This window comes from Corynebacterium marquesiae (genome assembly GCF_030229635.1).
GTDB classification, from domain to species: domain Bacteria; phylum Actinomycetota; class Actinomycetes; order Mycobacteriales; family Mycobacteriaceae; genus Corynebacterium; species Corynebacterium marquesiae.
On the sequence record NZ_JASPII010000004.1, the window covers coordinates 1 to 113,670 of the forward strand.

At 60.3% G+C, this 113,670-nt stretch carries 106 protein-coding genes and 3 tRNA genes (1 of these 109 only partly in view); 68 read left to right on the forward strand and 41 right to left on the reverse strand.

Annotated elements, in window-relative coordinates; all coding sequences use genetic code 11:
* Positions 1-594 (forward strand): integrase core domain-containing protein (locus QP971_RS03495; RefSeq protein WP_284821743.1); only part of this gene is annotated, 594 nt, incomplete at its 5' end.
* Between the two features lie 97 nt (positions 595-691).
* Here the strand turns inward: QP971_RS03495 and QP971_RS03500 are convergent.
* A tRNA-Arg gene (locus QP971_RS03500) sits at positions 692-765 on the reverse strand.
* A gap of 39 nt (positions 766-804) precedes the next feature.
* Positions 805-1,722, reverse strand: a complete 918-nt coding sequence (locus QP971_RS03505) for a LysR family transcriptional regulator (RefSeq protein ID WP_284788840.1) — start codon at positions 1,720-1,722, stop codon at positions 805-807.
* A gap of 75 nt (positions 1,723-1,797) precedes the next feature.
* On the opposite strand from QP971_RS03505, the gene QP971_RS03510 reads away from it, so the two are divergent.
* The 6 genes from QP971_RS03510 to ald all read left to right on the forward strand — a co-directional run bounded on the left by QP971_RS03510 (position 1,798) and on the right by ald (position 8,945).
* Positions 1,798-3,840, forward strand: a complete 2,043-nt coding sequence (locus QP971_RS03510; protein WP_284810881.1) for a bifunctional copper resistance protein CopD/cytochrome c oxidase assembly protein — start codon at positions 1,798-1,800, stop codon at positions 3,838-3,840.
* Between the two features lie 182 nt (positions 3,841-4,022).
* Positions 4,023-4,664 (forward strand): single-stranded DNA-binding protein, encoded by a 642-nt coding sequence (locus tag QP971_RS03515; RefSeq protein ID WP_284810882.1) that lies wholly within the window; start codon positions 4,023-4,025, stop codon positions 4,662-4,664.
* Positions 4,665-4,783: 119 nt separating this feature from the next.
* Complete coding sequence (gene ettA / locus QP971_RS03520; protein ID WP_049377249.1) at positions 4,784-6,454, forward strand: energy-dependent translational throttle protein EttA; 1,671 nt, start codon at positions 4,784-4,786, stop codon at positions 6,452-6,454.
* A gap of 25 nt (positions 6,455-6,479) precedes the next feature.
* On the forward strand, positions 6,480-6,896 hold the full coding sequence (locus tag QP971_RS03525) for an acyl-CoA thioesterase (protein ID WP_034660154.1): 417 nt from the start codon (positions 6,480-6,482) through the stop codon (positions 6,894-6,896).
* A 42-nt stretch (positions 6,897-6,938) separates the two neighbouring features.
* Positions 6,939-7,577, forward strand: coding sequence for a DUF8185 domain-containing protein (locus tag QP971_RS03530; protein ID WP_284810883.1), 639 nt, complete (start codon positions 6,939-6,941; stop codon positions 7,575-7,577).
* Between the two features lie 276 nt (positions 7,578-7,853).
* A complete protein-coding gene (ald, locus tag QP971_RS03535) occupies positions 7,854-8,945 on the forward strand; it encodes an alanine dehydrogenase (protein ID WP_284791462.1) in 1,092 nt (363 codons plus the stop codon).
* Positions 8,946-9,045: 100 nt separating this feature from the next.
* Here the strand turns inward: ald and QP971_RS03540 are convergent, their stop codons facing one another.
* Both QP971_RS03540 and QP971_RS03545 read right to left on the reverse strand, forming a co-directional pair.
* The gene (locus QP971_RS03540) at positions 9,046-9,429 is read right to left on the reverse strand and encodes a globin (protein ID WP_284788842.1); all 384 of its coding nucleotides are present in this window, start codon (positions 9,427-9,429) and stop codon (positions 9,046-9,048) included.
* Positions 9,430-10,440: a mechanosensitive ion channel family protein gene (locus tag QP971_RS03545; RefSeq protein ID WP_049377244.1), complete on the reverse strand. Its 1,011-nt coding sequence runs from the start codon at positions 10,438-10,440 to the stop codon at positions 9,430-9,432. It lies immediately after the preceding gene.
* Positions 10,441-10,582: 142 nt separating this feature from the next.
* Here QP971_RS03545 and QP971_RS03550 point away from each other — a divergent pair, with 142 nt between their 5' ends.
* Positions 10,583-11,740, forward strand: a complete 1,158-nt coding sequence (locus tag QP971_RS03550; protein ID WP_049377243.1) for a cystathionine gamma-synthase — start codon at positions 10,583-10,585, stop codon at positions 11,738-11,740.
* 35 nt (positions 11,741-11,775) lie between these two features.
* On the opposite strand, the gene QP971_RS03555 is transcribed toward QP971_RS03550, so the two are convergent.
* The gene (locus QP971_RS03555) at positions 11,776-13,644 is read right to left on the reverse strand and encodes an FAD/NAD(P)-binding protein (RefSeq protein WP_284810884.1); all 1,869 of its coding nucleotides are present in this window, start codon (positions 13,642-13,644) and stop codon (positions 11,776-11,778) included.
* Positions 13,645-13,846: 202 nt separating this feature from the next.
* Between QP971_RS03555 and QP971_RS03560 the strand changes: the two genes are divergently transcribed.
* From QP971_RS03560 to QP971_RS03590, 7 genes are all read left to right on the forward strand, one after another.
* Positions 13,847-15,502 (forward strand): TIGR04028 family ABC transporter substrate-binding protein, encoded by a 1,656-nt coding sequence (locus QP971_RS03560; protein WP_284810885.1) that lies wholly within the window; start codon positions 13,847-13,849, stop codon positions 15,500-15,502.
* A 3-nt stretch (positions 15,503-15,505) separates the two neighbouring features.
* Positions 15,506-16,516, forward strand: a complete 1,011-nt coding sequence (locus QP971_RS03565; protein WP_284810886.1) for an ABC transporter permease — start codon at positions 15,506-15,508, stop codon at positions 16,514-16,516.
* Positions 16,513-17,325, forward strand: coding sequence for an ABC transporter permease (locus QP971_RS03570; RefSeq protein ID WP_284810887.1), 813 nt, complete (start codon positions 16,513-16,515; stop codon positions 17,323-17,325). The genes QP971_RS03565 and QP971_RS03570 overlap by 4 nt, the downstream gene beginning before the upstream one ends.
* On the forward strand, positions 17,325-18,947 hold the full coding sequence (locus QP971_RS03575; protein ID WP_284810888.1) for a dipeptide ABC transporter ATP-binding protein: 1,623 nt from the start codon (positions 17,325-17,327) through the stop codon (positions 18,945-18,947). The genes QP971_RS03570 and QP971_RS03575 overlap by 1 nt, the downstream gene beginning before the upstream one ends.
* 29 nt (positions 18,948-18,976) lie before the next feature.
* Positions 18,977-20,191, forward strand: coding sequence for an alkylhydroperoxidase domain protein (locus QP971_RS03580; protein WP_239273980.1), 1,215 nt, complete (start codon positions 18,977-18,979; stop codon positions 20,189-20,191).
* A gap of 65 nt (positions 20,192-20,256) precedes the next feature.
* Positions 20,257-20,973 carry an SDR family oxidoreductase gene (locus QP971_RS03585; protein ID WP_284810889.1) on the forward strand — a complete coding sequence of 239 codons (717 nt, stop codon included), beginning with the start codon at positions 20,257-20,259 and terminating at the stop codon, positions 20,971-20,973.
* A gap of 75 nt (positions 20,974-21,048) precedes the next feature.
* Positions 21,049-21,828: a GntR family transcriptional regulator gene (locus tag QP971_RS03590; RefSeq protein WP_284810890.1), complete on the forward strand. Its 780-nt coding sequence runs from the start codon at positions 21,049-21,051 to the stop codon at positions 21,826-21,828.
* Here the strand turns inward: QP971_RS03590 and pepN are convergent.
* On the reverse strand, positions 21,825-24,341 hold the full coding sequence (pepN, locus tag QP971_RS03595; RefSeq protein ID WP_284810891.1) for an aminopeptidase N: 2,517 nt from the start codon (positions 24,339-24,341) through the stop codon (positions 21,825-21,827). The two genes, QP971_RS03590 and pepN, sit on opposite strands and share 4 nt — an antisense overlap.
* Before the next feature lie 97 nt (positions 24,342-24,438).
* Here pepN and QP971_RS03600 point away from each other — a divergent pair, with 97 nt between their 5' ends.
* On the forward strand, positions 24,439-25,062 hold the full coding sequence (locus tag QP971_RS03600) for a mycothiol-dependent nitroreductase Rv2466c family protein (protein ID WP_284810892.1): 624 nt from the start codon (positions 24,439-24,441) through the stop codon (positions 25,060-25,062).
* On the opposite strand, the gene QP971_RS03605 is transcribed toward QP971_RS03600, so the two are convergent.
* On the reverse strand, positions 25,059-25,463 hold the full coding sequence (locus tag QP971_RS03605) for an MFS transporter (RefSeq protein ID WP_239273974.1): 405 nt from the start codon (positions 25,461-25,463) through the stop codon (positions 25,059-25,061). The genes QP971_RS03600 and QP971_RS03605 overlap by 4 nt on opposite strands.
* A gap of 116 nt (positions 25,464-25,579) precedes the next feature.
* On the opposite strand from QP971_RS03605, the gene QP971_RS03610 reads away from it, so the two are divergent.
* On the forward strand, positions 25,580-26,053 hold the full coding sequence (locus tag QP971_RS03610) for a ribose-5-phosphate isomerase (protein ID WP_284788850.1): 474 nt from the start codon (positions 25,580-25,582) through the stop codon (positions 26,051-26,053).
* Positions 26,054-26,139: 86 nt separating this feature from the next.
* Here the strand turns inward: QP971_RS03610 and QP971_RS03615 are convergent, their stop codons facing one another.
* The 4 genes from QP971_RS03615 to QP971_RS03630 all read right to left on the reverse strand — a co-directional run bounded on the left by QP971_RS03615 (position 26,140) and on the right by QP971_RS03630 (position 28,689).
* The gene (locus QP971_RS03615; RefSeq protein WP_284788851.1) at positions 26,140-26,973 is read right to left on the reverse strand and encodes an aldo/keto reductase; all 834 of its coding nucleotides are present in this window, start codon (positions 26,971-26,973) and stop codon (positions 26,140-26,142) included.
* 18 nt (positions 26,974-26,991) lie between these two features.
* Complete coding sequence (locus QP971_RS03620) at positions 26,992-27,624, reverse strand: hypothetical protein (RefSeq protein ID WP_284788852.1); 633 nt, start codon at positions 27,622-27,624, stop codon at positions 26,992-26,994.
* A 180-nt stretch (positions 27,625-27,804) separates the two neighbouring features.
* Positions 27,805-28,497, reverse strand: coding sequence for a nitroreductase (locus tag QP971_RS03625; protein ID WP_284810893.1), 693 nt, complete (start codon positions 28,495-28,497; stop codon positions 27,805-27,807).
* Positions 28,498-28,614: 117 nt separating this feature from the next.
* Positions 28,615-28,689: transfer RNA gene (locus QP971_RS03630), tRNA-Gly, on the reverse strand.
* Between the two features lie 122 nt (positions 28,690-28,811).
* Here QP971_RS03630 and QP971_RS03635 point away from each other — a divergent pair.
* The 3 genes from QP971_RS03635 (at position 28,812) to tig (ending at position 31,299) form a co-directional block, all read left to right on the forward strand.
* Complete coding sequence (locus tag QP971_RS03635) at positions 28,812-29,642, forward strand: DUF1542 domain-containing protein (RefSeq protein WP_269953613.1); 831 nt, start codon at positions 28,812-28,814, stop codon at positions 29,640-29,642.
* 134 nt (positions 29,643-29,776) lie between these two features.
* Positions 29,777-29,850: transfer RNA gene (locus QP971_RS03640), tRNA-Pro, on the forward strand.
* Positions 29,851-29,940: 90 nt separating this feature from the next.
* Positions 29,941-31,299, forward strand: coding sequence for a trigger factor (tig, locus tag QP971_RS03645; RefSeq protein ID WP_005324044.1), 1,359 nt, complete (start codon positions 29,941-29,943; stop codon positions 31,297-31,299).
* 178 nt (positions 31,300-31,477) lie between these two features.
* Here the strand turns inward: tig and QP971_RS03650 are convergent, their stop codons facing one another.
* The 6 genes from QP971_RS03650 to QP971_RS03675 form a co-directional block, all read right to left on the reverse strand.
* Positions 31,478-32,059 (reverse strand): NADPH-dependent FMN reductase, encoded by a 582-nt coding sequence (locus QP971_RS03650; RefSeq protein WP_005324045.1) that lies wholly within the window; start codon positions 32,057-32,059, stop codon positions 31,478-31,480.
* A 39-nt stretch (positions 32,060-32,098) separates the two neighbouring features.
* Positions 32,099-32,374 (reverse strand): hypothetical protein, encoded by a 276-nt coding sequence (locus tag QP971_RS03655; protein WP_152691224.1) that lies wholly within the window; start codon positions 32,372-32,374, stop codon positions 32,099-32,101.
* Positions 32,355-33,380, reverse strand: coding sequence for a class 1b ribonucleoside-diphosphate reductase subunit beta (gene nrdF, locus QP971_RS03660; RefSeq protein WP_023020918.1), 1,026 nt, complete (start codon positions 33,378-33,380; stop codon positions 32,355-32,357). Before nrdF ends, QP971_RS03655 begins: the two co-directional genes overlap by 20 nt.
* A 52-nt stretch (positions 33,381-33,432) precedes the next feature.
* Positions 33,433-35,628 carry a class 1b ribonucleoside-diphosphate reductase subunit alpha gene (gene nrdE / locus QP971_RS03665; RefSeq protein WP_005324048.1) on the reverse strand — a complete coding sequence of 732 codons (2,196 nt, stop codon included), beginning with the start codon at positions 35,626-35,628 and terminating at the stop codon, positions 33,433-33,435.
* 50 nt (positions 35,629-35,678) lie between these two features.
* Positions 35,679-36,146, reverse strand: coding sequence for a class Ib ribonucleoside-diphosphate reductase assembly flavoprotein NrdI (gene nrdI, locus QP971_RS03670; RefSeq protein WP_005324049.1), 468 nt, complete (start codon positions 36,144-36,146; stop codon positions 35,679-35,681).
* Positions 36,147-36,261: 115 nt separating this feature from the next.
* Positions 36,262-36,942 carry a metal-dependent transcriptional regulator gene (locus tag QP971_RS03675; protein WP_005324050.1) on the reverse strand — a complete coding sequence of 227 codons (681 nt, stop codon included), beginning with the start codon at positions 36,940-36,942 and terminating at the stop codon, positions 36,262-36,264.
* 138 nt (positions 36,943-37,080) lie between these two features.
* Between QP971_RS03675 and QP971_RS03680 the strand changes: the two genes are divergently transcribed.
* The 6 genes from QP971_RS03680 (at position 37,081) to QP971_RS03705 (ending at position 42,393) form a co-directional block, all read left to right on the forward strand.
* The gene (locus QP971_RS03680) at positions 37,081-37,680 is read left to right on the forward strand and encodes an ATP-dependent Clp protease proteolytic subunit (protein WP_049377226.1); all 600 of its coding nucleotides are present in this window, start codon (positions 37,081-37,083) and stop codon (positions 37,678-37,680) included.
* 20 nt (positions 37,681-37,700) lie between these two features.
* Positions 37,701-38,324 carry an ATP-dependent Clp protease proteolytic subunit gene (locus tag QP971_RS03685; RefSeq protein ID WP_005324052.1) on the forward strand — a complete coding sequence of 208 codons (624 nt, stop codon included), beginning with the start codon at positions 37,701-37,703 and terminating at the stop codon, positions 38,322-38,324.
* Between the two features lie 236 nt (positions 38,325-38,560).
* Positions 38,561-40,063: a peptide MFS transporter gene (locus tag QP971_RS03690; protein WP_049377225.1), complete on the forward strand. Its 1,503-nt coding sequence runs from the start codon at positions 38,561-38,563 to the stop codon at positions 40,061-40,063.
* A gap of 318 nt (positions 40,064-40,381) precedes the next feature.
* The gene (locus tag QP971_RS03695) at positions 40,382-41,680 is read left to right on the forward strand and encodes an inorganic phosphate transporter (protein WP_049377284.1); all 1,299 of its coding nucleotides are present in this window, start codon (positions 40,382-40,384) and stop codon (positions 41,678-41,680) included.
* A 3-nt stretch (positions 41,681-41,683) separates the two neighbouring features.
* Complete coding sequence (locus QP971_RS03700) at positions 41,684-41,974, forward strand: hypothetical protein (protein ID WP_049377224.1); 291 nt, start codon at positions 41,684-41,686, stop codon at positions 41,972-41,974.
* Positions 41,975-42,144: 170 nt separating this feature from the next.
* Entirely contained in the window at positions 42,145-42,393 is a 249-nt protein-coding gene (locus tag QP971_RS03705; RefSeq protein WP_239661049.1) for a hypothetical protein, read from the forward strand.
* 96 nt (positions 42,394-42,489) lie between these two features.
* Here the strand turns inward: QP971_RS03705 and fabG are convergent, their stop codons facing one another.
* Positions 42,490-43,257 (reverse strand): 3-oxoacyl-ACP reductase FabG, encoded by a 768-nt coding sequence (gene fabG / locus QP971_RS03710; protein ID WP_284810894.1) that lies wholly within the window; start codon positions 43,255-43,257, stop codon positions 42,490-42,492.
* Between the two features lie 227 nt (positions 43,258-43,484).
* On the opposite strand from fabG, the gene clpX reads away from it, so the two are divergent.
* Positions 43,485-44,780: an ATP-dependent Clp protease ATP-binding subunit ClpX gene (gene clpX / locus QP971_RS03715; protein ID WP_049377221.1), complete on the forward strand. Its 1,296-nt coding sequence runs from the start codon at positions 43,485-43,487 to the stop codon at positions 44,778-44,780.
* A gap of 69 nt (positions 44,781-44,849) precedes the next feature.
* On the opposite strand, the gene QP971_RS03720 is transcribed toward clpX, so the two are convergent.
* Entirely contained in the window at positions 44,850-45,614 is a 765-nt protein-coding gene (locus QP971_RS03720; RefSeq protein WP_049377220.1) for a TetR/AcrR family transcriptional regulator, read from the reverse strand.
* A gap of 374 nt (positions 45,615-45,988) precedes the next feature.
* Between QP971_RS03720 and QP971_RS03725 the strand changes: the two genes are divergently transcribed.
* The 6 genes from QP971_RS03725 to ndk all read left to right on the forward strand — a co-directional run bounded on the left by QP971_RS03725 (position 45,989) and on the right by ndk (position 52,639).
* A complete protein-coding gene (locus QP971_RS03725; RefSeq protein WP_049377219.1) occupies positions 45,989-46,939 on the forward strand; it encodes a malate dehydrogenase in 951 nt (316 codons plus the stop codon).
* Positions 46,940-47,019: 80 nt separating this feature from the next.
* Positions 47,020-49,740 carry a valine--tRNA ligase gene (locus QP971_RS03730; RefSeq protein WP_284810895.1) on the forward strand — a complete coding sequence of 907 codons (2,721 nt, stop codon included), beginning with the start codon at positions 47,020-47,022 and terminating at the stop codon, positions 49,738-49,740.
* Positions 49,740-51,275 carry a bifunctional tetrahydrofolate synthase/dihydrofolate synthase gene (gene folC / locus QP971_RS03735; protein ID WP_239273964.1) on the forward strand — a complete coding sequence of 512 codons (1,536 nt, stop codon included), beginning with the start codon at positions 49,740-49,742 and terminating at the stop codon, positions 51,273-51,275. The genes QP971_RS03730 and folC overlap by 1 nt, the downstream gene beginning before the upstream one ends.
* Entirely contained in the window at positions 51,272-51,784 is a 513-nt protein-coding gene (locus QP971_RS03740) for a DUF4233 domain-containing protein (protein WP_049377216.1), read from the forward strand. The genes folC and QP971_RS03740 overlap by 4 nt, the downstream gene beginning before the upstream one ends.
* A gap of 54 nt (positions 51,785-51,838) precedes the next feature.
* The gene (locus tag QP971_RS03745) at positions 51,839-52,150 is read left to right on the forward strand and encodes a hypothetical protein (RefSeq protein WP_225746550.1); all 312 of its coding nucleotides are present in this window, start codon (positions 51,839-51,841) and stop codon (positions 52,148-52,150) included.
* Between the two features lie 78 nt (positions 52,151-52,228).
* Positions 52,229-52,639, forward strand: a complete 411-nt coding sequence (ndk, locus tag QP971_RS03750; RefSeq protein ID WP_005324068.1) for a nucleoside-diphosphate kinase — start codon at positions 52,229-52,231, stop codon at positions 52,637-52,639.
* Between the two features lie 269 nt (positions 52,640-52,908).
* On the opposite strand, the gene QP971_RS03755 is transcribed toward ndk, so the two are convergent.
* Positions 52,909-53,259: an ArsR/SmtB family transcription factor gene (locus QP971_RS03755; RefSeq protein ID WP_284810896.1), complete on the reverse strand. Its 351-nt coding sequence runs from the start codon at positions 53,257-53,259 to the stop codon at positions 52,909-52,911.
* A 108-nt stretch (positions 53,260-53,367) separates the two neighbouring features.
* On the opposite strand from QP971_RS03755, the gene arsB reads away from it, so the two are divergent.
* Positions 53,368-54,432 carry an ACR3 family arsenite efflux transporter gene (gene arsB, locus QP971_RS03760; protein WP_284810897.1) on the forward strand — a complete coding sequence of 355 codons (1,065 nt, stop codon included), beginning with the start codon at positions 53,368-53,370 and terminating at the stop codon, positions 54,430-54,432.
* On the opposite strand, the gene QP971_RS03765 is transcribed toward arsB, so the two are convergent.
* Positions 54,429-55,196: a hypothetical protein gene (locus QP971_RS03765; RefSeq protein ID WP_239273962.1), complete on the reverse strand. Its 768-nt coding sequence runs from the start codon at positions 55,194-55,196 to the stop codon at positions 54,429-54,431. The genes arsB and QP971_RS03765 overlap by 4 nt on opposite strands.
* A 203-nt stretch (positions 55,197-55,399) precedes the next feature.
* Here QP971_RS03765 and QP971_RS03770 point away from each other — a divergent pair, with 203 nt between their 5' ends.
* The 18 genes from QP971_RS03770 (at position 55,400) to QP971_RS03855 (ending at position 73,779) form a co-directional block, all read left to right on the forward strand.
* Entirely contained in the window at positions 55,400-59,266 is a 3,867-nt protein-coding gene (locus QP971_RS03770) for a translation initiation factor IF-2 N-terminal domain-containing protein (protein ID WP_284810898.1), read from the forward strand.
* A 226-nt stretch (positions 59,267-59,492) separates the two neighbouring features.
* Positions 59,493-59,798: a 50S ribosomal protein L21 gene (rplU, locus tag QP971_RS03775; RefSeq protein ID WP_049377209.1), complete on the forward strand. Its 306-nt coding sequence runs from the start codon at positions 59,493-59,495 to the stop codon at positions 59,796-59,798.
* 42 nt (positions 59,799-59,840) lie between these two features.
* On the forward strand, positions 59,841-60,119 hold the full coding sequence (rpmA, locus tag QP971_RS03780) for a 50S ribosomal protein L27 (protein WP_005324079.1): 279 nt from the start codon (positions 59,841-59,843) through the stop codon (positions 60,117-60,119).
* 237 nt (positions 60,120-60,356) lie between these two features.
* Entirely contained in the window at positions 60,357-61,889 is a 1,533-nt protein-coding gene (gene obgE / locus QP971_RS03785) for a GTPase ObgE (protein ID WP_284810899.1), read from the forward strand.
* A gap of 59 nt (positions 61,890-61,948) precedes the next feature.
* Positions 61,949-63,181, forward strand: coding sequence for a glutamate 5-kinase (proB, locus tag QP971_RS03790; RefSeq protein WP_284810900.1), 1,233 nt, complete (start codon positions 61,949-61,951; stop codon positions 63,179-63,181).
* A gap of 33 nt (positions 63,182-63,214) precedes the next feature.
* Positions 63,215-64,144: a D-isomer specific 2-hydroxyacid dehydrogenase family protein gene (locus QP971_RS03795; RefSeq protein WP_284787444.1), complete on the forward strand. Its 930-nt coding sequence runs from the start codon at positions 63,215-63,217 to the stop codon at positions 64,142-64,144.
* A complete protein-coding gene (locus QP971_RS03800) occupies positions 64,144-65,049 on the forward strand; it encodes a D-isomer specific 2-hydroxyacid dehydrogenase family protein (RefSeq protein WP_284810901.1) in 906 nt (301 codons plus the stop codon). The genes QP971_RS03795 and QP971_RS03800 overlap by 1 nt, the downstream gene beginning before the upstream one ends.
* A complete protein-coding gene (locus QP971_RS03805) occupies positions 65,049-65,351 on the forward strand; it encodes a hypothetical protein (RefSeq protein ID WP_269953601.1) in 303 nt (100 codons plus the stop codon). Before QP971_RS03800 ends, QP971_RS03805 begins: the two co-directional genes overlap by 1 nt.
* 96 nt (positions 65,352-65,447) lie before the next feature.
* Positions 65,448-66,716, forward strand: coding sequence for a glutamate-5-semialdehyde dehydrogenase (locus tag QP971_RS03810; RefSeq protein ID WP_284787448.1), 1,269 nt, complete (start codon positions 65,448-65,450; stop codon positions 66,714-66,716).
* A 23-nt stretch (positions 66,717-66,739) separates the two neighbouring features.
* Complete coding sequence (gene nadD, locus QP971_RS03815; RefSeq protein WP_284787450.1) at positions 66,740-67,357, forward strand: nicotinate-nucleotide adenylyltransferase; 618 nt, start codon at positions 66,740-66,742, stop codon at positions 67,355-67,357.
* A gap of 146 nt (positions 67,358-67,503) precedes the next feature.
* The gene (gene rsfS, locus QP971_RS03820) at positions 67,504-67,947 is read left to right on the forward strand and encodes a ribosome silencing factor (RefSeq protein ID WP_179387589.1); all 444 of its coding nucleotides are present in this window, start codon (positions 67,504-67,506) and stop codon (positions 67,945-67,947) included.
* Between the two features lie 6 nt (positions 67,948-67,953).
* Positions 67,954-68,652: a histidine phosphatase family protein gene (locus tag QP971_RS03825; RefSeq protein ID WP_284787452.1), complete on the forward strand. Its 699-nt coding sequence runs from the start codon at positions 67,954-67,956 to the stop codon at positions 68,650-68,652.
* Positions 68,652-69,527: a DegV family protein gene (locus tag QP971_RS03830; protein ID WP_284810902.1), complete on the forward strand. Its 876-nt coding sequence runs from the start codon at positions 68,652-68,654 to the stop codon at positions 69,525-69,527. Before QP971_RS03825 ends, QP971_RS03830 begins: the two co-directional genes overlap by 1 nt.
* 99 nt (positions 69,528-69,626) lie before the next feature.
* Positions 69,627-70,325 carry a ComEA family DNA-binding protein gene (locus tag QP971_RS03835; RefSeq protein WP_284787456.1) on the forward strand — a complete coding sequence of 233 codons (699 nt, stop codon included), beginning with the start codon at positions 69,627-69,629 and terminating at the stop codon, positions 70,323-70,325.
* Positions 70,326-70,343: 18 nt separating this feature from the next.
* The gene (locus QP971_RS03840) at positions 70,344-71,756 is read left to right on the forward strand and encodes a ComEC/Rec2 family competence protein (protein ID WP_284810903.1); all 1,413 of its coding nucleotides are present in this window, start codon (positions 70,344-70,346) and stop codon (positions 71,754-71,756) included.
* A 1-nt stretch (position 71,757) separates the two neighbouring features.
* Positions 71,758-72,735: a DNA polymerase III subunit delta gene (holA, locus tag QP971_RS03845; protein ID WP_284810904.1), complete on the forward strand. Its 978-nt coding sequence runs from the start codon at positions 71,758-71,760 to the stop codon at positions 72,733-72,735.
* Between the two features lie 10 nt (positions 72,736-72,745).
* A complete protein-coding gene (locus QP971_RS03850) occupies positions 72,746-73,135 on the forward strand; it encodes an ankyrin repeat domain-containing protein (RefSeq protein ID WP_284787465.1) in 390 nt (129 codons plus the stop codon).
* Positions 73,132-73,779 carry a LysE family translocator gene (locus QP971_RS03855; RefSeq protein ID WP_049377196.1) on the forward strand — a complete coding sequence of 216 codons (648 nt, stop codon included), beginning with the start codon at positions 73,132-73,134 and terminating at the stop codon, positions 73,777-73,779. Before QP971_RS03850 ends, QP971_RS03855 begins: the two co-directional genes overlap by 4 nt.
* Here the strand turns inward: QP971_RS03855 and QP971_RS03860 are convergent.
* The gene (locus QP971_RS03860) at positions 73,776-75,122 is read right to left on the reverse strand and encodes a type II restriction enzyme (protein ID WP_284810905.1); all 1,347 of its coding nucleotides are present in this window, start codon (positions 75,120-75,122) and stop codon (positions 73,776-73,778) included. The genes QP971_RS03855 and QP971_RS03860 overlap by 4 nt on opposite strands.
* The gene (locus QP971_RS03865; protein WP_284810906.1) at positions 75,115-75,957 is read right to left on the reverse strand and encodes a DNA adenine methylase; all 843 of its coding nucleotides are present in this window, start codon (positions 75,955-75,957) and stop codon (positions 75,115-75,117) included. Before QP971_RS03865 ends, QP971_RS03860 begins: the two co-directional genes overlap by 8 nt.
* A gap of 334 nt (positions 75,958-76,291) precedes the next feature.
* Here QP971_RS03865 and QP971_RS03870 point away from each other — a divergent pair, with 334 nt between their 5' ends.
* Complete coding sequence (locus QP971_RS03870; RefSeq protein ID WP_284791421.1) at positions 76,292-76,870, forward strand: TetR/AcrR family transcriptional regulator; 579 nt, start codon at positions 76,292-76,294, stop codon at positions 76,868-76,870.
* Between the two features lie 118 nt (positions 76,871-76,988).
* Here the strand turns inward: QP971_RS03870 and rpsT are convergent, their stop codons facing one another.
* Positions 76,989-77,252, reverse strand: a complete 264-nt coding sequence (rpsT, locus tag QP971_RS03875) for a 30S ribosomal protein S20 (RefSeq protein ID WP_049378501.1) — start codon at positions 77,250-77,252, stop codon at positions 76,989-76,991.
* Between the two features lie 269 nt (positions 77,253-77,521).
* A complete protein-coding gene (locus tag QP971_RS03880; protein ID WP_049378502.1) occupies positions 77,522-78,058 on the reverse strand; it encodes a type II toxin-antitoxin system PemK/MazF family toxin in 537 nt (178 codons plus the stop codon).
* Positions 78,059-78,076: 18 nt separating this feature from the next.
* Here QP971_RS03880 and lepA point away from each other — a divergent pair, with 18 nt between their 5' ends.
* On the forward strand, positions 78,077-79,927 hold the full coding sequence (gene lepA, locus QP971_RS03885; RefSeq protein WP_284810907.1) for a translation elongation factor 4: 1,851 nt from the start codon (positions 78,077-78,079) through the stop codon (positions 79,925-79,927).
* Positions 79,928-80,123: 196 nt separating this feature from the next.
* Here lepA and QP971_RS03890 read toward each other — a convergent pair whose 3' ends face one another.
* Complete coding sequence (locus tag QP971_RS03890; RefSeq protein ID WP_284810908.1) at positions 80,124-81,113, reverse strand: HNH endonuclease signature motif containing protein; 990 nt, start codon at positions 81,111-81,113, stop codon at positions 80,124-80,126.
* 156 nt (positions 81,114-81,269) lie between these two features.
* Here QP971_RS03890 and QP971_RS03895 point away from each other — a divergent pair, with 156 nt between their 5' ends.
* From QP971_RS03895 to QP971_RS03905, 3 genes are all read left to right on the forward strand, one after another.
* On the forward strand, positions 81,270-82,646 hold the full coding sequence (locus tag QP971_RS03895) for a M20 metallopeptidase family protein (RefSeq protein WP_269953588.1): 1,377 nt from the start codon (positions 81,270-81,272) through the stop codon (positions 82,644-82,646).
* 166 nt (positions 82,647-82,812) lie between these two features.
* Positions 82,813-84,024 carry a sensor histidine kinase gene (locus QP971_RS03900; protein WP_284810909.1) on the forward strand — a complete coding sequence of 404 codons (1,212 nt, stop codon included), beginning with the start codon at positions 82,813-82,815 and terminating at the stop codon, positions 84,022-84,024.
* Positions 84,021-84,674 (forward strand): response regulator, encoded by a 654-nt coding sequence (locus QP971_RS03905; RefSeq protein ID WP_284810910.1) that lies wholly within the window; start codon positions 84,021-84,023, stop codon positions 84,672-84,674. The genes QP971_RS03900 and QP971_RS03905 overlap by 4 nt, the downstream gene beginning before the upstream one ends.
* A gap of 6 nt (positions 84,675-84,680) precedes the next feature.
* Here QP971_RS03905 and QP971_RS03910 read toward each other — a convergent pair whose 3' ends face one another.
* Together QP971_RS03910 and QP971_RS03915 are read right to left on the reverse strand one after the other, a co-directional pair.
* The gene (locus tag QP971_RS03910) at positions 84,681-85,061 is read right to left on the reverse strand and encodes a hypothetical protein (RefSeq protein ID WP_284810911.1); all 381 of its coding nucleotides are present in this window, start codon (positions 85,059-85,061) and stop codon (positions 84,681-84,683) included.
* The gene (locus QP971_RS03915; RefSeq protein WP_284810956.1) at positions 85,061-86,893 is read right to left on the reverse strand and encodes a BCCT family transporter; all 1,833 of its coding nucleotides are present in this window, start codon (positions 86,891-86,893) and stop codon (positions 85,061-85,063) included. The genes QP971_RS03910 and QP971_RS03915 overlap by 1 nt, the downstream gene beginning before the upstream one ends.
* Positions 86,894-87,168: 275 nt before the next feature.
* Here QP971_RS03915 and QP971_RS03920 point away from each other — a divergent pair, with 275 nt between their 5' ends.
* From QP971_RS03920 to thpR, 3 genes are all read left to right on the forward strand, one after another.
* Positions 87,169-88,551: a YeeE/YedE thiosulfate transporter family protein gene (locus tag QP971_RS03920; protein ID WP_284787494.1), complete on the forward strand. Its 1,383-nt coding sequence runs from the start codon at positions 87,169-87,171 to the stop codon at positions 88,549-88,551.
* Between the two features lie 85 nt (positions 88,552-88,636).
* Entirely contained in the window at positions 88,637-88,759 is a 123-nt protein-coding gene (locus QP971_RS03925; protein ID WP_255342548.1) for a hypothetical protein, read from the forward strand.
* A 3-nt stretch (positions 88,760-88,762) separates the two neighbouring features.
* Entirely contained in the window at positions 88,763-89,305 is a 543-nt protein-coding gene (gene thpR / locus QP971_RS03930) for an RNA 2',3'-cyclic phosphodiesterase (protein ID WP_284810912.1), read from the forward strand.
* Here thpR and QP971_RS03935 read toward each other — a convergent pair.
* The 6 genes from QP971_RS03935 to QP971_RS03960 form a co-directional block, all read right to left on the reverse strand.
* Positions 89,302-90,993, reverse strand: coding sequence for an FUSC family protein (locus QP971_RS03935; RefSeq protein WP_284810913.1), 1,692 nt, complete (start codon positions 90,991-90,993; stop codon positions 89,302-89,304). The two genes, thpR and QP971_RS03935, sit on opposite strands and share 4 nt — an antisense overlap.
* 67 nt (positions 90,994-91,060) lie before the next feature.
* On the reverse strand, positions 91,061-92,515 hold the full coding sequence (locus QP971_RS03940) for an ATP-binding cassette domain-containing protein (RefSeq protein WP_284810914.1): 1,455 nt from the start codon (positions 92,513-92,515) through the stop codon (positions 91,061-91,063).
* Complete coding sequence (locus tag QP971_RS03945; RefSeq protein ID WP_284787502.1) at positions 92,512-93,333, reverse strand: ABC transporter permease; 822 nt, start codon at positions 93,331-93,333, stop codon at positions 92,512-92,514. The genes QP971_RS03940 and QP971_RS03945 overlap by 4 nt, the downstream gene beginning before the upstream one ends.
* Positions 93,333-94,301 carry an ABC transporter permease gene (locus QP971_RS03950; RefSeq protein ID WP_284810915.1) on the reverse strand — a complete coding sequence of 323 codons (969 nt, stop codon included), beginning with the start codon at positions 94,299-94,301 and terminating at the stop codon, positions 93,333-93,335. Before QP971_RS03950 ends, QP971_RS03945 begins: the two co-directional genes overlap by 1 nt.
* Positions 94,298-95,878, reverse strand: coding sequence for an ABC transporter substrate-binding protein (locus tag QP971_RS03955; protein WP_284810916.1), 1,581 nt, complete (start codon positions 95,876-95,878; stop codon positions 94,298-94,300). Before QP971_RS03955 ends, QP971_RS03950 begins: the two co-directional genes overlap by 4 nt.
* 39 nt (positions 95,879-95,917) lie before the next feature.
* Entirely contained in the window at positions 95,918-96,682 is a 765-nt protein-coding gene (locus tag QP971_RS03960) for a GntR family transcriptional regulator (RefSeq protein WP_284810917.1), read from the reverse strand.
* 196 nt (positions 96,683-96,878) lie between these two features.
* On the opposite strand from QP971_RS03960, the gene QP971_RS03965 reads away from it, so the two are divergent.
* Entirely contained in the window at positions 96,879-97,421 is a 543-nt protein-coding gene (locus QP971_RS03965; RefSeq protein WP_284810918.1) for a hypothetical protein, read from the forward strand.
* Here QP971_RS03965 and QP971_RS03970 read toward each other — a convergent pair.
* The 4 genes from QP971_RS03970 to QP971_RS03985 all read right to left on the reverse strand — a co-directional run bounded on the left by QP971_RS03970 (position 97,418) and on the right by QP971_RS03985 (position 103,319).
* On the reverse strand, positions 97,418-98,437 hold the full coding sequence (locus QP971_RS03970) for an LLM class flavin-dependent oxidoreductase (RefSeq protein ID WP_284810919.1): 1,020 nt from the start codon (positions 98,435-98,437) through the stop codon (positions 97,418-97,420). The two genes, QP971_RS03965 and QP971_RS03970, sit on opposite strands and share 4 nt — an antisense overlap.
* 185 nt (positions 98,438-98,622) lie before the next feature.
* Complete coding sequence (brnQ, locus tag QP971_RS03975) at positions 98,623-100,023, reverse strand: branched-chain amino acid transport system II carrier protein (RefSeq protein WP_284810920.1); 1,401 nt, start codon at positions 100,021-100,023, stop codon at positions 98,623-98,625.
* Between the two features lie 202 nt (positions 100,024-100,225).
* A complete protein-coding gene (locus QP971_RS03980; protein ID WP_284787518.1) occupies positions 100,226-101,356 on the reverse strand; it encodes a MalY/PatB family protein in 1,131 nt (376 codons plus the stop codon).
* A 52-nt stretch (positions 101,357-101,408) separates the two neighbouring features.
* Positions 101,409-103,319, reverse strand: coding sequence for an ABC transporter ATP-binding protein (locus QP971_RS03985; protein ID WP_284810921.1), 1,911 nt, complete (start codon positions 103,317-103,319; stop codon positions 101,409-101,411).
* A gap of 190 nt (positions 103,320-103,509) precedes the next feature.
* Here QP971_RS03985 and QP971_RS03990 point away from each other — a divergent pair, with 190 nt between their 5' ends.
* Both QP971_RS03990 and idi read left to right on the forward strand, forming a co-directional pair.
* Positions 103,510-104,058, forward strand: coding sequence for a hypothetical protein (locus tag QP971_RS03990; protein ID WP_269953570.1), 549 nt, complete (start codon positions 103,510-103,512; stop codon positions 104,056-104,058).
* Positions 104,055-104,591, forward strand: a complete 537-nt coding sequence (idi, locus tag QP971_RS03995; protein ID WP_284810922.1) for an isopentenyl-diphosphate Delta-isomerase — start codon at positions 104,055-104,057, stop codon at positions 104,589-104,591. Before QP971_RS03990 ends, idi begins: the two co-directional genes overlap by 4 nt.
* On the opposite strand, the gene QP971_RS04000 is transcribed toward idi, so the two are convergent.
* On the reverse strand, positions 104,592-105,890 hold the full coding sequence (locus QP971_RS04000) for a carboxylesterase family protein (RefSeq protein ID WP_284810923.1): 1,299 nt from the start codon (positions 105,888-105,890) through the stop codon (positions 104,592-104,594).
* Positions 105,891-105,928: 38 nt separating this feature from the next.
* On the opposite strand from QP971_RS04000, the gene QP971_RS04005 reads away from it, so the two are divergent.
* Complete coding sequence (locus QP971_RS04005) at positions 105,929-106,144, forward strand: hypothetical protein (protein ID WP_049378525.1); 216 nt, start codon at positions 105,929-105,931, stop codon at positions 106,142-106,144.
* Positions 106,137-106,376 carry a hypothetical protein gene (locus QP971_RS04010; RefSeq protein ID WP_284787530.1) on the forward strand — a complete coding sequence of 80 codons (240 nt, stop codon included), beginning with the start codon at positions 106,137-106,139 and terminating at the stop codon, positions 106,374-106,376. Before QP971_RS04005 ends, QP971_RS04010 begins: the two co-directional genes overlap by 8 nt.
* A 37-nt stretch (positions 106,377-106,413) precedes the next feature.
* On the opposite strand, the gene malQ is transcribed toward QP971_RS04010, so the two are convergent.
* On the reverse strand, positions 106,414-108,537 hold the full coding sequence (gene malQ / locus QP971_RS04015; RefSeq protein WP_284810924.1) for a 4-alpha-glucanotransferase: 2,124 nt from the start codon (positions 108,535-108,537) through the stop codon (positions 106,414-106,416).
* 94 nt (positions 108,538-108,631) lie between these two features.
* Here malQ and QP971_RS04020 point away from each other — a divergent pair, with 94 nt between their 5' ends.
* The 3 genes from QP971_RS04020 to QP971_RS04030 all read left to right on the forward strand — a co-directional run bounded on the left by QP971_RS04020 (position 108,632) and on the right by QP971_RS04030 (position 113,346).
* The gene (locus tag QP971_RS04020) at positions 108,632-110,464 is read left to right on the forward strand and encodes an AMP-dependent synthetase/ligase (protein WP_284791398.1); all 1,833 of its coding nucleotides are present in this window, start codon (positions 108,632-108,634) and stop codon (positions 110,462-110,464) included.
* 252 nt (positions 110,465-110,716) lie between these two features.
* A complete protein-coding gene (locus tag QP971_RS04025) occupies positions 110,717-111,397 on the forward strand; it encodes a hypothetical protein (RefSeq protein ID WP_284810925.1) in 681 nt (226 codons plus the stop codon).
* Positions 111,398-111,741: 344 nt separating this feature from the next.
* A complete protein-coding gene (locus tag QP971_RS04030) occupies positions 111,742-113,346 on the forward strand; it encodes a hypothetical protein (RefSeq protein ID WP_284810926.1) in 1,605 nt (534 codons plus the stop codon).
* 222 nt (positions 113,347-113,568) lie between these two features.
* Here the strand turns inward: QP971_RS04030 and QP971_RS04035 are convergent, their stop codons facing one another.
* On the reverse strand, positions 113,569-113,670 hold the 3' portion of the coding sequence (locus tag QP971_RS04035) for a hypothetical protein (RefSeq protein ID WP_284810927.1). Its footprint extends 771 nt past the window's final position; the window shows 102 of its 873 coding nt (coding positions 772-873); its start codon lies off the right edge, out of view — the gene reads right to left on this strand; it ends in the stop codon at positions 113,569-113,571.

Genomic DNA, 113,670 nt, shown 5'->3' on the forward strand with positions numbered 1-113,670 from the left:
ACGCTTACGGATAATGGGCTAGTGTTTACCGCCCGCTTAGCCGGGCGTAAAGGTGGGCGAAACGCTTTTGAAAAAGTCCTCTACACCTACAAAATCCAGCAGAAAAACGGCCGCCCAGGCCATCCGCAAACGCAAGGAAAAATTGAGAGATTCCACCAAACACTCAAAAAATGGATCACTGCCAGACCACCCGCGAAAACTATAGGTGAACTGCAAGAACAACTAGATGAATTTCGCGACTACTACAACATTCACCGACCCCACCGAGCACTTGGCAGACGTAGCCCACACCACAGCTACACGACAGGGCCCAAAGCCAGCCCAAGTGACAATCCAAAGCAAGAATGGCGCACCAGAAACGACATTGTCTGGGACAACGGCAAAGTCACCGTGCGCTACGCTGGCAAGCTTTTCCACCTAGGCATCGGCAGAGCCTTTAAACGACAAAAAGTCCTCATGGTCATCGCCGACAATCACGTCATCACGTCACTCGCCGAAACCGGCGAAGTAGTCACCGAGCACTACATCGACACAGCCCGTGACTATCAAAGGCCCTACTGGAAACAAGGAGACCCACCCCAAGGCACAAAATAAAAGAAACCGGCACCCCAGAACAAAAAGCAACTGAGATGCCGGTTTGTCAACGATGCCGCGACTCATCTGTCAAACATGTCGCGACTCATGACAACGGTGCCCCCAGCAGGATTCGAACCCGCGACACATGGGGTAGAAACCCACTGCTCTAATCCACTGAGCTATGGGGGCTTACAACGCACTCATAGTAGCCCACGAGGGCGGGGAAACCTAAGCCAGGGTGTGCTGCGGCGTGCGCAGGATGTCCACCAAGTCTTGGGCAGCTGCGGTCAGCTCGCGATCCGTGCGGTAGGCCACGATAGCGTAGTAGCGCGGCAGATCATCAGCAATGGGGCGGGTGATAATGCCGTGTGGCTGCACAGTAGGTGCGCAATTGGGCACGATGCTGACGCCGAGGCCACTGGAGACCATGGGAATCGCGCTATTGAGGCTGGCGACCTCCTGGGTCTGTTCCGGCTTGAGACCCGGGCGGCTATTCCATAGGTCGTGATAGAACTCGGCCAGTTCAGGAACTTCGCGGCTGCGCGGTGGGACAAGCCAAGTTTCCTTTTTCAGCTCGGCGAGGGAGACGGGGGATTCCAACTCGGCGAGGCGCTGGGGAAGGGCGACGGAGTAGTCGAACGTGGCCACTTGGTGGACGGTGAGTTCGGGGGAGTAGCGGCGAATGAAGGCCTTCGGATCGGACGTCGGCAAGAGTGCTAGGTCCACCTGGCCATCCAGTAGGTGTTTGATAGCGGTGGCTGGCTCGGCGTCATCCAGCGAGACATTGGCGGTGGGGTAAATCCGCTTGAGCTCAGCGAGGGCGGCAGGGGTAAATTCCCAGTTCAAAATAGCGCCGGAGGCTAGCGACACGGTGCTGGCTTTATCGCCGGTGATTTCGCTGATATGGCGCTGGGTTTCGCTCAGTAGTGCATCAACCTTAACGGCCGTTTCGTAGACATAATCGCCAGCCTCAGTGGTGGAGACGCCAGAGCGCCCGCGCGAGAGCAGCTGCGCGTTCAGTTCCTTTTCTAGCTTCCGGATGGAAAGGCTCAGGGATGGCTGGGTCATATCGAGGGATTCAGCAGCGTGCGTGAATGAGCCATTGTCTACAACGGCGCGGAAATAAAGAAGTTGACGGGTGTCCATAAGCTCCATGATGACACATGTAAAGACAAAACGTGTGTTATGTGCGAAACTAGGTCGCGCTATACAATACGCACTATGGCAAATGAGCAGGTTAACAGCGTGAACGCGGCGGGTAGGAAGCCCCGCCCTTCCTGGGGAATTTATATCGCAGCGATGCTTATTGCCGGCCTAGTTGCCGGTTTTATTTCCCTGTTCCTTTTAGCCGATTCCCTAGCTGCCTTGGGCATTCCGGATCCCGGCCGCATAACCACCTTTGGCCTGCCACTTTTTCGTGGCATGGCGTGGGTTCTCATGGCTTTATCCGTGGGCTCTTTCTTGGCCTCGTCCTTCCTCATCGCTCCGCGTGGAAACAACGCTGCGCTTATCGATGCCCCCTTGTCCGTCGACGGCCACATAGCCGCGCGCACCGGTACGTGGGCTTCCTTTGGTATGGCGGCCGTGGGGCTCGTGGAAATTCCGCTCATTATGTCCGACCTCACCGGCGCGCCCTTTTCCCAGGTATTCGAGCCTTCCATCATGAAAATGGCGCTGACGGAAATTTCCACCACCATTGTGTGGGCAATCTCCGTGGTCATCGCCCTAGTAGTGGGCATTCTCGGTCTCGTGGGCCGCGGCTGGTCCATGCAGCCAGTCCTGCTTTTCTTGTCCATAATGCAGGTCGTACCAATTGGCATGGAAGGCCACTCCGCGGCGGGCGGCGACCATGATTACGGCACCAATTCGCTGCTGTGGCACTTGGTCTTTGTCATGCTCTGGGTAGGCGGGCTTATGGCGCTTATCGCCCACGGTCGGCGTCTCGGCCCCAATCTCGCCTTTGCAGTGAAGCGCTACTCCGGTATCGCCTTTATGGCTATTGTGGTGCTCGCTGTTTCGGGCTTGATTAACACGCTTATCCGCATGAATATCTCCGATCTGGTGGATTCCGCGTACGGAATCATTCTGATTACCAAGTTCGTGCTGACGATTTTGCTGGGCATTTTCGGCCTCGCACACCGTGAACTCACCATCCCGCAGCTGGGCAAGAATCCGCGCCTTTTCCTTCGCATTGCCATCGTGGAAGTAGCGGTCATGGCCGCCACCATTGGCGTGGCCATTACGCTGGGCCGCACTGTGCCGCCGGCGCCGCGCGATCCTAACCTCAACTCGATGCAGATTTTGATGGGCTATGAGCTGTTTGAAAAGCCTACGGTGCTCAACGTGTGGACCATGTTCCGCTTTGACATCATGTTCGGCACCATTGGCCTGCTCTTGGCCGCGGCCTATGGCTACTGCGTCTACCGCGTGCATAAGCGTGGCCTGACCTGGAGCAAGGGGCGCACCGCATGGTTTATGTGCGGTGCGCTTGGCCTGACTCTTGTAATGTCTACCGGCCTAGGTCTTTACATGCCCGCGATGTATTCCATGCACATGTTGGTGCACATGATTTTGTCCATGGCGGTACCGCTCCTGCTCGTCCTGGGAGCGCCGCTGACCTTACTTATGGAGGCTTTTGAAGCGGGGCCGGAGGGACAGCCTAGCCTGCACGACTATGCGCTGGCGGCCACCCAGTCCAAGATCGTCGGGTTTATCACTAATCCATTTGTCAACCTCGTGCAGTACCTATTTTTCCTCTACGTGCTGTATTTGTTCCCGGGCCTATATCAATTCGCTATCTCCGAGCACGCCGGCCACCTCATTATGAACTTTATGTTCATCATCTCCGGCTGCTTCTATTTCTGGGAAATCATCGGGCCGGATCCGCTGCCCAAGCGCCACTCCACTCCGTTCCGATTGGCCGTGTTGTTCCTTTCCATGCCATTCCACCTCTTTGCCGGTGTGTATCTCATGCAGCTGCAAAGCGTGTTGGGGGCAGACTTCTACCAGTATTTGGATCTGCCCTGGGATCAGGATCTGCTCCAAGACCAACGCGTGGGCGGCGGCATCGCGTGGGGCTTTGGTCAGTTCCCGCTGGTTATCGTCTTTGGCAAGCTCTTCCTGGACTGGCTCAGTGATGATCGCGCTACGGCTCGCCGCCACGATATGCAGGCGGATGCGGACGATGATGCCGAACTGGAACGCTATAACGCGATGCTGCAGGATATGGGCCACGGTGATGAATCGAGCTTCCGCGGGCGCTAGCCTGTGGATAACCTGTTTAAAATCACCCCAAATCCCTAGTTCTGTTGACGGGTACAACAAGTTATTCACAGGCTAAAGGTGGTCGGCATGGTGCGGCTTGCGCGCTGGTATCAGGATGTGGAAGCGAGCGAGGAAAACCGAACTCGCCTATCCAACTATCCAGCAAAGGATTTTCTAGCACCATGTCCCAATACCCAATTACCTTGACCGGTCGCCTTACTCGCGATCCCATCCTGACCAAGACGTCAACTGGGGCCTATAAGGCCAAACTGCGCGTTGCCTCCTCGCGCCGAATTCCGGACCGTCAGGTCGATGCCGGCGCCAATGATCCGGAAGGACACAACTCCAAAGCCCCGCAGTGGCGCGACGTAGACCACCTCTACATCGACGTCGAAATGTGGAATCAATTCGCCATCAACGTGCGCAAATCCCTGGCTAAAGGCATGCCGCTGGTCATCGTGGGCTCCTTAGTGACAGAACAATGGCGCGATGACCAGGGCACCGATCACTTCCGCACTTTCATTAAGGCGCAGTATGTGGGCCTGGATCTAAACCGCCACGTTATCGGTACGAAGCGGCTTGCTCCGCAGTACAACCAGGAAAATATTGCGGTCCCAGAACTAGGGGACAACGCCATCGAACCGGACGTGGACCACAGCCTGCCGTCGCAGCAGGCGGGGCAGGGAGATACCGCTGCCGATACCGCAGCGGACCGCTTCCTAGCCGAACGAGCCGCAGCTGCACGCGGTGGGAAAGAAGATACCTTCGACGCCGAAGTGGAAGAGGAAGCTGCCGAGGCAGAATCCGCCCCGGTGAACGCTTAAGCGTTTTCTCCCCGGCTTGATCGCCTCGGGTATACCTGACCCGAGGCACTTGGGCGGTGGTTCTGATGTAGTGTTTGTGTAGATAAATACGTCTCCCAAATTTTTGCAAAGGGGTAAAAGTGGGCGAATTCATCTACACGATGAAAAACGTGCGCAAGGCAATTGGCGATAAGGTCATCCTTGACGATGTAACAATGGCGTTCTACCCAGGTGCCAAGATTGGTGTGGTCGGCCCTAACGGTGCCGGTAAGTCCTCCATTCTGAAGATTATGGCCGGCCTGGACCAGCCTTCCAACGGCGAGGCTTTCCTGGATCCGGGTGCCACCGTGGGCATCCTACAGCAGGAGCCGCCACTCAATGACGAGAAGACCGTGCGCGGCAACGTCGAAGAGGGCTTGGGCGATATCTTTGAAAAGAAGCAGCGCTTCGAGCAGATCGCCGAGGAAATGGCCACCAACTACAGCGATGAGCTCATGGAAGAGATGGGCAAGCTGCAAGAAGAGTTGGACGCCGCCGATGCTTGGGAGGTTGATTCCAAGATCGAGCAGGCCATGGAAGCTTTGCGCTGCCCGCCTTCCGACGCCCCAGTGACCAACCTTTCTGGTGGCGAGCGCCGTCGTGTAGCGCTAGCTAAGCTCCTGCTCACCGAGCCGGACCTGCTGCTGCTCGACGAGCCTACGAACCACCTAGACGCCGAGTCCGTGCAGTGGCTGGAGAAGCACTTGGCCGATTACCCGGGTGCTGTCTTGGCCGTGACCCACGACCGCTACTTCCTCGACCATGTCGCGGGCTGGATTTGTGAGGTTGACCGCGGCAAGCTCTACCCGTATGAGGGTAACTACTCCACCTACCTGGATAAGAAGCAGGAGCGCCTGGAGGTCGCCGGCAAGAAGGATGCGAAGCTGCGCAAGCGCTTGAAGGACGAGCTGGAGTGGGTACGCTCCGGTGCGAAGGCTCGCCAAGCCAAGAATAAGGCTCGTCTGGAGCGTTACGAAGAGATGGCTGCTGAGGCCGAGAAGTACAAGAAGCTCGACTTCGAAGAGATCCAGATTCCTACCCCGCCGCGCCTGGGCAATAAGGTCGTGGAGGTCAAGGACTTGCAGAAGGGCTTTGATGGTCGCACCTTGATTAAGGACCTCTCCTTCACCCTGCCGCGCAACGGCATCGTGGGCGTTATCGGCCCGAATGGCGTGGGTAAGACCACCCTGTTTAAGACCATCGTTGGCCTGGAGCAGCCGGATGCCGGTTCTGTCGAGGTGGGAGATACCGTCAAGCTGTCCTACGTGGACCAGAACCGTGAAAATATTGATCCTGAGGCAACCGTGTGGGAGGTCGTCTCCGGCGGCCTAGATTACATTCACGTGGGCCAGAACGAGATGCCTTCGCGTGCTTACCTGTCCGCTTTCGGCTTCAAGGGCCCGGATCAGCAGAAGCCATCCAAGGTGCTTTCCGGTGGTGAGCGCAACCGTCTGAACTTGGCACTGACCTTGAAAGAGGGCGGCAACCTGATCCTCCTTGACGAGCCGACCAACGACTTGGACGTGGAAACCCTCGGCTCGCTGGAAAACGCGCTGGAGAAGTTCCCGGGCTGTGCCGTGGTCATTTCCCACGACCGCTGGTTCTTGGATCGCACCTGTACCCACATCTTGGCCTGGGAGGGCAATGTGGAAGAAGGCCAGTGGTTCTGGTTTGAGGGTAACTTCGGTGACTATGAGAAGAATAAGGTCGATCGCCTCGGTGAAGAGGCAGCTCGTCCTTCTCGCGTGACCCACCGCAAGCTGACCCGCTAAGTAGCTGAAGCCTTTATTGAGGAGAATGATGGCAACCCCAAGTGTGCACACGTATCGTATTCAAACCCGCTGGTCGGACTTTGATATGTACGGCCACATGATGAACGCAAACTACATCGAGCTCGCCCAAGAGGCGCGCTTGGCCTTTGCGAAGGAGCATATCTATTCCAAGGGCCTTGACTTCATCGCGTTCGTGCGCCACCTCGATGTGGACTTCCTTCGCCCGATGGAGTTTAAGGACACCACTACGGTGGAGGTAGAAACTACCATTTCGCAGATTGGCACCACCTCGTTTACCACTACCCAGCAGGTCAAGGATGACCAAGGGGAAGTCGCGGCAACTGTGGAGTGCGTGCAGGTAGTCATCGATCGTCAGCAGCAGACTCCTCGTCCGCTGACGGAACAGGAAAAGGATATTCTGCAAAATACCGCGGCTAATTAACCGCGGCGCAGAGCGAAGATGAGAAAGGCAGGGCCCGAAGGCATGGTCACCGAAACTCTAGAAATTGGAAGCGGTGGACCTGGCCTTCGGGCCCTTGTCACGCGCGCAGTCGGCTTGGACGCGGGTGCCTCGGTACGGCTGCGCCAGCTGACTGACGACGTCGTTGATGTCTTTGTCACCACCCCCTTCGAGGTGGTTGCCTCCCGCCGTGTGCAGGGTGTCGTTTCCCGCGATGGAGCAGTGGTTTCTGCTGCCACGCTCGCCGAGCAGCTCAAAGAGCGTGAATCTAGCGGCACGTTAGATTTGGGTCCAGCCCGCGATCCATCCTGGCCGGGAGCCTTGCCGCCGGCGACTGGCTACAGTGTGGTCGATACCTTGCCGGTCACCGTTGTTCGTGAACTTTCCGATAAAGGTCAGCAATTGACCCGGCAATTTTCCGGCCCCATGGGCCCGCCGTCCAGCTTGTTGAATCAGACCGTTGTCACAGTGGAAGGCGATGGCGCCACGGTCGAAATTCCCATGCGCATGATCTTTGCCTGCACCAACCTGGGCCTTATTCCTGGATTTTCCGCCCCGATGGATGTGCCGCGCCACCTGCGGGTAGCTCAGTTGGGCCGGTGGGTGCGACTCGATGCCCCCTTTGGCAGTATTTACCGCTCCACCCGCTTGTCCTTGTTCTAGCTTTCGCCACCAGGGCGGACACCCCTGGTGTTCAACAATGTCGGCGTACCAGCGCCCCATAATGGGCGACGTTGCCCGAAAAGTAGTCTGTCTTAGGGGTAGGGGGATCCTGGGGCCGTACCGCTAGAAACCTTGTGAACAGCGTGTTTAACCGGGACGTTGGCGTAATGTTACCCCCGCAGTGTGAATTCACCGGCAGAGCGCCGCGCGCAAAAGTGTCCTGCGTTACGCTTACATGGTCGATGTAATTTCCTGCACCCACAAGGAGAACATGTAATGCGTATTGCTGTGCCTAAAGAAATCATGAATAACGAGAACCGCGTGGCTCTTACCCCGAGCGGCGCGCAGACCCTTGTTCACGACGGCCACGAGGTCCTCATCGAGACCGGTGCTGGTGAGGGCGCATCCTTCCCGGATTCTGAGTACGAGGCCGCCGGTGCCAGCATCGTTGCTACCGCGGAGGATACTTGGGCGCAGGCGGAACTGCTGCTGAAGGTCAAGGAGCCGCTCGAGTCTGAGTACCAGTACCTGCGTCCGGACCTTACCGTCTTTACCTACCTGCACCTTGCCGCGGATCGTCCCTTGACTGAGGCGCTTGTTGAGGCCAATGCCACTGCCATCGCCTATGAGACGGTTACTGACCGCCACGGTACGTTGCCACTTCTTACTCCGATGTCCCAAGTGGCAGGTCGCCTCGCTGCAATCGAGGGCACCCACCACCTGCTCTCCACGCAGGGTGGCCGCGGCCTGTTGGTTTCTGGAGTTCCGGGTACCCAGCCAGCACGCGTCGTCGTGATCGGCGGCGGCCAGGTTGGCGCGTCCGCCGTTGCCATGGCCCATGGTCTGCGTGCCGAGGTCACCGTGCTCGACCTTGATCCGCACGTTTTGCAGCGCTTCGATGATCAGTACGCCGGCGGCGTGCGCACCTTGATTTCGGATCCGGCCACCATCGATAAGGAACTGCAAGAAGCCGACCTTGTCATTGGCGCCGTGCTTATTCCAGGCGCTGCCGCACCGAAGCTGGTGCGTGAGGAGACCGTAAAGAAAATGAAGAAGGGTGCCGTCCTCGTGGACGTCGCCATCGACCAGGGTGGTTGCTTCGAAAACTCCAAGAAGACCTCTCACGATGAACCAACCTTCAAGGTGCATGACACTCTGTTCTACTGCGTGGCGAATATGCCGGGTGCGGTGGCCAATACCTCCACCCGTGCCCTGTCTTCCGCAACTCTGCCCTACATTCGCGCGGTGGCCAATGACAACCTGGATGCCGCCATCAAGCGCTTCCCGGGCCTAGAAGGTGGCGTAATGACTCGTGGTGGCCGTCTGGTCTCCGAGCCTGTGCGTAAGGCCTTTGACTGGGAAGACTAAGCATCGAGTCCCCATAGTGTGGGCTAGATAAACCACAAGCCCGGCTCCTCGCTAAATAGCGGGGCCGGGCTTGTCTCGTGCGCGGGGGAAGACGGTGCGGTTATGGTGCCTTGTTGATCATCATGGCGGCCACGCGCTGCATATGATCCCAGATCATCTCGCGGTAGGCCGGCGGGATGGTTTCCTCGTCGATCTTGGCGAGGGAGTTACCCATAAGCTCTAACCACCGGTCATGCGCGGTTATATCGATGGGGTAAGGGGTGTGGCGCATGCGCAGGCGCGGGTGGCCGCGGTTTTCAGAGAAGAGCTGCGGGCCACCCCAATACTGTGCCAAAAACCAGGTAAGGCGCTGCTCGGCGCCTTCCCAGTCATTATCGGGGTACATTGGGCCGATGACATCGTCCTCTTTGACTTGGGAATAAAAGCCGTGGACGAGGCGCTCAAAGGTTTCCATGCCGCCAATGGCCTCATAAACAGAATCCATTTACTCTTCTTCTTCCTTGCGGGGATCGGAAATGCCGATGCCGTGAGGGTAGGGGGTAGTAATACCTTTAGTGTGCATGACATTGAGCACGCGGGACTGCAGGAAACGCTGAACGTCCCACTGCTTGCCTGGCAAGGTCTTGGTCGAGACGCGGAAGGATACATAATCCGGCTCAAAGCCAGACATGCCGTCCACGCGTGGCGTGCTGAGGATGAGCTTGCGCACCTTATCGTCCTGTGCGGCTTCTTTCACTGCGTCCTCAATGACTACGCCAGCAACCTCTGGGTCATTAGAAAGACCTACCGGAATCTGGATGCGGGCAACGGAGTACTCATCAGAGTGGTTGGCCACCTGGAGAATTTCACCATTGCGCACGTACCACAGGGCGCCATCGATATCGCGGACCGTGGTGATGCGCAGGGAGATGGACTCGACGTCGCCAAAGACGCCATTGCCCAAATCAACCACGTCACCAATGCCGTACTGGTCCTCAATGAGCATGAAGATGCCGGAAAGGAAGTCCTTCACCAGCGCCTGTGCGCCAAAGCCGAGGGCAACGCCAATGACACCGGCGGAGGCGATAAGCGGTGCTACGTTGACCTCTAACTCATCCAGGATGGCGATAATCGCCCACACCCAGACGAAGATGGCGGCGGCAGAACGGGCTACGCCGGCAAGTGTCTTGATGCGAGAGGCCCGCCGGGTCTCGCGGGTTTGGCGCATGGCCTCTTCTTGTTGGCTGAGTTCGGGGCGATTGGCGCGGCCCTTGAATTTCCCGCGCAGGCGCTGCTTATCTAGTCCGGAGGATTTAATGCTATTTTCGGCCACTTTGTTGATAACTCGGCGGAGGAGCCAGTGGGTGATAATGGCCAGGATAAGGATGATGGCGATGCGAATCGGGCGCTCGATAAGCCAGCTTTGCACCTTCTCGTCATTCCAAAAACTGGACACGGACTCGACGGCCGAGTCCGTGGTGGAAGCGGCTGAGGCTAAGAATTGCGTATTCATCATTCTTTCTTAGTCGAGGACAATGGGAACCACGCCCATTGTAGGGGTTGCTCCTGAAAGTTCGACGGGCCCCAGGCTAAGGTTTGTGAAAATAAATACCCATCTCTCCATTGGAAATGAACAGCTTGGTCTAGACTGTGGTGCTATGACTGAACGCAGCACGCAGAACCTCGCTCAAGGCTTTACGTCCCGTTCCATCCATGGTGGCTATCACCCGGACCCGCACATGGGCTCTATCAACGTGCCCATCTATGCCTCGACCACGTTTGCGCAAGACGGCTTGGCGCAGCTGCGCGGTGGATTCGAATATGGCCGCGTGGCCAATCCCACCGTGCGCTCGCTGGAGCGCACCCTAGCGGCACTGGAAGGCGCGGAGTATGCACGCGTGTTTTCTTCCGGCATGGCCGCTGCCGATACCTTGATCCGCATCCTGGTGCGCCCAGGAGATCACGTCATTTTGGGCAATGACGCCTACGGTGGTTCCTACCGCCTGCTCAATGATTTCACCGAGTGGGGCGTGGAGATGTCCATCGTGAACACCAGCGATACCGCTGCTGTTGCGGCCGCGGTTCAAGAAAATACCAAGCTTATCTGGCTGGAAACGCCCACCAATCCGGCGCTCAATATCACCGATATTGCTGCGGTGGCCAAGATTAAGGGCAACGCGCAGGTGCTGGTGGACAATACTTTTGCCACGCCTTACCTGCAGAACCCACTGGAACTCGGCGCCGACCACGTGCTGCACTCGACCACTAAGTACTTAGGTGGGCATTCAGATGTACTGGGTGGCGCGGTAGTGACTAATGACGCCCACGTGGACGAGCGTCTGCTCTACTTCCAGGGCAATGTGGGCGCGGTGAGCTCGCCTTTCGACGCCTACCTTACCGCCCGCGGTATCAAGACGCTGTCGGTGCGCATGGATCGCCACTGCGCGAATGCCCAGAAGGTAGCGGAATTTTTGCAGGGACGACCTGAGGTCAAACAGGTGCTCTACCCGGGGCTCAAGGAGCACCCGGGGCATGAACTGGCGGCACAGCAGATGCGTGGCTTCGGCGGCATGATGTCAGTGCGCTTCCACAGCGCGGAGCATGCCAAGCAGATCTGCCTCAATACGCGGCTTATCTGCCTGGCAGAATCGCTGGGCGGAGTGGAATCGCTCATCGAGCATCCAAAGAATATGACGCACGTATCCGCGGAAGGGTCCGAGCTGGTGCCGCCGGAGGATCTGGTGCGCATCTCCATCGGTATCGAAGACATCGATGACCTGCTTGCGGACTTGGAGCAGGCCCTCGACGCGCTATAGGCCGCGGCACTGGGCCCATAGCGCAGGTGCGGTGGCTAGGAGCGCACCACGGCAAGGAGGGAACCGGCAGCCTTGTCGGTTTCCTGCAGCATGAGCGGGTCCGTGCCCGGCATGGGGGAAATGGTGGTATCCGGCCACTGGGAATAGGTGGGGATGCCCACGATGTGCAGGCGTGCATCCAACTCACCGTCCGGGTGAACGGTGCGGCGGGTAGCCCCATCGGTCTCTGGGGAGCCGGTGGGTTGGCCGTGATCGGGGAAGGGGCGCACGCGGCCGGAATCCACCAAGCAGCGCGTCATGGCATCGCCGGCGGTGCGGATATCGGGGCGGTGCATAAAGGCGTCGACAAGCGTGGGCGCAGAAGCGGAGCGAGGGCCGGAGGTCAGGGTGAAGTGATCGGCCGCGATGGACACGGTGGGGTGATCGCCTAAGAAGTGGGCTAGGCCGGCATCGACGAGCGCGAGCAACTGGCGCACGCGGAAGAGTGGTGGGCCGGAGCCGATCATCTGGCCAAAGGACATGACCTGGCCGTAGCGGCCGGTGCGGGACTCGCGGGTGTAGCGACCCTCTGCGCCAAGGATGGAGGCCGGCTTGCGCGATTGCGACAGCGACCACAGCGCGGCCTTGATGGGGGAGTCATAGCCGGCGGCGGCTTCCCGAATATCGCCTTCCATGGACTGGGCAATGTGCTCGGTGAGCTCAGCGATGTCCCCGGTAAACCCGGCAATCTGGTACATGAGATCGTTCATGTCCCATGGCTCGGTGACCATGGGTGCAATGGCCGCGCCCAGCTCATCGGGGGCGGTGGCATCGATGGCCTCGAGAATCTCTGCGCGCGGGCGCAGGAGGGAATCCGGGCGCACGCGCTCCAAGGTGGTGATATAAGCCTCGTAGCTATCGCGCGCGATGGCGGGCCAAACCTGGGCGTCAAAGTCGATGTCCTGGGCGCCACTGAGCTTCGCAATGACCTCCTTCAGGCGGCGGCGCGGCATGGTAGGCGGCAGCTCACCGTACTCGGACTTGGGGTGGTAGGGGTAGCCGCGGCCGGAGGAAATAATGAAGTTAGGCTCCTGCCCGCAAGGCTCATAGCGCAGGCCGGAGCGCGCGGAAGGATCCTCCACGAATTTGCCGCCGCGCTCGATTGTGGTCAGCGCCATAATGTCATAAAAGCCCATGCCCAGACCGCGTACCAGCACGTCCTCGCCGCCCGGAATGGCGGCGTAGTCTTGCTCTACCGGGTTATTAGGGGCGATCCAGTTCAAACCGGAAGCGGCCAACTGCTTTTCTTGCTCGTTGTATTCCGGAGTCATCCAGCCATAGGCCAGTACCGTGGCATCGGCGCGCACCTCGGAGCCATCGGCTAGGTGGAGGACGTCTTGGTGACCGCCCTCTTTGATGGTCTCCAACCGGCTGAAGTGATTCACGGTGGAAATACTCTTGGGCAGACGTGCAATGACCACGTCATAGACCCAGCGCAGGTACTCGCCATACAGTGCGCGCGAAGGGTTGGATTCGGGGCGGGTAGCCGCGAGTTCCTTGCGGTAGTCCTGGGCAATATGTGCGGCCGGTGGGTGCTGCTCAAAAAGCTCGCGCTTGGCGGCGGAGATATTCTCGCCATCGCCGCGCAGCAGCTGGATCCACTCGTACTGAATGGGGCCCTCGAGCACAGGGGCATCCACGGTGGAGCCGGGCTCGGTAAAGAGGGTGACCGCGCCGGCGCGGGTGTTCATACACAGGGTTTTGGTTTGGTCCGTTTCCCAGATGCGGCCGGCGCCATGTTGGGCGTCATCGATGAGGTGGACGGTAATGGGGGCGCTGGAATCGTCCATGCGGGCGGAGAGGCGTTCCAAGATGGAAATGCCGCGCGGGCCCATGCCGACGATCGCGATTGCTGGAGTAGACATACCTCCTATCGTGCCACATTCAGGCCCTTTCAGGATCATTGGACCTGGCAGTAAGAATAAAATAGACCAGAAGGTCTATCAGTGGATTTATGAACTCTTGTTTTGCCAGGTAATGAAGTAGACCGTCCGGTCTTGTATTTGAGGGAAGGTGTGTGGTCTAATGGGCGAGTACTACTTAAGACTTAAAGGAACTCGAGCTTTTATGAAGCAATTTTCTCGGCTCCTGCGGCCCGTGGCTGCGGTCCTGGCCAGTGGCGCGCTAGCTCTCTCGCTTACCTCGTGCGCCTCTACTTCCCACGCCGCGGAAGATGGCGTGGTCACCTATGTCGAGCCCAATATGTTCAACAACCTCTATCCGCCCTCCGGCGGTTATTACCCCAATGGGGGTGTGCTCAATAACATCACGGACCGCCTGCTCTGGCAGGACCCGGATACCCTCGAGCTGCACCCGTGGATTGCGGAGGAGATGCCCAAGGCAAACAAGGACAACACCGAATTCACCTTCAAGATTCGCAAGGGCGTGACCTACTCTGATGGCTCCCGCCTGGATGCCGCGAACGTGAAGAAGAACTATGACCTTTATGCCCTAGGCGACGAAGATCGCATGCTCACCCCATCGGAGCAGCTGCCCAACTATGAAAAGTCCGAGGTCATCGATGACTACACGGTGAAGTTCTACTTCAGCGAGCCTTCCCCAGGCTTCCCGCAGTCCACCTCCGTGATGAACCAGGGCCTGCTTTCTAATGCCACCCTGGATTTGGATGACACCGGCTTCGCGCCGGGCAACGCCACCGCGATTTCCGGTTCGGGCCCCTTCGTCATTGAGGAAGAAGAGCTGGGCACCAAGCTGGTGCTCAAGAAGCGCGAGGATTATGACTGGGCGCCCCCTGCCCGCAAGGACCACCAGGGCCCGGCCGATATTGAGGGCATCAATATCGTGCTTGCGGCCGAGGACTCCGTGCGCGTGGGCTCGCTTGTAGCCGGCCAGTCCGATGTCGCGCGCCAGATCGAAGCCCCCGATGAGAAGCACCTGAAGGATCAAAACCTGCAGATTTTCGCCGCCCCCACCCGTGGCGTGAATAATAGCTTCCATTTCCACTTCCGCCATCCACTCTTGGAAGATAAGCGCGTGCGTCAGGCCATCATCCACGCTATCGACCGCGACAACATCCTGGACACCCTCTTTTCTGATTCCTACCCTAAGGGCACATCGATCTTGGCCAAGACGGCTATTGGTTATAAGGATCAGTCCGCGAACTATGCCTTCGATCCAGAAGAATCTAAGCGCCTGCTCGATGAGGCCGGCTGGCGCCCAGGCGAAGATGGCATTCGCGAAAAGGACGGCAAGCGCCTTTCTGTCACCTTCAATGAGGCCGTCCCACAGCCGCGCTCTAAAGAGATGTTCACCAAAGCTCAGGAGATGCTTAAGAACGTCGGCATCGAGGCCAACCTCAACCCAGGTGACCGCTCTGCACAGCAGAAGGCCATGAAGGACCAAGACACCGTGCAGGTACGCCATACCATGACTGGCCGTGCCAACGTGGATACCTTGGCCACGTGGCTGGATGGCACCGGGCGCAATTCTTTCCTCAACTATGACGAGGAGACCGATAGCTTTGGTGATGAGAAACTGCAGAAGCTGGTGGAGGACTATTTCAACCTCAGCAGTGAAAAAGAGCGCCTGGCCATGACTGGCCGCATGCAGGACTACCTGTCCGAGCAGGCCTATATCTTGCCCATGTTTGAAGAGCCGCAGGTTTATGGTTTCCAGCCATATATCGAAGGCTTTAGCACCGAGGCCATCGGCCGCCCGTCGTTCTATGCGGTAGAAATCAACCCCGCGGAAGGGGAGGACTAAACCATGAGCCTGAAAACTATTGCCCTGCGCATCGGCCAAGCCGTGCTCGTCATCTGGGCAACCTTCACCCTTTCTTTCATCCTTTTGGCGGCACTGCCTGGTGACGCCGTCGCGACCCGTTATGACAACCCTAACTTGGGGCTCAACGCCGAGCAGCTGGCCGCTATCCGCGAGGTTTATGGCGCCGATGAGCCACTCCTGGGCCGCTACTTCAGCGCGCTCGGCGGGTTCCTCACCGGTGATTTCGGCTTTTCGGTCGCCACTGGTACCGCCGTATCGGAGATGCTGGCAGATGCCCTTCCCTCCACGCTGGCACTGGCAGTATTCGCCTTCTTTGTAGGAGTGGTCCTGGCCTTCGTCGTGGCTATTGTCTCCACCTTTGGCCCATTTTCCTGGCTGCGCAGTTTCTTCCGCAGCCTGCCCTCCGTGATGGTTTCCCTGCCCACCTTTTGGATCGGCATCATCTTGATCCAGATATTCTCCTTTGGCTTGGGTTGGGTACCAGTCATCGGCGCGAGCGAGGCTCAAAGCCTCATCCTGCCGGTAATTACCCTGGCCATCTTCGTGGCCGCACCGCTAGCGCAGGTGCTGCTGCGCTCCATCGATGAGGTAATGGATATGTCCTTCGTGCAGGTAGTGCGCGCCAAGGGTGCTAGCGGTGCCTGGTTGTTGTGGCGCAACGTCCTGCGCAACGCGCTGCTGCCGGCGCTGACCATGGCCGGTCTTACCTTTGGTGAACTCGTCGGCGGCTCCGTGGTGACGGAGGCGGTCTTCGCCCGCCACGGCATCGGTGCGCTCACCGTGGATGCGGTGGCTAACCGCGATACCTCGGTGCTGCTGGCCATTGTGGTGCTTGCCGCCGCCGTCTTTGTCCTTATCAATCTGATCGTGGACCTGCTCTACCCAGTGCTTGACGTGCGCCTGCGCGAGCGCAAGCATGACACGGCATCTGACAAATCCACCGCCACCACCACCGATACCCCCGCAATAAACGAGAAGAAGGTCCAAGCATGAAGCTTAAATCCACACAGCTGAAGCTCACCCCGGGCACCATCATCTCGCTTATTGTGCTGGGCCTGGCGGTGCTCTGCGCGCTGTTCCCCCAACTGTTTACCTCCCAGGACCCTAACCAGGGCGGGGACACCACGGCGCTATTGCAACCCAGTTTCCAGCACTGGTTCGGCACCGATGCCGTCGGCCGTGATCTTTATACCCGCGTGGTCTATGGCGCGCGCCAATCCCTACTTGGCGCGCTGCTGGCCGTACTCTTCGGCCTCATCGTCGGCACCATTTTGGGCATCATCGCCGGAGTGCGCCGCGGCTGGGTCGATGCCGTCATCATGCGCATCGTGGACGTGCTGCTGTCCATTCCCGGCCTGTTGCTCTCCCTGTCCGTCATCATCGTGCTCGGACACGGCATCTTCAATGCCGCCATCGCGGTAGGTATCACCTCCGTGGCCACCTTTGCACGCCTTGCACGCTCCCAGGTGCTTAGCGTTGCCGGCTCTGATTTCGTCGAAGCCGCCTACGGCTCCGGCGGTTCTTCCTTCCAGGTGCTCGTGCGCCATATCCTTCCCAATTCACTTACCGCGGTCTTCGCTGTAGCAGCGCTGCAATTTGGCCTGGCCATTTTGCAGCTAGCCACCCTAGGCTTCCTGGGCTATGGCGCACCGCCCCCAACCCCGGAATGGGGCTTGCTCATCTCTGAATCGCGCGATTACATCGCCACGGCCGGCTGGTTGACCATCGCCCCGGGCCTTGTCATCGTCGCGGTGGTCCTCGCGGCCAACCACCTCAGCCAGACACTGCGAAAGGCGGCCTAATGTCCCTGCTTAGCATTAGTGATCTATCCATTACCTACCGCACCGCCCATGGTGAGGTAGAAGCGGTAAGTGGCATTGAGTTTGAAGTAAAACCTGGCGAAATGACCGCCATCGTTGGCGAGTCCGGTTCCGGCAAGTCCACCTCCGCCATGGCCGCCATCGGCCTGCTGCCAGACAATGCGTCGATCGTTTCTGGCACCATTACTTTCGACGGCCGCGACGTTACCCAGTATTCCCAAAAGCAATGGCGGGAACTGCGCGGTCGCCGTATTGGACTTATTCCGCAGGATCCTAATAACTCGCTTAACCCGCTCAAGACCATCGGTGCCTCGGTGGAGGAGGGTATGGCCATCCACGGGCAGGGCGATAAGGCCTCCCGGAAAAAGCGTGCACTGGAGCTTCTGGAGCGCGTGGGCATTGATGATCCGCAGCGCCGCTATGACCAGTACCCGCATGAGCTATCCGGCGGCATGAAGCAACGCGTGCTCATTGCCGCGGCCGTGGCATTGGAGCCGGAGCTTATCATCGCCGATGAGCCTACCTCCGCGCTCGATGTCACCGTGCAGAAGATCATCCTGGACCTCCTGGATGAGATGCGCGAAGAGCTCACCATGGGCATCCTTTTCATTACCCATGATCTGGCCGTAGCGGGCGACCGCGCCAATAACATCGTGGTGATGGAAAAGGGCACCGTCCGCGAGTCGGGCGTTGCTGCCCGCGTCCTCACCGACCCCCAGCATGCCTATTCTAAGCGCCTGCTTGCCGACGCCCCCTCGCTCACCGCCCCCACTTCCTCCCAGGCCGCATCTCCTGTGCGGGCCGCCGCGCCCGCGCACCGCGAAACCTTGCTCGAGGTGGAAGGGCTGAGCCAACGCTTCGGGGATTTCACCGCGGTGGAGGACATCAACTTTTCCGTGGCCCGCGGCACTACCCATGCATTGGTGGGGGAGTCTGGCTCCGGTAAGACAACCACCGGCCGCGCCATTTCCTTGTTGAGCACGCCCACCTCCGGCAGCATTCGCTTGGGCGGGGAAGACATTAGCTCCGCCCGTGGCAAGCGCCGTCGCGAGCTGCGCCGCTCGATCCAGATGGTCTACCAAAATCCTTTTGGCTCGCTAGATCCGCGCTTGAGCATTGGCGATACCATCGCCGAACCGGTGCGCAATTTCACCGGCGCTTCCAAGCGTGATGCGCGTGCTAAAGCACGCGAATTTCTTGATTTGGTGGCGTTGGATTCTTCCATGGCTTCCCGCCGTCCCCGCGAGCTCTCCGGGGGCCAACGCCAGCGCGTGGCCATCGCCCGCGCCATGATCATTGAGCCCGATCTCGTGGTGCTTGATGAGGCCGTGTCCGCGCTCGACGTCACCGTGCAGGCGCAGATACTGCGCTTGCTCGACGAGCTGCAGCGCGAGCTGGAGCTTACCTATATCTTCATCTCCCACGATCTGGCGGTAGTTAACCAAATTTCCGATACCGTCTCCGTGCTCTCCCACGGTACGCAAGTGGAATCTGGACCTACCGCGCAGGTCTTTGCGCACCCAGAAACCGAGTACACGCGCCAGCTCATTGACGCCATCCCTGGCTCCCGCTATCGTGCCGGAGACTTAAACTTGGGGCTATAACCGCGCCCCAGAAAGGTTGGACTGAGAATATGACCGACATTATTAATGAACTTTCCCATGCCAGCGCCGAGGTGCAACAGCTGCGCCGTGCGCGCCACGATGCACAGGACAATGCGCAACTGAGCTTTAGCGCTTTGCTCGAGCCTGCAGAACCAGGCGAGTTCTCCTATACGGAGCGCTATGCCGTAGCGGCTTTTACCGCTGCAACCTACCGGGCGAGCGAGGCGACGGATTTCTACTTCGACCTGCTGGACGATGAGGCCGACGAGGATCTTGTTGCCGCCGTGCGCGCCGCGAGCCAGCGCGGTGTGTCTACCGGCCCGTACCACCAGGGGGATTTCCTTATCTTCGGCGATACCGCCGCGGAAGCCGCGCTGGGCACGCGCCTAGCTGCAGCCTTCGATTGGGCGCACCTTCTGGCCTTCCATCCCAAGGATGCCTCCCCGCAGGCGATCGGACACCTCGATGCCGCAGGATGGTCTGCTACGGATATCGTCAGCCTGTCCCAGCTGGTGGCATTTTTGGCCTTCCAGCTGCGCGTGGTCCACGGCCTGCGCGTGCTTTCTGGTGAGGATCCCGCATCCCACCCCGCAGCCGAGCGCGCCGCCGGCGTGGCCGATCCGGGTTGGGAGGTAACCGCGACTACATTGCAGCCCAATACCGTGCTGCCGGATCACTTTGTCAATCACTCCCTGGGCTGGAAGCCCTGGGTAGAGGCGCTGGCGAAGGAGGATTTCACCGCGGTGCATACCGATGCCCTCATCAAGCCAGAGCGTATCGATTCCGAGTACTTCCGCTTGCTCGCCCGCGACCCTGCGGCCTTGAAGGCGCGCACGCTGACTGACCTGGACATTTTCTATAACACCGAAGGCGGGCTCTCCCGTGCGGACCGCGAGCTCGCCGCTACTGTGGCATCGCGCTACAACGGCTGCGAGTACTGTGCCTCCGTGCACCAGGCGCGGTGCGTCCAGGAAGGCGGCGACCGTGAAATTGTAGACCGCCTCTTGGACGAGGGCATCGACGCCGACCTTGGCTCAAAGGAATGGGACCTTATCCGTCGCGCCGCCGTGGCGCTGACGGAAACCCCCTTCGCCTTTGATGCGGCACTATGCGCGGACCTGCGTGCAGCCGGATTCGATGAACAATCCATCTTGGACCTCATCTACGCTTCCTCCTTCTTCAACTGGGCTAATCGCTTGATGCTCACCTTGGGCCAGCCGGACGTGCCTAAGCGCTTCCGTTAATCGGCTACCGCCGGCGACTGGTCCGGTGCGGCGCTGAAAGCAAAGGATCCCTATGATGGGGCGGCATGACTGATACAAAGAACGCCACCGCACCAGCACACTCGGAAAGCGAAACCCCGCAGAAGGTCGCCGTCGTCACCGGCGCTACCGGCGGCATGGGCCGCGAAATCATCGCTGACCTGGCCGGTGATTACCATGTGTATGCACTGGGACGGAGCGCGGCAGATCTGCCCGAAGCGGACTCCATTACTCCGGTGGCCATCGACCTCGTCGCCGGCCTCGATGAAGGCATGAAGCTGCCGGAGCTAGACCGCGTGGACGTGCTCGTCCACGCTGCCGCGCGAGCTACCAAGTACTCCGTGGAGGAGGCCATGCCGGAAAATTGGCGCGCGCACATGGACCTCAACGTGCACGCCCCCGCTGAGCTGACCCGTGCCTTGCTGCCGCAGCTGCGCAAAGCGGAAGGCACCGTGGTCTTTATTAACTCTGGCGCTGGACGCCACAGCTACGGCGATAACGTCATCTACGCGGCGACCAAGCACGCGTTGTATGCACTCGCCGATGGACTGCGCATCTCTGAGCCGGGGATCCGCGTATCCACCGTGGCTCCGGGGCCTACCGATACCCCTATGCTTAAGGGGTTGCAGGATTATGATCCCTCCCAGGTTATTGCCCCGGCTGAGGTGGCTCGTGCCATTCGTACCGTGGTAGAGGCAGGCCCCACCACCCAGCTGACGGAAATCCAGGTCAGGCCGCGAATCGAACTACATCTGCGCAAGTAGGAACGCAAGTAGTGGTAATGGACATCACGCATTAATGGGGTTGGTTTCTAGGGGTGTCCATTACACTCGGGGGCTGTGACTTCCCAAAGCCGAAAGCGGCCCGCCTATCTCCGTATCTCGGATGCCCTACGCGACAAGATCGAACGCAATGAATTAGAACCCGGTCAGCGTTTTCCTACCGAACGCGAATTGGTCCGGGAATTCCATGTTGCGCGCATGACCGTGCGCCATGCTTTAGACATTTTGGAAGTAGAAGGCCTCATTGACCGCCGCCGCGGGCGCAGTGGCGGCACCTATGTGCGCACGGTTCCCCCTACACTGAGCCTGACCAATAAGGACAATATTGTCACCCAGCTGCGCGAGCGCGGGCACGAGACCGCCGTGCGCGTGGTCTCCGTCAATAAAGCCCACGTGCCCAAGCACGTGGCAGCGGTTCTAGGCGTGAGCGATTCCACCTTTGCGTGGGATATCAAGCGCCTCTATACAGTCGATGGCAAGCCCGTCATCCTTTCTCGCTACACCATCCCGGTAGATATGGCTCCCGATCTCAATCAGCACGATCTGCGCGAGCCCATTATGGAAATCCTGGCTGGCTATAACCTCAAGCCCGTCTTTAAGCGCGAGAGCATGAGTGCCGCTACCGCTCGCACCGAAGAACAGAAACTCCTGCACGTCAGCCGGTCGCACCCGCTGCTGCGGTTTGTGCGGCTGCTGAAGAATAAGTCGGGCGCGGTCTTTGCCTATATTGAAGAGTCGCTGCGCTCTGATATCGCCAACGTAGAAGTGGTCTTGGGCGAGGATCCCGCACCGCGACCCCTACCTGAGAGGGGAAGCGGCGCTGGGAAGCCGGCCTAGCTAGCGTCTACTTGCCGGTTGCGCAGCGCCCGGGCTACGCGGTCACGCTGCTCGGTAGTCGTACGGCGCAGACCACCCGGCAGCTCCTTCTTCAAGAAGGCATCGGCGCGGTCCAGGCCTTTCTGCGTGATATCCCAGGAAGGGAAGAGACCCGTCACGGTGGTAAGCGCCACCTCTGAAGACTGGGAAGACCACACCTTTTCCGCGATGTCGAAGAACTCTGCGGTGGGCAGGAATTCATCGCTATGCGGGTAGAGCAGGCCTTCCAGCTTGGAAGTGAGCTCGCGGTTGGTGAGATTTCCCGCCACGATTTCTTCCCATACCGCGCGCTTGTTCTCGGTGGTTGCCACGGCTGCGCGGGCACGCAGGGAAGAGTAGTAGCCGGTGGCGGAATTATCGCGCTCGAGTTGCGCATCCGAGGCAGCAGTGACGTCCTCTATTGCGCCATCGGCGGCGAGTGCCGCCAGTGCGGACCAGCGCAGCCCCGCATCCTCGGAGGACTCGAGCACGCCCCGCAGGTACTCGCGCGCGCTATCATGCAGGCGAATCTTCGCCAGCGCTTGGGTGCAGATGATGGAGCGCTGGGCATCAGGGCTGTGGGCGCCGTCGAGGAGGGCGTCGGCAAGCAGGGTGCTTTGGGCGACCCACTGTGGATCGGCGTAGTTCTTCAGCGCGCTAGAGGCCTGCAGGACAATGCGCTCGAGGACTGCAAGCTCGGTTTCGGCCTGCATGCCGCGGGCTACCAGCTGGATGAAATCGCGGGCGCGCATAGTGCCGGCGCGGGTCATTTCCCACGCGGTGGACCAGCACAGGGTGCGGGCCATGGGATCGGCAAACTTATCAATATTATCCAGCAGGAACTGCAGGGAACCCGCGTCCAGCTCGATGAGGCAATAAGTCAGGTCATCGTCATTGGGCAGCAAGAAATCGATATCGGCTAATGGGCGGCCAATGAGCTCAGGAATCTCGGTGGAGGCGCCATCAATATCCATCTCGATGCGATCGGTGCGCACCACCTGGCCTTCCTGCAAGTTGTAAAGGCCCACCGCTACGCGGTGGGTGCGCAAAGTATCGCCGCTCTGGGTGAGGTAAGCATGGGTAATCGTGCCGGATTCATCCGCGTTGAGCGCCACGCTGAGCGTATTGATGCCCGAGGTCTTGAGCCACTGCTGCGCCCAGAAGGAAAGGTCGCGGCCGGAGGCCTCTTCTAGGTGGCGCAACAGATCATCAAAGGTGGCATTACCCCACGCATGGGCGGCAAAGTGGCGGCGCACGCCGGCCAGGAAGTTGTCGCGGCCGACATAAGCCTGCAGCTGCTTGAGCACCGAAGCGCCCTTGGCATAGGTGATGCCATCGAAGTTTTGCTCCACTGTTTCGATATCGCTGGCATCGGTGGAAATCGGGTGGGTGGTCGGCAGCTGATCCTGCTGATAGGCCCAGGATTTTTCCACATTGGCAAAGGTCACCCACGCGGTATCGTATTCGGTTTCCTCCGCCTGGGAGATGGCGGCGGACCAGGTGGCGAAGGACTCGTTGAGCCACAGATCGTCCCACCACTGCATGGTGACCAAGTCACCGAACCACATATGCGCTAGTTCGTGGAGGATGGTGTCTGCGCGGCGCTCATACTTATAGTGCGTGGCCTGGGAAGCAAAGACGTACTCATCGCGGATGGTGACGCACCCGGCATTTTCCATCGCGCCGGCATTGAACTCTGGCACGAAAATCTGGTCGTATTTGCCAAAGGGGTAGGGGAAACCAAAATTGCGGTGGTAGAAATCAAAGCCCTGCTTAGTCTCAGTAAATAGGCGCTCGGCATCCAGCGCGTGGGCGAGCGAAGAGCGGCAGTAAATGCCAAGTGGCACCTCGAGCTGCTGGGCCGGCTTGCCTTCTGGGTGCGCGGTCAGCTCGCCGCGCCAGGTATCGGTGACCTCGTGGTATGGGCCGGCGCACAGGGCCACCAGGTAGGTAGATAGTGGATAGTCAATAGCCGTGCTGGCTACATCGCCTTCCCAGCGCATCGGGCCATTGCTGATGATGGTCCACTCTTCGGGCGCCTTGAAATGCAGCGCATAGGTTGCCTTCATATCGGGCTGATCAAAGCAGGCAAAGACTCGCTTGGCATCGGCGGTTTCAAACTGGGTATAAAGGTAGACCTTCTCATCGGCGGGGTCGACAAAACGGTGCAGGCCCTCGCCGGTGCGGGAATACGGGATCTTCGCGGTGACTTCTAGCGTGTAGTCGGCCACTTGGAGGCCGGAGAGCGGAATGCCGTAGGTGGGGTTATAAGAATTCGTGGGCAGCGGGTTTCCGTTGAGGCGCACCTCGTGCACTTCCTCGGCGCGCAGATCTATGAAGGTGGAGCCGATCTCTCGTGAGGTAAAGCTCACCTTCGTGGTGGACAGGAAGTGGGTATCCGAATACTTGAGGTCTAAAGTGACATCATAGTGGTGCACCTCGATCATTCGGGAGCGCTGATCCGCTTCCTCGCGAGTTAGGTTTATTGAGGTCATGACCTAAATTCTCCTTCTAAGCCGAAAATAGTTCTGCATCCACAGTAGTCGCGCACCTAGGCTGGTGGGGCAAACTTTTTCAATCAAAGGAGTATTCATGGCTGACGCAGTAAAGTTCTGGTTCGACGTTTCTTGCCCCTTCGCTTGGGCCACCTCGCGGTGGATCAAAGAGGTAGAAAAGGTTCGCGATATTGAGGTCGAGTTCGAGCCGATGTCCCTGTCCGTGCTGAACGATGGCCGTGATCTAGACCCCACCTACATGGACATGATGAAGGCTAATTGGGGCCCAGCGCGCGTCTTTGCCAAGGTCAAGGCCGAGCGCCCTGAGAAGGTAGACGAGCTATACACCGCAATGGGCACCCTGGTTCACGCCAAGGGCAATGGCGGGCGCACCGGTTTTGGCGCCTATGATGACATCATCGCTCAGGCGCTTGCAGAGGTGGACCTGCCGGCCGAGTTCGCCGAGGTAGCCAATAGCGAGGACTATGACGAGAAGCTGCGCGAGTACCATCACAACGGCATTTCTTCCGTAGGCGATGAGGTGGGCACCCCGGTTATCAAGCTGGGTGATACCGCGTTTTTCGGCCCAGTTATTACCCGCATTCCTACTGGGGAAGAAGCAGGCGAGCTTTTCGACGCCTCCCTGCGCCTTGCCCAGTACCCCTACTTCTTCGAGCTCAAGCGCTCCCGCACCGAAATGCCGCAGGTGGAGGAGAACTAAGCGCTCTTTTCACGTCGGTGCAGCTGAATCGCAGCGCCGACGCACAGTGCGATGGTCAGCGGGGTCAAGATGAAGGCCGGCAGACCTGCGATATTGATAGAGGGAAGTTCCACGCCGGCCTGAAAGTTCTCCCACGCGACAAGCCCCCAGGATGCCCACGATGCGCCGGCAAGAAGCGCGATGATGCCGGCCGCAATTGCGCCCCCGTTGGCGCGCGGATTCCCGCGCACCCTCTGCGCAATCCAAAACACTCCCAGGCCTAGGTGAGCCAAAGTGGCAAGAATGCTCGCGATAAGCGGGAGGAGGAAGCCTCCGGCGCCGGAAACCTGAACGCCAAGCAGGATGATGCAGGCGAGAAGACTCCCGCCGTAGAGCGCGAGGACTGGTTTGGTTATAGGCATGGCTTTCCTCCTTCATAGCGATAGTGGTTGGCCGCGAGCTTATCAGGAAAAAGTAATGCGAAATAGGGTGGGCGCTAAGCCTCCTCAAGGCGCGCCGGGCCGGTAGGATATGGGCCATGCGCGTATATCTAGGAGCAGACCACGCAGGTTTCGAAACCAAGAACCTGATCGTTGAACACCTCACCAAGCAGGGCCACGAAGTCATTGACTGCGGCGCCCATACCTACGATGCCGAGGATGATTACCCGGCCTTTTGTATCGAAGCGGCACAACGCACCGTCAATGACCCAGGTTCCCTGGGCATCGTGCTTGGCGGCTCCGGCAACGGCGAGCAGATTGCCGCCAATAAGGTCAAGGGTGCCCGCTGCGCACTGGCCTGGTCCGCAGAGACCGCACGCCTTGCCCGCGAGCACAACAATGCCCAGCTCATCGGCATCGGTGGCCGCATGCACACCGAGGAGCAGGCACTGGAAATCGTCGACGCCTTCCTAGACCAAGAATGGTCCCGCGCGGAGCGTCACCAGCGTCGCATCGACATCTTGGCGGAATACGAGCGCACCGGTATCGCCCCGGAGCTGCCGGAGGCCTAAGTCACACAGGATAAACGCCGCGGACCAAAGCTGGTTCCGCGGCGCTTTTGCGTACGCACCGGCCGGCTCGGCCGAGGCGTTAAGGCTTAGGCATCATTCATGTCATTCGGGTGCGGACCGCCGCGCCCCTCTTCGCCCTCATCCAAGGCGGTGATGGCGGCCATCTCGTCCTCGGTGAGCTCAAAGCCGAAGACGTCGAAATTCTCCGCGATCCGCGATGGCGTGGCGGACTTAGGGAAGAGGATGACGCCATTCTGCAGGTGCCAGCGGATGACGACCTGCGCCGGGCTGACATCGTGCGCCGCAGCGGCGTCGGTCACCTCGGGGGCATCCAAAATATCGCTCTTTCCCTGGCCCAGCGGGCCCCACGCCTCGATAGTGACGGTGTGGGCGCGGAAGGCATCAAGCTCACGCCAGCGCTGCAAATAAGGGTGAAGCTCAACCTGATTGACCGCCGGCTTGACGTCGGTCTTGAGCTCCAGCTGCTCCAAGTGTTCCAGCTCGAAGTTGGAGACGCCGATGGACTTTGCCTTGCCCTGCTTCTGCAACTCAATGAGTTGCTTCCACGCCTCGACGTAGGTTCCCTTCGCCGGGGTAGGCCAGTGGATAAGGTAAAGATCCACATACTCTAGGTCGAGCTTGTCCAAAGACTCATCAAGTGCTGCGGCGGCATCGGTCTGGCGGTCATTCCACAGCTTGGTGGTGACAAAAAGTTCCTCGCGCGGGATGCCGGACTTGGCAATTGCCCGGCCCACGCCTTCCTCGTTGCCATAGATAGCGGCGGTATCGATATGTCGATAGCCCACGCGCAGGGCCTCGGCTACCAGCTCTTCGGTCTTATCCGGATCCATCTGGAATACGCCGAAGCCAAGCTGCGGGATGGTATTGCCATCATTAAGGGTGATGTTAGGTACGCTCATGCGCCCCAGACTACCTGCCTACTGCAGCGGGCCGAGCGTGATGAATTTATTCCACGTCTCCCACTCGTCCTGTAGGCGGGCACGCTCATGGGGTGGGGTAGCGGTGCCGTCGATAAGCGCGGCATCTATCATGCGCACGCCATTGTCAAAGAACAACGCGGCGTGCCCCGAGGCACCATGGCGCAGTACCGGAACCAAGTTCAACCCATCGAAGGACAGGCGCGCATTGGGCCGCACATCCAGCCCGGCAATGGCGGCGAGGGTGGGAGCCAAATCAATAGGGGAGACTAGCTCGTTATTTTCCCCGCTTTCCGCCACCCCCGGCCACAGCACCGACATCGGAGCATTTCCACCTAGCAGGGAGCAGACAGCAATGACGCCTTCAACCTGGTCGAGTTCCTCCAGGCTGGGCTGTTCAAGTAGGCGGAAGACATCGTCACCGGCAGGGTCCGTGTCTTCACGCACCTCGTAGCCCACCCCAGCAAAAACCTCACTGATGCGCGTGGTGGCTTGGCGCTGTGGGTACTGCCCAGTCAGGGTACCGCGGCGGGAATCCGCATAGGTTTCCGAAGGTACCCACGTGTTTTTAAAACGAACGCCGCGCAGTGCGGTCTCCGGCGCATGGTCAAAGGTCGCAAGAGTGATATCCATGGTCTCAATTCTAGGCTTGCCGACGCCCCCTTCGGCCAACTTCGCTTAGTGATATTGGTGAGCGGGCGCTCGCCGCGGCGATTCAACGATTTCGTCCCTATAAATCGCCTGTTTCGTCGACGGTCGCGGTGGTTTAGATGGACGAAATCGTTGAAAGTAGCTTTCTGATGGGAGCCGGTGCTAATCGAACTCCAGGCCCTCAATGCCGTGCACGGTCACGGTCTCTGAGAGCGGCGCGCGGCCCGGAGCCGTATTAAAGACTGGGCTAGATTCATCGGCCGTACCAAAGGTGATGGCGGCGACCAGCTTGTAGTCCTCGTCCACGCCGAGGAATTCGCGTGCGGTTGGCGCAATCAAGGAAATCATGCCCTGTGGGATGCCGTGATAGCCGTGTGCTTCCAAGGAAAGCAAGAAGTTTTCGGCGTAGGTTCCCTGGTCAAAGGCGGCACGGACGCGGTCGCCCACCGGTGGGATAAAAAGAAGTGCCGCATGCGGCGCGCCGAAGAAGCGCAGGTTTTCGCGGACGAACTCCACGCGGCCTTCTTTATCCTCGCGCTTAATGCCAAGCAGCCCGTACATTTTGGCGGCCAGTTCTTGGGAACGCTGGGGGTGGATGCCCTCACCATAATCGGTGGTGAAGTCCGGGCTGAGGCCGTTGGTGTCGAATTCCTTAATCAGCGCGGCGCTGAGCTCCTTGAGCTTTTCTCCGCCCACCACGTGGACGTTCCACGGCTGGGTATTGGAGTTGGACGGTGCGGATTGAGCGTCCTCCAAGACCTGCTTGATGTCTTCCACCGGCATGGGCTCCGGAAGGAATGCGCGGGGAGAGTGGCGATTGCGGATAAATTCGGAATACTTATTGGTTGAAGTCATGCGCGCCACTGTACACATTGCCGCATGCGTCCACCTTAAACCAAGTGTGGCCAGCGTAGATGAGTAGGGCCGGGGAAGTAAAACGAAAAATCGCCCACCTGAAAGATGGGCGAGACGTGGAGGGAATGACGGGAATCGAACCCGCGTCTTCAGCTTGGAAGGCTGAGGTATTAGCCACTATACGACATTCCCACAGCGCGCTATTGAAACGCTGCGCCATACTTTAGCGCACGCGGCGGCAAAAATGAAAATAGGGAACTAGGGTAGCGCTTGAGCCGTTGTTATAAGCAGAACAGCCCTACCAATAGAAGGCGATGATCATAGTGGAAATTTTGCTCCTTGTGCTGGCAGTGGGCGGAGGCGCGTGGTTTATGTCCTCGCGCAACTCTCAAAAGCGCCGCGAGGAACGAGAAGCACAGCAATTGGCCGATGCACAAGCCGATGCTCGCCGGTGGATTGAACGCCTGGGTGGACAGGTAATGCAGATTTCTGGCACCGATTCTGCCTCCCAGCAGGCAATGGCCGATGCGTCCGAGCGCTTTACTGCGGCTAACTCAGCAATTTCGCGCGCCACCACCGCAAAGCAGGCAAACCTAGCGCGTGAGTCTGCCTTGGAAGGCATGCACTATGTGAATGCCGCGCGCGAGATTATGGGTATGAACCCGGGCCCAGAGCTGCCACCGCTCGAGGGGCAGCGCGCCGCCGGCAAGGTAACAGAAAAGCGCACCGTGGAAGCGAATGGTCAGCAGATTACTGCTTCGCCGTACGCCTCCGCGGATACCCCGAACTACTACCCAGGCGGAACCGTCGCAGGGCGCCCAGTTCCGGCAGGGTGGTACTCGCGTCCGTGGTGGGCCGATGCATTGCAGACCGGCGTGTGGATGGTTGGCTACTCCATGATGTTTAATGCCCTGTTCTCCGGTATGTCTGGCATTGGTTATTCCGCGGCCGCTGCCGAAAGCGGCGACTGGGGTGGCGGTGATGGCATGGGCGATGCTGGAGACATGGGTGGTGACGCTGGCGATGCTGGCGACACCGGTGACATGGGTGGCGGCGATGACGGTGGCGGCCTGTTTGATGGCCTTGGCGATGGCGATGGCGGTGGATTCTTTGACGGAATGTTTGATTTCGATTTCGATTTCTAGCCGCTAGTCTGTCAAAATCGTCTTCTGTGCTGCGTTGATTCCATTAAGTGGGGGTCCGTTTAGGAGATTTAAAACGGACACGGTACACTGTCTCAGGTATGCAACGCAGCCAAGGTAACTTGGTGGCCTACATACGGGGCGTGGCGCAGTTTGGTAGCGCACCTGCTTTGGGAGCAGGGGGTCGCAGGTTCAAATCCTGTCGCCCCGACGTATGGGGGTCTGGAAATGCCCTAATAAGGATTTCCGGACCCCCTTTAAGTTTATGTACGTAAAACAATGAAGCCAGGGAGATTCACTCGTGAAGACCACCGTAGACAAGCTGAGCGATACCCGCGTTAAGCTCACCGTCAACGTTCCGTTTGCGGAGCTGGACCAGGAAATCGATCAAGCTTACGCGGCAATCGCGCAGCAGGTTTCTATTCCAGGTTTCCGTAAGGGCAAGGCACCGCGCCAGCTTATTGACGCTCGCTTCGGCCGCGGCCCCATCCTGGAGCAGGTTGTCAATGACATGCTGCCTTCCCGTTACGAGCAGGCAGTCAAGGAAAACGATCTGAAGGTCATCGGCCAGCCGGACGTTGATATTTCCAAGATTGAGGACAAGGACTTCGTGGAGTTCACCGCAGAGGTTGATATCCGCCCTGAGTTCGAGATTCCGGACTTCTCCAAGATCTCCGTTACCGTCCCAGCCCTAAAGGCTGACGAAGAGGACGTCGACAAGGCTCTGGAGGAGCTGGCAGAGCGCTTCGGTGAGCTCAAGGACACCAAGCGCAAAATGAAGACCGGCGACTACGCCATCATCGACATTACCGCTGAAATTGACGGCGAGAAGATCGAAGACGCTTCCACCGAGGGTCTGTCTTACCGTATCGGCGATGATGACCTCATCAAGGGTCTGGACACTGCACTGCGCGGCATGAAGACCGGTGAGGATAACGAGTTCACCTCTACCATCCAGTCCGGTGAGCACAAGGACGAAGAGGCCACCATCAAGGTCCATGTCCAGCAGTCCAAGGAGCGCAAGCTGCCGGCTATGGACGATGAGTTTGCTCAGATGGCTTCCGAGTTCGACACCATGGACGAGCTGCGTGAATCCACCAAGACCCAGGTGGAGGAGACCAAGAAGGCTGAACAGGCTGCACAGATCCGCGATGAGGTTCTGAAGTCCGCACTGTCCGAGGTTGAATTCGAACTGCCGCAGTCCGTAGTGGACGAGCAGGCTCACTCCCAGCTGCACCAGATCCTGGGCCAGCTGGCTCACGATGAGAAGGCACTGGCTCAGCTCCTTGAGGCACAGGGCACCTCCCGCGAAGAGTTTGATAAGCAGACTCGCGAGCAAGCAGAAGAGTCCGTCCGCACCCAGCTGTTCCTTGACGCCGTAGCCGAGAAGGAAGAGCCGGAAGTTTCCCAGCAGGAGCTGACCGACCACATCCTGTTCACCGCTCAGTCCTACGGCATGGACCCGAACCAGTTCATCCAGCAGCTGCAGTCCAACGGCCAGATCGCAAACCTCTTCTCTGACGTGCGCCGTGGCAAGGCACTGGCTGCCGCTATCTGCCGCACCACCGTCAAGGATGAAGAGGGCAATGACGTAGACGTTGACCAGTACTTCGGTGAAATCGAAGAAGAGGACGCTGCAGAAGCTTCCGAGGAGAAGTAATCTCCCACTTGTAACGCGCTGCTGCCACATGTGTGGTGGCGAGCGCGCATGAAACCCCGGATTCAGGTAACTCAAGGATGAGCCTGAATCCGGGGTTTGTGTCATTGTGGACGCCCTCTAGGAGTCTTTGAGTACTTCGAAGAGGGCGTGATGTGATGTGTGTTGGCTGGGGATACCGCTAGCCGTTCTTGGCTCTAAAGGCCTCGTCGGTCAACTGCAGGAAGCGCATAACGTAATCCTTGACAAAGTCTGCGGTACGTTGATTGAGATGTCCGGACTCTTCGAAAAGGGTGGGGGATTGGCCCAGAAATACTTCGGGCTGACCAGGGAGCGGCATGTCGAAGTAGGACAGAGCGAGGCGAAGGTTCTTCTGTGAACTGTAGCCGCCCATGCGGCCTACAGAGTGGCTAATGATACCTGCGGGAAGGTTCTTCCACGCCACATCTGAGTTGGGTTTAGAGCCGATGTCCACTGCGTTTTTGAGGCAGGCAGGGATAGTGCGGTTGTTCTCTGGCGTAATGAAGAGGATCCCGCTCGAGTTCTTGATGGTCTCGCGAAAGGTGGTGTACTCAGCCGGAGTGGGCTTGTCCGTGACGGCGGGGTCATCGTAGTCGAAGTCATAGAGCGGCAAGTCACGGATTTCCACGATGTTTGCCTCGTAGCCTTCAGGGATCATCGTGAGCACCTCGTGTGCAATCTTGCGTGCAAATGACTCTCGGCGCAGGCTGCCGACGATAACGCTGATACGTGGGGTGGTCATGGTAAACCTTCTTTCTTAGTTGGGTGTAGGGAGACGTGGTCAAGGGAGAAAAGGCTTGCAGCCAAAGGCCGGTGGTGGGCCGGCAGCGTGGGCGGCGGTGAGGAAGCCATCTACTTTGTTTCCTTCTTCATGGCGGAAGTACAGTTCGATGAGTCCTAGAAGCCCCCCGAGGACGGCCTCTCGTGCGGCGGATGTATTCAACAGCCGCATGGCTGCGGGTTGGTTTCCTTCGCGGATGGCTTCAAACAGCGCGATGGTCTCAAGCCAGCTTCCTTGGTCCGGTCGCGGAAAAGGTTTAGAAATCCCAGTCATCATCGCTCGTTTCTTCAGCAGTACCAATGACATAGGAGGAACCAGATCCGGAGAAGAAGTCATGGTTCTCATCTGCTCCGGGGGCTAGGGCCGCGAGGATTTCTGGGTTCACTTCCGTTTCTTCGGGCGGGAAATAATCCGGGTAGCCCAAATTCATGAGTGCCTTATTGGCGTTATAGCGAACGAACACGGCTACATCATCCATGAGTCCCAAAGGCTCATATAGCTCGCCGGAATAGTCCAGCTCTAGTGCATAAAGCTCTTCGAGCAAAGAAATGGTGAAATCATGCATCTCCTTCTGCCGTAGCGGGGTCGTGGATTCCAGACCGCGCTGATATTTGTAACCCGAGTAGTAGCCGTGCACTGCCTTGTCACGCAGAATGAGGCGGATCATGTCTGCCGTATTTGTCAGGGTGGCGTGGACAGAAAAGTGCAAGGGAAGATAGAAACCCGCGTAGAGAAGCAGCGAGGAAAGCAACGTCGATGACACCTTGCGTTTGAGTGGATCCGGCCCAAAATAGTGCGCGAGAACTTTCTTGGCGCGTGCCTGGAGAAGGTCGTTATTCACCGCCCAGCGGTATGCTTCATCAATTTCCTTTGTACTGCTCAGGGTAGAAAACACTGAAGAGTATGAACGGGCATGGACTGACTGCATGAAGGCGATGTTGGTATACACGGCCTCCTCGTGTTCGGTGCGGGCATCTTGAATCTGACAGATTTCACCCACGGTGGCCTGGACAGTATCCAGGGTGGTGAGTCCCGTGAACACCCGCATGGTGAGGTTGCGTTCCTCGGGTGTCATCTTCTGCCACGCCGGAAGATCATTAGAAAGCGGGACCTTCTCTGGCAACCAAAAGTTGGCGGTTAGACGGTTCCACACTTCAAGATCCTTGTCATCGCTCACCCGGTTCCAATTGATGGCGCGGATGCGGGCTGAAGGATCATGCCGGTAGCTCGGCGGAGTAACTGAAATGCTGGTTAGTTCAGCACTATTCGATGTTGACGACATAGCTTCTTTCTTTCTGAGTGAATGGTTGTGGACAAGGGGGAGGACCGTGCTCCTACAAAGCACAGGAGACGCAGCCTTCGACCTCGGTTCCTTGGAGCGCGGATTGGCGTAAACGGATGTAGTAGAGGGTCTTGATTCCGGCTTTCCAGGCATAGATTTGTGCCTTGTTGATGTCCCGCGTGGTGGTATCAGCGGTAAAGAACAAGGTCAGGGAAAGCCCTTGGTCCACGTGTTGGGTGGCCATGGCGTAGGTGTCGATGATTTTTTCGTATCCCACGGCGTAGGAGTCATCGAAATACTCCAGGTTGTCGTTGGTCATTTCCGGCGCGGGGTAGTACACGCGCCCCAAGCGGCCTTCCTTGCGTATTTCAATTTTGGAGGCAATTGGGTGGATGGACGCGGTGGAGTCATTGATGTAGGAAATTGATCCAGTGGGTGGAACTGCCTGCAAGTAGGCGTTGTAGATGCCGTCTTGCATCACTTGATTCTTGAGCCGTAGCCAATCCTCGCGTTGAGGGATCTGCACGCCTGCTTCGTGGAAGAGCTGTTTTACGTGTTCAGTGGCTGGCGCCCAGTCTTGGTCGATGTATTTGTCAAAGTAGGCGCCAGTGGCATAGGTGGATTCTTCGAAGCCTGTGAATCGTTGACCTTTTTCAACCGCGAGTGCATGGGATGCGCGGAGCGCATGGTAGGTCACCGTGAGGAAATAGATATTTGTAAAGTCCAGTGCCTCGGCGCAGCCATAAGGAATACGCTGTGAAGCAAGGAAGCCGTGGAGATTCATTTGGCCCAGACCAATGGCATGCATGGAAGCATTTCCGTGAGCGATGGAGGGAACAGCTTCGATATTCGTCAGGTCTGAAACCTTCGTGAGGGCACGCACTGCGGTTTCGACGGTCTCCCCGAAGTCCGGCGATTCAAAAGCCTTCGCAATGTTGAGCGAACCTAGATTGCAGGAAATATCCTGGCCAACGGTGGTGTAGTCACCCGAAGCTCCGTAGGTCGATGGCGTGTTGACCTGGAGGATTTCGCTACACAGGTTGGACATATTGATATGCCCTTTGAGGGGATTAGCGCGGTTGACCGTATCCTCAAAGAGGATGTAGGGGTATCCGGATTCAAACTGAAGCTCAGCCAGCGTGGTGAAAAACTCGCGGGCCTTAATGGTCGTGTGAGAGATTCGCGGATTGGCAACCAGCTCGTCGTAGTACTCGGTGATGGACATGTCAGACATGGCTACGCCGTACTCGCGAGCGATGTCATACGGGCTAAAAAGATGCATATCCTTGTTCTCTTTGGCCAGACGGAAGGTTATATCTGGAATAACAACCCCCAGCGAAAGAGTCTTGATGCGGACTTTCTCATCGGCATTTTCCCGCTTGGTATCCAGGAAGCGAAGAATATCTGGATGGTGCGCATGCAGGTAGACGGCTCCAGCGCCCTGCCGGGAGCCCAATTGGTTGGCATAGCTGAAGCTATCTTCGAGAATCTTCATGACTGGGACTACGCCGGAAGCCTGGTTCTCAATCTTTTTGATCGGGGCTCCGGATTCGCGCAGATTGCTCAGCAACAGGGCCACTCCACCACCGCGCTTTGATAGTTGCAGTGCAGAGTTCACGCAGCGGCCAATGCTCTCCAAATTGTCTTCGATTCGCAGGAGGAAGCAGGAGACCATTTCGCCGCGCTGGGCTTTGCCTGCGTTGAGAAAAGTAGGGGTGGCGGGCTGGAAACGTCCGGTCATGATGTCATCCACCAGCTTTTCTGCGAGCTCTTCGTCGCCCTGTGCAAGGTATAAAGCTGTGGTGGCGACGCGTTCTTCGTAGCCTTCTAGGAATCGGGAGCCATCAAAGGTTTTCAGTGCATATGAAGTGAAGAACTTAAATGCGCCGAGGAAGGTGCGGAACTGATGCTTAACTCGATGTGCTCTGTCGTACATGGCGCACAGAAAGGCGTCATCATAAAGCTCAAGGAAATCCCGCTCGTAGTACTCGTTATCAACCAACCATTCCAAGCGTTGCTTGGTGGAATCGAACTGATGCATGCGGGGAGCGACATGGTGCGTGACATAGTCTTGTGCTGCCTGAATGTCCTTGTCAAACTGGATTTTTCCAGAAGCGTCGAACAAGTTCAGCTGCGCGTTGAGTGCGTGGTAGCTCTTGCGCTTGCCGACACCGCCGGCATTGTCTGCTGAAGCGGTGCGGGGCGTAGCGCCAATAGTCTGTGTGGGGGTGGCATCAAGAGGCCACATTGTGTTTTCCAATCTGTGTGATGCGGATGTGTTCTTCATCTTGTGGGGGATTAATGGGGTGTCATCGTTAGCTGCTTTTGCTGCTCCCAAAACTTCTGAAGGCCCTGCTTTACGGCGGCGATGTCCTTCTGGGTGCCGAGAAGCTCGAAGTGATACAGCTCCGGTACGTGGCACTTGGCGGAAATGATGCGTCCGGCGACGCAGTAAGCACTTCCGAAGTTGGTATTCCCTGAGGTAATAACGCCCCGGATAAAGGAGCGGTTGATTGGGTCATTGAGGAAGTCGATGACCTGTTTGGGGACTGCGCGTTTGAGCGAGCCGCCGCCGTAGGTGGGAACGATGAGTACGTACGGGTGTGAAACCTGGATCATCCCGGTTTTCTTGGGGCGCAGTGGAATGCGCACCGCGGGTCTATCTAAGCGTTCGACGAATCTTTTCGTGTTCTCTGAAACGCTGGAAAAGTACACCAAATCTGGTGAGTCTGACATGGCAATCCTGCTCATCCTGGCCTTAGCCATAAGTGGGGTAGGTGATATTCGAAAAGACTAACTACGCAATGCCGTAGTTGCAACTACGGTCTAACGTAGTTTTGAAAAGGGCAGGTGAGAGCAGGATTAATGCAAAGGGGAATGTCTAAAGGTTGTGGTGTGCTACAAACACTGCGTCGGTAGCTGGGCGTCCAAGTACTACCCACTGAGTGCCGCCGGCCACCTGTATTTCGAGAGAATCTGAAAAGGGCGCTCCCTCGCGCGTGCTAAGAACAGCCCCAGTGACAATGCCGCGCTCTTCAAGGAACTTCAGCAGTTGTGGGTCGGAATCAGAAATGCGTTCCACGGTCACCTGCGATTGTGCACCGCTGTCGGTGAGGCGATGCGCACTGGGGATGGTGATCTGTCCATCAACCGTAGGGATAGGATCGCCGTGCGGATCCCTAGTGGGGTAATCAAGGAACTTATCCACACGTTCTATGAGCATGTCAGACACCGCGTGTTCGAGATTTTCGGCTTCATTATGGACTTCGTCCCAGGTGTAGCCCAATGCTTGAACCAAAAAAGACTCAAGCAATCGGTGACGGCGCACCATGACCAATGCGTACTGCCTGCCAAGTTCGGTTAACTCCACAGAGCCATAGGGCGTGTGTGACACGAGCCCTTGCTTCGCCATTTTGCGCACTGCATCGGAAACCGAGGAGAGCTTGAGTCCCAGCTGTTTCGCTATAAGCGTGGCGGTAACGGGCTCGGATGACCATTCCTTTAGCCCCCAGATAGCTTTCAAATAGTTCTGGGTACTGGTGGACAGCTCGGAAACAGACATGAGTAAATGTTAACCCAGCTTCCGTGTGCGCCTTTGGCGCTGTGGCCCAACGCTCATAGCGAACAGAGGCCAAGTTTGAGAGGAATGCCGGTAAGGTGGGGCCAGTTAAAGCATTCTTCACTTGAAGGAGAACCACTAATGTCTGAGAAGATTTCAATGAACTCGTCGTCTACGGGTATGAATCTGAGCGATAGCGTGTACGAGCGCCTGTTGCGCGAGCGCATTATCTTCCTGGGAACCCAGGTCGATGATGAGATTGCGAACAAGCTGTGCGCCCAGATCCTCCTGCTGTCCGCCGAGGACCCCACTCGCGACATTTCGCTCTACATCAACTCCCCGGGTGGCTCTGTCACTGCGGGCATGGCTATTTATGACACCATGAAGTACTCGCCGTGCGATATTGCCACGTACGGCATGGGCCTGGCTGCCTCCATGGGTCAGTTCCTGCTTTCCGGCGGCACCAAGGGCAAGCGCTTCGCGCTGCCGCACGCACGCATCATGATGCACCAGCCTTCTGCCGGTGTTGGCGGTACCGCTGCGGATATCGCCATCCAGGCTGAGCAATTTGCTCAGACCAAGCGCGAGATGGCCGAGCTCATTGCCGAGCACACCGGACAGACCTTTGAGCAGATCACCAAGGACTCCGACCGTGACCGTTGGATGACCGCCCAGCAGGCCAAGGACTACGGCATTGTTGACCACGTCATTGAGTCCGTCAACGGCCCGCTGAGTAACTAGGGAATAAGGAGAAAATCACTATGAATCAGTCCCAGATGCCAAGTTCCCGCTACGTTCTGCCGTCCTTCATTGAGCAGTCCGCACAGGGCACTAAGGAAACCAATCCATATTCCAAGCTTTTTGAAGAGCGCATTATCTTCTTGGGCACCCAGGTGGATGACACTTCCGCAAATGACATTATGGCCCAGCTGCTGGTTCTGGAGAGCCAGGACCCAGACCGCGATATCACCATGTACATCAACTCGCCCGGTGGTTCCTTCACCGCGTTGATGGCTATCTATGACACCATGCGCTACGTTCGTCCCGATGTGCAGACCGTGTGCCTGGGTCAGGCTGCTTCCGCCGCCGCTGTGCTCTTGGCTGCGGGTGCGCCGGGTAAGCGTGCCGCGCTACCTAACTCCCGTGTGCTCATTCACCAGCCGGCAACTCAGGGTACTCAGGGTCAGGTTTCTGATCTGGAGATTCAGGCCGCCGAGATTGAGCGCATGCGCAAGCTGATGGAAACCACCCTGTCTGAGCACACCGGTCGTACCGCTGAGCAGATCCGCATTGATACGGATCGCGATAAGATTCTGACCGCTCAGGAAGCCGTTGAATATGGCATCATCGATACGGTCTTTGATTACCGCAAGCTCAACGCTTAATTTGGAATAACTCATTCTAGGTAGCCCCTGCCGCTCAACCGAATTCCGGTTGTGAGGCAGGGGCTTTCAGCATTGTAGGGCAGGGAAGGGGCAATGCCCGGTAATTCTTGCTGCACCCGAATGGGGTAAGTCTCTCTGCGCAATATCTGCAGGTCGTTAGGTTTATTTCTATCGTGCGACACTAAACTTATAATGACTGATTTGTGATTTAGGCCTCCAAGTGGTCAGATATTTTTATGGAGAAACACACATCTGACGCGGTGGCCCAGGCTGCTACGCCCACGCCGCAGAGCGGCGAACGTACATTCTTTGGCCACCCATGGGGCTTGGCCAACCTCTTTGGCGTGGAAATGTGGGAGCGATTTAGCTTCTATGGCATGCAAGCTCTTGTCTTGCTTTACATGTATTACTCCACTACCGATGGTGGTCTCGGCCTCGACCGAGCGGACGCGACGTCTATTGTGGGAGCCTACGGTGGCTTGGTCTACATGGCCTGCTTATTGGCTTCTCTTGTTGCTGACCGTGTCTTGGGTGCAGAACGCACACTGTTTTACTCGGCCAGCATGGTGATGCTTGGCCACATTGCTTTGGCATTTGTTCCCGAAATAACTGGTTTGGCTATTGGCCTCGTCCTTATTGCCATCGGCTCCGGCGGTGTTAAGACCACCGCGCAGGTCGTGCTTGGTGCTATGTACAGTCGCGATGACCCGCGCCGCGATGGTGGCTTCTCCATCTTCTATATGGGCGTTAATATCGGCGCGCTTGTTGGTCCGCTGCTCACCACCGCGCTGTGGGGCTGGCAGGGTTTCCATTGGGGTTTCGGTATTGCAGCAATTGGCATGGCGCTCGGCCTGATCCAGTATTCGCTCATGCGCAAGACCACCATTAAGGATGCGGGGCACGAGGTTCCAAACCCGGCTAGCCGGAAGCAATTGCTCATGGGTGTGGTGGTAGTTGCAGCCATCATCGTGGTTATGGTGGTGGCATTGGCTACCGGCGCTATTCAGGTTGATTGGCTGTCCAATATTGTCACCGCGGTTGCTCTGGTTGCAGCAATCTATCTGTGGGCACAGATGTATACCTCGAAGTTGGTGACCCGGGAGGAAAAGAACCGCCTGTTGGGGTTTATTCCGATGTTTATTTCCGGTGTTTTGTTCTTCGGAATCTTCCAGCAGCAGTTTACGGTGATGACGATTTATTCGGATGTGCGCCTGGACCGCCACATGTTTGGCTGGGAAATCCCGCCATCACTGGTGCAGTCCATTAACCCGATCTTTATTGTTATTTTCTCCGCTGTCTTCGCAACGATGTGGACGAAGCTAGGGGATAGGCAGTGGTCCACCCCAGTAAAGTTCGGCGTAGCCAATATCGTCATCGGCATCTCCTTGTTCTTCTTCCTTCCTTTCTCGGGTGCGGAAGCGAACTCCACCCCGATGTTTGTCATCGTTTTCATCCTCTTCCTTTTCACCATGGCGGAGCTCCTTCTTTCGCCGGTGGGCAATGCGCTTGCCACCAAGGTGGCGCCGGTGGCATTCCCGTCCCGCATGATGGCGGTGTGGATGATGGCGGTGGCTATGGGTACCTCGCTGGCCGGCTCCTTGGCTAGCTTCTATAACCCGGATGATGCAGGCGCGGAGAATACCTTCTTCATCTCCCTTGGTGTTGTATCCATCGTGTTGGGTGCCATCCTGCTTGTTCTAAGCCGCTGGGTGGTAAAGAAGTTCTCTACCTTCCGCTAGATGCTGTAAAACACCCTTAAATGGGAGGTATGTCGGCGTGATGTTGGCATAACTCCCTAAGTGGTTTTTATCACTCGGGTTAAGCAGGGGAGGTGGGGGCATTTAATTGGCATTAGCTGGGGAAATTTTATCCCTTTGGAATCCTCTTGGGCTCGATTCTGAGCCCCAGCAGGTTAACAAAAGGTTAACCAAAGGAAATGTTAAAGAAAAGCAATTGTCTGCGGATAGGTGCAGGAGTAATCTGCATTTCGTCCGCGACGTGTGAAGGCGCCGCAGATGCGTACCGTGTTCATCTTTTCTTTCCAAGGGGCCAACGCTGTGACAGCGACTCTGATTATCCTCGGCATTGTGGTGGTGACCGCCCTTGCCTTTGACTTTACGAACGGATTTCATGACACTGCCAACGCGATGGCTACGTCCATTGCCACCGGTGCTTTGAAGCCTTTTACCGCGGTAGCCATCTCCGCAGCGCTTAACCTTGTGGGTGCCTTCCTTTCGGTCAATGTTGCTGCGACCGTGGCAAAGGGCATTGTTAACCTTGATTCCTACGACCTGTCTGGCGCCGCCGCTGATACCGACGGCCAGGCACTGTTGATGGTCGTCTTCACTGGCCTTATCGGCGGCATCATCTGGAACCTGTTCACCTGGTTGCTGGGTATGCCGTCCAGTTCCTCCCACGCCTTGTTCGGTGGCCTTATTGGTGCCGCCTTCGCTGCGATGGGCTCGGCTGGCGTGGAGTGGTCCTCCATTGCCGGCAAGATCATTATCCCGGCCGTTGCCTCGCCTATCATCGCGGCGCTGGTTTCGGCGTGTGCCACGTTCCTTATCTACTGGGTAACCAACACCATCCCGAATAAGGCTAAGAACGAGCACTTCCGCCACGGTCAGATCGTCACTGCGTGCCTGGTGTCCCTGGCGCACGGCGCTGGCGATGCACAGAAGACCATGGGCGTTATCTTCCTGGCGCTGGTTGCCTCTGGGCATGCGGTTGCAGACGCCCGCATTCCAACCTGGGTTATCGTTTCTTGTGCTGTGGCTATCGCGGCCGGCACTCTGTCCGGCGGCTGGCGCGTTATCCGCACCCTGGGCAAGGGTCTGGTGGAGATTGAGTCCCCACAGGGCATGGCCGCTGAAGCTACTTCTGCAGCCATCATCCTCACCTCTGCTACCGGTGGTATGGCACTGTCCACCACCCACGTGTCCACCGGTTCCATTCTGGGTACCGGCCTGGGGCGCCGCGGTGCTGAGGTTCGCTGGGGTGTTGCCATGCGCATGGTGTCCGCATGGCTCATCACCTTGCCGTGCGCTGCGTTCGTGGGCTTTGCTACCTGGTGGTTGGCACACGGCGTCTCCTCCTTCACCAACGTCGCAACCGGTGCCATCGTGGACTTCGTCTTGCTGCTGGCAATGGCCGCGCTCATTGTCATCCGTTCCCGCATGAACCCGGTGGATGCTTCCAACGTCAACAACGACTGGGAACCAAACTCCGAGTCCGTGGATTCTTCCATGGGTGCGGGCTCTGACCGCAAGGAGCCAGTTGCTGCCGGCGCCGCACCAGTGTCCGCTACCAATGCGGAGGATGCCTCCGCGCCGTCTACTGTTCAAGAGGAGCGCTAAACCATGACTGCTGCAGAAATCTTCCAGTCCCTCATTCACGTTGCAGGCTTGGCGTTGGTCTTCGGCGCTGGCATTCCGCTACTTTTCTCCTTGGGCATGCGGTGTATGACCGGTGACCCCATTCGCGACGACAACGGCGTCGTTGTTGGCGATACCCCTGCAAGCCCTCAGATGAAGGTGCTTGGCTGGACTGTCTATGCGGTGCTGGCCGTAGTTATCCTGGTGGCCATCATGTGGATTGCCCGCGATACGCTGGACCACTACTTTGGCTTCACGCCGTTTGGTGACCTCTAAGTCATTGTCCTTCCTTGGGGGTAAACCTCTAATGTGTCGTGCGGCACACTTTCTTTAAGTTAACAAAAGGTTAACTTAAAGCGACCAAAGGGTTGCCTAACGAGGGTATGTCGCGTATATTCCTCTGTATCAAACAGAGAGAAAGCCACATGGAGGTGTGAGAAATGAACATGATGCGTTCTTTGATGGACGGCATCGCTGATGCGTTCAAGAGCTCCACCACTGGTACCGGCCTGGACACCATTTCGGAAGCTCCAGTTCGTGCTTTGGTGGCAGAAACCCTGCTTGACGCTGATAAGACTCCTGCTACGACCAAAGACGTTGCAGAGGCACTAGAAACCGTTACCGGTCATGCACCGGATGAACTTGAGATGCTCGATGCAGAACTTTTTCTGCTCGACTTCGACTGGCTACAGTAAGTAGCAAATGAATGAAATCCCACGAGGCCCCTCGCCGCACACTGTGTAGTGAGGGGCCTCGTGCTTTGTGCACATGGGGGGCGTCGGCAAGCGCGGCTAATCGCGCGGCGGCAGTATGGCCTCGGGAGTCTCGGGCAAGAGCTGGCCGCCATCTATGACGAGGGTTTGGCCGGTGATGTAGCCTGCCTCTTCCGAGGCTAGGAAGGCTGCCGCAGTGCCAATATCGCGCGGGGTGCCTAGGCGGTGCAGCGGTACTGACCGCGTCATTTGATCGAGGTACTCCTGGCCTTGGGTCTCGAGGCCCTCGGTGAGGATATTGCCTGGGAGGACGCCGTTAATGGTGATGCCATCGCGGGCCACTTCCAGCGCGGCTGAACGCATAAACCCCTGCTGGGCGGCCTTGGAGGCGCCGTAGTGGGCCCAACCCGGAAAGCCCGTGTGTGAGCCGGTGATAGATGTGGTGATGACGATGCGCCCATAGCGGCGTTGCTTGAGGTAGGGGAGTGCCTCTTGGACCACCTTGAAGGTGCCGTGGGTGTTGATGGCAAACATCGCCTCCCACTTTTCATCGGTCATCTCTGCCAGCGGACAGTTGGGAAAGACCCCGGCATTGGAGCACACAATGTCGAAGCCGCTGTGCTCGGCAGTGACCTGGCGATACAGGTCCTTAATCGAAGCGCGGTCGGTGACGTCCACGCGAATGGCGCTGGCACCCAACTCCTTAGCGGTAGCGGTGGCGTGGTCGAGGTCGATATCGGCGATGACAACGGTGGCGCCGGCCTCCCGCAGCGAGGCGACGATGCCGCGGCCAATGCCGGAGGCGCCGCCGGTGACAATGGCTACTCGTCCTGTGAGATCGAACATTATGCTCCTGTTCCTAAAAGGGGTGGGATGAGGGTGATTTCACCTTCTAGTTTAGGCCGCAGGAGCAGGAAAGGCCTGGGAAATTCGCCACGCGGGAGGGAATGAATGAAGGGCCTGTCGGGTTGATTTACTAAGGTAGAAACAGATGAAGATTAAGCCGCTCGGAAGGGTAGAATCGTCCTTCCAACTGTGGATAGCGGTACGAAAAGCGAGTGTGAAAGAACTTAATGGCACGTATGCAAGAAAGCGCTGACCTGCTCAAGTGTTCCTTTTGTGGCAAGAGTCAGAAGCAGGTGAAAAAGCTCATCGCCGGCGGCGGTGTCTACATCTGCGATGAGTGCATCGAGCTATGCAATGAGATCATCGAAGAGGAACTGGGCCAAGAGCAGGCGCAGGAATCCTCCGATGCGGAGGTGCGCCTGCCTCGACCCTCGCAGATTTCCGCCTTCCTTGATAAGTACGTCATCGGCCAAGACAAGGCCAAGCGCGTGTTGTCTGTGGCAGTGTATAACCACTACAAGCGCATCAAGGCCGAAGAGTCGGCCGCATTGGAGGCCCGCCGCAAGAAGGCCGAGGGCGATGAGGTGGAGATTTCTAAGTCCAATATCTTGATGTTGGGCCCCACCGGTTCCGGTAAGACCTACCTAGCGCAGACCTTGGCCCGGCTTCTCGATGTCCCCTTTGCCATCGCCGATGCCACCAGCCTCACCGAGGCCGGCTACGTGGGCGAAGATGTGGAAAATATCCTCCTGAAGCTGCTGCAGGCCGCGGACTTTGACGTGGAGCGTGCCCAGCGCGGCATCATCTACGTCGATGAGGTGGACAAGATTTCCCGCAAGTCCGAAAATCCGTCCATTACCCGCGATGTCTCCGGTGAGGGCGTGCAGCAGGCGCTGCTGAAGATTCTAGAAGGCACCGTGGCGGCCATTCCGCCGCAAGGCGGCCGCAAGCACCCGAATCAGGAGTTTATCCAGCTGGATACCTCCAATATCTTGTTCATTGTGGCCGGCGCCTTCGCAGGCCTGGATCAGGTCATTGCGGATCGCGTGGGCAAGAAAGGCGTGGGCTTTGGCGCCAACTTGGATACCAAGGACGAGCGCGAAAAGGTTGACCTTTTCTCCCAGGTGCGTCCCGAGGACCTAGTGAAGTTCGGCCTTATTCCAGAGTTCATCGGCCGCCTACCTGTCGTGGCCACGGTGGATAACCTGGACCGTGAATCCCTGGTGAAGGTGCTCACCGAGCCAAAGAACTCGCTGGTTAAGCAGTACAGCCGCCTCTTCGAGATGGATGACTGCGAATTGGAGATTGAGCCTGCGGCTTTGGATGCCATCGCGGAGCTCGCCTTGGAGCGCAAGACGGGTGCGCGTGGCCTGCGCGCCATCATGGAAGAGCTTTTAGTCCCGGTCATGTACGATCTGCCGGACCGCGAAGACATCGCCACGGTGCATATCACCCCAGAGTGCGTGACCGAAGGCGCGGAGCCGCAGTTTAGCTATAAGGATGAGGCAAAAGAATCTGCCTAAGGGCTCTCCGCTTACATCCTTGCCACTGTCCGCAGGCAGGGTAGGGCGTGGGTCGGAAGGTCCGCGCTATTACTCCTCGCTGTAGATATCCTGCGGGGAGGCCTCGTCGCCTTCCTTGGTATCGAACGAGGACGAGGTGAGGTAGGACTCGTGGCCCGAGGCCGGAATATTGGCGGTCAAAAACGCCAGCACAGCATCAACGGTGAGCCTATGCATGCCGTCGATATTTTCTTGGGTATTGAAATTAACGCCCAGCATGTTTTCCACCATCACCTGGTTGGTTACGCGGTAGACCGTCAACGAGGAAATCAGGGTGAAAATGTCATTGGCGGAGATGCCGGGGCGGAAGGCGCCGGCATCTTGGCCCAAGAGCAGCAGGCGGTCGAGGTGGAGGGCTACCCCGGCGACGTCGGCAATAGCCTGCTGTGCTGGGTCCAGAATCTGCTGGTTAGTTTCCCACACCAGCATGCGGATGGCCTCCGGGTTGGCTACGCGCTCGCGAAAGAGCCAATCCACCAGCTTGCGCACGCCTTCGACCGGAACCGTGGTATCGATTTCCAGGGCATCCTCAGGCGGATTGAGGCGCTGCGCGGCGGTGCTCAGCGCTCGTAGGTAAAGGCCCTTCTTATCACCAAAGTGGTAATGGATCATGCGCTTGGACATGCCGGATTCTTGGGCGATGGATTCCAGCTTGGTTTCTGCAAAGCCAAAGCGAGAAAACTGCTTGATCGCAACGTCCACCACGGAGTCAATGCTGACGGACTCCGCGTGGGCCGCGAGAGCAGAATCTGCCTGGTCTGCAGCTTGCAGTGGGTCAGTATTCTCAGTGCTCATTGCGTAAGTCCTTAATCCTTGCGGCGCGGCGGTGGCGCGGTGAACTGATGTCTCATAGTGCGGGAGTAGGAAATCCCTAGGCATTCTGGGTGTGCAGCGTGGGGGAGTGTCCCGCATTTCCTTTTCCTATCATGCCCGATTAATCACCCCGTGCGGGAGTATCTGGCCCATTGGGGGCGCTAATTTGGAGGTAAATGGGGGTAATTTAACGCAAGTGCTCTAGATATTCCCTCCAAAAGAGGGGGGCCAGATTCACAGCGCGGATGCTGGCAGTGGGGCTAAGCTCGGTGGTGGATTACATTCCGTGGCGGTGCGAGCACACTGGCTCGCGTGTGCCGCCCATGTCGCAGCCATTATTGAGGAGGCTTTACACCATGACCCAGCCCGTCAAAATCACTGTCACCGGCGCCGCCGGCAACATCGCCTATTCGCTGCTGTGGCGCATTGCTGCCGGTGATGTGTACGGAAAAGACACCCCGGTAGACCTAGCGTTGCTGGAAATTCCCGCTGCCGTGGAAAAGGCCCACGGCGTAGCCATGGAGCTCAATGACTCCGCCCTGCCGCTGGTTAACTCCATTACGGTTACTGATGATCTCAAGGAAGCCTTTGAAAACACCTCCGCTGCCTTCCTTGTCGGCGCTCGCCCACGCAGCAAGGGAATGGAGCGCGCCGACCTGCTGGAAGCCAATGGCGCCATCTTCACCAAGCAGGGCAAGGCCATCAATGACTACGCCGCGCGCGATGTCCGCGTGCTCGTAGTGGGCAACCCGGCTAATACCAATGCGCTCATCGCGGCGAATAATGCACCGGACTTGGATGATTCCCAGTTCACTGCCCTCATGCGCTTGGACCACAACCGCACCTTGAGCCAGCTAGCGCTAAAGACCGGCAAATCCACTACTGATTTCACCAAGGTCGCGGTCTGGGGCAACCATTCTGCTAGCCAGTTCCCGGATATTACCTATTCCAACGCTGAGGTGGACCAGGAGTGGTACCGAGAGGAAATGATCCCCAAGGTGGCCAAGCGCGGTGCGGAAATTATTGAGGTACGCGGCAGCTCCTCGGCCGCTTCGGCGGCGTCGGCAGCCGTGGACCACATGCATGACTGGATCCATGGCACCGAAGATTGGCGCACCGCGGCGGTAGTATCGGACGGATCCTACGGCGTTGACAAGGGCCTTATTTGCGGATTCCCCACAGTCAGCCGCAATGGCCAGTGGGAGATTGTGCAGGGGCTCGAGCTCACTGAATTCCAAAAGGAGCGCATCGAGGCCTCTGTGGCCGAGCTGCGCGAGGAGCGCAAGGCCGTGGCGGACCTGCTCTAAAACCTGCTCGGTGCGCACCTCATACTCGGTGCGCACCCTGCCTGGCTGAGCCGGTTGACGCGCAAGGTAGAATCGGCCAGGTGACTGAGCAAAATAATGAGCAATTAGTTGGTACCAACCGCGCCGATGCGCTGCCTAAGTCGTGGGAGCCGCAGGCCGTAGAGAAGGACCTCTATGAGGGATGGGTAGAAAAGGGCTACTTCACTCCGGATGCGAATTCGGAGGCCGAGCCCTATTCCATCGTGCTGCCGCCGCCGAATGTGACCGGTCAGCTGCATATGGGCCACGCATTGGACCACACGCTGATTGATTCCATTATTCGCCGCAAGCGCATGCAGGGCTACGCCACCCTGTGGCTGCCCGGTGCCGATCACGCCGGCATTGCCACCCAGACCAAGGTCGAGGCCAAGCTCAAGGAGACCGAGGGCAAGAAGCGCTGGGATTATGAGCGCGAAGAATTCATTGGCAAGGTCTGGGAATGGAAGGAGCAGTACGGCGGCACCATCCAGAACCAGATGCGGGCCATCGGCGACTCCGTAGACTGGTCCCGCGAGCGTTTCACCTTGGATGATGGCCTCTCCCGCGCCGTCCAGACCATCTTTAAGAACCTCTACGACGAGGGCATGATCTACCAGGCCAACCGCCTGGTGAACTGGTCGCCGGTGCTAGAGACCGCAGTGTCCGATATCGAGGTGGTGTACAAGGACGTCGAGGGCGAGCTGGTGTCCATCCGCTATGGCTCGCTCAATGACGATGAACCGCACCTCATCGTGGCCACCACCCGTGTGGAGACCATGCTGGGTGACGTTGCCATTGCCGTCCACCCAGACGATGAGCGCTACGCCGACTTGGTGGGCAAGGAGCTGCCGCACCCGTTCCGCGATGACCTGACGCTCAAGATCATCGCCGATGACTACGTAGACATGGAATTCGGTACCGGTGCGGTGAAGATCACCCCGGCACACGACCCGAATGACTACGCGATGGGCACCCGCCACAACTTGGAGATGCCTACCGTTATCGATACCACCGGCCACATTGCCAATACTGGCACCCGCTTCGACGGACTGACCCGCGAGGAAGCCCGCGTGGAGATCCGCGAGGCGCTGCGCGAGCAGGGCCGCATTGTTAAGGAAATCCGCCCGTACGTCCACTCCGTGGGTCACTCGGAGCGCTCCGGCGAGCCCATCGAGCCGCGCCTGTCCCTGCAGTGGTTCGTGGACGTAGCCAAGATGGCCAAGGCCTCTGGCGACGCCGTGCGCGAGGGCGATACCACCCTGCACCCGCAGTCGCTCGAGCCGCGCTACTTCGAGTGGGTCGATGACATGCACGATTGGTGCATCTCTCGCCAGCTGTGGTGGGGCCACCGCATTCCTATCTGGTACGGGCCAGAAGGTGAGGACGGCCAGCGAGACATCGTCTGTGTCGGCCCTGATGAGGAGCCGCCGGCAGGATACGAGCAGGATCCGGACGTGCTGGATACCTGGTTCTCCTCCGCGCTGTGGCCATTTTCCACCCTGGGCTGGCCAGAAAAGACCCCGGATCTGGAGAAGTTCTATCCCACCAACGTGCTGGTCACCGCCTATGACATCTTGTTCTTCTGGGTGGCCCGCATGATGATGTTCGGCACCTTTGCCGGCACCCACACCCCGGAGCTTTTGGGTGAGGGTACCGATGGCCGCCCGCAGGTTCCGTTCAAGGACCTGTACCTGCACGGCTTGGTCCGCGATGAGCAGGGCCGCAAGATGTCTAAGTCCTTGGGAAACGGCATTGACCCGATGGATTGGGTGCGCGATTACGGTGCGGATGCCCTACGCTTTACCCTTGCCCGCGGCGCCAACCCCGGCGTGGACCTGCCGCTTGGCTCTGATGCCGCCGCGGCCGCCCGCAACTTTGCTACCAAGCTCTTTAACGCCACCAAGTTCGCGCTTATGAACGGCGCTGGAGTGTCCACGCTGCCGAACCGGGCGGAGCTTAGCGACGCCGACCGCTGGATCCTCGACCGCGCCGAAGAGGTTCGCGCCAAGGTGGATGCCTACCTGGATGACTACCAGTTTGCTAAGGCCAACGAGCTGCTCTACCACTTCACCTGGGACGAGCTGTGTGACTGGTACTTGGAGATTGCCAAGACCCAGATCCCGCGCGATGGCGTAAGCGAGCAGGGTCGCAATACCCAGATCGTGTTGGGTCGCGTGCTCGACGTTGTTCTGCGCCTGCTGCACCCGACCATGCCATTCGTCACCGAGGTGCTGTGGAAGGCGCTGACCGGCGGCGAGTCCATCGTCGTGGCACCATGGCCAACCGTTGCCGATACCAATGGTGGCGCCACCAAGGATGAGGTGGCCGCCCGCCGCATCGAGGACGCCGATAAGCTCATCACCGAGCTGCGCCGCTTCCGATCCGACCAGGGCGTAAAGCCTTCCCAGAAGGTGCCGGGCCGCCTCGACTTTGCCGCAGCGGATCTCGCCGGCCAAGAGGAACTGGTGCGCAATCTGGCCAATACCACCGCCCCGGGCGAGGATTTCGATCCTTCCGCCTCCATCGAGGTACGCCTTTCCCAGGCCACCGTGGAGGTCACCCTGGATACCCACGGCGCCGTGGACGTAGAAGCCGAGCGCAAGCGCCTGGAAAAGGACCTGGCCAAGGCCAATAAGGAACTGGAGCAAACCGGCAAGAAGCTGGGCAACGAGAACTTCTTGTCCAAGGCACCGGAAGAAGTGGTCAATAAGATCAAGGAGCGCCAGCAGATCGCCCGCGAAGAGGTCGAGCGCATCACCAGCCGTTTGGAGGGCCTGAAGTAGTGGCGGACAAGGACAAGGAGACTGAGGACTTCGAAATCGTCGATGCCCTCAAAGAAGGCACCGATGGTGGCCCGGTGGAAATCACCGAGTCCGGCCTGACTCTCAACTTGGGCATGGGCAGCGAGGACGAGTACAACGAGGCCGCACCACAAGAGGTGTCGGCTGAGGAGTTGCGCGCCCTTGCGGAGGTGGAAGAAGAGCTCAATGAGCGCTGGCCCGAGACCAAGATTGAGCCTTCCCTTGATCGCATCGAGATGCTCATGGATTTGCTGGGCCACCCTGAGCGTTCCTTCGATGTCATCCACATTGCCGGCACCAACGGCAAGTCCTCTACCGCGCGCATGGTGGATTCGCTCCTGCGGGCCTTCCACCGCCGCGTCGGCCTGGTCACCAGCCCGCACCTGCAGCGCGTCACGGAGCGCATCGGCATCGATGGCCAGCCCATCCATCCGCGCGATTATGTGCGCATCTGGCACGAGATTAAGCCTTTTGTGGAGATGGTCGATGCGCAGTCGGACGTTCCCATGTCCAAGTTCGAGGTCCTCGTCGGCTTGTCCTATGCCGCGTTTGCCGACGCCCCCGTGGACGTCGCCGTAGTAGAAGTCGGCCTTGGCGGCCGGTGGGATGCCACCAACGTGGTCAATGCGGACGTTTCCGTCATTACTCCGGTGGGCTTGGACCACACGGATTACCTGGGCGATACCCTCGCAGAGATTGCCGGTGAAAAGGCGGGCATTATCAAGCCGCGTGAGGATGCCGATGACCCGCTGACCCCGAATGAAAATATCGTGGTCATCGCCGAACAGGACCCGGAAGCAATGCGGGTTATCTTACAGCAGGCCGTGGATGTGGAGGCGGGCGTGGCCCGCTCCGGTTCCGAGTTTGCCGCCCTCGAGTCCCGCATCGCTGTTGGCGGCCAGCAGGTCAATATCCAGGGCCTTGGCGGTCTGTACGAGGATATTTTCCTACCCCTGCACGGCGAGCACCAGGCCAAAAATGCCGCCGTGGCCCTTGCTGCGGTGGAGGCATTCTTCGGCGCCTCGGCCGGCCACCCGCTGGATGTTGCGACCGTGCGCAATGGCTTTGCCCAAGCGATTTCGCCCGGCCGCCTGGAGCGCGTGCGCACCTCGCCGACGACGTTTATTGACGCCGCCCATAATCCACATGGCGCCAAGGCACTAGGTGCTGCACTGGACCGCGATTTCGACTTCGCCCGCCTCATCGGTGTGCTCTCGATCTTCGCGGATAAGGACGCTACCGGCATCCTTACCGCGCTAGAGCCGTACCTCACCGAGGTAGTCATCACCCAAAACTCCTCGCCGCGCGCCCTCGATGCCTACGACTTGGCAGAGACCGCCCGCGATATCTTTGGCGAGGAGCGCGTACACGTAGCCGATAACCTGCCGGGCGCCTATGCCCAGGCCGTGGAGCTTGCCGAGGACGCCGAGGTCCAGTCCGGCTCCGGCATCATCATCACCGGCTCGGTCGTCACCGCTGGTGATGCCCGCGCGATGTTTGGAAAGGAACCTGCATGAGTCGCGACAATCACCACCCAGGCGGAGAGCGCCAACCCCGCCCGCCCCGCAGCAGCCGTGCCCGCGGCCGCGAGGAACATATCCCTGAAAGCGAGATCGGACCCCTCGGCATGGGCCAAGCCCCAGTCAAGGACCCACTTAAAAGCTTCAACGGGATGGTCATTGCCAGCTCCCTGACCATGGAGGCGCTCGCCCTATCCTTCGCACTGCCGATGCTGTACAAGCTGTATGACGGTACCTTGTGGACCCCCTTCAACTACGGCTTTGTCATCGCCGCAGTGGTATTCCACCTCGTGATGATCGCGTTCATGAATAAGAAGTGGGCGCTGTCTGTCATCGTATGGGCGCAGCTGTTGTGCGTCATTGTGGGCTTTATGGTCCACTGGGCCGTGGCCGCCATCTTCATCATCTTTGGCATGGAGTGGCTGCTGGCCGTCTACCTGCGCAGCAACCTCATCGCCCGCATGAAGCGCGGATACCTCACCACGCAGCACCTCAACGAGAAATAGCACGGTAGCCTTGACGCCTTCGGCGAGTGGGCAAGACGCGATAGACTGGCGGCCATGCGCACTCTCTATCTCGTCCTTGCCGCACTCGCCTGCGTCGCCGCAGTGGTAGCCCGCGCCGCTACGGGAACGCCGTGGCTACCGCTAGTCGCCCTCATTATTGGCGGTGTTTTTCTGGTTTTGGCCCTGCGGAGCAACTTCGAACCGGCCAAAGAAGCCACCTTCGAGGATTTGGATAAGGAACAGCGCGCGGAGCTGCAACGCCTGCTGGCCAATGGCCAGTTTGGCGCCGCAGTAGGCCAAGTGCGCCTGTGGTTTCGAGGCACCTCGCAGGAGCGTGCCGAAGAGATAGTTAAACAACTCGCATAGCCCTGGACCCCATACTTTTACCCCAAAGGAATACCCCAGCGCGCGACGCATGCGTGCGGTTTCGGTACAGTGTGGGGCATGACTGAACGTACACTGATTCTCATCAAGCCGGACGGCGTAAAGAACGGCCACGTAGGCGAAATCATCTCCCGCATCGAGCGCAAGGGCCTGAAGCTGGCTGAGCTCGACCTGCGCGTTGCTGACCGCGAGACCGCGGAGAAGCACTACGAGGAGCACAAGGATAAGCCATTCTTCGGTGACCTCGTCGAGTTCATCACCTCCGCACCGCTTATCGCTGGTGTTGTCGAGGGCGAGCGCGCCATCGAGGCATGGCGCCAGCTGGCCGGTGGCACCGACCCGGTCTCCAAGGCCACCCCGGGCACCATCCGCGGCGACTTCGCTCTGACCGTTGGCGAGAACATCGTGCACGGCTCTGACTCCCCTGAGTCTGCAGAGCGCGAGATCGCTATCTGGTTCCCGAACCTCTAAACGTCTGCGCACTTAGCGCATCGTTCAGCCCGAGCCTGTAGGCTCGGGCTTTATTTATTGCTTGACCCATAAGCCCAGACGTAGAGCCGCAAACCGAGTATCCGGCCCTATCCTGAATAAATATTGCAACGGCAAAGCCGCAAATACGTAGAGAGGCAGAACTTAAGCAGGGGTTTGTTCTGGGAGTTGAAGGTGCCTAACGCGGCAGATCATTGCTGAGGATATTGCACGCGAGGTCATTCACTTCGCAGACTAGGACTGGAGTTCTCCTAATCGAAGGAGAGTAACTGGCGCAGTGTGCGGAAGGCTTCCTTTTGCACTCGATGGGTAACGGTACGGCCCGATTGTTGCTTGATTAAAAGACCGGATTTCCTCAACTTACCGAGGTGATGAGATACCGTCGGTTGGCTAAGGCCGGAAAGCGCGGTCAACTCCGTAACGCTCATCGGTCCGCAGCCCTCGTCGCACAATATGGATAGCAGGCGCAGGCGGGTTGGGTCAGCAAGTACTTTAAATTGCTGGGAAAAGCGGAGGGAGTCGCCCTGGCTGAGCGGGCCACTGCTCAGGGAACAGCACTGTGCATCCGGGGTGTTGTCGGCATTGCTAGGGGAGGAGTCCATGCACACAGTATAAGGAGCCTTCCTCCCACTCCGTTATATTGACGAGTATCAATATGGGTGATTAAAGTACTGATCGAAAGTTGAATTCCTCGTCGCACAAGGAGAGCCATGGCCGTTACGCAACGCCCAAAGTTGTCATTTCTCGATAGATTCCTTCCCGTTTGGATCATCATGGCCATGGCTGTGGGGCTATTGATAGGCCACTTCCTGCCAGGCATTGGAGAAGCACTGTCTGCTCTAGAGGTTGGCGGTATTTCTCTTCCAATCGCGCTGGGCCTGCTAGTTATGATGTATCCGCCCCTGGCTAAAGTCCGCTATGAAAAGACCCGAGATATTGCTGCCGATGGCCGGTTGATGGTGGTATCGATTGTGTTGAACTGGCTGGTGGGGCCTGCAGTGATGTTCACCCTGGCGTGGATTTTTCTTGCCGATCAGCCAGAGCTGCGAACCGGCCTGATTATCGTTGGGCTAGCCCGTTGTATCGCAATGGTCCTTGTGTGGTCCGATCTCTCCTGCGCCGATCGGGAGGCCACCGCCGTTCTTGTCGCCATAAACTCTGTATTCCAGGTAGCCATGTTCGGTGTGCTGGGATGGTTCTATTTGCAGATTTTGCCAGGGTGGTTGGGGCTAGATACCACCTCTGCTGATTTCTCTTTCTGGTCCATCGTCACCGCGGTCCTCGTATTTTTGGGAGTCCCCCTGCTGCTTGGTGTGCTCTCACGGGTCTGGGGTGAGAAAGTCAAAGGCCGCGAATGGTTTGAAAACCGCTTCCTTCCGGCAGTTTCTCCCTTGGCGATGATCGGCTTGCTCTATACCATTGTGTTGCTGTTCTCCCTGCAGGGAGAACAGTTGGTAGCGCGGCCCACGGCGGTGATCAAGGTTGCGATTCCGTTGGTCATCTACTTTGTTGGAATGTTTTTCCTAGCTTTGGGTGTAGCAAAGGTCGTGGGAATGAACTACGCGCAATCCGCTTCCGTAGCATTTACCGCAGCTGGTAATAATTTCGAACTAGCCATCGCGGTTTCCATTGGCACTTTTGGGGCGGCGTCGGCACAGGCTCTCGCCGGTACCATCGGGCCGCTTATTGAAATTCCGGTACTTGTCGGACTCGTGTACGTAATGCTCTGGATAGGGCCGAAGCTTTTCCCCGGAGACAAAAGCTTGCCAAATTAACGCCGGCCCACTTGATACAAACAGCGAACCCCAGTCGGCGTGATGGTGATGGTCCACTTTGCGGGCGCGGTGCGCAGGCCCATTCGGCTTAGCTTCACCAGGTCCGCCTTTGCCAAAGCATCGAGGTGCTCGCATAGAGGGTCGAGGTCTACTCGCATGAACTTCGAGAGGGCAGTGGAATTAATCGTGTTTCCCTGCACCGCGCCGGTGGCGACGAGGGCGGTGAGGATGTCCGAGTGGGCGTCGGCAAGCTGCAAACGAGCCTCCGTAACCCCGTCGAGCGGGTCCTTTTCCAAAATCTTGTTGATGCGGCGCCGGCCGATGCGGAAGGACTGAGAAAACATGCCCCATATGCCCAGCGGCAAGCCAAAGGCCCACCATGCCCCGGACAGAATTCCGGCAACGGGCGGGGCCAGCTCTACCTCTGGAAGCAGGTTGGCCGCGCTCAGTGGTGCCATGATCAATGGCGCAGCTATCGGGATAAACGGGGCGATATAGGCAATCGTGGGATAGTCGCCATCGCGGAATTCCTCTTGCGCAGCGTTGATGCCGCGCGGGTAATTGCGGATGAGGTGCACCAACCCCAGCACCGCAAAAACGGCAAAAACACCGGCTCCCATCAACATATAATCCACGCCTGTGTTGGCGAAGCCAACGGCAAAGCCGGCCGGCACGCCGAAGTAAAGCGCCGAGCGCACTGGGACTTCATTGCGGTGCCGATGCTGCGCCAGCTCGCGGGCGGGGATTCGTGTTAGTTCTGCCACCCCGCCAACATAACACCGCCTGCCAGCTTGGCCGCGGTTCTGTGCCACAATGGGGGATAGCGCGTACGAGACGCGGCATAACTTCATATCCCACAAACTTTTATAGCGCGCACCATGCCTCGTGCGGCGGCGGTACGGTCTTCGGCCGTGCCTGCGCCCGAGGCCGCGCCCCATAGAGACGATATACAGGAGTAAGCCCGAACATGGTGGCACAGAACTCTCAAGAAACAACTGAAAGCCTCAAGGCAGCGGCGCTTTTGGCCCAGAACCTAGACCGCAGGCAACTCAAGGACAAGACCCGCGTGTATTCCCTAGCCAAGCAGCTGGGGCTTTCCTCGCGCGAGTTGGTGGCACAGCTTAAAGACATGGGCTTGAAAAAGAGCGCGCAAAGCTCTCTTTCCCGCGAGGAAGCAGGCCAGGTGCTCGATGCTGTGGCGAATGCCGCTGCGGTTGCCGACGCCCCCGCGGGCGACACCACCGCAGCACCGGCTGAAGAGCCCGAGGACAAGCCTGCTGCGCAACCGGAAGAAAACCCGGACGAGGAAACAGAAAAGAAGCCAGCGAAGAAGCGCGCCAAGCGCGCCCGCAAGGCCACCCGTAAGTCCTCCGCACCAGCACCCGAAGAGCTGGCAGATACCGCCGAGTCAGAGGAAGGGGGGCAGTCCACGGAAGACGAAGAGCACCTGCGCCACCGCGTGCGCAAGAACGTGGATAATGAAATCTCCCAGATCGAAGACAAGGTAGAGGCATCGCTTGCTCAGGCTGCGGCCGAAACTCGCGCAGCCACCGAGGACGCCGAGCACGCTGAAGCAGAAGTACCCGAAGCAGCAGAAGCCACGGAGGAGACGGAAAAAGCACCTGCGAGCGGCTTTGATACCGGAACGGTTGATGCGGCAAAGCTGCACGAGGCGCTGGCAGAAGCCGGCGAGGACTTCGAGGATGACTACTACGCGCCGCACATCGTCCCACGCGCCGAATCCGAGGAAGACTCCGGGCACTATGACTTTGCGCCCATCTTCATGGCCCCGCAGCTGGACGAGGCTGCGGCATTTGCACCGACTCTAGATGCAGCGGAGGAGGACTTCTCGGCCGACGACTCCGCAGGCGATGACAACGAGGATGCTGCAGACTCCGCCGCAGAAAGCCGCGAGCACTCCGGCTCCGACCGCGGTTCCGGAAAGCCTGAGGGCCGCCGCCGCGGACGCCGCGGCGCATCCCGCGGACGCGGCGCCGGTGCGAAGCGTGAAGAGCAGGCAGACGAGCCCGAGCACATTGAAGAGCCGAAAGCCATCCGCGGCTCCACGCGCATCGAGGCTCAGAAGCGCCGCCGCGCGGAATTGCGCGAAAAGGGCCGCACCCGTCAGCACATCGTCTCCCAAGCGGAGTTCCTTGCCCGCCGCGAAGCTGTGGAGCGCACCATGGTGGTGCGCGATAAGGAGCGCGAGGACGGCGCCGGCATCATCACCCAGGTGGGCGTATTAGAAGATGACCTGTTGGTCGAGCACTTCGTTACCACCGAATCCCAGGCCTCGCTCATTGGCAATATTTACTTGGGCCGCGTTCAAAACGTGCTGCCGTCCATGGAGGCGGCTTTCGTGGATATCGGACAGGGCCGAAACGGCGTGCTCTACGCCGGTGAAATCGACTGGCGCAAGACCAAGCTGCACGGGCGCGCCCGCAAGGTAGAAAACGCCCTGAAGTCTGGTGACCAGGTGCTGGTTCAGGTGGCTAAGGATCCCATCGGTCATAAGGGCGCGCGCCTTACCACCCAGATTTCCCTTGCTGGCCGCTACCTGGTCTACGTACCGGGCGGGCGCAGCGCCGGCATTTCCCGCAAGTTGCCTGCCCCAGAGCGCAAGCGCTTGAAGGATATCCTCGGCCGCGTGGTGCCAGGCGATGGTGGAGCGATCATCCGCACCGCCGCCGAAAACGTACCGGAAAAGGCAATCGCTACCGACGTCAACCGCCTGCACAGCCGGTGGGAGGACATCGTGGCACACGCTAAGAAAGAAAAATCCTCCAAGGGCGCCAAGCCGGTGACCATGTATGAAGAGCCGAACATGCTCATCAAGGTGGTGCGCGATCTCTTCAACGAAGACTTCACTGAGCTCATCGTCGATGGCAAGCGTTCCTTCAATACCGTCCGTGCTTATGTGGATTCCATGGCGCCAGACCTTGCGGACCGCGTGGTGCGCTACCGTGCCAAGGACCACGGCGGGCAGGATGCTTTTGAGGCTTACCGCATTGATGAGCAGCTGCATAAGGCGCTCTCGCGCAAGGTATGGCTGCCCTCCGGCGGCACGCTGGTCATCGACCGCACCGAGGCCATGACCGTGATTGATGTCAATACCGGAAAGTTCACCGGTTCCGGCGGCAACCTAGAGGAAACGGTAACCCGCAATAACCTCGAGGCGGCCGAAGAAATCGTGCGCCAGATGCGCCTGCGCGATCTCGGCGGCATGATCGTCGTGGACTTTATCGATATGGTCCTGCCGGAAAACCAGGATCTGGTGCTGCGCCGCCTGAAGGAAGCCTTGGGCCGCGATCGCACCCGCCACCAGGTCTCGGAGGTGACGTCGCTGGGTCTGGTGCAGATGACCCGCAAGCGCCTCGGCACCGGCTTGGTAGAAACGTTCTCCACCGAGTGCGAGTGCTGTAACGGCCGTGGCATCATCATTCACCAGTATCCGGTGGATGAGGCCGAGGACGAGCACCGGTCCAAGCATTCTGGCCGCAAGCCCAAGGCGCACAAGAAGCAACACCACGATCCGCAGCAGCACCCGGCTGCGGTGGCGATGCATAAGCACGAGCTTGACGACGCCGCCGAGAGCTCCTCCAAGCCTAAGCGATTTAAGAAGACCCAGGCGCCGGTCTACGGTACCGAGAGCGAAGAGGCCGCACAGGAATCTGCGAAGACGTCGCTGGAAGATCTCGTAGCGAACGTCGTTGTAGATGAGCGCGGTCCGGCTCAGTCACACGCTGGATCGGAAGAGCACAGCGGGGACCATGACCGCAACAAGGAGCGCGGACGTGGACGCGGTCGCCGCCGTGCGCGCAAGCACACCCAGACTGAGGTATCCGATATCGAGGCCATCGCGTACGCCGCGGCGGATAATGCTGCCGAGAGCGACGAGGTGCAGGAATTTAATTCCTACGTCCCCGATGCGGAAACGGACGCCGACTCGGGCGCTATTGCGCAGGTACACCCAGGTGCCGGGGCGGGCTCCAAGCGTGGCAAGAAGCCGCGCCGGGCGACGCGCCCGTCTAAGGCCACGCGTGCAGCTGCAGGCGGCGAGCAGAAGATTACCGAGAAGGCAACGGCTACGGAGACGGCAATTGAAAAGTCCTATGACGAGGCAGTAGCTGAGTTTGAGGCTTCCCCGCGCCGCAAGCGCCGCACCCGCGGAAATTCGCGCTCCGATAGGCGCCCGCAGCCGCAGGACTTCGCGGTCTCCGGTGAGCAGGACTCTGTCGACGCCGACGATAATGCCAACGGCGCTGAAGCCCAGCGCGGAGAGAAGAGCTCGCGCGAAGAGCGCAAGGCTCGCGGGCGTGGCCGCCGTCGTGCGGTGCGCACCCAGCAGACCAAGCGCCGGACCACCTCGCGCGTGCCGCACGAGGTCAAGGAAAAGGCGCAGGAGCACAAGCACAAGCAGGCGGGCGGGTCCGCCGAGCAGCGCCATGAAAAGGCCGCTGGCGCCGCGCGTGCGGGGCGCGCCGGTGGCAAGGGCCGTGGGCGTCGCCGTGCCGTGCGACAGGTCGCTCCTAAAAAGGCGGTAGCAGAGAATCCGAAGGCAGCGAAGACCACACAAGGCCGTTCGACGCAGCAGGGTGGCTCGCCGGATCGTTCCGATGCTGGCCAGCGGGCGACCACGGGCGATACCAAGGTGCTGCGCCGCGGAAAGAAGAGGGCGGTGCGCAAGAAGGGGGCGTCGGCAAGCGTCAAGGCCCCAAAGGCGCAGGATAACGCAGGGCAGAAGCAGTCTTCTGCGAGCGGTGCGCACAAGGAGACGTCGCGCGCTAAGTCTGGGCGCGGCCGACGCCGCGTAGCACGGCGAAGCACGTCTTAGGGCTACGCCACGCGGGCACAAAAAGCGCGGTTTGTATTTTGTGCCCGCTACGGGGTAGTCTTTGACAGTCGCTGTTTAGTACTCACGACGCTGGATCAGTCCGACACTCACTTAGTGAGCTGTGCGGGCATGTTCGCGCGGGAACTAAACGCAATGTGTAAGTGTCCATTCGGAACGCGGCCTCCCCGGTTGCTTCCGAGCGAGTTTAGATAAGGGGTAACCCTCTATGTACGCGATCGTCAAGACCGGCGGCAAGCAGTACAAGGTTGCTGAAGGTGACCTCGTCAAGGTCGAGAAGATCGAGGGTGAGCCAGGCTCTGCCGTAGCTCTCACCCCGGTTCTGCTCGTCGATGGCGCCGATGTTAAGTCCAAGGCTTCCGACTTGGAGAAGGTTTCTGTCTCCGCAGAAATCGTTGAGCAGGGTAAGGGCCCGAAGGTCGATATCCTGAAGTACAAGAACAAGACTGGTTACAAGAGGCGTCTGGGCCACCGTCAGCCTGTGACCACCTTGAAGATCACCGGTATCAAGTAAGCCTTAACCGGCTGTAATTATCCCTAAAGGAGGGAAAACCACATGGCACACAAGAAGGGTGCTTCCAGCTCCAGCAACGGTCGCGATTCCGAGTCCAAGCGTCTCGGCGTCAAGCGCTTCGGTGGTCAGCAGGTTAATGCCGGCGAGATCATCGTGCGTCAGCGCGGTACCAAGTTCCACCCAGGTGAGAACGTAGGCCGCGGCGGCGACGATACCCTGTTCGCGCTTGCAGCTGGCTCCGTTGAGTTCGGTATCAAGCGTGGCCGTCGTATGGTCAACATCGTTCCGGCTGAAGAGGTTGCTGCAGAGGCAACTGCCTAACTAAGGCCGATGAGGTTAATCCTCGAGTCTGCCCCAGTGAGGGCGGCTCGAGGATTTTCTGGTTTTGTGGAAACCGAAACGAGGCTCCACCCAGGTAATAGATACACCACGCTAGCGGACACAACCGATGGGATGGCCGACTAGATAGGCGGACTCAATCCGGTTGCGGTTGGAGCCCAGCCCAAGACACGCATTACACTGGCGGGGACAAAGATTTAACTAACGGAGGGTTTGACCATGGCACGTTTTATTGACCGCGTTGTCCTGCACCTGCAAGCAGGCGACGGTGGACACGGCTGTGTGTCTGTCCACCGCGAGAAGTTTAAGCCTTTGGGCGGCCCAGATGGCGGCAATGGCGGCCACGGCGGTGACATCATCCTCGAGGTTTCTGAGCAAATCCATACGCTTATGGATTTCCACTACCGCCCGCATATTAAGGCGCAACGCGGCGGCAATGGCGCCGGCGATATGCGCAATGGTGCTCGCGGTGAAGACCTGATTTTGGAGGTCCCGGCTGGAACGGTGGTTCGCACCGAAAAGGGCGAAACCTTGGCGGACCTTACTGTTCCGGGAACGCGGTTTGTGGCTGCAGAAGGCGGGTTTGGCGGTCTGGGCAATGCCGCATTGGCCTCAAAGAACCGCAAGGCACCGGGCTTTGCTCTCCAAGGTGAGCCAGGCCAAGCACATGATCTGATCCTTGAGCTGAAATCTATGGCGGATGTAGGGCTGGTGGGCTTTCCATCGGCAGGTAAGTCATCCTTGATTTCGGTGCTGTCGGCCGCAAAGCCCAAGATCGGTGATTATCCTTTTACCACGCTGCAGCCGAACCTCGGCGTAGTGGATATGGGAGATAGCTCCTTTACTATCGCGGACGTGCCGGGGCTTATCCCAGGCGCGGCCGATGGCAAGGGGCTCGGTCTAGACTTTTTGCGCCATATTGAACGCACGGCGGTGCTGGCGCACGTAGTTGATACCGCCTCCATCGAGCCGGGCCGTGATCCGGTCTCTGATATTGAGGCGATGGAAAATGAGTTGGCGAAGTACCAGGAGGCTTTGCAGGAAGATACTGGTTTAGGGGATCTGCGTGAGCGCCCCCGCGTCATCATCTTGAATAAGGCAGATGTGCCTGAGGCCGAAGAGCTGGCCGATTTTGTCAAGGATGATCTGGAAGAGAAGTTTGGCTGGCCTGTCTTTATTATTTCGGCCGTCGCTCGCAAGGGTCTGGATCCGCTGAAGTTCCGGCTCATGGATATGGTGACTGAGCACCGCAAGGCCCAGCCGTTGCCAAAGAAGGATAAAAACCACACCGTTATCCATCCCAAGGCCCAAGGCCATAAGAAGCACACCGGCGCGTTTGCTGATTTCACCGTCAAGGCCGATCCGGAGGTCGAAGGTGGCTTCATTGTTGAGGGCAAGAAGATTGATCGCTGGATTACCCAGACTGACTTTGAAAATGATGAGGCAGTGGGTTTCTTGGCGGACCGCTTGGCCAAGGCTGGTGTGGAAGATGAGCTGCGCGAGCAGGGTGCAGTAGAGGGCTGCCCGGTAACCATCGGCGGCATTACGTTTGAGTGGGAGCCGATGACCGGCGGCGATCCAACGATGGCCAGCCGCGGCGAGGATGCTCGCCTTAAAGGAACCGCCCGTGCTTCTGCAGCGGAGCGCAAGCGCGCCTCTCAGGCGCGTCGCGGCCTTATCGATGAATACGATTACGGCACCGATGAAGAGGTCACTCGCGAGGGCGCAAACCGCGATAGGTGGCAGGGCTAGTCCCAGATCCCCCTATTCTTGGGGTGTGCTGGAGGGTGGGCTTTGTAAACTCGGTTGGCATGTCTTCTGATGAACAGAAAGAGCCCATCCTTCCACTTCCGGTAGAGCCTTTTGACGGACCTACCGCTGATACCCCTTTCCCGGAACCGCTCGATGAAAATCCGGTGGCGTCCGGTTTTGAATCGGATCTCCGCCGCGACATCGCGCAGGCAAAGCGCGTGGTGGTCAAGATTGGTTCCTCTTCTCTAACAGACGAGAATTTTCGCGTTTCCCAGGAAAAGATTGATCACATCGTCGATGCCGTCCATGCGCGCATGGGCCGCTCCGATGTCATCATTGTCTCTTCCGGTGCGGTTGCCGCAGGTATGGGCCCGCTCGGCCTGCACCAGCGCCCCACCGATTTGGCTACTAAGCAGGCCTCCGCGTCCGTCGGCCAGGTACACTTGGCCTCTGTGTGGGGCCAGTCCTTTGCGCGCTATAAGCGCACCATCGGCCAGGTCCTCCTCACCGCCTCCGATACGGGGCACCGCGACCGCGCCCGCAACGCGCAGCGCACCATTGATCGCCTGCGCCAGCTGCGCACCATCCCCATCGTGAACGAGAACGATGCGGTGGCGACGTCGGAAATGCACTTTGGTGATAACGATCGCCTTTCCGCGCTGGTGGCCAACCTGGTAGGCGCGGACGCGCTCTTCCTCTTCTCCGATGTGGATGGCCTATATGACAAGAACCCCGCCGAGCCGGATGCCAAGTTCATCGATGAGGTGCGCACCGGCAAGGACTTGAAGGGCGTTGTGGCTGGTGATGGCGGGAAGGTTGGCACCGGCGGCATGGCCACCAAGGTTTCCGCGGCCCGCCTGGCTACCCGCGGCGGCATTCCAGTGCTGCTGACCTCCACGGATAATATCGGCCCCGCGCTTGCCGACGCCTCCGTGGGCACCGTCTTCCACACCCGCGAGGAACGCCAGCTGTCCGCCTGGAAGTTCTGGGCACTCTACTGCGCCGATACTGGCGGAGCCGTCCGCCTCGACGAGGGCGCCAAGGAGGCCGTCACCAAGGGCGGCACCTCGCTGCTCGCTGTCGGCATTACCGACGTGCAGGGCGAGTTCAATAAGGGAGAAATCATCGATATCCTGGGCCCGAATGGTGAGGTCATCGGCCGCGGCGAAGTCCGCTTTGACTCCGAGGAGCTCCACGTCATTAAGGGCAAGAAGATGGAAGACCTGCCCGAGGAACAGCGCCGTTCCGTCGTCCACGCGGATTACCTCTCAAACTTCGCCTCCCGCATCTAAACCGAGGGCGAAGATTCCCCGTATGGTTGGGGCATGAAGTATTTCATGGGACCGGAAACCTGGCAGCCGATGGTAGAAGACATCGAGGCTGCCGGGCACCAACGCGTAAGCAGCATTGAAGAGGCCGAGGTCTATATCAATAATGCTCCGAACCCGCGCCGCATCCCCGAGATGCCGGAGAATATTGGCTGGGTGCAGCATTGTTATACCGGCGTCAACCAGCTCATCGATGCCGGCGTCATTACCCCAGACGGCGTGCCGTGGTGCAACTCCGCCGGTGCCTTTGCCCAGCCAGTGGCCGAGTCCGCACTCGGGTTGGCCCTTTCCCAGGCGCACCACCACAAGGCCTTCGCCCAAGCCGCTACCTGGTCGGTGGCCAAGGAGCTGGACGAGTCCCAGGCGTGGCTCTATGACCAGCAAGGGCCGAAGAAGGTGGCGATCTTTGGCGCTGGGGGTATCGGCAAGCAGCTCATTAAACTCCTCAAGCCCTTTGGCGTGCACATTACTGCCGTCAATCGCTCTGGTCGCGCGGTGGAAGGCGCCGATGAGGTCGTGCCCATGGAGCAGGCCGACCACGTGTGGGGCGAAGCGGATTTTATCTTCTGCATCCTCCCGGCGACCAAAGACACGGAGGCGCTTATCAATGCCGCCACGTTCCGCGCCATGAAACCCTCCGCCATCTTCATCAACGTCGGCCGTGGCAGCACCGTGGTAACCGAGGATCTCGTGGCGGCCCTGCGCGATGGTGAGATCGCCGGCGCCGGGCTGGAAGTTATGGATCCCGAGCCGCTGCCTGATGGTCACCCGCTCTATGACCTGCCCAATTGCACCATGACCCCGCACATGGCTGCCTCCGCACACGTGGCGCAGTACCACCTGGGCGCTATCTTCAACGCCAATGCCGCCGCGTGGGAGAGGGGAGAGGCCATGCCCACCCGCGTCGATGCGGAGGCTGGCTACTAATGAAGTACGCGATGTTGCCCACCCCGTGGGAGGAAACCCTGCAGGCCCTCGATGCAGCCGGCCACGAGCGTGCCCCGCTGGAGGAGGCCGAGGTGCTCATCTTCAACGGCGGTCCAGATGATTTCCCGCAGCCCCTGCCGCCGAACGTGGGCTTGGTGCAGGTTCCTTTTGCCGGGGTGGACCATCTGCTCGGCGTCATGCGTGATACCACCGCCCGCTGGTCCAATGCCGCAGGGCTATATGACGCCACCGTGGCCGAATCCACTATTGCGCTCCTGCTCGCCCAATTGCATGCGCATAAGCGCGTGGGGACGAGCTGGAATAACCGCGATGAGGTGGAGGCGCACACCAGCTTCCTTTTTGAAGATAAGACGGTTGCGGTGGTGGGTGCTGGGGGCATCGGAAAGCGGCTAATTCACATGCTGGAAGGCTTTGGCCCGCGCATCATTGCGGTCAATCGCTCCGGTACCCCAGTGGAAGGCGCCGATGAAACCTTCGCCACCACCGATATTGAGCGCGTGTGGCCGGCCGCCGACTATTTCGTGGCACTTGCGCCGCTCACGGAGCAGACACACCAGCTTTTCGATGCTGCTGCCTTCCGTGCCATGCCCGACCATGCAGTGGTAATTAATGTCGGCCGCGGTCCGCTTGTGGACACTGAGGCCCTTGTTGACGCTCTTCGCTCCGGCCAGATCGCCGGCGCCGGCCTAGATGTCACCGACCCCGAGCCCTTGCCTGATGGACACCCGCTGTGGGACATGCCCAACGTAGTCATCACTCCGCACCTGGCCAACCCACCATATTCGGTGCGCCGGCGCATTGGCTCGCATACAGTACAGGCCATGGAGCGCTTTGCCGCAGGTGAGGCAATCCCCACGGAAGTAGATATTGAAGCTGGCTACTGATGGATAGCCCCGGTAACCGCGCTGACGATGGCCAGCTCAACCCGACCGCGGCTGAGGTTGCGGATATGAGGGAGCGCCGGAAGAAAGTAAAGACGGTCGATTATGCTGCCTGGGCAGCCACCATTCTTTCCGTTGTGCTCGGCTATTTCTTCTTCCACTGGACCTATTTCTGGGTTATCCCGATCATCTGTTTTGTATGCTCGGCCGGAGCCCGCCACGTTTATAATCTGAGCTATTTTGAGGAGGAATACCTCATGTTCGAGCGGAAGGACGAGAAGCGCCGCCGCCGTGCATCCGATTAGCGCCGCCGCGAGCTCGGCTAATAAGTAGGCCACCGTGCGGGTGCTTGCTGCCCAACCGGCTGAAATGCACGTGGCCTTTCGTTAAGCTGGTATGGCATGAGCAACACTGAACGCGAAGAAGTTCTGTCCAAAGCCCGTGCTGCCAAGGAAGTCGCGCCCGTCGTGGCGCAGCTGTCCACGCCGCGCAAGAATGAGATCTTGCAGCGCGCAGCCGAAAACCTCATTGCCCACACCGAAGATATTCTCGCCGCCAATAAGCAGGATATCGACGCCGGCCGCGAACGCGGCATGTCCGAGTCTCTTATTGACCGCCTGTCCCTCGACGCCGCGCGCGTCGAAGGCATTGCCGGTGGCCTGCGCCAGGTAGCCGGCCTGCAGGACCCAGTAGGGGAGATCCTGCAGGGCCGCACCATGGACAACGGCATTCAGATGAAGCAGGTGCGCGTCCCGCTCGGCGTGATGGGCATGGTCTATGAGGCCCGCCCGAACGTCACCGTGGACGCCTTCGGCTTGGCCATTAAGTCCGGCAACGTGCCGCTGCTGCGCGGTTCCAAATCCGCCCGCAACTCCAATGCCAAGCTGGTAGAAATCTTGCAGGATACCCTCGCCGAGTTTGACCTTCCGCGCGAGGCCGTGCAACTTCTGCCGTGCGAGACCCACGATTCCGTCCAGGACCTCATCACCGCTCGCGGCCTGGTGGACCTGGTCATTCCGCGCGGTGGCGCCAAGCTTATTGAGGCCGTTGTTACCGGCGCCACCGTCCCGGCCATTGAGACCGGCACCGGCAACTGCCACTTCTACGTGGACGCCTCTGCGGACTTGGACAAGGCCATCGACATGGTCATCAACGGCAAGACCCGCCGCACCTCCGTGTGCAACTCCACGGAGTGCGTGCTTATCGACGCCGCCTTGGACGACTCCGCCAAGCTCCGCATTATCACCGCGCTGCAGGATGCCGGCGTGACCATCCACGGCGACGTCGCCGAGCTCGAGGCCTTCGGCGTCAAGGATGCCGTGCAGGCCACCGATGAGGACTGGCGCGAGGAATCGCTGTCCATGGATATCTGCGCCAAGGTGGTCGACGGCGTCGACGGTGCCATTGCCCACATCGCCGAGTTCACGACTGGCCACACCGAGGCCATCGCCGCGCAGGATGCCGACGTCCTAGTGAAGTTCGGCAACGAGGTAGATGCCGCCGCGGTCATGCTCAACGCCTCTACCGCCTTCACCGATGGCGAGGTCTATGGCATGGGCGCCGAAATCGGCATTTCCACCCAGAAGCTGCACGCCCGCGGCCCAATGGCGCTGCCGGAGCTCACCTCTTCTAAGTGGATCCTGCAGGGTACCGGACAGACCCGCCCCTAGTGGTGCGGCTATAATCACCACCCATGACTAGCCCACAGCGCATCGGCATCATGGGTGGGACCTTTGATCCCATTCACAATGGCCACTTGGTAGCGGCCAGCGAGGCCGCCCACCGCTTTGCCCTCGATACCGTCGTCTTTGTTCCCACCGGCCAGCCGTGGCAAAAGTCCCACCGCGACGTCACTGCGGCCGAGCACCGCTACTTGATGACGATGGTGGCCACGGCCTCCAACCCGCGCTTTACCGTCTCGCGCGTAGACATTGACCGCGAGGGGCCCACCTACACCATCGATACGTTGCGCGACCTGCGTGAACTCTTCCCAGATGCGGAGTTTTATTTCATTACCGGTGCCGATTCGCTGGCCTCCATCATGAGCTGGCATAACTGGGAAGAGATGCTGGAGATGGCGCACTTTGTGGGCGTGACCCGCCCCGGCTATGAATTAAGCGCCGATATGCTACCTGCCGATGCGCAAGAGGCTATCGATCTCATCGACATTCCCGCCATGGCGATTTCCTCCACGGCGTGCCGCGAACGCGCCGGGCAGGGGCAGCCCGTGTGGTACCTCGTTCCGGATGGGGTGGTGCAGTACATCACCAAGAACAATCTCTATGGGCCTAACCCAGATAAGCCCCTGTAGAAACTTCCGCGGCCTTCTCCAGATTTTGGGCACGGGCCTGCTAAACGTGCAAGAATAGACTCTCAATAGAGATAGTTCATACCGAATATACTCAGACGCGAAAAGGGAATTTTTACACATTGTCTACTTCTGATCTCGCCCGCCGCATGGCAGAAACCGCGGCCCACGCCGCGCAAGAAAAGCTGGCCACCAATATCGCGGCCATTGATGTCTCCGATGTCCTCGCTATCACCGAGGTCTTCGTACTCGCTTCTGCAGACAACGAGCGTCAGGTCGGCTCCATCGTGGATGAAGTCGAAGACGAAATGACTAAGCAAGGCTTCGAGCCGCAGCGCCGTGAGGGCAACCGCGAGAACCGTTGGGTGCTGCTGGACTATGGCAATATCGTCGTCCACGTTCAGCGCAATGACCAGCGCGAGTTCTACGGCTTGGACCGCCTGTACCACGATTGCCCAGCACTGGAGATCGAGGGCATCGAGGCCCCAGAGCGCCCGGGCGAATGGACCAATGGCGTCAACCCGCGCGAAGTTGATTCCATCGACGAGCTCCCACTGGCCGATAAGGTCCCTGGTGAGGACGAGGAGCTTTAAACCCGCATGAGCCGCCGCCTGATCCTGATCCGCCACGGACAAACTACCTATAACGCCACCGGCCGCATGCAGGGCCACTTGGACACCGAGCTGTCTGAGCTGGGCTATGAGCAGGCCCGCGCCGCCGCGCGCCTGCTGCAGGATCAGGGCGTGTCTAAAATCGTCGCCTCCGATCTCCTCCGCGCGCGCGAAACTGCGCGCGTGGTCGCCGATGCCCTCGGCATGGATTTCACCACGGATGCCCGCCTGCGCGAGACGCACCTAGGCCAGTGGCAGGGCAGAACCTCCGCCGAAGTAGATGCCGAGTTCCCCGGCGCGCGCGCCATCTGGCGCCACGACCCCACTTGGGCCCCGCCGCAGGGCGAGTCCCGCGTGGACGTGGCCGAGCGTGCCCGGCCTGTCGTCGATGAGCTCATGGCAGACTTCGCTGGCTGGGACCAAGGCCCCGTCCTTATCGTGGCCCATGGCGGCGCTATCTCGGCGCTGACCTGCCACCTGCTGGGCCTTGACCATGCGCAGTACGGAATCCTTTCCGGATTGAAAAATACCCACTGGTCACAGCTGACGGCCCGCCCGGATTTCAACCCGGACACGCCGCTGTCTTCGCTGGAATTCACCCCAGATAATGTGGGCAGCGCCCAGTGGTATTTCGACGGCTGGAATATGGGCGGCGAGGTCACCGGGGACGGCGGGGCGGATATCTAGTGACGGTTCGCGTCATTACGGATTCCTCCGCGGGCCTGCCGCCAGAGCTGGCGGAGCAGCTATCCATCACGGTCATTGACCTCCACCTCATGGAAAGCCACGGCAAAGATGGCCTGGAGCGCTCCACCTCGGGTTTGAGCGCGCTGGAGCTGGCTGCCGCCTACGGCCGTGAAATGGAGCGCGCCCAGGATGATGGCGTGATAGCCATTCACCTGTCCAAAGAGCTATCTTCCACCTATTCCGCCGCGGTATCGGCCTCCGGCGTCTTCCCGCACACGGTTCGGGTCATTGATTCCGGCTCGGCCGGCATGGCCATGGGGGCGGCCGCCATGTCCGCGGCTAAGCTCGCCTCTCGCGGCGCCAGCTTGGACGAGTGCTACGCCGCGGCCATCGATACCCTCACACGCGCGGCTACCTGGGTTTACCTGCATTCCACGGAGGACCTGCGCCGCTCTGGCCGCCTTTCCCCGGCCACGGCTGTGTTGTCTACGGCGCTGTTGGCTACCAAGCCGATTATGTCGATTACCGGTGGCAAGCTGGAGCTGGTGGGCAAGACCCGCACCCAGACCAAGGCTTTTACCAAGCTGGTGGACCTCATCGCCTCCCGCGCGGACGGTGAGCCGGCCTTTGTCGCCATCCAGCACAACCAGGCCGAGGACGCGGCCGCCAAGTTGGAGGCGCTCCTTGCAGCGGCGCTGCCGCAGGGTTCGTCCTTTATTTGCACTCCGCTTAACGACGTCCTCTCTGTCCACGCCGGCCCCTCCGCCATCGGCGTCTCCGCCGTGTTTAGCTCCGAGTCGCCCGCGGAACCTGTGCATTCTCACACACGTGGTCGACCTCGCGCCTTCCCGCCGCGCCGATCTGTGGATAACTAGACCCATCGCGCCGGGTTAGTTGACGCCCACAACAAGTTATCCACAGCCCACCTTCGCTCGACCTACCACTTGTTTGCGCCCGCGCTTAGCCTCAGCGCCATGGCGGCACCCAAGATCAGCGAACGACTCCGCGAATTTACCCAACCCACCGGCGAGGAAGAACTCCTCGCCGTCGATTACCCGCGCCCGCGACTGCGCATCAGCCCCTGGCAGGCCTGCGCCGTGGCGGTCATTCTCGTTATCGGCGTGGTGGTCTGGCTCGGCATCAATGCGCGCTCCGAAGAATCCTCCGGCATGCCCGAGCCTGCGGCTATGAGCCCAGGCGTGGCCCCGAGCGACGAACCCAGTGAAATCATCGTTTCGGTCATCGGCGAGGTGGCTGAGCCTGGACTGAAAACGCTCGAGCCCGGCGCGCGCGTGGCCGATGCCCTCGACGCCGCCCAGCCGCTGCCAGGCGCCGAGACCCTGGCTCTCAACCATGCCCAGCGGCTTTCCGACGGCCAACAGCTCCACATCCTGCCCTCCGGCGCCGCACCACCTCCCGCACCCGGCGAGCCCGCCCCAGCCGGCGACAACTCCAGCGGCCCCGGCGGTGGCCCTAGCGGCAGCGGCGTGAGCCTCAATAGCGCCACCGCCGAGGAGCTCACCGAACTCAAGGGGGTCGGCGAGGTGACCGCGCAAGCCATCGTGGCCTACCGCGAAGAGCACGGTGGTTTCAAGAACGTAGAAGAGCTCCTCGAGGTCTCTGGCATCGGGCCGGCGAAGCTGGCGCAGCTTAAAGACCAGGTCCAGCTTTAACCCGAGCTCGAGCGTGCGATGCGAGAACTGCGGCTCGTCCCCGGCGCGGCCACCGCCTGGCTGGCCGTCATCGCCGTGCTACTCGCCGGCTGCGGATGGGCCATCGCACTCATCGCAGTCGTCGTTTCGCTGTGCCTGGTTGCCCGCCAGTGGGGCCAGGCGCTCTTTTGCGGGGCGGTCGCCTCTGCTGCGGCGCTCGTTGCCGCGGTACGCCAGGCCCGCGCCGCCGCCTTCGATCTCGGCACCGAAGTCACCGGGCGACTCGTTACCGCACCGACGCATACCAGTACCGGTGGCTGGTTACTGCGGATCAAGGTTCCGGGATACCCCACGCAGCTGCCCGTCTTTAGCCCGGATCCGGTCCCGGTTGCCGCGGGTGCCGAAATTACGGCGAGGGTGAAGGTGGGGGAGTCGGATAGGGCGGGCGTCGGAAAGCTCAGTGCCAATGCCACCGACGTGCAGGTAACCGCCGAGCCCGAAGGCCTGGCCGGTTGGGCGGCCGGCGTGGCCGAGAACTTCCGCGCGTTGGTCCTCGATACCGTCGGGCCCTCCAGCCAGGGCCTGATTCCTGGCATGGTACTCGGCGATACCGCGCTGCAAGATACCGCCGAGCGCGACCTGTATATCGCCACCGGGCTCTCACACTTAAGCGCTGTATCTGGCGCCAATGTGGCCATCGTCTGCTCCGCCGCGGCCGTGGTCTGCGCCGCCTTCGCGCTCGGGCCCCGCGTCCGCGTGGCCGCCTCCCTGTGCGCCCTTGCCACCTATGTTCTGCTTGTGGGCTTCGAGCCCTCCGTCCAGCGCGCGGCCGTCGCTGGGGTAGTGGGGCTGCTCGCCGTGCTCAATTCCACGCGCATGGAGCCCATCCATGCGCTCAGTCTCGGCATCATCGCGCTGCTCTTTGTGGATTCCGACCTCGCCGTGCACTTTGGTTTTGCCCTATCCTGCGCGGCGACGCTCGGCATCGTGGCGCTGAGCCCGCTCATCTACAAGCACTTGGCCGTGACCGGCTGGCCCGCCATCTTCCTGCGCGCGGTCGCGGTGGCCATCGCCGCCGATATCGTCACCCTCCCGCTGGTGGCACTCATGTCCGGCGAAGTCTCCGTCGTCTCCGTGCTGGCCAATATCCTCGTCGAGCCCGCCACCGTGCCGATTACCATCGTGGGGCTTATCGCCGCCATCTTCGCCCAGCTCGGCCCGCTGGACGTGCTGGGCGCCGGCTTGCTGTGCCTCATTGAGCCCTTCTCGTGGTGGATTAATACCATCGCCCACGGCGTGGCCCACCTGTCCGTGGTCACCATCCCCGCCAACCCGCTTTTTACGCTGCTTGCCTACGCCTGGATCATCGCCGGCCTCCTCTATCACCGCCCGTGGCTCACCTTGGCGCTGACGCTGGCGGGCATCGCCTGGCTCGGCCTGGCCGCAGGCTAGAATGGCGGGCATGCCTCCAGTACACCTCATCCTCGGCGACGATGAATTCCTCACCGAACGTGCCCGCCTGCAGATCCAGCGCGCCGCGGCCGAGGAGAGCGGATCTACCGGTACCCGGCCCGAGCTGACCAAGCTCAAAGCTTCTGAGGTCTCTGAGGGCGAGATCCTCGAGGCCACCAGCCCGTCGCTCTTTGGCGATAACCGCGTCATCGTCATCAGCGACTGCGAGCGCGCCGGCAAAGAAGTAGTCGATATCCTTCTGCGCGCCTGCGCCAATCCCGCGCCGGGCATGACCATGGTCATTATCTACTCCGTGACGGCCAAGACGCTGAAGAAAAAGAAGAAACAGCCCGAGCTTGTGGCCAAGCTGCGCAAGATTGCCGAGGTCCACGAGGTCTTTTCGCTTTACCCCAATGAGCTGGGTCAGTGGGCCACCCGCGAATTTTCCAGTCACGGCGTGCGTCCGACCCCGGACGTTATCCACGCCGTGCTCGAGGGCGTGGGCTCTGATCTGCGCGAGCTGGCCTCAGCCATCTCCCAGTTGGTCTCCGATACCGGCGGCAATGTCACCCGCGAGGCGGTGCAAAACTACTACGTCGGCGTGGCCGAGGTCGCCAATTGGGACATTGCCGACGCCGCCGTCGCCGGCCGCGTCGAAGCCGCCGTATCCACCTGCCGTCGCGCTCTCCAGCTTGGCGCGAGCCCCGTGGCGATTGCCGCGGCGCTGGCCAATAAGGTTGGCGCCGTCGCCCGCCTTTACTCCGCGCGCGGGGACCAGTACTCACTGGCGAGCCAAACCGGCCTAGCACCCTACGTGGTCAAGATGACCCAGCCGGTCGCCCGCCGCTGGTCCGCCGATAATGTTACCAAGGCCGTCATCCTCGTCTCCGAGCTGGATGCCGCCGTCAAAGGACAAGGAGGCGAGCCCGAATTCGCCATAGAGGCGGCCGTCAAACGCGTCGCGGAACTGGCGCGATAAGCTAGAAACTATGTCTGAGACGCAAGTGCAAGAATTCGCCGGTCGACTCTTTGACATGGCGCGCGAGGGCAACTTGGACCTCCTCGCCTATATCGACCACGGCGTGAATATCGACCTCGTCAACCATGAAGGCCAGTCCTTTATTATGCTCGCCGCCTATCACGGCCACGCCGAGCTGGTTTCCGCACTTGCCCGCGCCGGCGCGGACGTCAACCTGCTCAATGACCGCGGCCAGTCCCCGCTGGCCGGTGCCATCTTCAAGAAGGAAGACGCGGTTATCGACGCCCTCCTTTCCGCCCACGCCGACCCCACCGCCGGCCATCCCTCCGCGCTGGATTCCGCCCGCATGTTTGGCCGCGACGACCTTCTCCCGCGGCTCGAAAGCGAGGCGGGGGAGTGACCTGGACATCCTTCTTCACCCTCTTGCTGATGAACCTGGTGGGCGTCGCCTCGCCGGGACCGGACATCATTTTGGTGACCCGCTACGCCACCCGCTCGCGCCGCCACGCCATTGCCGCGGCCGCCGGCATCCAGATCGGCGTGCTCTTTTGGAGCGCCGCCACCGTCTTTGGCGCCGCCGCGCTGCTGACCGCCTTCCCGGAAATCCTCGGCGCGGTCCAGGCCATCGGAGGCTGCTTTTTGGTGTTTATGGGAACCCGCGCGTTGCGCAGCGGCATCGCCCAGCGCGCCAATCCGCCCGTTGACCTAGAAGATGCCGCCGCCCAGCTCGGCCGCCTGCGCACCGCCTTCAAGGTCGGCCTGGCCACCAATATGTCCAACCCAAAAATCGTGCTCTTCCTCGCCGCGATGATCGCCCCGCTGCTCCCGGCCAGCCCACCCGTCTGGCTGGCGATTGCGCTGACCCTCTCGCTTTCGCTGTCGGCCTTCCTCTTCTTCCTCGTCGTCGCCACGGTAATTTCCACCAATGCCGTGCGCCGCAAGCTCATCGCCGCCGGCCCGTGGATCGACATCGGCTCGGGCCTCTTCTTCGTCATCGCCGGCATTGTTCTCATCATCTCCGGCGGGCAGAACCTGCTGGCTTAAAATAGGCGCGGCGTGCCCTCGGCCACCGTGTCCAGCACCCACTGGGTCCAACGAGCGACGGTGGAGGCGCGCCGCCGGGACGTCGCCAAGCTGAGCCCCAGCCCATCCATGGCCGCACAAATCTCCGCGGTGCTAGCCACCGCGCCGCGGGCCAGGCTGAGCTCAAGCACCTCGCGGAAAACCCGCCGCGCCGCCAGCGCCCGTATGAGCGCCCCATTCCGGGCGTCGCGCTGCGGCTGCTCAATAACCCTTCGCCCGCGCTCCGTCGGCTCCCACGTGTCCTCCACCGGCTCCGCTAGGCCCAGGTATCGCGCGGCGTTGGCATAGTAATCCGCCTGCCGCGGGTCGAAATCATAGCGCTGGGTAATCTCCGCCTTGCTTAACGGCTGCAGCGCTATGAGCTCAAGCAGGTTGACCACCCGCTCAAAGCTATTGGCCTGCGGGAAGGGCACGGCCGGTTCGGGTTCGGGCGCTACCGCCCGCACGATGTCGAGGGCCGCCTGCGCATCCAAGTGCGAGGAGGACAGCGCGTAGCGGGCGCTATCGACCAGCGCAATGCTGCGAAAATCCGCCGGGTCCCGAAACTCATAGCGGTACAGGTGGAAAATACCATTGGAATACACCAGGTAAACCGGCACCACATCCTTGGCCAGGCGCTGCTGGAAACGCCGATACGGAAAATACAGCTGCCGGATATTGAAATCCTCCGACAGGTGGTTCTTCGCCTCCACCAGCACTAGGTGCTCGAGCGATTCAAAGCCGCCGTCGATTTCCATCTGCGCGCGGTCCACCGCCACATCCACGCCCAAGTCCGGCAGCCGCACCTTAAGCCCGTGCGTGGACATGCGCCCCGCCACCGTGGCCTGCAACGGCGCGCACCCGAGGAAGTCCTCCAGCATCCCGCTTGCCGACGCCCCATTTAACGCCACCGCCTCCGAGCTCACTGCCTCCAACGAGAGGGTGTCGAGCCCCGCCGGCAGCTCTAGCGTGCGCACCTCGCCGCGCTGCGTTTCTGGAAATCGTTCGTACAGGTTGAATCGTCCCACCAGGTATTCGCTCCGGCTGACCGGCACGATTCCCAGGCGGAGACGCTGAAAAATCCACGGCCGCGAGGCAGAGAAATCATGCTTGGCCATCAGCCGTGGCTGCCGGCCCGAGAGCCGTTCTAGCTCCCGCGCGCTGATATAGAAGTACCCGCGCCGCTCCAGCTCCGCGTCGTATCCCGCCGCCAGGATGCGCAGCCAGCCCCAGTCATTGACGCCGAGCTTCATTGACTCCGGCACGCCAAAGCGTGCCCGCAACTCCTGCTCCCGCAACTCCTGCGCCTGCGACCCGCTAGTCACCGCGCACCTCGTAATTGCGTACCAGGACTTCGTCGACCTTGCCCCGCTTCGAGCCAACGGAGTTAATCGCCCGCGTCGCCCCCACGATGCCTACTTCATAGTCCGCGTACAGCTCCCGGATGAAATCGGTAGCTGAATTCGACAAGAGGAACTTCACCCCGCGCCTATCCAAGTCATCGCAGACCTCTTTGAGCCGCTCTTGCTCCGCTCTGTCAAAGCCGCCCTTTTGGTAGCCGGTAAACGAGCTCGTTACGTTCACCGGGTCATAGGGAGGGTCGAAGTACACAAAGTCTCCTTCGCGTGCCTCTGCCACCGCCGCGGCGAAATCGCCCTGCGAGAAGGCCACATCATTATCCGCAAAATACCGGTGGACCGCGCGCAGCGTGCCTTCATCGCAGATGGTGGGATTCTTATAACGCCCAAACGGCGCGTTGAATTGCCCCGCCGCGTTCACGCGATACAGGCCGTTATAGCAGGTGCGGTTGAGATACAACGTCCGCGCGGCGCGCTCAACAGGGGAGAGGGCGGCAAACCGCTGGGCATCCCGGTCCACTGCGCGCAGCGCATAGAAAAACTCTGCCTCATTGGGATAGCCCGCGAGCTCGGCAATGAGCTCATCGACGCCGTCGCGCACCACCTCATAGAGGTTGATGAGTTCACCATTGAGATCGTTGACCCGTGCTCTGGCCGGCTCGAGAGAGAAAAGCACCGCGCCGCCACCGATGAAGGGTTCATAAAAACGCCGCGGGGCATCCGCCGGCAGGGCGGCGTGGATATGCGGCAAGAGCTGGCGCTTCCCGCCCGCCCATTTGACCAGTGGCTTAACGTTTTTCATCGTTGACTCATCTTAGCCGCCCTACCGGACGCGAGCACCATCGGGCTTTCGAACGCGCGATCGGATAAATCGGGTGCGCGGCCGGGCGGGCTTAGCGCCTTTGGTTGTCTAACGTCACAGTTTTCCCAAATAGTGCCATGACGGGCGAAAATGTGCAGACGCACCGGCGGGGAATTTCCATGGCGCGCATGGCGGTTTTCCTGACCGAATATAAGGTAATAAAATCGCCTCAAAATCCCTTAGTTTGTAGACAAAATAGAATTTCCTCACAATTTCTCTGGGAGAAAGAAAAGATACTGAAGCTTGTAGAGCCTCGGGACAGAAAGGGGCATTCATGCCGCGTATATCAAAAATCCGAGTCGCTGCGCTCAACCTCGTTATCGAGAATGGTTATGACGGGTTCACCATGGAGGAGCTCGCCCACAAAGTGGGCGTTTCCCGCCGTACGCTTTTTAATTACATAAAAGACAAAGAATCGGCAGTTTTAGGCCCCGAAATGTCGGAGGAAGTGGAGAACCAATTCCAAAACTTCGCCGCTGGCTTGCCTACCGGAAGCCTGCGCGAAGATTCCGAAATCATAGCCATGGCCGAGTTTAACCGTGCCGTAGGCGATGAGTTCTTTCCCGAAATTTCTCAGCTTACGGCCCAGGCGCTGGCTAAGGACACGAAACTGCGTGCCCTGTACTGCCAGCGCAATGGCCGCATCATTCAGCGCGTCCGCCAGGCTGTGCAGGCCCGCGAGGGCTGGAAGTCCTCCGATCCTCGGCTCACGCCGACCGTCAACATCATCTACATCCAGTTCCTGACCGCCTTCGAGACCTTCGTGGAAACCCGCGGCGGCACTTCGCTTGCCGACGCCTTCCGCAACGCCGGCGCCATCTTCGAAGACTATTTCAACGACGAACTGGCCTAAGCACCCCGCTTAAGTCCCGCTCGGCCTTGCCTGCCGGTTCCGCGGCCTAAAGTGGGCCAAGAAAATCCCCCGGCGCGCTCCGTAGAGTGCGACCGGGGGATGATCTGTGCAATGGCTCTTAGTCCATCTTGTTGAACGCGGAAGCCATGCCGGACTTCTTGTTGGCTGCGGTGTTGCGGTGGAAGACACCCTTGGACACGGACTTGTCCAGGGCACGGGATGCCACGCGCAGCTGCTTCTCAGCAGCAGCCTTATCGCCAGCGGCAACGGTCTCGCGGAACTTGCGGATCTCGGTGCGGACGGCGGAGCGAACGCCCTTATTGCGGCGGCGTGCCTTCTCGTTGGTGATAACGCGCTTCTGCTTGGACTTGATATTTGCCATGAAAAATACCTCTTAGTAATCGAAAGTGATTGACATAGAAACCGACCTACTCGGACTACTCCCGCGGCCAGCAATCACTGGCGCTCGGCGCTGGTATTCGAAGAGCGAACCCAAGGTCCTGCCCGCCCCGACCAGCGCGCCCGGCAAGTAAGTAACCAACACACAATAGCAGTACAGAACCCGACCTGCCAAAACCCTCCCTGCGGCCGTCGTCTCCCAGGCTGCTTGCTCCCAGTCCGATGGCTCCCTATCCGCCGGCCGCGCGGCGGCTAGGCCCAGTGATAGCGCGCTCGCAACCTATTCGCGATTCGTTCGAACCTGCGTTCCGGAAAAAGCGTGCCTTGCCGGCGCACCTGCTCCTCGGACACCTCGAGCAGACGGTCGAGGCGCACCCAGCAATCGCAGCCGGACTCGTCCCACTCGCCGGAGCCGATTTCCAGCCAGGCGTCGTCAAGCGCGTGCTTTGGGTTGGGGGAGATAAGCAAACCCAACACCGTGGTGCGGGTGCGGCCGACGACCAAAATGGCGCGCTCGCGCGGTGGCGCCTGCTTGCCTTCGGCCGGCACCCACACCCAGACCACCTCGCCGGAATCAGCCTGGCCGTCCATATCGGGGGTGAAAAATATGGACCGGGGGTGGGAGGCAGTGGCCTCTACCTGGATATCGGCGGCCTTGCGCGGCTCGTGGAACTCATCCGACCTATCCAGCCCCAACCGGGAATTAATGCGGCTCAGGCCGGTGTCTATTGGCTCGCGCTCGCTGATTCCCAGCGCTTGGCGCAGACGGGTGAGCATGCCGCTTTTCATGTCGACTATTGTAGACGTATGTCTGAAAACTTTGCGGCCACGACGTTTACGGATCCCGCCCGAATCCGAAACTTCTGCATTATTGCTCACATCGACCACGGCAAGTCGACGCTGGCGGACCGCATCCTGCAGCTATCCAAGGTGGTTGCGGAGCGCGATATGCGTGATCAGTTCCTCGATAATATGGACATCGAGCGCGAGCGCGGCATTACCATTAAGGCGCAGAACGTGCGCCTGCCCTGGGTGCCCCAGTCCGGCACCGCGCAGGGGGAGCAGATCGTCCTACAGATGATCGACACCCCCGGCCACGTGGACTTTACCTACGAGGTCTCCCGCGCGCTCGAGGCGTGTGAAGGCGCCATCCTGCTTGTCGACGCCGCCCAGGGCATCGAAGCCCAAACCCTTGCCAACCTCTACCTGGCGATGGAAAACGACCTGGAAATCATCCCGGTCCTCAATAAAATCGACCTGCCGGCCGCTGACCCGGAAAAATACGCGCTGGAGATCGCCAATATCATCGGCTGCGAGCCGGAAGAGGTGCTGCGCGTGTCGGGCAAGACCGGCGAGGGCGTCGTCGAGCTGCTGGATAAGGTCTGCGAGCTGGTTCCGCCGCCGTCTTCTGAATTCGACGCCGATGCGCCGGCCCGCGCCATGATTTTTGACTCCGTCTACGACACCTATCGCGGCGTGGTGACCTATATCCGCATGGTGGATGGCAAGCTCACCCCACGCCAGAAGGTCACCATGATGTCAACCAACGCCAACCACGAGCTGTTGGAAATCGGCATCGTCTCGCCCACAATGCAAAAGTGCGAGGGTTTGGGCCCGGGCGAGGTGGGCTACCTCATTACCGGCGTAAAGGACGTCCGCGAGACCAAGGTGGGCGATACCGTCACCTGGTCCCACGGTGGTGCCGACACCCCGCTCAAGGGCTACAAGGACCCGGACCCGATGGTCTACTCCGGCCTTTTCCCCATCTCCCAGGCCGATTTCCCGGACCTGCGCGATGCCCTGGAAAAGCTGCAGCTTAACGACGCCTCCTTAACCTTCGAGCCCGAAACCTCCGTCGCCCTCGGCTTTGGTTTCCGCTGCGGCTTCTTGGGACTTTTGCACATGGAAATCACCCGCGACCGCTTGGAGCGTGAGTTTGGCCTCGACCTGATTTCCACCGCGCCTTCGGTGACCTACCGAGTGGTGGCTGAAGACGGCGAGGAAAAGTGGGTCCATAACCCGTCTGACTGGCCGGAAGGAAAGCTTAACGAGGTCTATGAGCCCGTGGTGAAGATGACCGTCATCGTGCCCGAGCAATTCGTTGGCCCCACCATGGAGCTGTGCCAGTCCAAGCGCGGCCAGATGGGCGGCATGGACTACCTTTCCGAGGACCGCGTGGAGCTGCGCTACACCATGCCGCTCGGCGAAATCATCTTCGACTTCTTCGATATGCTCAAGTCCCGCACCAAGGGCTACGCTTCGCTGAACTATGAAGAGGCCGGCGAGCAGCTCGCGGACTTGGTAAAGGTCGACATTTTGCTCAACGGTGACCCCGTCGATGCCTTCTCCGCCATCGTCCACCGCGATTCCGCCCAGTGGTACGGCAATAAGATGACCAAGAAGCTCAAGGAGCTCATCCCGCGCCAGCAGTTCGAGGTACCTGTCCAGGCGGCCATCGGCTCGAAGATCATCGCCCGCGAAAACATCCGCGCTATGCGCAAGGACGTGCTGGCCAAGTGTTACGGCGGCGATATCTCCCGTAAGCGCAAGCTGCTGGAGAAGCAGAAGGCCGGTAAGAAGCGCATGAAGACGCTGGGCTCCGTCTCGGTGCCGCAGGAGGCCTTCGTGGCCGCGCTGTCTACCGACGCCGATGATTAACCCACCCAAGCACGCCGAACCCACCTCGCAGCCGCGCCTTGGTTGCGAGGTCGAGTCCAGCGGTAGTCTTTTGCGGCGGACTTGAGCGCCCACGCCGCGCCCAGCCCGTCCGGTCCGCCCAGCCCGTCCGGTCGGTTTTCTGAGGTCGGTTTACGCGGCTGGGATATACGGTAGGGCTGGTGCTTTAGGCGAGTAGCTAGGTTGAATCGGCCCAGGGCGGGACCCAGACTATTCGGCCCTGCCGGCGCTCTAGCCGGCCGCGCACCGGCGGCGCGTGCGGATCGTCGTCGTTGACGCCGTTGTGATACGGGCACGCCACGCTGAGATTTGCCATGTTGGTCTCGCCGCCGTGCTTCCACGCCTGCAGGTGGTGGATCTGGCATTTATCCGCCGGATAGTTGCACTCGGCCCACGGGCAGGTGGGGTTTTCTGCGCCCGCCATGAGCCGCTGCTTATCGGAGGCATGCCGCGAGGTGCGATACAGGTTTACCGCTCCCTCATAAGGATGCACGAGGGTGACGAGCCCGCATTCGGCCAAGCGCTTTTCTACCAGCTGGGCGCCGCTGATTTCGGCTCCATTAGTCAGCCGCAGCGTGATTTCCTCGCCTCCACCGCTTAAGATTTCATCCAATTCATCGAGCAGGATGACGATATTCGTCGTGGCAGTAGGCCGCGCCGTAGCCCCGCCGCGGAAGAAGATATTCTCTACGGAATCAAGCGGCTTTTCCTCATTGATGCTGGCGTGCAGGTCAGCGATGAAATCGGAATCGCCGGTAATCGAAAGCGTCGACGGGCCGCCCTTGCGCCGCGTCATCCGTACGCCCTTTTCTGGCTGTCGCGGCGGATAGAGCTCTCTCAACCGCGTGCGCGCGAGCCGCTCCACGTCCTGGTTGGTCGCGCATAATTCAGCGCGCAGCGCCCACGCATCCCGCTTGGATTTGGTGCGGGAGACGTACTTTTCAATGATCTTCAGCGTCGCCAAGCAATGCTTGGTCGCCCGGCACGAGCGCTGCCGGCGGGTGAAGGGAGTGGGGCCAAAGTAGACGTCGGCAAGCGCAAGCAGGCTACGGGCCTCTTGCCGGGGCAGGCCCAGGCGGCGCAGGTCGGCCTCGCGCGCGCCAGAGACCTCGCCGAGAAGCTCCATCGGCGAGGCAAGTTGGCGGGCGTAGTCCTGCAAGCGGGTCATGCCGGTGAGCCTAAGCCACCCCGCAAGACCGTGGTAGCCCACCCACGCCAGCCTGTGGATAACTCGCCCCACCTGTCACACCAACCCCGAACCCGCTCGGCGGCCTGTGGATAACCTGCGGTACCCTCGAATGCGAAAGCGAGAAAAGGAGCCCCCATGACTGACCCGACCAAGCGGATTCGCCCCACCACCCCCGGACGTCTGGCCGCGCCGCGCCAGGCTCAGCAGCTGCCGCCCCTGCCGGTGACTCGGGCGCGCATTGGCGAGCGCATGGCCACCGAGGTCTTCCAGGAAATGGGCGAGGAGATGCTCGAGGAGCTGCAGAACTTCCGCCGCGACCTGCACCGCAATCCGGAAATCGGCTTGGATTTGCCGCGCACGCAGAAGAAGGTCCTGGAAGCACTCGAGGGCCTACCGCTGGAGATCCACGTGGGCCAGGATCTGAGCTCGGTGGTGGCCGTGCTGCGCGGCGGTCAGCGCGGCGAGCGGCCGGTGTCGGTGCTTTTGCGTGCGGACATGGACGCCTTGGAGGTGCGCGAGCAGACCGGCAGCCCGTTTGCCTCGACGAATGACTATATGCACGCCTGCGGCCATGACTTGCACACCGCCGGACTGGTGGGCGCAGCGCGGATTCTGTGCGAGCACCGCGAGGAGCTGCACGGCGATGTCACCTTTATGTTCCAGCCCGGCGAGGAAGGCCCGGGTGGCGCGCTGCCCATGATTGAGGAGGGCGTCCTCGACGCCGCTGGCCGACGCCCCATTGCCGCCTACGGCCTCCACGTTGGCCCGCAGGACCGCGGCACCTTCCACTACGTGCCAGGCCCGATGATGGCTAGCTCGTCCAACCTGACCATTACTGTGCTGGGCAAGGGCGGGCATGGCTCTCGCCCACACGATGCCATCGACCCGGTGGCGGCGCTGGCGGAGATTCAGATGTCTTTGCAGACCGCACTGACTCGCCGCTTCGATGCGCTCGAGCCCATCGTTATTACCGTGACCAACCTGTGGGCGGGAGACGGCGCGTATAACGCCATCCCGGAGCGTGCGGCCTTGGGCGCTACGGTGCGCGTGCTGCGCGATGAGAAGATCGACGCCGTGCGGCAGATGATTACGGAGGTCTCCAGCTCCGTCGCTGCTTCGCACCGGTGCACCGCACAGGTGGATTTCGAGGTTTTGTACCCGACCACCAAGACGAATCCACGGGAAAATCAATTCGCCGCCACTTTGTGGGGCCAGATGTTCGGCGCGGAGAACGTCCAGCCCTTCGATGCCCCGATGATGGCCTCCGAAGACTTCGGCTATGTCCTCGCGCAGGTGCCGGGCACGTTCATGTGGATGGGTACGGCTAATCCGGAAAAACCCGAAAATCAGCGCGAGTGGAACCACTCGCCGATGATGCGTTTTGATGACTCCGTGTTGGGAATGCAGTCCGCGGCGCTGGCTGCCGTGGCGTTTGAGCGCCTAGCCACCGAAAATGAGCATCCGTCCGCGCAGACGAAGGCCATGCGCGATGCGGCCGGGGTGCAAAAATAATTCATCCCTAGGGACTATGGCCGGTGGCTTAAGCTTGAGGCCATGGTCAGAACGAAGTGGAATACGGCGGGCCGTGTGGCCTTGAAGGCGCGCGGCTAGGGCGCAGAGAATCCTCCCTGCGGGGGATACCGCGCTGGCGGCGGGTCGGCTTAGACTGGTGCGCGTTATGAAGTTGTTCCGAAAATCCGACGAGATGCTTAAGCGCCCGCTGTGGCAGAAAATTCTCATCGCAGTAAGCGTTGTCGTCGGCGATGTGCTGGTCACGTTGATGCGACTAGCGGATACTGATGCCTCAGTAAATCGCATGCTTGTTACAGCCGCGGTGATGGTCGGCACCTGGATGCTGCTGCCTTTCGCTTTGCGCCATGCCGCCCGGGAGCGTGACCCGCGCAGCGCGCAGGCCGGACCGCTCAGCGCGTTGGTAGCCGCAACCATTATTTCGGCGACGGTGTCGATTGCTGAGTACCGGCCTTCGGTAATGATGGCGGCGTTTTCGGCGGCCTCGCGCCGCAGCCGGTTGTGGATGGCGACGGTATGTGCGGCCATGGTGGCCTCGGAGTTGGTCACTGTCGATTTATCTCGAAGCGAAGGGCTTGATGCTCCCGGGAAGCTGGGATTTTTCATTGCCATCATCCTCCCAGCAGTAGTGGTTTTAGTCGTCGGGTTGGTTCGCTCGAACCAAAAAGAGCGCACGATTGCGCTGCAGGCGCAGGCGGAGCTCACACATGAGGAAATGGCCACTCGGGAGAATTTTGCGCGGCAGGAGGAACGCGACCGGATTGCGCGGGATATGCACGATACGCTCTCGCATCGGCTGAGCATGATTGCGGTCTACGCGGGCGGGTTGGCCTACCGCAAGGATCTAGATCCGGAAGAGACGCGGAAATCCGCGCGTACGATTCGCGATGAAGCTGAGGCCGCCGTGGGGGATCTGCGCGAGGCGCTGCACTCGCTGCGCAGTGAGGGGCGCAAAGATCCGCGCGAAGGCGTGGAATCGCTGGTGGAGCGTTCCCGCCGGGCGGGCATGGACGTGGAGGTGCGCTACCAGGCGGGCGCGGGGCCGCAATCGCTGGAGGAGCTGAGCACCATGGCCGGCCACGCGCTCAACCGCGCGGTCCAGGAGGGCTTGACCAACGCCCGCAAGCACGCGCCGGGCGAGCCGGTCACCATCACCATCGCCGCGCTTGCCGACGCCCTGTCTATCACCATGTCCAACCCCATCGCCCAGGCCAAGGAAAAGGGGAGTGGGAACAGTGGCGGGTATGGGATCGTCGGCATGCGCGAGCGCGCTAGTGTGGTGGGCGGATCGTTGCAGGTAAAGGACGAGGAAGAAAGCTTCTCGTGGACGCTGCGCCTGCCCAGGAAGGAAGTACAGTGAGTGAGATTCGTGTAGTTCTCGTCGATGATGAGCCGCTGCTGCGCCACGGCCTGCGCATGATCTTGGAAGGCGCGCCGGGTATCAGTGTCATCGGCGAGGCCGGAAACGGCAAGGAGGGAGTGGAGCTCATCCTGGCCGAGGAGCCGGATGTGGTGCTGATGGATATTCGCATGCCGGTCATGGACGGCATCGAGGCGACAGCGCAGCTGCATTCGCTCGCCGGCGCGCGTGATATCCCGGTGGTGATGCTCACCGCCTTTGATACCGACGAGTTCATCCTGCACGCCCTGCGCGCTGGGGCGGTGGGCTTCTTGTTGAAGACGACGGCGCCGGAGGCGCTGGTGGCGTCGGTAAGAGCAGCGGCCCAAGGCCAGCAACAGCTCAGCCCGAAGGTACTAGAGAACCTGGTGGGGCTGGCGGACACGCCGCCGCAGCCGGAACAAGAGATGATTCAGCCCAGCGGGCTGGCCGAGCTTAGCGAGCGCGAAAATGAAATTGCCCAGCTGGTGGCCCAAGGACTGAGCAACGCCGAGATTGCCGAGCAGCTATTCATCTCGTTGACCACGGTTAAAACGCACATGAAGCACATCCTGGCCAAGATCGATGGCACCAACCGGGTGCACATCGCGATTGCGGTGCTCGGCGGTTAGGCGTGGCTAGGGCCGGCGGAAAATGGCGGAGGCCAGTCCAACCAGCGCGATGACGCCGACGATAAGGGACGCCACCGGCCAGTACTGCGGGAAGTACTTGAGCGTGTAGCCGAATACTTGGCTGTCGTCGAAGTGCTGCCATAGCGCGAAGGGCATCCACCAGAGCTTGGTTAGCGTGAGGATGGCACCCACCAGGCCGGCGGCGACGCGGCTGCCTCCACGGAGGAAGAAGCTGGCCGCAACGAGCACAAGGCCGGCGATGGTCAGCGCAAACAACAGGGGAGTCTCGGTGCCCAGCGGAGAGCCGCGCAGCAGGAACTCGTGGTCGATTGCGTGTTGCTCGATGAGGGTATAACCATCGAGGACAACGTCGTCTGGGATGCCCATTACTTCTCCTTCTTTTCACCCTCAAAGTCGGGGTGGTTCTTATCGTGTTTGGGATCGTAGCCGTCGGACCAGACTCCGGTACCGAAATCATAGTCGACGTTCTCGCCTTCCTCATCGGTGCGCTGGTACCACTCGGTATAGCGCTCGGCAGAGGAGTCAAAGTCGTGGCCGGCACCGCGGTCACCTTCTGCGTGTTGAACAGTAAATTCGAAGTCATCGCCATGCTCTTCGATGCCGCGCATGATCGCATTGTCCATTGCCGTGCGGGCGTAGGTGCGACGGATAAACATCGGGTCCGAGCGCAGGTCACGGATGAAGGCCACCATCATGGCCAAAAGCACTAGGCAGAAGGGGAGGGCGGCGAGGATGGTGAGGTTTTGCAGGCCGGTTAGCACGTCTTCGCCGCCGGTCAGCAGCATGACGGCGGCGATGCCCATCATGCACAGGCCCCAAAAGACTACGACGAGCTTATTTGGGGTGGGATCGCCTTTGGAGGACATCGTTCCCATCACCACGGAAGCGGAATCCGCGGAAGTAACGAAGAAAACGGCCAACACCACAAGCAGGATATACGGTGTGATGGTGCCCAAGGGTAGGTCTTGGAACATGGCGAAGAGCACTTGTTCGTTGGAGGATTCGCCGTCGAAGCCGGCGCTGCCTTCGCGGTTGAAGGAAATCGCCGTGCCGCCAAAGATGGTAAAGGCGAAAATAAGAATGATGGTAGGCGCGAAGACGGTCACGGCTGTGAACTCCCGGATGGTGCGCCCGCGGGAAATGCGGGCTACGAAAAGTCCCACGAACGGGGTCCATGCAATCCACCAGGCCCAGTAGAAGGCGGTCCAGTAGGACTGGAATTCGATGGTCTCATCGCCCCAGGACAAACCCTTGGCCATCATTGGCAGAAGCTGATCGATGTAGGTGACAATGCCGGCCGGGATGAGGTTCAGCAAGAGCAGGGTGGGGCCAACGAGGAAGACGAAGAGCACTAACCCTAGGGTCAGCGAGATATTGATATTGGAAAGGTAGCGCACGCCGCGCGCCACGCCGGAGACCGCAGAGATGATAAACGCGCAGCCGAGAACCGCAATAATGACGATAAGCGCGGTATTAGTCATAGGGCCAGCACCACGGATGATGCTGACGCCCTCACCGATCTGGATGGCAGATAGGCCCAAGGTTGCGGCGGTGCCGAAGAGGGTGGCGATGAGCGCGAGGACGTCGATAAGCTTGCCCACCGGCCCATCCGTATCGCGGGAGCCGAAAAGCGGCTTGAAGATGGAAGAGACCAAAGGCACGCGCCCGCGGCGGTAGGAAGAGTAAGCAATCGCCGCGCCGACCAGCGCGTAGGCCGCCCATGGGGATATGCCCCAGTGGTAGTGGGCCTGGGCCATGGCTTGGTGCAGGGCCTCGACGGTATTGCCGTCTACCGTGTGCGGCGGCGGGGTGAGGTAGTGCGATAGCGGTTCGGACGGGCCATAGAAGAAGATGCCCACGCCGATGCCGGCACCGAACATCATGGCTACCCAGCTGAAGTAGCTGAACTCGGGCTCCTCGTCATCGGTGCCGAGCTTGATGCGACCCAACCGGGAGCAGCCGATATAGGCCATGGTGACAATGGCCAGCATCATGGTGATATTGAGCAGCCAGCCAGCGTTGGTAATAGCCCGGCCGAAGGCGGAGGATGAAGCGCTGGCCACGCTATCTGGCATGAGGACGCCCCAAATAATGAAGGCGACGATGAGAATGGCGGTGATGAAAAACAGCGGTTTATCCAGGCCAAATTTATTGCGCTGGTCTTCGACGTTGATACCGGGAACCAGCCCCGGATGCATGTCATGTGGGTAAATGCCCACGGCGCTGCCCTTGTCATTGGGCTCGAGGGAGCGCTTATATGCGCGGGCGGATCGAGAGGAGTTCACGAGTTCCTTACGCGGCAAGGGTAGGTCCCTGCCTTACTAGACGGTCCTCTTATTGTCCTGCACCGCCTGTAAAACCGCAAATGAAGTGCATAAATACTGCATTATGGAACCAACTGGTGCACAAAATATAGACAATTCTGTCTTAATTGTCGTAGGCTGAAGCCCCTGACTCGATACAAGGAGACACAGTGATCATTACGGGACTTCTCACCGGCATCGTCTTCGGTGCTGTGTTGCAGCGTGGGCGCTTCTGCGTGACCGGAATGCTGCGCGATATCTTTCTCAATAAGACCTGGCGCGGTTTTACCGCCCTGCTTATTTTGATTTCGGTGCATGCCTTTGGCCTGACGCTATTGACTGGCACGGGCGTGCTTTCGCCGGAAATTAGCGATTTCAAACCGGTAGCCGTCATCGTCGGCGGCTTCATCTTCGGCTTGGGCATCATCTTGTCCGGTGGTTGCGCTTCCGGCACGTGGTACCGCTCTGCCGAAGGCCTGGTCGGCTCGTGGATTGCCTTGCTGTTTTACGGACTTTCCGCCGCCGCGATGAAATCGGGCCCGCTGGCCGGGGCGAATGATTGGTTCAAGCAGTGGAGCTTGCCGGTAACCACCATCCACGGCGCGCTGCATATCTCGCCGTGGATCCTGGTGGCGGTCCTGTGGGTCGTGACCTTCCTGCTGTGGCGCCACTATCGCGCCAAAGATGCCGGCCGTCCCAAGGTGGACCTGGGCCAGTCGTGGTACGCCAAGCCGCTGAACATGAACATCGCGGCCGTGCTCGTTGGCATCATTGGCACGGTGGGCTTTGTGCTATCGGCCAACGCTGGCCGCAACGGCGGCCTCGGCATCACCACGCCGACCGCGGACATCGTTCGCTGGGCCGCCACCGGTGATTCCGCGCGCATGAACTGGGGCACCCTGCTGGTCATCGGCCTATTGGTGGGCGCGTTTATCGCTGCAAAGACCGCAGGTGAGTTCCGCGTGCGCGTTCCAGATGCGCAGACCGCGACCCGCGCTATTTGGGGCGGCATCATGATGGGTGTCGGCGCGTCGCTGGCCGGCGGCTGCACCGTGGGCAATGGCATGGTGGAGACCTCCCTGTTTAGCTTCCAGGGCTGGGTAGCGCTGTTCTTTATGGCCCTGGGCGTAGGTGCGGGCGCGCGCCTGTGGCTGAAACCCAAGAGTGAGCCGCAGCAGCCGCAGACCTACTCCACCGAGGAATCCGTGGATAACTCGGTGGTCTCCGCCGAGGATAAGGTGCTGCCGAGCTTTGCCACTGCCACCGGGGCGGTAGCGCTCAAGACCAAGCCGCAGGCCAAGGACAAGGCCCGCGCGCTGGGCGGCGGGCGCTATGCGCTCGATACCCTTGGTGCGGTGTGCCCGTTCCCGCTGATTGAGGCCAAGCAGGTCATGGCGGAGCTGGAGCCGGGAGAGGCGCTGGTTATTGATTTTGACTGCACCCAGGCCACCGAATCTATTCCGCAGTGGGCGGCCGATGAGGGCCACGAGATTCGTGATTTCCATCGCTCGGGCGATGCTGGTTGGCAGGTCACGGTGGTCAAGGGCGGATAATTACATCATTGTCAGCTACTATGTGGAGGCAGAAGAATCGAGCGTGATTCTTGTGCCTCCTTTGTGGTTTGAAAGAAGTTATCGCATGCCCGAGTTTGATGATAATTCCACCGCTGTTGCGGATATTTTGCATGCCTTCGCCGTCTTTGAGCGCGAGGAAGAACACCTGCTGGACGCGGAACTGCGCCTCAATGTCTATGCCAGCTAGGCCATGATCCGCGTCTTTGCTGCGTTATTGCCCTCGGCCGCCGCGCGCGAGCATTTGGTGCATACGCTGCGGCCCATCCACGCGGCAACTACTAATGAGCTGCGCTGGACGGATCCGGATAATTGGCATCTGACCATGGCGTTTTATGGCGAGCAGCCCAATGATGCCGCGGCGGTGCGCGAGCACCTCGCCCACGCGGTGGCAGGGCGCGCGGCGTTGAATGTGCGTTTAAGCGGTGCGGGGAGCTTTGAGCAGCGCACGCTGTGGGTAGGCGTCGGCGGGCAGGCGCGCGGTGTGCGGGAGTTGATGGCGCAGTGCCAGCTTGCCGACGTCCCCTTTAGCCACCACCGCCCCCACCTCACCGTCGCGCGTGCGGGCCGACGCACCCGCGAGCCGTGGGCACTGGCGGATTTCGTGCGCGCGTTATCGGTGTATCGGGGACCGGAATTTTGCGCGGACCGGGTCTGCCTGATGCAATCCCACCTCGGTGAGGGCCGTGGTGGGGGCCCACGCTACGAGGTGATGGAGGAGTATCCGCTGTTTTAGGCGGCGCGGGCCGCACGGACTTCGTGCACCAGGGAATCGAGCTCCGTGCGGGTAGCCGTGCGGTCTGGGTGGGTGGTGCAGAAATCTAGCAGGAAGTAGCCGGCGTGTTGTACGGCAATGTGCCGTGCCCAGAATTGGCGCACAGTATCGGGGTTATCCACGGCGAGGGACTGGATGGCGCGGCGCTCCGAGAGCAGCTCGTATTGCAGGTCGCGGCGCGCGGACAGTACGGCATCTGGGGTATTAACAAAGAGCAGGCCGAGCAGGGTGGCCATGGACTCCATCGCACGGACCTGCAGGCGGGCCTGATTGCGCACGGGGGCGCTGCGCTGCCATAGCCACAGCACCGCGGTGCCGACGAGGATGGATAGGACGATCTCGCCGCAGCGAGCCTGGATGGTGGGCCACAGGGGCCGGGTGGCGGAGTTGCCCATGAGGAGGGCAAGTGGGGTGGAGAAGATAACGCAGATGGCGTAGTTCTTGGCCACGAAGATTTCGGCACAGAATTGGCACGCGGCCAGCGCGAGCAGGAGCGTCCAGCCACTGATGCCAAAGTAATGGAGGATAGAAAACAGCAGTACGCCGACGACAGAGCCGAGCATGCGGTGGATGCCGCGGACGGTACCCGGCACATGGTCGGGTCCCCATTGCAGCATGAGGAAAGCAGAGACCACGCCCCAGTCCGGGCGGTCGAAGCCGAGGGAGAGGCCCACCAGCACGATAATGGCCGCGGAGAGGACAATCTTTTGGGTGGTGACCATGGCGTGCGAATCCCGGACCGCGGCGCGATACAAGCGGTAGCGGCCGGTGGGGCGGGTGTGCGGGATGGCGGTGCGATCCGGATCGACGTCGGTGACACTATCGGTGAGCTGATCCGAATCGGAGCCGAGGTCGAGGGCGCGGTTATGCGCCACGATGGTGTGCTGGGCTGCGAGGGCGCGCTCCACTAGGTGGGCGCCTTGGGGGTCGATGATGCGGCCGCCGCGGATAATGCGGGCGTCGGAAAGCGCCTGCCAGGCAGCAAAGAGCGCGGTCTGCGCCTGGTGGTGACGGGCCAGGGAATCGTCGCGGTCATCCTTGAAGGCGGCCGCGGCCTTTTCCAGTGCGGCAACCGCGCGGCGCTCGGGGCCATGGGCGTCAATAAGGGCCGGCGCCATGCCGAGCACGACGCTGGCTACCATGCCGGTCAGCGCCCAAAAGAGCAGCTGGCCCACGGTGACATCGGTGCGCGCAAGCATCACCGAACCGCCACCGACCATGACCAAGAAGAAGGTGCCCGGCGGCGGCAAGCGCAGGGCATTTTGGGCAAAGCCGCACACGGCGGCCAATGCCGTGGTGTACAGGCCCGCCAGCAGCAGCCACCAATGGCCGTGGCCAGGCGCAAAGATGAGGTGGCCTACCAGCACGCCCACGGCCGCGACGGTAATGAGTGCGGTGCCGGCGGTGAGCATGACGCGCGGGCGGGTGCGATAAGGGTGGCCCTCGCCAAAGATGACGGTGAACGCGCCGGTGGAAATGAGCAGGATGGCGTAGTCGTGGCCGGTCAGCAGCGCGATGGCGCCGGGCAAGAGAATCGCCAAGCCCGCGCGCAGGGCACCAGGCCAGCGCACCGAGGCGCTATTAAACGCGGTGAGCAATTGGGTGGTGCTGGGGCGCTGCGGGATGGGATAGTCAAGCTGGGTGGCCACGGAGCGGCAGGATCCTTTCTCGGCGGAGTTATCTGACCCGACTACCTTACGCCCGAAGCCACCCGCTTTACATCTCGGCGGCCCCGATAAGCCGGCGCGTGTAGTCCGTGCTGGGCGAGGCCCACACGGAGTCGGTCGCTCCGTGCTCGATGAGCCGGCCTCGTTCAAGGACCGCAACGCTCTCGCACAGGTGGCGCACCACCGCGAGATCGTGGGTGACAAAGAGCAGGGTGAGCTTGCGCTTGGCGATGACCCCCGCCAATAACTCCAGCACCTGTGCGCGCACCGACATATCGAGGGCAGAGACGGCTTCATCGGCCAGCAAGATATCCGGCTCGCCGCACAGCGCGCGGGCGATGGAAATGCGTTGGCGCTGGCCGCCGGAGAACTCGTGCGGGAAGCGATCGAGGCTCTCGGATGGCAGCCCGACCTCCTCGAGCGCGGCCGCCGCGCGAGCGCGCTTGTCGGCCTTGCCGGGATTGCCAGGGATGGCCTCTGCGATGGATTTCCAGATTTTCAGGCGCGGGTTGAGCGAGCCTTGTGGGTCTTGGAAGACCATCTGCACACGACCGCGGACGTCGATGTCACCGCTCGTGGGCTGGTCGAGCCCGGCGATGAGTTTGAGCAGGCTGGTCTTGCCTGAACCGGATCCGCCCACGATGCCCAGACGCTCGCCTTGGCTTACGCGCAGGTCGATGGCGTCGAGCGCGGCGTGTTCGCCGTGGACCTTGCTGACCCCGCGTAGCGTCACCAACGCATCTTCCGCCGTGGCCGGAGAAAGGCTAAGTTCCGGCGGCCGCGAGGAGGCGATGAGTGTGCGGGTATAGGGATGCTCGGGTTGGGCAAGCACGCGCTCGGTGGGGCCGGATTCCACCACCGCGCCCTGGTGCATGACTAGGACGTTGGGGCACATGCGGCGAATGACGCCCAGGTCATGGGTGATGAAGACCAGCGCGGTGCCGCGAGCCTTGGTTACGCGCTCGATGACGCGCAGCACGCCATCTTGCGTGGTGGCATCCAACGCGGTGGTTGGTTCATCGCAGATGAGCAGATCGGGGTGGCCGGCCATGGCCATGGCAATGAGCACGCGCTGGCGCTGGCCGCCGGAGAGCTGATGTGGGAATCGGGAGGCAATGTCGGCATCAAGCTCCACCTCTTCGAGAGCGGTTGCGGCATCGCGCACCCCGGCTTGAGCCAGCTGCTTGCCCACGCGCATAAGCGGATCCAACGCGCTCATCGGTTCTTGGAAGACCATGGCCATGGTTTTCCCGCGCAGGGGGCGGATGCGGGCATCGCGTGCGCCGACTACCTCGTGGCCATCCACGGTGACGGAGCCGCTCGCGCGTACCCCATCGGGTAAAAGCCCCATGATGGATAGCGCAGTGAGCGATTTTCCGGAGCCGGATTCACCAATGATGCCGAGCTTTTCACCGGCCGCGAGCTCGAAGTTAAGCGGTCCCACAAGGGCAGTGGTGGACCCGGGGGCGGTGACGGTCAGGTTATCTACGTGGAGCAGGCTCATCGCGCGGATCCTTTCAGGCGGGGATCGAGGAGGTCACGGAGGGCGTCGCCAAGCAGGTTAAAGCCCAGCACCGTCGCAGCAATGGCCAGTCCCGGCCAGAAGGCCTGCAGGGGAGCGGTGCCCAGCAGCGACTGGGAATCTTGCAGCATCCGGCCCCACGAGGCCGCCGGTGGGGCAGTGCCCAGGCCGAGGTAGGACAAGCCGGCCTCAGCCAGGATGGCGAGGGCGAAGTAGACGGAGGCTTGTACGATGAGCAGTCCGGCAATATTAGGCAGGATATGGCGCCACGCTACCTTCCAGCCGGGCACTGCGGAGATGCGCGCGGAGGAAATATAGTCCTGCGTGATAACCTGCAGCGTGCCCGAACGCGCCACGCGGGCGAAGGAGGGAATGCCGGCGATGCCGATGGCAATCATGGCCGTAAGCGTCGATGGGCCCCAGACCGCGCCAGCAATAATCGCCAACAGCAGCGCGGGGAAGGCAAGCAGCAAATCCGCGCCGCGCATCACCAGCGCATCGGCCCACCTGCCGCGACGCATGCCGGCGAGGATGCCCAATGGAACGCCCACGAGGGCGGCGATTCCCACCGCAATGAGCCCGACAAAGACCGTAATCTGGGCTCCCGCCATGATGCGGGAGGCGGTATCGCGCCCAAAGCGGTCCGTGCCCAGGAGGTGCTCGGCGCTGGGACCGGCAAGGCGCACATCCGGGTACGCCAGCGTCGGGTCATAGGGCGTCCACACCAGCGAAAGTAGCGCCACCAGCACCGTGGCGGCGACGAGGATGGCTCCCAGCCAGCCAGAAAAACGCAGCTTCATTATTTATCACCTGCCGTGATGCGCGGATCGATGAATCGGTAGGCCACATCCGTTAAGGCATTGACTACCAAGGCGAAGGCAACGAGCAGCATGACCAGGGTTTGTACCGTGGTCAGATCGCGCACCGATACCGCGTCCAAGAGCATGGAACCAATACCGGGGATGACAAAGACGGATTCGATCACCACGGCACCCACGACCATTGTGGTTAGCTGCACGCCGGCCACGGTAAGCACCGGCAGCGCCGCATTGCGCAGGCCATGGCGCTTTAGCGCTTCCCACGGGGACTGGCCGAGCGCACGGGCGGTGCGGATATAGTCTTGATTCAGCACATCAAGCACCGCCGAGCGCACGTAGCGCGTCAGCATTGCGCCCTGCACCACGGCCAGCGCAATGACCGGCAAAATAAGGTGGCGGATAAACTCACCCGCGCCCTGGTTGGGCGGCACCCAACCATTGGCGGGCAGCCAGCCTAGGTGAACGGCAAAGATGGCCACCAAGATGATGCCGAGGAGGAAGCTGGGCACCGCAATGCCCAGCTGCGTACCGGCAGAAACTACATCTGCGCCGCGGGTACGGTTGCGCAGTGCCAGCCACATGCCCACCGGGATAGCCCCGGCCAGCGCAAGCAGCATCGCCAGGCCAATGAGGATGAGCGTGACCTGGGCGCGGTCTACCACCAGCGGCGTAATATCCTGCTGCGAGGACAAAGACTGCCCAAAACTGCCGGTAAATAAGCCCTTTACCCACTCCCAATATTGGGTAAGCAGCGGGCGGTCCAGCCCTAGCTCAGAGCTGAGCTCGTCGACGGCCTCTTCGGTCGCATTCACTCCCAGCGCCACCCGCGCCGGGTTGCCTGGCACCGCGCGCATGAGCGCGAAGATGATGATGGAGGCGGCAAAGAGCGTTAACGCAAAGCGCAGCAGCGGACGCACGATGGCGCGCCCAGTATTGCGAAGGGAACTCATCGGGCCTCCTTTTCGGTGTTATCTGCGGCGGCAGCTTTGGCGTCCACGTCCGCGTCGGCAGAAGTCAGGTCGCGCAGGATGAGCGCGTCGGTGACCTGATCCGGATGCAATCCGCGCACGCCGGCGCGGGTGAGCACGATATTGGGCATATTCATCAAAGTCAGCGCGCCGGCATCCGCCATGATCTGATCCACGGCCTGTGCCATGAGCTTGGGGTAGTTCTTCTCGGGTGCGGAATCGGCCTGGGCCAAAAGCTCGCGGGTGCGCGGGGAATCGTAGTTGAGGTAATAATCCGGATCGCCGAACAAGGTGGGTACATCGCGCGGCTCCACGTGGGAGATGAGCGACATCTGATAGTCCTTTGCTCCCATCACCTGGCCTAGCCACACGGCCGGGAATTCGGCGGATTCCAGCGTCACCTTAAAACCAACCTCAGTAAGCTGCGAGTACAGCAGCTCGGCGACGGTCTGGGCATAGGGCAGCGTCGGTGTGGTCAGCGTGATTTCGGACCCTTCTGCGCCGGTCTCCGCGAGCAGCCTGCGGGCCTTTTCTGGGTCGTAGTCGTAGTAGTGCTTACCCTCGAACCACGGATCCGTAGGCGGGATCGGTGCGCCGCCGGTGTCCTTGGCCATCCCATTCCACAAAATGTCATTGGCTGCCTTGCGGTCTACGGCATAGGCCACGGCTTGGCGCACGCGCGGATCGTTGAATGGGGCGCGGGCATTATTCATGGACAACAACACCTCACCATTGGTGGTGCCGACCTCGGTAGCGATGCCGTCCTTGACGTCATCGAGAAGCTCCGGGTTTTGCACGCCCCAGACCACGTCCACGCCGCCGGCCTGCAGCGCATTGACCGAGGAGATGGTATCCGGGAAATAGCGTACCGTCACATCCTGTGCCGCAGGCTTTCCCCAATATCCGTCGCGAACGTGCAGCTCAACGAATTCCGAGGGCGCAAAGCGGGAAACCTCATAGGGGCCGGTACCCACTGGCTGGGCGGCGAGGTTATCCATGCCATTAGGCGTCATCATCGCGCCGGTGGCTGTGCCCATGGACCAGAGCCAGCCATTCGATGGCTGCTTGAGGCGCACCTTGAGTGTGTGATCATCGGTGGCCGTGGCCTTGGCTACCGGATCCATGGCTGCAGAAATGCCATTGGTCCATTTCTCGCGAACGTAATTGATGGAAAAGGCCGCGGTCTCGGCGGTAAAAGCATCGCCATTGGAAAAGGTGACGCCTTCGCGCAGGTGGAAGGTATAGCTGCGGGCATCGTCGCTGATCTCCCACGAGGTGGCGAGCCCCGGGGTAATAGAACCGTCCTCATCGATGCGCACGAGAGTTTCGTAGACATTGTCCATGAGTACGGCGGGGATGGCGGCACCACCGGTAGTGGTGAAATCCAGCGAGGTGGCCGCCGAGGTGGAGGCTACGGTAAGGGAAGTAGAAGCGGAGTCGCTAGCTGCTTGGGAGGTATCAACCACCGCGGTATGACCTGCCGAGCACGCTGATACGGTTCCGACAGCGGCCGCCATGGCGAGGCTGCCCAGCGCCCTGCCGGCGCAAAATCTTCTCATAGAAAGCAGGGTAGCCGCTGGGAATAGCTGCCGTGAAAATTATGCAAAATTTCCCGGGGTGGGGATAACTTCTAGGGGTGATACGCCCCCACGTACGCTATTCATAGCCAGCTTCATGCGGTCCGCACGATAGAGGTACACCGCCAATTCGACTGGTTCGCCCGAGTGGTTGGATATTTCCATCTGGAGCCGCCACAGCGGGGTGCCAGTGGCTACTCCAAGCGCCTCAGCATCCTCGGCGCTGGCTTGTTCCAAGGTGAGTTCGCGGCGCACATTATCAAAGTCCACGCCGCAGTCGCGCAGGCGCGCATGAATAGATCCGGCATCCGCATCGAAGTCTAGGATGTGCTTTCCCACCACCATGGGGAAATACATGCGCTCGATGGCAATGGGGTGGTCTTCGGTATAGCGCACGCGGTGAACGAAGACGACATTTTGTTCTGGGTCTACGCGCAGAAAGCGGGTGATATCCCGCGGCGCGCGGCGGCGAGCCAGCCACAGGGTGTGCTGTTGTGGATCCACGTCATATTCGCTGAGCCAGCTGGAGATGGAATAGATGGATTCAAAAAGCTCTGCCTGGGTAGAGGCTAAAACGGTGGAGCGGCGCCCGCGGCCGGAGGAAACTAGCCCTTTGGCCCGCAAAGCCGCAACTGCTTGGCGCACGGGTCCGCGGGAAGAAGAAAACTTCTCGCATAAATCTGCTTCACTAGGCAGAAAATCGCCTGGTTGCAGCACGCCAGAGCTGATCTGCTCTCGCAGGTAGTCAGCGATCTTTCTATGCTGCTGTTTATCGCGTGGGCTCATTCAACCTTTGTCCTTAGTCTCTCCGGGGCTTTTCGCAGCGGAGCGAAACACAGTAATGCTATTCCATTTTGCAAAGGCACGCTAATGCAATGAAGCTACCGAGCATGCGTGCCTCGCCCGGTCGAGGGGAAGGCAAAGGAAAAGGCCACGCGCCGTCCGACCAGCGCCGAGTTAGTAGGCGAGCACGCTAGGCTAAGTGACCGTGGATGAGAGCACCGAAACGATTGAAGTACGCGCGGCCAGCGGCAGCGTGCGCCTAGGAAAGGCGGTAACGGTGGCGGTCATCATCGCCGTCGCACTGCTTGTAATCGGTGGGGTGCTTATTTACTCGGCGCTGCAGGAACCGGCTGGTACGCGCCTGCACTTCGTTTATCTCATTGCCGCGCTCATGCCACTAGGCGGGGCGCTATGCGCCATGTTGGCGGTGGTGGTCTCAGGGCGGCGCAGGACGCGTCCGGTGCTGTGCATTGGCGAGGAAATTTCCTTACCTCGCCAGCGGACCAGTTTCGCCGCCTCCGAGCTAGAGCGCATGCAGTTCTATTCGCTCGAGCCGAGCCAAAATTTCCTTGCCTTGATTCCGCGTGGGGTACGCGTTTCCACCTTGGACGAAGCCCAACGGTATTCGGCGCGACTGCCGGAGCAGGCGAACCTGGGCCCGCGGGAACTCGAGGGAAAGCTCCGGGAACGGTTTCCCGAGGTGCCCATCGATCACCTAGGCCAAGTAAGGGCCGAGGGCTAGCTCGGGGTGCCGGCTACGCGTGCCGGATCGAGCTGCCAGCCCTGCGCGAGCAGCTGCATATTCTTGATTACTTCCTCGTGCGAGCTGGACTGCAGCGAGACCATGAGCTCATCGGCCTTGGCGTGCTCTTGGAAGGTATCGAGGTAGCTGGCCACCTCATCGGCAGTGCCGACGGCGGAGTACTTCAGCATGTCTAGGATCTGTTGGCCCTGGTACGAGCCGATGATCTGCTCTACTTGCTCATCGGTGAGGTGCTTGCCGCGGCCGGCGAAGGCCTTGACGCGGTTGAAGCACACGCGCTCGTATTCTTCCTGCGCCTCTTGGGTGGTATCGGCGGCGGTGACGTTGACGCCGGCGATGACATAGGGCTTGCTAAAGCGCTCGGAAGGCTGGAAGTGCTCGCGGTAGTAGGTGGTAGCTTGCTCGAGGTGCTGCGGAGCAAAGTGAGAAGCAAAGGCATAAGGCAGGCCGAGCTTGGCGGCTAGCGAGGCGCCGAACATGGACGAGCCCAAAATATAGATCGGCACGTTGGTATTGGCACCTGGAACGGCGCTGACCCCCGGAATATAGGACTTGCCCTCGAGATAGGAGTTGAGCTCTTTGACGTCTTCGGGGAAGCGCTCGGCAGAGTGGGCGTCGCGGCGCAGGGCGCGGCCGAGGGTATTCATGTCCGTACCGGGGGCGCGGCCCACGCCCAAGTCAATGCGCTCGGGGTACATCTCCTCCAAGGTGCCGAATTGCTCCGCAACGACATAAGGGGAGTGGTTGGGCAGCATCACTCCGCCGGAGCCTAAGCGAATGCGCTCGGTCTTTGCGCCGATATGGGCGATGAGCACGGCCGGGGAAGAAGACATGATGGACTTCATATTGTGGTGCTCGGTGTACCACATGCGAGAATAGCCCAGCTTTTCTGCTTCCTGTGCCAATTCCACAGAGCGGGCGATGGATTGTGCTGGGGTCTCGCCCTCATAGATGGTGCAGAAGTCCAAGACGGAAAGATACGCGCGTTCGGTCACGGGGGAGCCTTCCTTTTGCTTTCGGAAAATTCTGTCTAAGTTCTCTTCTTCCAACGGTACGCGCCGCCTGACTATTCCGGGCGAGGCGATACCGCACGGCCGCCGGGACCTGTTGACATTAAAATCCCCTCCGCCTCGGCACCGTGGTTATGTGCGGAGGGGAGGGGTAAGGCAGGACTAAGAGACTAAGCCTCAGCGAGGGCATCGGCCTCCGCCGGCTCTGCCGCCGGTGGGTTGGCAGCGGCGTGCTTCTCGCCCGCCTTGGTAGAGATATCGATAACCAGGCCGACGACTGCCGCGATAGCGGTAGGAACAATCCAGCCCAAGTCCACGGCCTGGCCAGGAGCCAGACTCAAGAGGGGATCGAGCGCGTCGGCGCCCCAGCCCTGGGCGGCGATGACGGACAGAGCCGACCACAGCACCGATACCCACAGCGCCAGGCGGTAGGTCCAGTAGAAGACAACGGACTTTTTCACCACCGGCTGGATCAGGGTGAGAGCGATAAGGGAGATAGCCGGCGGGTACAGGAAGGTAATGAATGGAACCGCAATGGAGAGCACTGTATCCAGGCCTTGGAAGGCAAAGAGGATGGACAGTGCGGTAAAGAGGCAGGCCCAGACGTGGTACTTCACCTTGGGCACAAGCATTTCAAAGAAGGCCGAGGTGGAGGTGATAAGGCCCACCGCGGTGGTCATGCAGGCCAAGATGACGATGGCAGAAAAGACGGCTTGGCCGATGGTGCCCATGGTGAGATTTGCGGCGTCGGCAAGCAGGGGCGCTCCTGACTCATAGGACTGGCCATTAGGAATGGTTTGGCCTACCCACGCCAAGCCCAGATAGATAGCGGCCAGCAAAGCGCCAGCAACCAGAGCGGCGGTGATAGTGCCGTTAACCAAGGACTTTTTGGTCTTAAACCCCTTGGAGCGCAAAGAACCAACAATCACGATGGAAAAGGCCAAGCCCGCAATGGCATCCATGGTGTTATAGCCCTCAAAAAGGCCGGTGACCATGGGGGAAGAAGCATAGTCCGTGGTAGGGGCCTGGGGATCGCGGGGATTGTTGAAAGCTGCCAAGGCGATGAGGATAACCAACAGCGCCACCAAAGCCGGGGTGAGGAATTTACCCAAGGTATCGATAATGGAATTCGGCTTCCAGGACAGCGCTAGGGCGATGAGGAAAAAGACCACATTGAAGATGCCATTGGCCATGGTTCCTTCCCAGCCCAGCAGTGGGGTGATGGCGGTTTCCATAGAAACGGCGCCGGTGCGTGGCAGGGCGTAAAAGGCGCCGATGGCAAGGTAGGCCATCACAGAAAAAACGAGGCCGAAAAGTGTGCCGCCGTTGGAGCTCAGGTCGCGCACGGAGCGGCCAGAAATGGAGACGGCGACAATGGCTAGGACCGGAAGGAGCACGCCGGCGGCGAGGAAGCCGAGGACAGCGGGCCAAAAATTGGTGCCGGCCGAAACGCCCACCATGGGCGGGAAGATGAGGTTGCCGGCGCCGAAGAACATCGAAAACAGCATCAGCGACGCGATTACGATGGTGGCGCCGGGCTTAGAGGTGCGTGACGCAACTGGGGTAGCCATTGTGGCTCCTTAATTTTCCATGTACAGCTAGTATGCGATGAGGCTCCCGTTCCGCCGAGGGGTGGTGGCGGGGTGAGGATCGTCCTCGCGGTCCGAGGTGGCGGGTCGCGCCTGTTCGTGTAATGAGACATTACTGCCCACATGGTGAGAAATCAAAGTGTGGGGGTGATGCAGGCTACATGGTTGCCCCAGCCGCGCCAGATTAATCGAGAGCCGCGAAGGCACGCTCCATGCGGTCGAGTGCCTCTTCTAAGATCTCGCGTGAGGTAGAGAAATTCAACCGCGCATGGCCTGGGCCGCCGGTGCCAAAGGTGTCGCCTTCATTAAGCGCTACCTTCGCATTCTCCCGCAACCACTTGGCCGGCTGCGGGTTGCCGCCGATAGCGGTATCGGCAAAATCCAACCACAGCAGGTAGGTGGCGTCCGGCTTGCTGGTCTTTAAGCCGGGGATGCGCTGAGGCAGCTCCTCCACCAACCAATCGCGGGTCTGCCGCAGGTACGCTATTTCTTCATCGAGGAAGTCGCCGCACTCGCGGTAGGCAGTCTCCGCAGCAAGCACGCCCAAGGTGCCCGTGCCATCCTTGGCCACGCCTGTAAGGCCATTCCACGTGTGTACATCGGCCGTGTTGGAGAAAATGATCTGCGCGCACTTCAGCCCGGCAGTATTAAAGGCCTTGGAGGTGGCGGTTACCGTGATGGTGCGCTCCGCGGCCGCCGCGCTAAGCGACGCCACCGGGATATGCCGCCCCTCATAGACCAGCGGGGCATGGATTTCATCGGCCAGGATGCGCGCATCATATTTCTCTGCCAGTTCTACCAGGCTGGTGAGGTAGTCCTCGTCCAAGACGCGGCCGAGCGGATTATAGGGATTGGCCAGCAAAATAGAGCCCGCGCCCGCTTGGAAGGCGCGCTCAATATCATTCAGCTCTAGGCTGGTCTCGATCTTTTCGCGGCCAGCGGTGCGTGGTAGCTCCAAAAGGGGTGGGTAGGAGGGAACCGGCACAATCACGGGGGAGTCCTTGCGGGTGAAGTACTGTACGCCGAGCAATAGGCCGCGCACCACATCGCCGATCCAGAAAATATGGTCGGAGTTGGGACGCCAGCCGTAGCGGTCGTTGTAGAAATCAGCCACAGCCTCGCGCAGCCCCGAGGCCTTGGGCGCTGGGGTATAGCCAAAGGTTTCCTTATCCACCAAGTCTTCCAGCGCCTTCTTTATGGCGGGCGCGGTGGGGAAGTCGGATTCCGCAATCCAGAGCGGCAGCACGTCTTCTTCGAAGACGGTCCACTTGCGGGTTCCGCGGGCTTGCAACTCTTCTAGGCTAGGAAACTCCATGGCCATAACCATAACGCGAAGCCCGCGGCCACCCCAGCGCTTTTATGCGCTTTTATTCATCTGCGTTGTCGGCCCAGCGGGAGTCCTCCTCCGCGTCTTCGGATTCGGAGGCAGAGCCGGAGACAAAACCATACTTCTTCAACCGGCGGCGGTCCGCGGCCGAGGTGGATTGGGTGAGCTTGAGCAGCTCGGCATAAATGCCACCGGATTGCGCCAGCTCGGCCGGCGAGCCCATCTCATCAATGCGGCCGCGATCCAGGGTGATGATGGTATCCACATCCGCAATGGTGGATAGGCGGTGGGCAATAATCAGCGTGGTGCGGTCCTTCATTAGCTCATCCAGGCCAGCCTGCACGGCGCGCTCGGATTTGGTATCCAGCGCCGAAGTAGCCTCATCCAGCACCAAGATGGGCGCGTCTTTAAGCATGGCGCGGGCAACGGAGACGCGCTGCTTTTGTCCACCGGAAAGCTTGAGGCCGCGCTCGCCAATAACGGTGTCATAGCCATCCGGGAAAGCCTGGATAAACTCATGGGCATTGGCTCGCTTGGCGACGTCTATGATTTCCTCCTCCGCGGCACCCGGCTTGCCATAAGCGATGTTTTCGCGAATGGTGCCGGAAAAGAGGTAGGACTCCTGGAAGACCACACCCACCGAGGCGCGCAGGCGCGAGGCAGTGAGATCGTCTACCCGGTGGCCCAGCACATCGAGGTGCCCCGCCGAGGGGTGGTATAGGCCCAAAAGTAGGTTCACCAAGGTCGACTTGCCGCCGCCGGACTCGCCTACGAGTGCTACCTTATGGCCCTCACCGGCAGCAAAGGAAATATCCTCCACAACGGGCTTGCCCTCCTCGTAGGCGAAGGAAACGTGCTCAAAGGAAAACACCGGCGCGCCGGGTGTGGGCTCCAGCGGGCGAACCGGGGTGAGGTCGAGCTGCGGGGTATGCGAACCGGTGGTGGCAGCAACCAATTCGCGCGGGGCCGTGGGCTCGAGCTCTTCTTCCATGACTTTGAAGTAGTCCTTGGAACCGGCGATGGCGCGCTGGGCGGTATCGACAATCCAGCTCATCATAAAGACCGGCTGCTTCGCACTGGAGACCATCTGCAGCAACATGACCATATCGCCCAAGGAGAAATGCCCCTCGAGCGTGCGCCAGAAAATTACGCCGTAAATGCCGAGGAAGATAACAGCCATGGCCAGGCCACGGAAGGTATCCATCATGTGCCACCAGCGCGATTGTGGCTTGGTGGTATCGACCACGGTACGGTAACGCTGAGCAAAGTGGGAGAGCTCGCGGGTTTCGCTCACGAAGGACTTAGCCACCTTGACCTGTCCGATGACCTCGGCGAAGCGGCCGTTGGCGAGGTCGATATTTTCGTTTTTGACCGCCTCAAACTTCTGCCAGCGCTTCGAGGTCAGCGCGGTAAGCCACATATAGACCGGAAAGAGCAGCGCGAGCAGGACGGCCAGCGGCCAGTAATACCACGCGGTAATGGCCAGCACCGCGAGGGTCTGGATGATCATCGTGAAGAAGTTATTGGCAAAGGACTGCACGAACTGCGTGATATTGGCAATCGAGCGATCCAGCCGGGCGATGATCGTGCCGGTGACCTGGTTATCGTAATAGCCTTGCGGGAGGGCCAGCAGCTTGGCAAAGTAACGCGTGGACAAAATCTCGCGCAGGCGCGAGACCATGACATCGCCGATGTAGCCGCCGATATTGCGGAAGAGGGCATTGGCGGCGTCGGCAAGAAAAAGTGCCACTGCCAGTAACAGCACCGTGCGCAGCGCATTGCCCAGTGGGGCGTCGTTCTGCAGGGCCTCCACGATGGTATCGGTGGCTTCGCGCGTCAAAAATGGCGAGACCAGTGCAACGACCGCAGTGATCGTGGCGGTCAGCAGCACGCCTAGATAAAAGGGCCACAGGGCAGAGGCACTGCGGGTAATGCGCAAAATGGAATTCATAAGTAGACCACACTCACTTCGAAACGGCGGTTAGTGCGCGGAATTAGGGAAAGTGGGGGAGAGATTTAAGCGACTGCCCAGTATGCCATATGCGGCGTTAACGAGCGTAAATACTTAAGTTCAGGGAGGTTTAGGCTAAGGTACTTGTGCAGAAATACAACAATCTTCGCGTGCAAAGGATCCATCCACGGTGAAAATTTCCCACACACTCGGCGCGGGCGTGGTCAGCGTACTCGCCGTGACCCTGACCGGATGCAGCGTTCTCCAGCCGGAAGAAACCGGGCTGGGGGACAATATCACCGTCTCCAGCTCCGAAGAGGCCCCGTACGAGGCCAAGGACACCGATGATAAAGAGATCACCTCTAATCTTGCCGAGCCAGTAAAGGATAAGGGCTTGGGCGTGAGCTGGGAACTACAGGGAGTGTATTCCGATAACAACTCCGGTGGCTCCGTGGTGACCATCCTGCTGAAGAATGAAAACGACGTGCCCTTGCCGGTCGACGCCTTTGAAGATCCCACACTTGAGCGTGCCGACGGCAACGGCGGCTGGGCCAAGATCAACTCCTTGCCCTATGACAAGGAATCTGCCCCAGACGTGGAGCCACCGGGGCTCGATCACCCGTTGGGCGCGGGCGCTTCGGTCAACCTGCAGTACCGCTTTGACGTGACGCCCGGCAACCTGTGGAATGCGCGCTTGCACATTGGCAACGTGACCTGGGTGGGAGACCTTAATCTATGACGGAACTTGTAGTCTTGGCCTCTGCTGCGGGTGAACCCATCGGCACCGCTCCCAAGGCCGAAGTTCATACCACCGATACTCCGCTGCACTTTGCCTTCTCCGCCTGGTTGACCTGCGGCGGCAAGGTGCTGGTAACCCGCCGCGCGCTGGGTAAGCTCACCTGGCCCGGGGTGTGGACCAATGCCTTCTGCGGCCACCCCGCCCCCGGCGAGGAAACCGCCGATGCGGTCCTGCGCCGTGCTTCCTTTGAGCTCGGCATTGCACCGGCGGATCTATCCGCCCCGCGGCTTATCCTGCCGGACTTTTCTTATCGCGCGGTGGATTCCTCGGGCACGGTAGAAAATGAAATCTGCCCGGTATATACCGTCGAGCTTGCTGCCGACGCCGCCTGGGAGCCCAACCCCGAAGAAGTAGATTCTTACCAGTGGGTCGAACCGGAACGGCTCTTCGCCGCCGCCGATGCCATGCCTGGCGTCTTTAGCCCGTGGATGATCGATGAGCTAGCGGACGAAAAGCTACGTGCTGCGCTGTAATTAAAGCTCGTCGTCGTTGTAGAAGGCTGCGGCCACGTAGTCCAAGGTGGCATAGGCTAGACGGCGCTCGCCTGTATCTAGGTCAAATTCCAGCACCCGGTGGTCATCGCCATAGTTGGGGAATCCGGGCTCACCGGTGGTGGCAAAATGGCGTAGCCACTCGTTGAGTTCTTCGGCGGGGGTTTCCTCGCCGGCCTCGTTCCCGCTTCCGCCAAACAGCGGGCCCAATTCCGCACAATGCACCGCAGGGGAATCGGTGCGCGTAAACTCCATCATCCACGTCGGGCCCGGGGAATGCGCAGCCACCTGGGCGGTCCAACGGCGCACTGCGGCATCACCGATGAGTCGGCCCATCGGCCGCTGCGGGTCCACGTAGTGCGCCAATTGCCGCCACTGCTTGAAGCGCCCCTGCGAAATCCCAAACTTGGGTGAAAGGTAGCTGGTAATAAAGCCCGCCAGCGCCATCTTGTCGATGCGCTGGGCTTGGGGCATGTCATAGAACTCATCGCGGGTAGACGTCACCACGATAGGGATATTCGCCAATTCTTCGGCGCGCAGTGGCGCAGGGCCCAAGGCGACATCGAAGCGATATTTCTTGCGGAATTTGGCATACCCCTTGGCCAGCGATTCCGGGTCCATTTTTTCTAAAGCCCCGCGCGTCACCGGCACGCCGAGCGCCTTGCGCAGGTCGGTGACGCGGTGCTCAAAGCGGTCGCGCGGGAAGGCCGGCGAGAGCGCCAGCACGCGGCGGAAACCGCCCCGGAAGTGATCGCGGCGTGCGAGCCACAGGCTTATCGCCGCCCCGGCGGATTGGCCCACCAAGGTGATATTGGTCTTATCGCCACCAAAGGCCTCGATATTGTCCTGTAGCCACTCCAAGGCCAAGAGGCAATCATCGATGCCGCGGTAGCGGTCCGCCTCGTCGCCGTCGAAGCGTGCAAAGCCGGCCAAGCCCACCCGGTAACCCACGTTGACCTGGATTACCCCGTGGCGGGCATTCTTTTCCCCAGACAGCCGCGGATCCTCGTGCGATCCGTGCTCAAAGCGCCCGCCGTGAATATAGACCACGACGGGGCAGTCGTTGGCATCGGCAGGAGTGGTAATGGACAAAGCGATATCTGCTGGGTGCGGCTCGCGGGCATCCTGATCGACGCTGCGCTCAAACGGCTCGGCAGGCGAGTAGGGGCTGGGGATGGTGCTATAGCGCACCGAATGGAAATAGTGCAGGCCATCGCGGCGCACGCCGGTGATCCGGCCGGAAGCGGTGGCGACGGTAACAGGAATCTGGGCGCTTGACATGTCAGCCAGACTACCGCGAGCAAGTAGGATAAGTAGCCATGGAGTGGTTGACGAGCTTGGGCAGCACGCTATCGCAATTGTTGGTGCAAGCGCCCGTGTGGATTCAAATGGTCATCGTGGTGGCCATCGCCGTGCCACTCATGGTGGTCGTAGCGTGGTGCCTGATGTGGGGTGTCGATTACGTAGCCAACCGAGGCAAACGCATGATTTCCCAGCGGCGCAGCCGCAGCACTAAAGTAGACCACCATGGCTGAGGAAAATAACGAGCGCGCACGACAAGAGCGCGCTGAGCTGCGCGCTAACCCCCGCGAGGGTCTTTGGGACCCCGAAGCAAAGCGCGCCGGCCAGTCATCCGCCTCGGCGGCTACGCCAGGTGCACAGTCCGTAAAGCGCAAGCGCGCCCTGCCCAAATCCCGCGTCTCTCTCACACTGTGGACGATGATCGCGCTGGTCATCGTCGTCGCCCTCATCGGCCTGTGGACCTAAACCCGCTCCACCGCCGCACCAGTGCCTAGGCCCAGCGTTAGGCCTTCCGGCTGGTGGCTGCTAAGCGCTGGAAGAATTCCGGCCCAGGAAGATCCTCAATGAGCAGGGGAGCGCCGTTGGTATCACATAGCGGCACGCACCAATTGGGATAAAGATCGTTCGTGGTACCTGGCTGATTTTGTGCGCGCACATCACCCACCATGTCCACCAAGCTGGTGCACGCGAGAGCCGAAGGTGTACCTGCGATATAGCGATGCAGCGCTACGCTTATATCCTCCTCCGCGCCGCGAGAAGCGCGCTCATCCGGATCTACGAGGTAATCGCGCTGCGGCAAGAGGCCGCGATCCGCCACGGTGCCGAGTACACGGGCCTGCCACTCGATGTCATCGCGCTGCTCGTCCTCCACCGATCGGGTCAGCACGCCTAAGCGCGCGCGGAGCGAAATATGATCGCCGCGCAGGTAGGCCAAGGTCGGTGGCAGATCGTGCGTATTGACCGAGGACAGCGCCAGCTTGCGGTACTTTTCCTGTGGCAGCGGGGAGTAGTTATCATCGTCGCGTTCAAACCACACGATGGAGGTACCCAGCACCGCCTTCTGCGCGAGCACGTCTTGTACCCACGGCTCGACGGTGCCGAGGTCCTCACCGATGACCACCGCACCGGCGCGCTGCGCTTCTAGTGCCAAGATGCCCACCATGGCCTCAAAATCATAGGAGACATAGGTGCCCGTCAGCGGGCTGGCCATGCGTGGGATCCAGTACAGGCGGAAAAGGCCCAAGATGTGGTCCACGCGCACTCCGCCGGCATGGCGCAGCACGGTAGAGAGCATCTCGCGCCACGGTGCATAGCCCGTGGCGGCCAGGCGCTGCGGGTGCCACGGCGGCTGCGACCAATCCTGGCCCTGCTGGTTATAGTCATCCGGCGGGGCGCCTACCGAGCACTGCGGCGCCAAATACTCTGTGAGGTTTACGGCATCGGCGCCGCCCGGGTGCACACCTACGGCAAGGTCAGTCACCAGGCCCAGGCGCATGCCGGCATCGAGTGCGCGCTGCTGCGCGGCGGCCAGCTGCTCATCGCACAGGAACTGCAGCCAGGAATAAAAGCGCGTGAGCTTGTCCATGTCCAGGCCTTCGGCATGGCGCTGGCCCGACTGCGCGGCGGCGTCTTGCTGCGCACACCAATACGCGAAATCGCGCAGGCCACGGCCCTCCTCGCGGGCGTAGCGCACGAAGGCCTCTTCGCGCTCCGGGGAGGGCTGGTAGTTAAAGAGCTCGCGCAGCACCTGCAGTTTGGCCTCAAAAATGGTGTCGCGCTCTATTTCTTCGGCGCTGCGGTTGCGCTGGCGAAACTCCTCCGCCAGCTCGCGCACATCATCCTGTAAGTCCTCCGGTAGGAGCTTGAGCTCCGGGATGGATTCGATGTGCAAGTAGAGCGGGTTGATAAAGCGCCGCGTGGTGGGCAGGTACGGCGAGTCCTCGACCGGTGGTAGCGGCTCGGCCGCATGTAGCGGGTTGACCAGCAAGAAATCCGCGTGCGGGGCCAGCGTCTCTGCTAGCTGCCCCAAATCCTGAAAATCGCCGATACCCCAAGAGGACTTTGAACGCACCGAATAGAGCTGCGCCATTACGCCGCTAATGGGGCGCTCCACAAACTCATCGGCCGTGGTGAGGCGCGCCGGGGTGATAATTAGCGGGCAGGCATGCTTGCCGATGCCCCCGGACTCCAACACCAGCTCGTGGTACCCCATGGGCAGATCGCCGGGGATGTGGAAGCTCGCCTCGCCCCAAAGCGTGCCATCGACGTTCGCGTCCGGGGCATCATTGGGATCCTGGTAGACCTCGCGGGTGCCTCCTTTCTCCAACTCAATGTGTACGTTGGCGGCATCGCCCGCGTGCACGTGGACCACGAAACCGCGCTCTTGGCCTTGGGGCGCGACAACGCAGTGGGGTAGGGGCTGGGAGGAGCGGTCCAGGTAGTCGTCGTAAAGCAGCTGCGTTAGCGCCGCATCGTCCGGATTGTCATCGATGGCCACGCCCAAGGCGCGCAGGGTATAGGCAATAGTGTCGTCAGCGACGTGGACGGGGACACCAGACTGGGAGGTATAGCTGGTGGCCACACCGTGGCGCTGGGCGAGTTCTTCAAGCAAGGCGCGGGTAGTCACAGGCCACATTGTGCCACGGGTGCAACGCGCCCGCTGGGGAACAGATTGGTACAGTAGGCGGAGATTAATAATTAGCTGTTCGAAAGGACACCGCGTGACCCTGCAAGAAGTCCACACCCCAGCCCAATTTACTATCGAGCCGGGCGAAACCTGCCTGACCGCCCTGATGGACACCGCGAAGAAGCGCCCTAATGGGGTCATGTTCACCCGCCCGGCTAACTACGAGTGGGTTAATGTCACGGGCAAAGAATTTATCGATGAGGTCTTTGAAGTAGCCCAGGGACTTATCGCCCTAGGCGTGCAGCAGGGGGACCGCGTCGCTCTTATCTCTGCTACCCGCTATGAGTGGTCCCTGCTGGACTTTGCCATCTGGGCCGCCGGTGCCGCCTCTGTGCCGGTCTATCCCTCCTCTTCTGCCTCCCAGGTGCGCTGGATTATTGAAGACTCCGGTGCCGTGCTCGCCATTACCGAAACCCGCGAGCACTCCGAATTGGTAGAAAACCTGGTCTTGCAAGAAGACGGCGAGCCCAATCTCAAGGGTTCTCCCTCCCAGCTGCGCCGCGTCCTAGAAATCAACTCCTCCGCCATTGACACCCTCAAGTTCGAGGGCCGCGGCGTGGCCGCCGAGGAGGTCTACGCCCGCATCAAGGCCACCTCCACCGATGATCTGGCTTCCTTGGTCTATACCTCGGGTACTACCGGACGCCCCAAGGGTTGCATCCTCACCCACCGCAACTGGCTAGCCCAGACCCGCGGCCTGTGCACCAACCCGATTGGCATCTTCGCCGTGCCGGGCAGCCACACCCTGACCTTCCTGCCGCTGGCGCACGTCTTTGCCCGCGCGGTATCCATTGCGGTGGCCATGCGCGGTGCCTCCCAGAACCACTGGTCAGACTTTTCCACCATTTCCATCGAGTTTGCCCGCTCCCGCCCGAACGTCATTTTGGGTGTGCCACGCGTCTTTGAAAAGGTGCGCAATTCTGCTGCTGCTAAGGCGGCTGATTCTGGCATCAAGACCCTGCTCTTTGAGCAGTCCGAGAAGATCGCCATCGAGTACTCCAAGGCTTTGGATAAGCCGGAGGGCCCGGACCGCCTGCTGAAAGCCAAGCACAAGGTCTTTGACAAGCTGGTGTACTCCACCATCCGCAATGGCGTGGGTGGCAACGTGAGCTACTGCATTACCGGTGGCTCGGCCATGGGCCATGACCTGCTGCATTGGTACCGCGGTATCGGCATCCCAGTCTATGAGGGCTATGGCTTGACCGAGGTCGCCGCCGCGGCCGCGGTGGACTTTGTGGATCAGTCCATCGGCACCGTTGGCCCGCCGATGGGTGGCGTGACCTTCCGCATCAACGATGAAGGCGAAATCTGCATCAAGGGAGATATCGTCTTCCACGGTTACTGGAATAATCCGGAAGCCACGGCCGAGGCCCTCGAGGATGGCTGGTACAACACCGGCGACTTGGGCGAGATTGATGAAGACGGCAAGCTTGTTATCACTGGCCGCAAGAAGGACCTCATTGTCACGGCCGGCGGCAAGAATGTCTCGCCTGGCCCGATGGAGGATATCCTGCGCGGGCACCCGCTTATCTCCCAAGCCATGGTGGTAGGCGATGGCAAGCCCTTCGTTGGCGTGCTGCTGACCCTGGATCCGGATATTTTGAAGCGCTGGAAGCTAGACCACAACATTCCGGAAAATCGCTCCATGCGCGAGCTGGCTACCGATCCGACCCTGCGCGCGGAGCTGCAGGATGCCATCAACCAGGTCAATGCCACCGTCTCCCATGCGGAGGGCATCAAGAAGTTCTACATCCTCGAATCTGACCTTACTGAGGAAGAAAACGAGCTGACCCCCACCATGAAGGTCAAGCGCAACGTGGTTTCGCAGCGCTACGCCGCGGCCATCGAGCACCTGTACAAGCGCTAGGCTGCGCGACGGGTACACCCGAGGGAATTCCCTCGGGTGTTTCTTTATGCCCTGCTTGCCGACGCCCCCTTCTGCAGCTCACCCCACCATCCTCACCCCAGTGCGGGCGAACCTGCCATAAACCTGTGAATGGCTTCGGAGTGTCGCGCGCTTGCGGCGGCGGATCTCGCATAAAGTCGTGAGGCGTTACAGCAAACCTCAACCTCTACTAGAGGTTAGAAATGAGACCGTGGAAGGAGTGGCTCGAAGCCAATGCACAAAATCGCCGCCGAGCTGCGCCACCGCGAGCTTACGCAAGAGATTTACAATATCGGCGACGAAGTCGCAGAGTACCTCGAGCACCTCATTGAAGCCATCGAGGATTGGGACGAAGAGTTGTGCATGGATTGCCTGGCTGAGCTAGGCGATATCGTTGAAGACGCCCGCGTTGACTCCGGCCGTTGTGTAGGCGAGCTGATGGGCCTGCGCCAAGCCCTGGTCTCCGGCGTGCGCTCCGGCACCATTTCCGCCGCTTCTTCCGGCGTGAACGACGTGGAAGAGCCGGAACAACTTACCCCGCGCCTATTGGACGAGCGATTCCCCATCTCTAAGCCCATCGTGGTGCACGAGCTGGCCGAGTCCCTGCGCTCTCGCACCCAGGTCGTGGCGGATTACCTCCGCGAGGTAGTCGAGTACGTGCTCGCGCAAACCGACGCCGTGGCCCGCAACCTCGACATGGTCTCGCTGCCGCACTTGTACAAGCGCACCGGCGAGTCCGCCCTCATTGCGGTCCAAGCGTGGAAGCACACGGTGCTGGATACCCACCCGGCCTATGTCCGCACTATGCGCGGGCATAACCCTCCACAGTTCCTAGAAGAGCGCGCCCGGGTTGCCGCGGTGGTGGAAAAAGTCCGCGCTAAGCGTGAGGCGGCCCGTCGGGCTACAACTGCATAAACCACATAGACTTCCTTGTTTCACGCAAGGGGATGTTCACGGCCATCGAGATTCCCTCTCTCGGTGGCCGTTGAAGTTTTCTGCGCTAGGGTGCCCCAATTCGGGGAAGCATTTAGGGAAATTTTAGGTTAACAGCCGTTCCATATAACTTTTGTTATGCCTGTTCAGTGGGTTGGGTTGTGTATCCAGCGGTATTGTTGCTGGATCAACCTTAAAATCTAAGTAGAAAATACTCTCAACGCGCTGTAGGGTAATCCCCTTCCAAGCGAACGCCGTGACCTAGCACCATCCACACGCGGCGCGCGCAATTAGATTCTTTAACCACATCTACAGGGAGTTAAACCATGGGCGCACGCCGAACTTCTCGCCTCATTGCCAGCGCAGTGGCCGTAGCCACCTTCTCTTCCATCACTGTTGTGCCTAGCGCCGTCGCCGCCGACGACACCACGTTCGTCGAGGAAAAGACCACCGACGATACCGTAAGCCTCAACGGCATCGAATTCGATGAGGACGGCAACCTGCTGGAGGAAAACAACGCCGGCGATAAGGCGATGGAAGAACTCGACGCAGAAGAAGACGTCGCCGAGTCCATCACCCCGTACGCCGTAGACGGCGCGGAGGAGACCGCCGAGGCTCCGGCTTCTGAGGAGTCTGCAAAGCCAACCACCCTCGAGGAACTCGCACAGACTGAGGCCTCCAACGGCGACGTTAACGTCAAGGTGGTCAAGGATGAGCAGAAGGACAAGCTCGTCTGTGAGGTCACTGATGCCCCTGACAAGGAAGGCAACATGCTCGATCTCAAGCTTGCCTTGGCTAAGGCCTTCTACGATGGCGGCGAAAAGATCCTCAAGACCGTCTGGGAAGTCATCCCGGTCGTCGGTGACCTGGTTCCGTCCGACTTCATTGACAAGATTTCCGGCAAGACCTGGGACGGCATTGCCAAGCTGGTCAAGGAAGGCGAAAAGGACAAGACGGTTACCTGGGACCTCTCCCGCGCCCAGGGCATGGCCATCGGCCGCATCGACAACGCCGATGCCGACGTTGATATGAACAACCCGGATGGCGCTAAGAAGACCGTCTCCGGCCTGCTCAAGTTCGCCGACGGCGTCTTTGGCAAGGGTACCGCGGTAATCCTGAAGCTCTTCAATGCAGCCGTTACCATCGCCGGCCTGGTTCCTGGCGCGGGCGTAGCTGGCGACCTGAAGCTGAGCAAGGAACAGCAGAAGAGCATCGAAGACTCCCTGAACAACATCTCCACCGCAGCTTCCAATCTCGCGGCCGTGAACGCCCCGGCTGGCCAGCTGTGCTCCGATATGCTCAACGGTAAGAAGACCAAGGATCAGCCTTCTAAGGAGCCTTCCTCCGAGGAGACCACTTCCGAGGCTCCGGCTTCTGAGGATGCTACCTCTGCAGAGACCACCCCGGCCGAGTCTGCAGAAGAGACCTCTACTGAGGAGACCTCTGCAGAAGAAGCGGCCACCGAAGAGCCGACCTCTGAGGAATCCACCGAGCCTTCCACTACCGAAGCCGCAGTTGTTCCAGGCCAGGACGGAAAGGACGGCCAGGACGGCGTAGATGGTAAGGATGGCCAGGATGGCCGCGACGGTCGTGACGGTCGTGATGGTCGTGATGGTAAGGATGGCGAGAACGGCCGCGATGGTCGCGATGGCAAGGATGGCCAGGACGGTAAGGACGGCCGTGACGGCGAAGACGGCCAGGATGGTCGCGATGGCCGCGACGGGCGTGATGGTCGCGACGGACGTGACGGCCGCGATGGCATCAACGGTAAGGACGGCAAGGACGCAGACATGTCTTCCGTCGCAGGGTTCTCCTTCCTGGCTGCGCTCGTAGGCGGCGGCACGGTGCTGGGCATCCTGTCCACCATTGACTACCTCTACACCCACGGCATGCTGCCGAAGAACAGCGTCCCATGGCGCATCAACCAGTAAAACCTTCCTGTTGAGGCATTAGCTGGAAACAGAAAAGCCTCCGCGAGCATAAGCTCGCGGAGGCTCTACCTTATTGCGGGCGAAGTTTCGGTCGGTTCTCTTGCGAGGCACTCGCTATCGCCCTCCCTTCGCGCTCACCGGCGCAGCGGATTCCGCGGCGAAAGCGCCGCTGGTGAGCGCGAAGGGCGGGGTAGAGGAAGGCGGGAGGCAGGAAGCGTGGACTTAGGCAGAACGCGCGGCCTTTTGTCTGGCGGTGATGGTGGAAATGAGGTCGCTCAGGAAGCAAGTGGGGTGGTCGATGAGCTGCCGAGGGGTATAGCAGAG

Excerpts from the sequence above, each read along its gene's own strand:
- holA (WP_284810904.1), top strand. The coding sequence starts at position 71,758 with ATGGCGGGCATGCCTCCAGTACACCTCATCCTCGGCGACGATGAATTC.
- nrdE (WP_005324048.1), bottom strand. The coding sequence starts at position 35,628 with ATGTGGCCTCTTGATGCCACCCCCACACAGACTATTGGCGCTACGCCC.
- QP971_RS03835 (WP_284787456.1), top strand. The coding sequence starts at position 69,627 with ATGGCGGCACCCAAGATCAGCGAACGACTCCGCGAATTTACCCAACCC.
- QP971_RS04000 (WP_284810923.1), bottom strand. The coding sequence starts at position 105,890 with ATGTCAAGCGCCCAGATTCCTGTTACCGTCGCCACCGCTTCCGGCCGG.
- rsfS (WP_179387589.1), top strand. The coding sequence starts at position 67,504 with ATGGCAGAAACCGCGGCCCACGCCGCGCAAGAAAAGCTGGCCACCAAT.
- QP971_RS03945 (WP_284787502.1), bottom strand. The coding sequence starts at position 93,333 with ATGAAGCTGCGTTTTTCTGGCTGGCTGGGAGCCATCCTCGTCGCCGCC.
- QP971_RS03795 (WP_284787444.1), top strand. The coding sequence starts at position 63,215 with ATGAAGTATTTCATGGGACCGGAAACCTGGCAGCCGATGGTAGAAGAC.
- QP971_RS03675 (WP_005324050.1), bottom strand. The coding sequence starts at position 36,942 with ATGTCTGTTTCCGAGCTGTCCACCAGTACCCAGAACTATTTGAAAGCT.
- ald (WP_284791462.1), top strand. The coding sequence starts at position 7,854 with ATGCGTATTGCTGTGCCTAAAGAAATCATGAATAACGAGAACCGCGTG.
- QP971_RS03755 (WP_284810896.1), bottom strand. The coding sequence starts at position 53,259 with ATGGACTCCTCCCCTAGCAATGCCGACAACACCCCGGATGCACAGTGC.
- QP971_RS03805 (WP_269953601.1), top strand. The coding sequence starts at position 65,049 with ATGGATAGCCCCGGTAACCGCGCTGACGATGGCCAGCTCAACCCGACC.
- QP971_RS03620 (WP_284788852.1), bottom strand. The coding sequence starts at position 27,624 with ATGGATATCACTCTTGCGACCTTTGACCATGCGCCGGAGACCGCACTG.
- QP971_RS03570 (WP_284810887.1), top strand. The coding sequence starts at position 16,513 with ATGAAGCTTAAATCCACACAGCTGAAGCTCACCCCGGGCACCATCATC.
- QP971_RS04030 (WP_284810926.1), top strand. The coding sequence starts at position 111,742 with ATGGGCGCACGCCGAACTTCTCGCCTCATTGCCAGCGCAGTGGCCGTA.
- nrdF (WP_023020918.1), bottom strand. The coding sequence starts at position 33,380 with ATGTCGTCAACATCGAATAGTGCTGAACTAACCAGCATTTCAGTTACT.
- QP971_RS03880 (WP_049378502.1), bottom strand. The coding sequence starts at position 78,058 with ATGAAAAGCGGCATGCTCACCCGTCTGCGCCAAGCGCTGGGAATCAGC.
- QP971_RS03605 (WP_239273974.1), bottom strand. The coding sequence starts at position 25,463 with ATGCCTATAACCAAACCAGTCCTCGCGCTCTACGGCGGGAGTCTTCTC.
- QP971_RS03890 (WP_284810908.1), bottom strand. The coding sequence starts at position 81,113 with ATGACCCGCTTGCAGGACTACGCCCGCCAACTTGCCTCGCCGATGGAG.
- rplU (WP_049377209.1), top strand. The coding sequence starts at position 59,493 with ATGTACGCGATCGTCAAGACCGGCGGCAAGCAGTACAAGGTTGCTGAA.
- QP971_RS03585 (WP_284810889.1), top strand. The coding sequence starts at position 20,257 with ATGACTGATACAAAGAACGCCACCGCACCAGCACACTCGGAAAGCGAA.
- QP971_RS03705 (WP_239661049.1), top strand. The coding sequence starts at position 42,145 with ATGATGCGTTCTTTGATGGACGGCATCGCTGATGCGTTCAAGAGCTCC.
- arsB (WP_284810897.1), top strand. The coding sequence starts at position 53,368 with ATGGCCGTTACGCAACGCCCAAAGTTGTCATTTCTCGATAGATTCCTT.
- QP971_RS03915 (WP_284810956.1), bottom strand. The coding sequence starts at position 86,893 with ATGCATCCGGGGCTGGTTCCCGGTATCAACGTCGAAGACCAGCGCAAT.
- QP971_RS03910 (WP_284810911.1), bottom strand. The coding sequence starts at position 85,061 with ATGGGCATCCCAGACGACGTTGTCCTCGATGGTTATACCCTCATCGAG.
- QP971_RS03745 (WP_225746550.1), top strand. The coding sequence starts at position 51,839 with ATGCGCACTCTCTATCTCGTCCTTGCCGCACTCGCCTGCGTCGCCGCA.
- QP971_RS03740 (WP_049377216.1), top strand. The coding sequence starts at position 51,272 with ATGAGTCGCGACAATCACCACCCAGGCGGAGAGCGCCAACCCCGCCCG.
- QP971_RS03840 (WP_284810903.1), top strand. The coding sequence starts at position 70,344 with ATGCGAGAACTGCGGCTCGTCCCCGGCGCGGCCACCGCCTGGCTGGCC.
- QP971_RS03550 (WP_049377243.1), top strand. The coding sequence starts at position 10,583 with ATGACTGAACGCAGCACGCAGAACCTCGCTCAAGGCTTTACGTCCCGT.
- QP971_RS03850 (WP_284787465.1), top strand. The coding sequence starts at position 72,746 with ATGTCTGAGACGCAAGTGCAAGAATTCGCCGGTCGACTCTTTGACATG.
- QP971_RS03565 (WP_284810886.1), top strand. The coding sequence starts at position 15,506 with ATGAGCCTGAAAACTATTGCCCTGCGCATCGGCCAAGCCGTGCTCGTC.
- QP971_RS03580 (WP_239273980.1), top strand. The coding sequence starts at position 18,977 with ATGACCGACATTATTAATGAACTTTCCCATGCCAGCGCCGAGGTGCAA.
- QP971_RS03870 (WP_284791421.1), top strand. The coding sequence starts at position 76,292 with ATGCCGCGTATATCAAAAATCCGAGTCGCTGCGCTCAACCTCGTTATC.
- QP971_RS03900 (WP_284810909.1), top strand. The coding sequence starts at position 82,813 with ATGAAGTTGTTCCGAAAATCCGACGAGATGCTTAAGCGCCCGCTGTGG.
- QP971_RS03510 (WP_284810881.1), top strand. The coding sequence starts at position 1,798 with ATGGCAAATGAGCAGGTTAACAGCGTGAACGCGGCGGGTAGGAAGCCC.
- QP971_RS03600 (WP_284810892.1), top strand. The coding sequence starts at position 24,439 with ATGGCTGACGCAGTAAAGTTCTGGTTCGACGTTTCTTGCCCCTTCGCT.
- QP971_RS03555 (WP_284810884.1), bottom strand. The coding sequence starts at position 13,644 with ATGTCTACTCCAGCAATCGCGATCGTCGGCATGGGCCCGCGCGGCATT.
- QP971_RS03980 (WP_284787518.1), bottom strand. The coding sequence starts at position 101,356 with ATGGAGTTTCCTAGCCTAGAAGAGTTGCAAGCCCGCGGAACCCGCAAG.
- QP971_RS03685 (WP_005324052.1), top strand. The coding sequence starts at position 37,701 with ATGAATCAGTCCCAGATGCCAAGTTCCCGCTACGTTCTGCCGTCCTTC.
- QP971_RS03575 (WP_284810888.1), top strand. The coding sequence starts at position 17,325 with ATGTCCCTGCTTAGCATTAGTGATCTATCCATTACCTACCGCACCGCC.
- QP971_RS03925 (WP_255342548.1), top strand. The coding sequence starts at position 88,637 with ATGCCCGAGTTTGATGATAATTCCACCGCTGTTGCGGATATTTTGCAT.
- QP971_RS03770 (WP_284810898.1), top strand. The coding sequence starts at position 55,400 with ATGGTGGCACAGAACTCTCAAGAAACAACTGAAAGCCTCAAGGCAGCG.
- QP971_RS03625 (WP_284810893.1), bottom strand. The coding sequence starts at position 28,497 with ATGACTTCAACCAATAAGTATTCCGAATTTATCCGCAATCGCCACTCT.
- pepN (WP_284810891.1), bottom strand. The coding sequence starts at position 24,341 with ATGACCTCAATAAACCTAACTCGCGAGGAAGCGGATCAGCGCTCCCGA.
- QP971_RS03960 (WP_284810917.1), bottom strand. The coding sequence starts at position 96,682 with ATGAGCCCACGCGATAAACAGCAGCATAGAAAGATCGCTGACTACCTG.
- QP971_RS03540 (WP_284788842.1), bottom strand. The coding sequence starts at position 9,429 with ATGGATTCTGTTTATGAGGCCATTGGCGGCATGGAAACCTTTGAGCGC.
- QP971_RS03530 (WP_284810883.1), top strand. The coding sequence starts at position 6,939 with ATGGTCACCGAAACTCTAGAAATTGGAAGCGGTGGACCTGGCCTTCGG.
- QP971_RS03720 (WP_049377220.1), bottom strand. The coding sequence starts at position 45,614 with ATGAGCACTGAGAATACTGACCCACTGCAAGCTGCAGACCAGGCAGAT.
- QP971_RS03895 (WP_269953588.1), top strand. The coding sequence starts at position 81,270 with ATGACTGACCCGACCAAGCGGATTCGCCCCACCACCCCCGGACGTCTG.
- obgE (WP_284810899.1), top strand. The coding sequence starts at position 60,357 with ATGGCACGTTTTATTGACCGCGTTGTCCTGCACCTGCAAGCAGGCGAC.
- QP971_RS03615 (WP_284788851.1), bottom strand. The coding sequence starts at position 26,973 with ATGAGCGTACCTAACATCACCCTTAATGATGGCAATACCATCCCGCAG.
- brnQ (WP_284810920.1), bottom strand. The coding sequence starts at position 100,023 with ATGGCTACCCCAGTTGCGTCACGCACCTCTAAGCCCGGCGCCACCATC.
- QP971_RS03800 (WP_284810901.1), top strand. The coding sequence starts at position 64,144 with ATGAAGTACGCGATGTTGCCCACCCCGTGGGAGGAAACCCTGCAGGCC.
- thpR (WP_284810912.1), top strand. The coding sequence starts at position 88,763 with ATGATCCGCGTCTTTGCTGCGTTATTGCCCTCGGCCGCCGCGCGCGAG.
- idi (WP_284810922.1), top strand. The coding sequence starts at position 104,055 with ATGACGGAACTTGTAGTCTTGGCCTCTGCTGCGGGTGAACCCATCGGC.
- QP971_RS03700 (WP_049377224.1), top strand. The coding sequence starts at position 41,684 with ATGACTGCTGCAGAAATCTTCCAGTCCCTCATTCACGTTGCAGGCTTG.
- lepA (WP_284810907.1), top strand. The coding sequence starts at position 78,077 with ATGTCTGAAAACTTTGCGGCCACGACGTTTACGGATCCCGCCCGAATC.
- nadD (WP_284787450.1), top strand. The coding sequence starts at position 66,740 with ATGACTAGCCCACAGCGCATCGGCATCATGGGTGGGACCTTTGATCCC.
- QP971_RS03650 (WP_005324045.1), bottom strand. The coding sequence starts at position 32,059 with ATGACCACCCCACGTATCAGCGTTATCGTCGGCAGCCTGCGCCGAGAG.
- QP971_RS03950 (WP_284810915.1), bottom strand. The coding sequence starts at position 94,301 with ATGAGTTCCCTTCGCAATACTGGGCGCGCCATCGTGCGTCCGCTGCTG.
- QP971_RS03940 (WP_284810914.1), bottom strand. The coding sequence starts at position 92,515 with ATGAGCCTGCTCCACGTAGATAACCTGACCGTCACCGCCCCCGGGTCC.
- proB (WP_284810900.1), top strand. The coding sequence starts at position 61,949 with ATGTCTTCTGATGAACAGAAAGAGCCCATCCTTCCACTTCCGGTAGAG.
- rpmA (WP_005324079.1), top strand. The coding sequence starts at position 59,841 with ATGGCACACAAGAAGGGTGCTTCCAGCTCCAGCAACGGTCGCGATTCC.
- QP971_RS03525 (WP_034660154.1), top strand. The coding sequence starts at position 6,480 with ATGATGGCAACCCCAAGTGTGCACACGTATCGTATTCAAACCCGCTGG.
- QP971_RS04005 (WP_049378525.1), top strand. The coding sequence starts at position 105,929 with ATGGAGTGGTTGACGAGCTTGGGCAGCACGCTATCGCAATTGTTGGTG.
- nrdI (WP_005324049.1), bottom strand. The coding sequence starts at position 36,146 with ATGGCTAAGGCCAGGATGAGCAGGATTGCCATGTCAGACTCACCAGAT.
- QP971_RS04010 (WP_284787530.1), top strand. The coding sequence starts at position 106,137 with ATGGCTGAGGAAAATAACGAGCGCGCACGACAAGAGCGCGCTGAGCTG.
- QP971_RS03680 (WP_049377226.1), top strand. The coding sequence starts at position 37,081 with ATGTCTGAGAAGATTTCAATGAACTCGTCGTCTACGGGTATGAATCTG.
- ndk (WP_005324068.1), top strand. The coding sequence starts at position 52,229 with ATGACTGAACGTACACTGATTCTCATCAAGCCGGACGGCGTAAAGAAC.
- rpsT (WP_049378501.1), bottom strand. The coding sequence starts at position 77,252 with ATGGCAAATATCAAGTCCAAGCAGAAGCGCGTTATCACCAACGAGAAG.
- QP971_RS03810 (WP_284787448.1), top strand. The coding sequence starts at position 65,448 with ATGAGCAACACTGAACGCGAAGAAGTTCTGTCCAAAGCCCGTGCTGCC.
- QP971_RS03545 (WP_049377244.1), bottom strand. The coding sequence starts at position 10,440 with ATGATGAATACGCAATTCTTAGCCTCAGCCGCTTCCACCACGGACTCG.
- QP971_RS03505 (WP_284788840.1), bottom strand. The coding sequence starts at position 1,722 with ATGGACACCCGTCAACTTCTTTATTTCCGCGCCGTTGTAGACAATGGC.
- QP971_RS03725 (WP_049377219.1), top strand. The coding sequence starts at position 45,989 with ATGACCCAGCCCGTCAAAATCACTGTCACCGGCGCCGCCGGCAACATC.
- QP971_RS03635 (WP_269953613.1), top strand. The coding sequence starts at position 28,812 with ATGATCATAGTGGAAATTTTGCTCCTTGTGCTGGCAGTGGGCGGAGGC.
- QP971_RS03865 (WP_284810906.1), bottom strand. The coding sequence starts at position 75,957 with ATGAAAAACGTTAAGCCACTGGTCAAATGGGCGGGCGGGAAGCGCCAG.
- clpX (WP_049377221.1), top strand. The coding sequence starts at position 43,485 with ATGGCACGTATGCAAGAAAGCGCTGACCTGCTCAAGTGTTCCTTTTGT.
- QP971_RS03955 (WP_284810916.1), bottom strand. The coding sequence starts at position 95,878 with ATGAGAAGATTTTGCGCCGGCAGGGCGCTGGGCAGCCTCGCCATGGCG.
- QP971_RS04025 (WP_284810925.1), top strand. The coding sequence starts at position 110,717 with ATGCACAAAATCGCCGCCGAGCTGCGCCACCGCGAGCTTACGCAAGAG.
- QP971_RS03690 (WP_049377225.1), top strand. The coding sequence starts at position 38,561 with ATGGAGAAACACACATCTGACGCGGTGGCCCAGGCTGCTACGCCCACG.
- QP971_RS03610 (WP_284788850.1), top strand. The coding sequence starts at position 25,580 with ATGCGCGTATATCTAGGAGCAGACCACGCAGGTTTCGAAACCAAGAAC.
- QP971_RS03560 (WP_284810885.1), top strand. The coding sequence starts at position 13,847 with ATGAAGCAATTTTCTCGGCTCCTGCGGCCCGTGGCTGCGGTCCTGGCC.
- QP971_RS03515 (WP_284810882.1), top strand. The coding sequence starts at position 4,023 with ATGTCCCAATACCCAATTACCTTGACCGGTCGCCTTACTCGCGATCCC.
- QP971_RS03655 (WP_152691224.1), bottom strand. The coding sequence starts at position 32,374 with ATGATGACTGGGATTTCTAAACCTTTTCCGCGACCGGACCAAGGAAGC.
- QP971_RS03985 (WP_284810921.1), bottom strand. The coding sequence starts at position 103,319 with ATGAATTCCATTTTGCGCATTACCCGCAGTGCCTCTGCCCTGTGGCCC.
- QP971_RS03825 (WP_284787452.1), top strand. The coding sequence starts at position 67,954 with ATGAGCCGCCGCCTGATCCTGATCCGCCACGGACAAACTACCTATAAC.
- fabG (WP_284810894.1), bottom strand. The coding sequence starts at position 43,257 with ATGTTCGATCTCACAGGACGAGTAGCCATTGTCACCGGCGGCGCCTCC.